Raw genomic sequence first — 115,343 nt, forward strand, 5'->3', positions numbered from 1 at the left:
CGGGTTCTAGCATAAATTTTATAATCTCAAAGGCAAAATAAATTCTAAATTATTATTGACTTTTAATAGCTGGTCTATGATACTATCGCTCCGTCTGCAATATCCTCAAGAGTTGAAAGAAGTGTCAGGTTGCCGTCAGCATCTTCTGCTGCCAGTACCATACCTCTTGACTCGATTCCTCTGAGCTTAACCGGCTTAAGGTTTGCAACTACTATTACCGTCTTGCCTACAAGGTCCTCAGTCGAGTACCACTGCTTTATTCCTGATACAACCTGTCTCTCCTCATCTCCCACCTTAAGTGTCAATACAAGAAGCTTGTCTGCCTTGGGATGTTCTTTGCAGGCAACTACCTTTGCAACTTTGAACTTCACCTTTGCAAAGTCATCTATTGTTATCATTTCTTCTTCTTTTTTCTCTTCAACCGCTTCAACTTTCTTTACTTCAACTTTTGGAACTTCCTTCGCTGCTGTTCTCTTCTCTATAAGTGCATTGTTTGCAGCATTAAGTTTTACGAGTTCTTCCTTTATATCAAGTCTTGGGAAAATGATATTTCCCTTCTGGACCTTGCTTCCTTCCTTAAGAAGCCCCCACTGTTTTGCATTGTCCCAGACTATTTCTTCCTCGATTCCAAGCTGTCTTCTTATTTCAGCTGAAGTCTTGTCCATAAAGGGCTTGATCAGTATTGAAACAATTCTCAAGCTTTCTGAAAGATTGTAAAGTACAGTGTCGAGTCTTTCAGAATTCCCTTCCTTGCCAAGAATCCAAGGCATTGTCTCGTCAACATACTTGTTAGTCCTTCTAATTAGCTTCCATACCTCCTCAAGGGCATTTGAGAAGTTTAGATTATCCATATATGCATCAACTTTGTCAGCTGCTCCTGTTGCCATCTGAACCAGCGTGTCGTCGATCTCTTCAGTCTTTTTAGGAGACGGAAGAATTCCGTCGTTATACTTTTCAACCATTGATACAGTTCTGCTTACAAGGTTTCCAAGATCATTTGCAAGGTCAGAATTGAGTCTTTGCAGGAACTTTTCTCTTGAGAAGGATCCATCCTGACCAAAGGAAAATTCCCTTAGCAAAAAGTATTTGAATGCATCTATTCCATAGAGGTCAATTATTGGTTCAGGATAGATTATATTGCCCTTTGACTTTGACATCTTGTCATCTTCAAAGAGTATCCATCCATGACCGAATACCTTCTTTGGAAGAGGCAGGTCAAGGGCCATAAGAATTGCTGGCCATATGATGGTATGGAATCTTACGATTTCCTTTCCTACAAGGTGTACATCAGCAGGCCAGAATTTTTCAAAGTTCTCCGTATTCTCAGTTCCATAACCAATTGATGTAAGGTAACATGAAAGTGCATCTATCCATACATATATAATGTGCTTCTCATCAAAAGGAACCTTTACTCCCCAGTCAAAGCTACTTCTTGATACACTTAAATCATCTAGTCCATCCTTGAGGAAATTATTGATCATCTCGTTCTTTCTACTTTCAGGCTGAATAAATCCAGGATTGTCCTCATAATACTTTAGAAGCTTGTCCCTGTATTTTGAAAGCTTGAAGAAGTATGCCTCTTCCTTTTCGATATGGGTCTCCCTTCCACAATCAGGGCATTTGTTACCCTCAAGCAACTGGGACTCTGACCAGAAGGATTCACATGGAGTACAGTATGCTCCCTCGTAATGACCCTTGTATATCTCTCCCTTTTCATATAGCTTTGTAAAGATATCAGCAATCGCCTTTTCGTGGAAATCATCCGTACTTCTTATAAATGAATCGTAGTCGATCTCAAGCATCTTCCAAAGTTCCTTGGTATCAGCTACAATCTTGTCTACATATGCTTTTGGAGACATATTGTTTTCCTGAGCCTTCTCCTGAATCTTTTGTCCGTGCTCATCAGAGCCTGTTGTAAAGAATACGTCGTATCCCTGCAGCTTCTTATATCTCTTTATGCTGTCAGCCGCAACTGTAGTGTAAGTATGTCCGATATGAAGATTGCCACTTGGATAATAAATTGGTGTTGTCAAATAGTAAGTCTTTTTCATTAACCTCTTCCTTTCATATAGGTATTTAAGAATATAAAAAGCCTCCATCTCAATAGAGACGAAGGCGACTTCGCGGTACCACTCTAATTATCAGTATCTCACGATACTGATCTCAGCAGGTTTTAAACCTTAACACTTTAACGACTGCCGCCGTTTCGACCTACCTATCGGCCGAAAAATTCAGGGACCATCTTCGAAAGCTTCCTTTCATCGGTTTCCACCAAACCCGACTCTCTTAAGAAATTCGACCTCTACTCTTCCCATCATTATCTTTAGTTCTCAATTACTAATAATTATAGCTTATTGAGGGAATTAGTCAAGTTTTTTAAGGAGATTATCCTTGTTTACGGCTATTTGTATCGTAGATTCCAACCTTTTCTTTTATAGCACTTTGAAGCAGGGAAGAAAAGTTAAGATTATTTTCTATTCCAACATCATTTAGCCATTTTGGTATCGTCAGAGTCTTTTTTACAGCTTTATTCTCCATCTTATCTCTAACTGGAATCATCCAAACATTAATCCATGCTATGGTTTCATTCTTGTCTAATGATATCTCGCCAATTCCAGAAGCTTTCGGGATTTCCTTGCCATCCTTTTCCATATCATATAAGCACAACTCCAAAACATCTCTTGCACTGTCCAATGAATCTTCTAATGTTTCTCCAAAAGTAAAACAGTTGTCTATATCAGGAAAACTGACATCATATGCATCTTCATCTACTCTAATTATCGCAGGATAAATATATCTATTCTTCATAATCGTTCCTCCGTTTCTAAAACTAATATAATAATTTCCCACAACTCAAAACTTAACGCCTGTAATTCTCTCAATACTCTTCAATGTACCAGTTGGAATATCCTTATTGGTACATTTAACTGGACAAGTTCTACCATCTGGATGCTTGTATATCTCATGTGAGCCGTTGGTTCTTTTAAGTTCCCAACCTTGCTCTTTCAATTTTTTTACGACATCTTTGTATGTATAACCCACTTAAGTCCTCGAAATTTGTTTTGAAATCATTTTTATTTTCTTGTAATTCTTGTTTATTTAATTATATACGTATTATAAATACGTGTCAAGCCATTCGGATAATTTAGAAAACAAAGTAGATTGGACCCTCTGACGTCCTTATATATCAACATTTACGCCTATTATTACAATGGTACCATTAACAGAATATTCCGGGTATTTAGGCAAAAATTTGACAAGTTTTAATTTATGGTTTAGAATACATGGAGCATGACAAATAGTTACAAATTGGTTACAATCTGTGACAAAAAAGGAGGAGAATTATGGACAATACCAAAGCAAACACGGCTAAAAAGGTAGTGGTCCTCTTACTTCTAGCTATAGTAATGACAATATCATTGGGAGTTAGTTCCTACCAGGGGGCAGAAATAACACTCACAGTGGACGGTGAGACAATCCAGATGGTCTCACACTCAGCAACAGTTGAGGAGCTTCTAGTGGATGAGGAGATCAAAGTAAGCAAGGACACCCTTGTTAAGCCTGATCTGGACACACTTTTAACCAAGGACTTAGAGATTACCGTAACAAACCCAAATACGTACACAATTGTTTTCAAGGATGATATTGAAAAAATCACATCCTACAGCACAAGGGTAGAGGACATTCTTGAAGAAGCAGGAATAAATAATGGGCCAAAGGACTTTTCAACCCCGGCCTTGGACACAGAAGTAAAGCCAAATACCACAATTGAGTTTTTCCAGGTTGAGGAAAAGCTACGAGTGGAGAATACCTCTATTCCATTTGAAACAGAGGTAGTAAACAATATAAGACTGGACAAGGGTATTTCAAATACTCTCCAGGAAGGAAAAGACGGATTAAAAAGATCACACATTAAAGATATATATATTAATGGTGTAATGTCTTCATCTGTCATAGTACTTGATACCGTAGTGTCGGAACCCGTTTCTCAGGTAATCGAAAGGGGAGCCAACAATATGGTAGCTACATCAAGAGGAGATGTACGCTTTAAGGAGGCAATGATAATGAATGCCAGCGCCTATGACCTTTCCTATGCAAGTACTGGAAAGAGACCTGGTGATCGAGGCTACGGAATTACTGCCTCAGGAACAACTGCACGACCTGGAACCGTTGCAGTGGATCCTCGCGTTATTCCCCTTGGGACAAAACTTTATGTTGAATCCCTAGATGGAACGAGTGATTATGGATTTGCTATAGCTGAAGATACAGGAGGAGCCATTAAAGGCCACAAAATTGATTTGTTTTTCCATTCGTCAACACAAGCATGGAATTTCGGTCGAAGAAATGTAAAGATTTATATTCTAGACTAAAAATTAACAGATATCGCAAAGAGCGATATCTGTTTTTTCTTTACTCTTTTATTTTAAGTTCAAAAATCCTTGTGCTCACAGGAAGGTTTTCAATCCCATGAGGATGCTTGAATTCAGCTTCTCCATTTGCATAGCCCTTTTCATCGAAAAGGCAACGTATGGTCAGATCAGTGACTTTTCTTTCATCCTGAGCCTGTATGTGTTTTTTTATTACCGCATGCGGCATCATACAGGATGTCTGGTTTGCATTGTGGATAACAAGCAGGTAGCCGCCGTTTCCTCTTATTGTATATGCTATAAGGGGACAATTTAAACTCTCTTCTATAAAATCAAGATTCCTCCTGATATCCGTGGCATAATCCATCCTGAATTCTTCCCGTTCCTTCCGAAAGTGGATGAGATCCTTGATGTAGTTGTAAACATCAATATTCTTCTCCTTCAGGGACCAATCGATTGCATTCACTGAAAGGGGTGAATTATAGGTGTTCTCTCTGCCACCCTTTGATCTTAAAAACTCATTTCCTTCATGAATAAAGGGAACCCCTTGTGATAGTATAAGAATTGCATGGATAAATTTATTGTAGTTTTTGATCTCCTCCTCGCTTTTGTGAGGGAAGACCTTAAGCAGTTTGTCCTGTAGTATTAGATTGTCGTGGGAGTTTGCATAATTAATTGTCTCCCTTGCCATTGAAGCAAATCCAATCCTGGACTCATCGAAAAATATTGAGCCTGCAATTCCAGTTTCAGTTGCCATTTTTTCATCGAGATTGCCTTGTGCAAATCCCATTCCATATCCATCATTGTCACCCTTAAGGGCATTTCTGAAGTTATCGTTAAACAACGAAAAATGAAGTCTTCCCTGTTTCCCTTTTGAGGTGGTCTTGTGTGATGGCAAGGTAGTTATCCCACCCATCCAGGGTTCTCCGTAAATCATGACATCCTTCTTGATCTGTCTAAGCTTTTTAACTGCCAATTCCACTGTATCAATATCAATAAGTGCCATAAGATCAAATCTGAATCCGTCTACCCTAAATTCCTTTAGCCAGTACTCAAGGCTGTCCAGGATAAATCTCCGAGTCATGGGCTTCTGTGTGTCCAACTCATTCCCGACTCCAGAACCGTTTGAAAAAGTTCCATCCTCGGTTATTCTATGGTAATAATCCGGTGCTAGGATGTTAAAGTTTGATTCCTTGCCTCTAAATGTATGATTATATACAACATCCAAAACAACCTTTATCCCGGCCTTGTGAAAGGCCATAACCAGAGCTTTCAATTCCATTATCCTGGTTTCTGGCGTATGCGGATCTGTAGAATACGATCCTTCGGGTACATTATACAGCTCCGGATCATATCCCCAGTTATAGTTGCGGTCATCAGAGGCATATTCCCTCTCTTCCCGGACCGTCAAAAAGTCATTTACCGGTAGAAGGTGTACGTGGGTTATGCCCAGTTCAACAAGGTGGTCAATTCCTGTAGCTAGATTCTTGTAGGTTGTTCCTCTCTCGCTCATCCCAAGGTATGTTCCTTTGATTTCTACTCCCGATGTTTCATGTCCTGTGAAATCCTTTATGTGCGTTTCATACAAAACAGCATCCACAGGAGATACCGCCTCTGGCTCCCTATGATTTTCCCAGCCTTCGGGATTTGTATCTTCAAGGTCAATTATTGCAGACCTTAGAGAGTTACACGAGGAAGCTATGCTATATGGGTCAGTGACTTCATATTTACCTTCAACCAAATACGTATAAAATTTACCCTTTAGATCGCCTTCTATTTCAACGAAAAAGGTGCCTTCATCTTCTCTTTTCATGGGGTATTCAATCCGCTTAAGACTACTGGAATCATCGTATAGCCTAAGCTTTATATCACTTCTTTCTGGTGAAAATACCCTGAAAAAAGTTTTTTCAGCATTATATGCCATACCCAGCCTCTTATCTGTAGTTATCTCCATGTGTACCGCCATATTTGATCCTCCTATTTGGACGTCTGCAATACTTTTACTGCATATCTTGCAACAACAACATCTGATGCAAACTCACCGATCAAGCCTATATTGTGAAGCGTTTTTCGGGTCCATTCTTCACTGCTAAGGTATTCTGCCTCCATGGTCTGTATCCTGTTTTTGTATTCTTCAAAATCCTTCAGGATAAAATCATTGTCGTTGTATTTTAGGAGCATATCATGTATTCCCTTGAATTCTCCCCAGGCTATAATTCGTTCTCTTCCTAAAAGTGCATCTACAACTCTTCTGATATTTCTATTCAGATAATAATATTCCTGTGAGTTGTACTCTTTACTATTATAGCACTTTTGGACTTCTTCAGGAGTGATTCCGAAAAGTTGCATGCAATCCTCTCTGGTGTAGTCACAAAGAAGCATATTGGTTTCTTCCTTGCTTCCTATGGCAATAGCTCCATTTACCATTGCTGTCAATCCAGCAAGATGAAGCCCTCCTTTTGTTGGTGTTGTCAAAGAGTGAGTAATATCAAGTGCGGGGTAAATAAACTCTTCTTTCTTTAGCGACAGATCATCCACAAACAATAGCTTCAACTTATCCTTGATGGTCGTATCATTATTAATCCTTTCAGCCAATCTGTTTGCGAGCTTGACTATTTCCTTGCCTCCATAATCATGTGAAGAAGCTTTCCCCCCAATAAAGATAGTTCTTGGTACCATATCAGTATTTGGATTCTCTATCAAGGTCAAGTATGTGTCGAAAATCCACAGAAGCATTAGGAGCTGTCTGTTTTGAGATGAAATATCCTTAAGATATCCGTGAAAAACAGTATATGGATTTATCACTATTCCTTCTTTTTTAAAAATTTCCTTGGCTAGTTTTCTCTTGTTTTCTTCTTTGACTTGCTCCAGGTCGCGAATCAAGTCTTTATTGTTTTCAATTCCCAAAAGTTTTTTTATCTCTACTGGATTTCCTATGAAATCCTCTCCAATGTGCTTGATTATCAAATCTCTCAAGGGAGGGTTCCCTGATAAAATCCATCTCCTGTGTGATATTGCCAGCGGATATCCAATTGGTGGGCCCTCATATACTCCTACCCTTGCAATATTATACAATCTTATCTGGTCATCCCATAGGATCCCTGAGGTTTTTATTCCTTCATCACCGACATCCTCAACATTCTTTAGTATATTAAGATATCTGTGGTGGATTTCCTCAAGAATCATCCAGAGTCTTGGAAGCCATTCCCTGAAGGTTTTTCCTTCCAAAGTCAAAAGTGTGTCTTCAAGAGGAAGCAGAGGAGTATAGAAGAACGCCTTTGATGTTACTTCCCATGCATCATCCCACTCCATCTTGTAATCGTCAACAAGTATCCTAACAAGCTCCGGAATTGCCAGGAGAAGATTTGTGTCCATCATAAGGAAAATAAAATGTTCATTAAGACTTTCTATCTTTCTTCCTTTTAAAAGGTGGGTTCTTATTACATCCTGAAGAGCGCCGGATACCAAAAGGTATTCCTGTCTGAACCTCTCCCTCCTATTATCTGGTGTTGATTCAAGTGGTTTTATTCTTCTGGTTATGCTTTCGTGATCAAATAGTCTAAGCCTGTTACACGCGCCATTCCTGTACCCCAGATATGGAAGATCATAATATCTTAGTATCAACTCCTGTGTATCTGCAGGAGTAAACACAAGACCATTATCTCCCATTGAGATATCCACTCTTCCTCCTGTTTTGATCTTGTATTGACGATCTCCCTTGTAAAGCCAGTTTTTACCTCTTACCCACCATTCATCAGGTCTTTCCATTTGTTGGAAATTTTCTATCACCTGACGGAAATAGCCTTCTCTATAGAGAAGGCCATAACCGATTGTATTGTAAGCACCACTAGCAAATGTATCCATAAGTCCATTTGATAGGTAGCCGATATCAGAATAACCGATTCCAAGCTCCCTGTCTTCACTTAAAAGCTCATGCAAATTCCACCCCTTGTTTCTTAAGGCTTCCTCAAGTGGTTCTTGCATGTCAAGATAATCTATGTTTTTTCTAAGAAGGCTTCCAGGCAGGTATTCCATGGACATATACACCATTGTCCTTGAGTCCTTGTTCCTCTTCTCCGTTTGAGACATTTGTTCTCCAATTGTCTCTCGTATATGGTAACTTACTGCTCTGTACATTTCATTGGAGGATGCCTCCTCCATTTTGACAGCTCCATGCTGAAAAAGTATTTTCTGAATCTCTTCTTCGTGTCTTTCTTTGTCAGTAGTCATATTACCACCTCTGGTGCAGCAGTGTATTGTAGAGTTTTGTATACTCCTTTGATGATTTGTCCCAGTCGTGCTTTGCCTTCATTGTTCTTTCAACAAGGCCATTCCATTGGTCTTCTTCTGAATAAATATCGATTGCTCTTTTTATGGTATACAGAAGCTCGTGAGCATTGTAATTTGCAAATGTAAATCCTGTGCCTTCTCCTGTAAACTCGTTAAATGGAATTACAGTGTCCTTAAGTCCTCCTGCTTCCCTAACTACTGGAACCGTACCATACCTTAGGGCTATCAGCTGAGATATTCCGCATGGCTCAGCCATTGACGGCATCAGGAAAATATCCGAACCTGCATAGACAAGATGCGCTTCTTCTTCATTGAAGTAGATATGGGCTGACATCTTATCAGGATACTTCCACTGGAAGTGTCTGAACATATCCTCATACTCCTTGTCTCCTGTCCCAAGAACCACCACCTGTATATCCCCCTGTAAAAGTTCATCCAGGATATATCTAACAAGATCCAGCCCTTTCATATCAACGAGTCTTGAAACCATTGATATTATTGGTACATCTTTATTTAAAGGTAGACCAAAAGTCTCCTGGAGTGCCGTTTTGTTTTTCATTTTATCCCCAGGGTTCTTAAGGGAATAATGATATGGAATTCTCTGATCCTTTTCGGGATTGTAGAGATCATAGTCAATACCATTTATGATTCCCATGAGTTTATATTCATGTCTTCTTATTATCCCTTGAAGACTCTCCCCATAAAACTCGTATTTGATTTCCTGGGCATAGGATGATGAAACCGTTGTAAGGGCATCACTGTATACTATTCCTGCCTTCATGAAATTCACAGACTCATAGTACTTAAGACCCTCTTCATGGAAGTACTCAAAGGATAGCCCCGCAAGGGTAAGTATGCTCTGAGGAAATATTCCCTGGTATTTCAGATTGTGTATGGTAAACACAGTCTTGATATCCTTGTAATACTGGTCTCCCTTTGCAAAATCCTTTACATACAAGGGAATAAGACCGGTATGCCAGTCGTTTGAATGCACTATGTCTGTTTCCAGATCCAATTGCTTGATCATATGGACTACTGCCTTGTTGAAAAAAACGAATCTCTCGCCGTCATCATACATTCCATACAAAGCGTGTCTGTGGAAGTAGAATTCATTATCCACAAAATATATATCAATTCCATCTTTCTGGTAGAGGAAGATCCCTGCATATTGACTTCTCCAATCCAGATCTACATAGAATTCGCCCACTTTTTTCATCTCTTGTCTGTAATTCTCACCTATTTTAGAATAAAGGGGAAGAACAACAGACACCTGATGCCCCTCTCTTTGAAGTGCAAATGGCAGTGATCCTGCAACATCTGCCAACCCTCCTGTCTTTGCGAAGGGAGCCATCTCAGAGGCTACAAATAATACTTTCATCCCCTATCAGTCCTTTCTTATTTCCTGCTTTTTCTCTACAATAAATGGCATAAGCATGCTTCCTGCAATTCGGACATCTTCTCCCACTATACCTGACTTGTCCATTATGGAGTTGATTACTGCTGCATTTTCATGAATTTCTGACTTTTGCATTACAATTGAGTTCTTGACAATTGCACCTTTTTTAATCTTGACTCCCCTGAATATTATTGAATTTTCAACCGTACCTTCGATCACACAACCATTTGCTACCAGTGAATTCTGTACTATTGAAGATTCTGTATAGAGTGTGGATGGTTCGTCCTTGGTCTTTGTTAATATAATTCCATTTCGATAGAAAAGCTCTCTTGCTATGTCTTTCTTTAAAAGATTCATATTTGCATCGTAGAAGCTCTTCAAATTTCTGATATTCTCTGTATGACCATCAAACTGGTAGGTGTTTATCTTATACTTGTCCTTGTTGATCAGGATCGTCTCAAGAAGATTGTCAGATTCCCCTCTTTCAATGGCTTCTTTCACCAATTTCATAAAGATCTCTTTTTTTAGAAAACCCATTTTAAGGTACATGTCAAATTCTCTTTCCGTACCAAGGTTTGTTCCAATATTTATAACCGATCCATCCTCTGCAATATTCATCTTATAGGTATTTACATATTCTCCGAATGGATCCTTCTGCCTTTTATATATAAGTGTGATATCCGCATCAGTATCCCTGAAATGCTTGAAGGCAATTCCTAAATCAACCTTTGCCAAAATGTTGGGATGATTGATAAATACATACTTCTCCTTTGCCTGTTCAAAGAAGTCCCTGGTTGTATAGTATTGGGGAATCTCCCCTGTCTTTTTTCCAGACAAATCGTGAGATACAGGAGGAAACAAGAACAGTCCGTTGAATCTTCTGTTCAGATCCCAGGCCTTTCCATCTCCCAAGTGGTCCATAGTAGACCTTACTTTTTCACCGGTATACACGGCTATTGTTTTTACTCCATGATTGACCATATTGGAGAGACTGAAATCAATCAGCCTGTATCTTCCGGCAAAAGGAAGCATATATACAGGTCTGTGGACACAAAGAGCTCCAAAGTTGTTTTCAATATTTGCACCGCTGATTACTCCTAGACATTTTTCCATCCTCTTCGCCTCCTTATTCCATTGAAATTCCTTCTTCAGAGACAAGACAAATATTCTCTGAATTCTCTTCGCCAATAACTTGTCCTGCTTCTATTGTTATTCCCTCTGATATAACAGCCCTGTACACTTTTGCACCTTTCTCGATCACACAATTGGAATGGACTACACTGTCTATTACCATTGCATCTTCCTCAATGATGACATCACTGAAAAGAATGCTGTTCTTCAAGGTTCCTCTGATGTAGCATCCTTCATTTACGAGTGAATTTTTTACTTCTGATCCCCTTGCAAGATATTGTGGTGGAAGATTTCTCGTTCTTGTATAAATTCTCCAGTCCTTGTCGTAAAGATCCAAGGTATTCATTGGATCAAGAAGGTCCATATTTGCTTCCCAGTAGCTTTTTACAGTTCCTACATCTTTCCAGTATCCATCAAATACCCATGCATACATTTTCTGCCCTTCCTTTAGCATCAATGGAAGAACGTTCTTGCCAAAGTCATTGTCTGAGTCCCTGTCTTTTACATCCTTTATCAGATATTCCCTTAAATGCTTCCAATCGAACATATATATTCCCATGGAAGCCATATTGTTTTTTGGATTCTCAGGCTTTTCCTCGAACTCGACAATCTTGTTTTCATCATCAACATTGACTATTCCAAAACGCGATGCATCCTCCCATGGCACCTCCATAACAGCTATTGTCACGTTTGCATCCTTTTCCTTGTGAGCCTTCAGAAGTTTCGAGTAATCCATCTTGTAGATATGATCTCCAGAAAGAATAAGTACGTACTCTGGATTCATCTCATCCAAGAAGTCGATATTCTCAAATACTGCATTTGCCGTCCCGGTATACCATCGTCCACCATCCTCTGAAGTGAAAGGTGGCAGTATTCTAAGCCCTCCCATATTTCTGTCATAGTCCCAGGAGGTACCTATTCCAATATGGGAATTCAGAAGATATGGCTTATATTGAGTAAGTATCCCAATATCATCGATACCTGAATTGGTGGCATTACTAAGGGCGAAGTCAATAATCCTGTACTTTCCACCAAAAGGCACTGCTGGTTTTGCCACTTTCTTTGTTAAGGTCTTTAATCTTGATCCCTGACCTCCAGCCAGAAGCATTGCTACTACTTTGCTTTCAATCATTTTATTTTCCTCCTGTCCTTTTTTCTTCCTTCAGCTTAAAATACATTGCCCCAAGAGGGGGTAATTCCACTCTAATACTATAAGGTCTGTCGTGAAACTTTTCGTCAGTTGCCTTGTAACTCTTTATTCTCTTTGTGTTTCCACCGTATCTCTGGTGATCACTTGTGAAGATAGTTCTGTAGGTTCCTTCCTCCATTACTCCAATTGGGTAGTTCGAACGGGGCACTGGTGTAAAGTTGAATATGCAGACAAGCCTATTTCCCTCTTTGTCAATTCTCTCAAATGAGATTATGCTTTCCTGCCAGTTCTGGTGTTCAATCCACTGGAATCCGTCGTAGGATGAATCCACTTCGAACAGGCATTTTTCTTCGGTATAGAGCTTGTTCAGATCCTGCACGTACTTGTGAAGTTTTTTGTGCATATCGTATTCAAGCAGATGCCAATCAAGATCTTCGTATTCTCTCCACTCGATAAACTGACCAAACTCTCCTCCCATAAACAGTAGCTTTTTCCCAGGATGAGCGTACATATATTGGTAAAGCAATCTTAGATTTGCAAATTTGTCTTCATAGTATCCCGGCATTTTATCCAGGAGTGATTTCTTTCCATGTACCACCTCGTCGTGGCTTAATGGAAGAATAAACCTTTCCGAAAATGAATACATCATACTGAATGTAAGAGCCTGATGATAGTCTTTTCTGTATATTGGGTCAAGCTCCATATACTTAAGAGTGTCATTCATCCAGCCCATATTCCATTTATAGTTGAATCCGAGCCCACCCTCAGAAAGAGGATGACTCACCTTTGGCCAAGCCGTGGATTCCTCGGCTATCATCATGGTTCCAGGATAATTCTCAAATATAATTGAGTTCAATCTCTTTATAAATTCTATTGCTTCAATATTTTCCCTTCCGCCATATTGGTTTCTGATGTCCTTTCCTCCGAAGTCAAGATAAAGCATATATGCAACTGCATCTATTCTCAAGCCGTCTATGTGGTAGTATTCGTGCCAATACATGGCATTTGAAATCAGGAAACTCAATACCTCCGGTTTTGTGTAGTCAAAATTCATGGTTCCCCACTGGTCGTTTTCTGCCTTGAATTTGTCCATAGATTCGAAGCAGTAGGTTCCGTCAAATCTTGCCAGCCCGTGATCATCCCTTGTAAAATGTGCTGGCACCCAGTCAAGAATTACGCCGATATCGTTTTGATGGCACTGGTCAATCAGGTACATAAAGTCCTTGGGAGTTCCATACCTGCTTGTTGGCGCAAAGTATCCGGTCACCTGATATCCCCATGATGCATCTAGGGGATGTTCCGCCACAGGCATCAGTTCTATATGGGTAAAACCCATTTTCTTGACATATCGAATCAATTCATCTGCCAATTCCCTGTATGAGTATGGATTTCCATCTTCATGCTGCTTCCAGGAAAGGAGACTTACTTCATATATAGATATGGGAGACTCGTAGAGATTGTCTTTTCTGGTCTTCATCCATTTCTTATCCTGCCAGTTGAATCCCTTGATATCATAAACCTTGGAATCGGTTTCTGGTCTCGTCCCTGAATGGAATGCAAAAGGATCTGCCTTGTATCTTACCTCTCCTGTTTCTGCGACTATTCTGTACTTGTATTTATCAAATTCTTCAATATCGATTACAACAATGGACCATAATCCGCTGCCTGGGATTCTCTCCATTGGAAGGCTCCACTCATTCCAGTCGTTAAAATCACCTGTAAGGTAGACCTCCCTTGCCCTTGGAGCCCATACTACAAAGCGATGGCCTTTCATTTTGCCCTTTTTATATGGATGCACCCCCATAAACTCATATGCCCTGTAGTATGTACCTTCGTGGAAAAGATACGCATCCAACTCTCCGTCATCTATGTAGAAGTATTGAGTATTGTTCTTTTCGGTCATCTCCAGCCCTCCATTCACTTATTTTCCATCGTCGTCTAATTTGGTTGAAAATTTGTTGAAAATAGGTTTAGTTACACCTTTTTAGTTACACCTTTGTATATCTATACCCCAAAAATGTGTCTTCTTTCTGGATATAATTCTTTTTTGCCAACAACTGGAGCTTTTCTTCCAGTCTGTTTAATGTAAGCACTACCCCTTCCTCTTTTTCAAGCTCCTGAATCACTCCCAGCAAATCCGCTTCCAGAATCGGCAGCTTGTCCATAATAAGCTTCAGATACTTCTCATCATCCTGTTTTGAGTGCTTCTTTAGCTCGTCAAACGGGTTCAATGTGTGAGGACTTGAACTATATGCCGCCCTGACGCGTGCAAACAAGGTTCTACCCATAAGAGCCGAGGAAATAAACACATCCCCTGTTCTCAAGTAAGGCAGTCTCTTTGCCTCCTCATGAGTTATATCAGTTTCTTCCCTGATCGTATCAATGTCTGATGCACGTACTGTCCTGAAGATAAACTTGGTGTTTAGCTGTGCTGTGATTGTCTCATCCAAAAGGGTTGGTCTTTGGGTTGCAAGAATCAGAAATACTCCGTACTTTCTTCCCTCCTGTGATATCTCCCTGAGTATTGATTTTGAAGGTGAATCATAGCCCTTGGGAGCAAAGTTGTGAGCTTCGTCTGTGACTATTATAAACGGCGGAAAATAGTCTGCTGCCTGTTTTTTATATGCTGAATCCTTGAATTCCCTTCTCTTGTGGTAAATATTGTTTAGGAGATAAGTGCTGTAAACCTGTAGAATTCTGGTGCTTCCTTGAATCACAACAAGTTTTCCATCCTGAAGGCTGTTTTCAATTTCTCTGCTATCCTTTGAAAAGATTCCCTCGTTGGAAAGTCTTCTCAGCCTCCAGAGCACTCCTTTTACTGAATTGTATGGACAGGTCTTGTCGTAGGAAAGGTAGAGTTCTTTTCTGTCTTCCCAAGCCAACCGTTCATCATGTGATGTTGCTGCTGCAATCTTCTTATCAATCCGGTCAACCGAGCCCTCTTCCTGGGCTTCAGTAAGACCTTCCAGTCTATTTGAAAAACTGGTGAATGAATCTCTTCTCTTAAACATAACATCCACTACGTTATTCATAGCATCTGACAGAGTGCTTGCTGCATCAAGGAGGTTCTTGAGATCACCTGCAGTCAGGTCCTCGAACCTTACTCCAACGTGAGTTCCAACCTGAAGACATGTAAACAAGGAAGTGAAATCATGCTCTCCATCCTCCAAGTATTCCGGCGTCTCTGAAAAGTCCATTTCAAAATGAGGATCAAGGACAATGGTAGGAATCTCCTTAAGCATAATCTCTTCAAGCAAAACTCTCAGTCCAAAGGATTTTCCCGAGCCGGAACCTCCGAATACCCCTATGTGAGGATAGTGGTGCATCGACTTGTAGTCCATTATAAAGGGCAGTTCCCTTTGAGCCTTAAGTCCGCTCTCTTCATAGGTGTATAATATGTCCCTTAGACTCTCATCCATGCCATGTGCAACATCATCTGTATTCCTAATCACTCCAAGGACAAGTCCGTTTTCTGGATCGGTTTTTAGCATAATATCCTTTATCTCGTGGAATTTTGGCAGCCTTACATCTGAGCCCGTCTGTACCGGGTACAGGGCTTCGTTTAACAGCCTCACCTTTGCGATGTAGATAGTGTCCTCATCAACATCGTAACCGAGTGCTCTCAAGCTCTCAAGGACGGCGTTGTCCACAAAGTCTCCTCCAATGTCCAGGGGGATATAGCGGTTGAAGGTTCTTGCTTCAACCACTTCGCCGATCAGGTCTTCCTGGAATGGATCCTGGATCAGGAGGAATTCGTTTATGCGAAAGTTTCGCTCCTTTGAGCCTACGTAGAATTCCTGTTGAGTTGTTATTCCAATAACTTTCATCTTTTCACCTTCTTTAGTTAAATTTGATAGTCCGAGTTCAACTTCAGGAGTTTTGCTACGCTGTCATCCTGAATGCAATGAAGGATCTTTGATCTAGATAGTCTTTAGTTTCGAAAAGTCTGATGAAACACTCTCGGATTCAAGATCAGAGATTTATCACACTCGCTTCGAAAATTGACTTGCTATCGATTAAACTTGTAGCTGATTAATGGCATATTCCTCGTTCTTTAACGACTATCCAAGTAGTTGCTTGTTTGGAAATCACGCAAGTCACTATGATTTTCTTACTTCGCGTGAAAAATCTTGCTGATCTTTCCATATGTTCGTTAATCATCATGACTTTTCTCTTTCTTGCTTGAGCCATGACTTAGTTTCATATATACAATCCTGATTGGTGCTTTGTCAAGCAGTTCATATGAAAGAACGACTATAAAATCCAGCGAGGAGTTCGCAGTGCTTTGATTCCTCCAAGCGAAGCGGCATAGGAATCAACGGAGAAAACGAGCGCGTGATTTTACTCGGACTTGAATCCAGAACTGCGTGCAAACACCTGAGGGATTGTCATACCATAATTGCTACGTTATGAATTGACTAGCTTCTCTTATCCCTCTCCGACACAAAGAACCTTTCATAAACCCCGCGGTCCAGGTATCTTTCAAGCAAGGCAGTCATCATCTGATCGGAAATCTTCACTTCCTTGTCGACAATATCTATCCAGAGAGGTACCCCTCTGCTGTTTTGTGGCGTGAGCGAGAGCACGAGTCTTGCCATCTCAATCAGGTGTTCCCTCTGACTCTCGATTATATCCAGTCCAATTGCCATGGGCGAAAGCGAGCTTCTTAAAAATGCCGAACTGTATCCCATTGGTTCTTTTTTACTAACAGACTCATTTATTGATAAAAGCTCCCGGTATTCCAAAAGACCAAATAACAGCTCCCTGTCGTAAAGGTTTCCCTTTAGTTCCGGGTATTCTTTTTTTAGCTGTTCACCTATTACTCTTGTCTTGATATCCTTTATTACACCAATTAGAATTGTGCCGGTATCCTCGCACATTTCAACCAGCTCTTCCCATTTTTCACCTGCATATATATTATACCTTATAAGCCCTCCATCCATGAGAATTGCATATGGCTTGTGGACCTTGATTGCCTTTATTGCAGCTTCCACTTCCAGTAATGCAAGTTTTCGATTCTTCTGCTCTTCTCTTTTATCTCCACCGTCACTTAGCTCATCCTCATCTTCATTGATTATTACCGGAGTGTATATTTCCGACAGATAAAGTGGTTCTTCCCTTTTTACCGTGGTTTTTGCAAGGGCCTGGTAGACTTCAATGTAGTGTGGATAGTTTCCGCCTGCCCTGTTGCTTGAGCCGTCCACTCCACATATCCCTCCACTCTTTTCTATATCCTCAAGCTCCTTGGGAGATAGAAAATCTATCTTGTGCATGTCTCCAATGCGAGTGCCAAGAAACTCTCTAAGCTTGTTCTTATCACCTTCTAGGACCATCCCATACTTTTTCTGTATGGCATTGTTTATGTTTTCGAGCTTCTCCTTTAGTTCGTGATTTAATGAATACATTTTTCCTCCTCACTTTAACGGAATACCACTTGAAAGCTATTGACTTTTTTTGGAAAGTATGGTAATATTTGCCTAGGTTATTATGTTAACCTAATTGGGAGGTGGTTTAGATGAAATCCACAGGAATTGTCCGTAAAGTGGATGAGCTAGGTAGAGTGGTTATCCCTATCGAGCTTAGAAGAAATCTTGACATCCAAGTCAAGGACCCTCTTGAGATATTTGTTGATGAGGATAAGGTAATTCTTCGGAAGTTTTCCCCATCCTGTATCTTTTGTGGAGAATCAAAGGGTGTATCAGATTTCAAAGGCAAGAATATATGCCCAGGCTGCCTAGAGGAGCTTTCGGCAAAATAGAAGCACATCATAATAAGAAAAGCTTCTAACTACACATCAAAGTAGCTTTTCTTGATACTCGCGTACGGAAATTTTGTGTTTCGAAAAAGTAAAATTTCCTACTCGTAATAAAGCATTCGGGTCTTCCCGAGTGTTTTATTATGTCCTAATCCAGTTTCAAGCTTTCCTCATATACCTGATTTCTAGGTAGCCCATGGACTCTTACTATCTCCTTGACCGCTTCTTTCTTGGTCATTCCCTTATCCAACAGCTTCATCAGCTCTTCTTTTACATCTATCTCCGGTGCTTCCTGAGCTTCAGCCCCATCTATGACCAAAACCATCTCACCTTTTAGGTTTCTTTCATTTGATACCAAAAGGATCTCACTTAATTTACCTCTTATTGTTTCTTCATAATGCTTTGTCAGTTCCCTTGAAAGAGATGCTTTTCTATCTCCAAGTACCTTTATCATATCTTCAATACTTCCACTTATCCTGTGAGGACTTTCATAAAATATCAAAGTCCTTTGTTCAATTTTAAGAGTATCCAATGCTTTTTTTCTATCTGTGCTTTTTGATGGTAGAAATCCTTCAAAGGCAAATCTTCTGGTCGGTAGTCCTGAAACCACAAGTGCTAACAATGCTGCAGATGGTCCTGGCAGACCTACTACTTCAAGACCTTCTTCTATGGCCAGTCTGATCAGGTCTTCTCCGGGATCTGATATTCCAGGCATTCCTGCATCTGATACAAGGGCTATGCTTTTTCCTTCAGTCAGTTGTAGGATAAGATGCGGACCCTTCTCCCTGATATTGTGTTCGTGATAGCTTGTCATTGGCTTTTTTATCTCAAAATGGTTTAAAAGCCTCAGAGTATGCCTTGTATCCTCAGCTGCTATAAGGTCAACTTCTTTTAGGATATTTAATACCCTAAGGGTTATATCCTCAAGGTTTCCAATTGGAGTCGGGCAAATAAATAGTGTTCCTGTTTCCATCCTGATCACCTGCTCATTCCATAAATTTCATAAATATCTTCAGTATATTCTCCGTTTTCATCGTAGACAAGAATCGGCTCTCTGTACTTGAAGTCGCTTTTCCCTCCCTTTACTGCCTCCAGAAGGAATAGATTAGGTTGTTTTCCAGGCTTGGGGTATACCCATTGTATGTATTTTGGTTCCAATCCATGACTTCTAAGGGTATATAGCACATCCACAAGTCGGTTTGGTCTGTGAACCATATATAGTTTCCCCAGGGGTTTCAGAATATGTTCGCATACAACTGCTATATCTTCCAGTGTTGCAGCTATCTCATGTCTGGATATAGCAAAGTTATCATGCTTGTTTACAATTGCTCCTCCAGGCTTCATATAAGGTGGATTTGTAATCACAGTATCAACTGATGCTTTCCCGAAAATTTCAGGCAATTTTTTCATATCAATATGGAGTATCTTTACCTTATCCTGAAGTGAGTTCATGGCGACTGTTTCCTGAGCCATCCTGGCAACTTCTTCCTGGATTTCAACCCCATAGACTATGGATACGCCTTTTTTATCTGCAACCCTCAGGGGAATCACTCCCGTTCCTGTCCCCAGGTCTACCACTACTCCCTTTGGCCTGCTGAAATAAGAAAGGAGTATCGCATCCACTCCATATGAAAATAGACCTTTATCCTGTATTATTTTGTACTCTGTTCCGGGAACATCGTCTATCCGTCTCATGTTAAAACCCCCTTTGGTCAATTAACAATGAAGAATGTACAGTGAACAATTTTCTTAGGATGCCAGCCAGGGTCATAAGACTCTTTGTTAACCTCAGAGTGACAATTACGTTGGAATCAAAGCTCTTCAGTATTAGATATTACCTCTTAGATTTTAACTCTTAGATCTTAGATATTAACTCTTACTTATTATCTCACACTTCTTAACTTACGGTCGGGGTGACAATCAATTCTATTGTTCATTGTAAGTGCCCGGCAACTAACATATCCAAAATATATGATTTTGATATATGTTGTTGATAGGGTATCATTATTCGTTGTTAATTGTTCACTATACTCTCTATGTGTACTAAAAAAGACCCAGTAACGGGTCTCTTTAAGATTCTAAGTACTACTCTGGCTTTGCTGCGTCCACTGGACATACAGCTGCACAAGCGCCACAGTCAATGCATTTATCTGGATCGATAACATAAATATCGCCAGGAGATATTGCTTCTGTTGGGCATTCTGGTTCACATGCTCCACATGCGATGCAATCATCAGTAATTATATAAGCCATTCTTTTCACCTCCTGTAAAATGAAATTGCTTTGGTTATATTTTAACAGAAATTGCTGACTTTTGAAAGATATTAGATGAAAATATAAATAAAACTTGCTAGTCGTCAAGACCTTTTTCATCTTCGTCTTTAGAATTTCTGTTGTGTCCATGGAATTTCTGATATTTTGAATCGAATTTTCCAGTTGGCTTAATTTCTTCTACCTGAAACTGCATGATATCTTCAGTACCATCTTCGAGCTTTACCTTTACCTTTACTTTTTCAAGGAGAGTATAGGTATCTATAATAATTCCTCTACCTTGAGGAGTGGTTACTATGTCTCCAGCGGAGGGCATTTTTTTTAACAATTCTTCATAGGTATCCTGCTCGTACTTTAGACAGCACATCAGTCTTCCACAAAGGCCTGATATCTTTGTAGGGTTAAGTGACAGGCTCTGCTCCTTTGCCATCTTGATTGATACGGGTGCAAACTCCCCAAGAAATCTTGTACAGCAGGTTATCTGTCCGCAGGGGCCAACTCCTCCAATCATCTTGGCTTCATCCCTTACTCCTATTTGTCTAAGTTCTATTCTGGTTCTGAATATTGATGCAAGATCCTTTACCAGATCTCTAAAATCAACTCTTCCATCAGCTGTAAAATAGAAAATCACCTTATTGTTATCAAATGTATATTCAACATCCACAAGCTTCATTTCAAGGTCGTGGTCAGCTACCTTCTTCTCACATATTTCAAGAGCTTCCTTTGCCTTTTTCTTGTTTTCCCTATGGGTATCAAAGTCCTCATCAAGTGCAATTCTCAAAACCTTCTTAAGGGGTGATACGATTTCTTCCTCAGTAACCTCTTTTGGTCCAACCACTACATGACCAAATTCAATACCCCTGGCTGTTTCTACGATTACAAAATCATTTGTTTGCACTTCTATATCATCCGGGTCAAAGTAATAAATCTTCCCGGCTTTCTTAAATCTCACTCCTACAACTTTTATCATCAAAACTCCTCCTGTATATTAAACAACATCGTCTCTATGGACAGCTGGTAGTTTACATTCAACTGAATATTAATGGACGTATCTTGTATCTTCTTTATTATATCATTAATTCTATCGAAATCCAGGAAAGTTTGTTCTGATAACAATTTCTCTTTATCTCTGTTTATTACTAGCTCCATGTCTTCTGTTGCCTTGTAAACCAAAAGGTCTCTGAACCAAAGCATCATGATCTCCAAAAGCTCCTGAGCCCTGTCCTTTTCCTGAGTAAATCTCTCAACTGCTGAAAAAATCTTCCAGCTCTCACCTCTAATTATTGAGTCTACAAGCTCAAGGATCCAGTCTCGCAGTTCGAAAAAATCCTCTGAGTGGCACAACTCTATTGTTCTTCCAAGGGACCCCTTTGAGAACTCTCCAAGGAATTTTGCCTCTTTTTGGTCAATTCCTTCCTTTTTTACAAGATAATCCATTACAAGATGTAACGGTATCTGGTGAAATCTTATCTTCTGACCTCTTGATATTATTGTTGGAAGAAGATTTTTAGAACTCGATGTAACTAAAATCATATGTATGTATGAAGGGGGTTCTTCCAGAGATTTAAGCATCGCATTCTGGGCTTCCTTGTTCATAAGATGAGCCTGGTCTATGAGAAAGACCTTCCTATCCCCCTGGAATGGAGACATGGACATCCTTCTTATTATTTCCTCAACTTGTCCCTTCCTTATGATTCCCTTCTCCGGATCCACTTCCAGATAGTCTGGATGGTTCGCATGATCGAATTTTCTGCAGGAGCTGCAGTGGTTGCAAGGCTCTTCATTTTTCTCTTCACACAAAAGAGTCTTGGCAAAAGTCCTCCCTAATGTTCTTTTGCCAAGACCTTCTTCTCCTTCAAACAGATAGAAGTGATTTATATTCTTGTTTTTTACTGCTCTTTTAAGACTTTGGACCACAATATCATGGCCAACAATATCCTTGTAATCCATACTTTTCCTCCAGACTACACTCTCTGATAGCTGTCGATGGGAACTACAAACAGGTTAGCCCCAACAGTGACTTCTTCGTCTCCGTTTTTAACCTTTTGTTTTTTGCATACTCCTGCCACCAGTTCGCTTATTCTGTCTATCTGGTCTTCATCGACTCCCATAAGCAGAGTCGTGTTTCCCCTTGATAGAAATCCCCCAGTTGAAGCCAACTTAGTTGCTCTGATTTTCTCAGACATAAGCTTTCTTACTACCTTGCTTGAGTATTGTTCATCAATGATAGCGATTATAAGCTTCATAAGCGACCTCCTAAATCTTTATATGTTGCTCTACATCCAGAACAAACACTGTTGCTCCTCCTACCTTGACCTCAAGGGGATATGGTATATAAGTGTCGCCTGGCATTGTTACAGTTAAAAGGGATGTTGTGATTTCCCTGGTCTTGCAGTTCTTTTCGATTATCCCTATAACCTCATCCACCTGATCATTGTCAACACCACTTAAAAGTGTTGTATTTCCTGCCTTCAGAAATCCACCGGTGGAGGCAAGTTTAGTAACCCTGTACTCTTTTTCAGTTAGGTCTGTTATGACGTTCTGCGCATCCTGATCCTGAACTATAGCTACTACTAGTTTCATATTTTCTCCTCCTCGAATTTCAAAAGATTGTTTATTGCCTCTACTGTCTGCTTGTATACCTCATCTATTGGCTTTGATGCATCTATTACCGTAATATTCTCAGGATACTTCTTAAGGAGGTTCATATAACCTTCATATACTCCCTTGTGGAACATCCCGCCTTCAGCCTCAAGCCTGTCTCCGCCTTCCTTGGTTTTCCTTAGGAGTGTAACCTCCGGATCAACATGGAAAAACAGAATCAAGTCAGGATAGGTTCCCCTTAGACCAAAGTCATTTATAGCTTTTACCTCTTCTATCCCAAGTCCTCTTCCCACTCCCTGGTAGGCAAGGCTGGATAGGAGAAATCTGTCGCAAACTACTATTTTACCATCCTCCAGAGCGGGGAGGATCTTCTCATGAACATGTTGGGCTCTTGATGCTGCAAATAGAAGAGCTTCTGTCTCCGGTCCCATATTATCGTTGTCCCTATCTACTATAAGATGTCTGATTTTCTCTCCAATTGCTGTTCCTCCAGGTTCACGGGTCACAATATGGTCTATCTTATGTTCCACAAGGTACTGGTTGATAAGATTCATCATAGTTGATTTTCCAGATCCATCCGGTCCTTCCAGCGCAATAAATTTGCCCTTCATACTCACCATCTCCTTACTCTGTTACTACTATATAATCCTTATTATACCCCATTAAGCCAACGATATCCATACCGTTGTCCATTAGGAATAGAAGATGTTCATAGATTTCCTGAGTAATTTCCTCTCCTGGTACCAATAGTGGAATTCCAGGTGGATATGGGATAATAGGTGATGCAGATATTCTTCCGACGGAATCTGACAGCTTTATCTGCTCCTTCTTGCTGTAGTATGCTTCAGATGGTCTCATAATAATCTTGGGAACAGGCATATTAACATTGACCCAGTTTATCTCCTCATAAGGTGCTTTCTCTGCAATATCCTCCAAGGCCTTAACGATTGTTTCATACTCTTCCTCTGTGTTCATTACACTTGTAAGGATCAATGCATAGTAGAAATCTGACATTTCGATTCTGATGTTGTAATCCTTCAATAGCATTTTCTTTAAGACCGTGCCTCTTATTCCATCAATATTTATGAGGATTTTTGTATTGTCCTTGTCAAAAATGGTTTCATCTTCAGGATCTCCAGTGAAAACATCAATCCTCGGTATCTTGTTCAGCCTCTCTATTACTTCGTCAATCTTCTTTAAGCTCCAGTCAAGCTTTTCTCTGCCTTCCCCATCCATATACGCTGTAGCAATCTCATTTGAAAGTGTGAACAGATATGACGGACTTGTTGTTGTATACAGCTGGTATCTGTCTCTTAGCTTGTTCAGATCTATTCTGTCTGTTCCAACGTGAATCATTGATGTCTGGGTAAGACTCGGCAATGTTTTGTGTGAGGAATGTATTACAATATCAGCTCCCGCTTGGAGGGCTGACATTGGCAATTTATCTGAAAAAGTCATATGAGGACCATGTGCCTCATCGACCATAAGAATCTTGTTGTGTTTATGGACTATCTCAGCAATTGTTTTTATATCAGAACAAACTCCGTAGTAGTTCGGATATGTCATGACAACAGCCTTTATATCGGGATTCTCCCTAAGAGCCTCGTCGATATCCTCAGGATAGAGTCCTGTCAATACGTTATGATTTTCATTGTATTTAGGATAGACATACACAGGTTGAATCCTGTTCAGAATCAAGGCATTGTAAACAGCCTTATGACAGTTTCTTTGAATCAAAACCTTGTCACCTGGCTTGGTTATTGTAGCCAATGCAATGTATATGCTTCCTGTAGATCCGTTGACCCCGTAATATGTTGCTTTTGCTCCAAAAACCTTAGCAGCATTTTCCTGAGACTCCTTGATAATACCTCTTGGCTCAAGAAGATAGTCCATGCCTTCAGTCTCAGTTGTGTCGAAATAGGGTATGTAATCTCCCCATTTTATCAAAGAATTTTTCCCCTTGTGTCCTGGCATATGGAAGTGGGTACTGTTTTCCTCGACTAAATTCTTAAGTGCTTCAAATACAGGTGTTTTCATTGTATATTGATCAACCTCCCAAAATCTAAAGTATGAATAACGTAATTATTATAGCCTAAGTCACAATATAAGTAAACTATTATTTTACTATTTGTAAACTTCAATGCATCCTTTTTTAGAGGTTTATTTTTAAACAACTATTGAAATCCGCTCTCCACAATTGTTGCAATGATTCCCTTCAATTCCGATAACCTTGGTTTCCGGAAATCTTCCAATTAACTTATTTCTGCAGTTTGGACACAAAGTATCGTTGTTCACTCCCCACACATTTCCAATATATACATAGTTTAGGTGAGTCAATGCAATGTTTCTCAGTTTCTCCAAAGTCTCAACCTTTGTGGGCGGGTTATCCATCTTGTTGTGTGGGAAATATCTGCTTAAGTGAAGAGGAATATTATTGTCTATATCGCCAATAAAGGAAGTCATCCTTTCCATTTCTTCTTCTGAACTGTTTAAACCGTCTATCACAAGGTTTGTAATTTCCACATGGGTTTTTTTAGCTGCCAGCTCAATGGTCTTAAGCACCGGATCGAGACTTCCTTTGCAAAGGGTCTTGTAATAGTTTCTGCTCATGGACTTAAGATCGATGTTCATGGCATCAATGTAGGGTAGCAGTTCTTCCAAGGGTTCTCTGTTTAAAAACCCATTTGTAACCAAGATGTTCTTCTTGCCTGATTCTTTTACACTTTTCGCCAAATCCAACACCATCTCGTAGTAAATTGAGGGCTCATTGTAGGTATAGGCAATTCCAATTGAATCATTAAGGGATGAAAGCTCAAGAATCTCATTGTTTTCCATCTCTATATACATGTTGGAATCTTCTACAATCTGCCAATTCTGACAGAAGTCGCATCTGAAATTACATCCAAAAGTGCCAAATGAAAAAACCGTACTACCTGGATAAAAGTGAAACAGCGGTTTTTTTTCAATCGGATCAAATCCATAGGAAGTAATCTTCCCGTAGTTAAGGGAATAAAGTTTTCCATCAATGTTCTTTCTGCCCATGCACTTTCCAGTCTCTCCTTCTGATAGCCTACAATAGTGAGGGCAAAGAACACAATACACATAACCATTTTCATTTGTGTAGTACAAAGCTTCCTTCATTTATATCAGCTCCTAATGGTGGCGTACCACCCTAAACCTTTCAATGGAGTAGTCCTCGTCCGAGTCTATTCCAGCCTTGTTAAGTGCAATCCTGAGTTGTTCCTCTACAGTATCCACACCTTCAAGATTAGGTAGAAGCAACCCTCTTTTGTACTCTTTTTTAACTATTACCCCAAAGGTTGATGGGTCTAACCCGGATGCATCATCTACAGATTCGGGTTTCATAAGGACATCAACTGAATATACCAGAGACTGGAGCTCGTCTTCTTGCACGCTGTCAAATCTTGGGTCTCTTGTCCCTGCCTGAACACTGTAATATATTATCTCCTGCGCGATATTATCTTTAATCGCTTCTGTGGCTCCGATGCAACCTCTCAAGGAACCATTCTTTTTTATTGATACAAATACAGGGAACCTTTCATTGAGCAGTTCATGGGAAAGACCATCCGGTACCTCCATGTACTCTACTGTCTTTACATAATGCTCCAGGCTTCTTCGTGCAAGATTTACAAATTCATCCTCAGTGGCTCTTCTTTTCTCAACAGTTTCCATTTCAATCCTTGAAATATCTGACGATATGTCCTTGTCTGATTCACCTTCAATGTTAAAAATGGCAGTCCCGTACCCAACTCCAAATGGTCCCTCATATGAGAGTACCGTTGAAGAAATATTGTAGCCTGATAGAATCCCTGCAAGTATCATTAAAGACCTTAATCCGCACTCACCAGCCTTTTCTGCAAGATCCATAGGAAACCCTGCTATATCTATCAGGTTTGCATCTCTTATGGCATCCATTATCTTCTTATCAAATTCCGGACCTTCCTTTACATAGCTGTATGGTCCAGAGTCCTTCAACTTATGGGAAAGGTCTCCGCTTGCTATAACACATACATCACTCTTAGCCGATTTTATGGATTCATCTATAACCTTTCCAAACTGGTGTAATTCTCCAGGAGGCAAGAGCCCATAGGTTATGGGGATAACCTTGAAATCTCCATAGTACTTATCCACAAAGTGTAAAGGTACCAACACCCCGTGGTCCAGTTTTCCATCTACTCCATATCTTTTATTCATCTCCCTTGTCATCTGGGCAAGCGTAATCCCTTCTTCCAAGGCCTTCTTTACGATTCCATAAGTCAGGTCGAGATTATTCTGGTAGGAATAGCTAAGCTCATTATGTCCGAATGCACCAAAATCGCCTTTCAGATTCTCCTCCATTGAAATGGAGTGGGCATCAGAAAACAATGGTCCATGTGGCGTTATCACAATTATTGTACCAGGTTTCTTACTGGCGATGTCTCTTCCGATTTCCTCCATTGAAACCAAGGTATCACCTGCAAGCTCTTCCTGCCCTTGTCCAATCTCACCAACAAGAACCGGAGGATGTGGCATTAGATATGCTGATAATAGTTTCCCCATAATATCCCTCCTTAGGATTATTCATCGAAAAAAAAGACAGACACTATGGTCTGCCCCGGTATTGATATTATTCTTCCTCTTCTTCTTCGCCAACAACTGGAACTGAAGTAGCATCGATATCTTCTTCCTCGTCCTCTTCTTCCTCTTCCATAGTTGGTTCGTTAAGTGTACAGATTATTGATTCCATATCAGTAAGAACTTCTACATTTTCCTCATCTACTATGTCAAGGTCCTTGACATATAGTGGAGTATCAAAGTCCATACCTGATACGTCTATTCCTACAGACTCAGGGATATCTCCCGGCAGACACTCGATCTCAATTGTATCAAGCATTTGCATAAGTACTGACGGTTGGATTTTTATACTGTCTCTGTGTTGTAGATATACTGGAACAGTAATCTTTATCTTCTGCTTCATATCAAGTTTCTGGAAGTCTATGTGAATAACGTCTCCCTTAACTGGATCTCTTTGTACTGACTTAACTATAACAGGTAGAATTTCTCCATCCACTTCAAGCTCCATCAGTGATGAAGTTCCCACGATTCTAAATACCTTTACAAAGTCAATCTTGTCAACTCTTACGTGTTTTGTTTCTTGACCCTTGCTGTATACGATACCTGGTACCAGTTTTTCTCTTCTAATTTTCCTTGAACTACTTGACCCTATCTCCAGTCTTGGAGCGGCCAATAATCTTTTATCACTCATTCTCGAATACCTCCTGATTTTTCTGATTTAGTATAAATATAGTCTACCCTAAAAGAGCCGCATATAATCATATTTCTAAGCTAGTAGCGGACTCCCTTTGCAGTAAGACTTTTTGCAATAATATAGTTGCTTAAGGTTACTTCCACTTTTCCATCAGGTATTCTCATACCCTTCATAAGATACACAGTTACATCATTGTCATGAAAAACATCATACCGGGTAGTATCACCGGGGTTTCCTATCCTCACAGATAGTTGATTGGTCTGACATCAGCCGGATTTCACGGAAACTACTGCAACTGTAACTTCTGCTTCGCCACTGGACTTGTTCCTGATGTAATTACTTGCCTTATCAGTAACTGTTACGTTCATCTAAATCACCTCATTTTCCGTATTGGTTTTATTTTTGACTTTAGAATTATCCTTTGCATAGTAACTGGCAATCATTGCAGTTATGGGAATTGTTAGTATCAGACCGATGCTTCCCGAGAGAGACCTTACGATTTCCGTTGCAATAACGTCCAGATTGAACACTTTGCTCATCTCTGTTTCATAGGCCATAAAAAGAAGTAGCATTGGTATTGATGTTCCTGTATATGCAAGAATCAAAGTATTGACCATTGTCCCCATTACGTCTTTACCTACATTCATCCCGGAACGGAACAATCTTCGCTGTGACAGTTTGGGGTTAGCCTTGTGTATTTCATCAATTGCAGATGCTATTGAGATTCCAACATCCATTGCAGCTCCAAGAGCTCCAAGGATAATTCCGGCAAAAAGAAGATGTCTGAAGTTAAATTGTATCCCTTGAGGGATATACATCAGCATTGTTGCTTCTTCAGCGGAAAGTCCTGTTAGACTGGCCTGGTTACCTACAACAAATGATATCACTCCAGCTACTATCACTCCAATTGAAGTGCCTGCAATGGCAGCAACTGACTTATGGCTTATACCTGCTACAAGGAAAATGGTGACAACTGTAACAAGCACAGCAGTTATAACGCTTACCCATATTGGGTTGAATCCCCTTAATATCAGAGGCAGCATTACAAACAACACTGCAGATATTGTAATTCCAAGTGATATCAAGGATTTGATTCCCTTTGATCTTCCAATCAACACCACGAGGAAAATAAATGCTCCCAACAAATAGACTATACTGTTGATCCTGTAGTAGTCAGAAATATATACATTGTACTCTCCATCTGGGTATTCCTCAATCACAAGGGAAACCTTCTGACCTTCCTCTACTATTATATCATAGTAGGCGTGGTCTGACAGTACGTTTTCAATTTCTATTATTTCTCCCTTATACTTGCCAGAATCAATCCTTAAAGCTACATTTTGAGAACTGAAAAAATCCTCAGGTCTTTCTTCTATCTCAGATGCCTCCAGAACTGTTCCTTTCTCAGTAAAATTTACGAATTCCGTTTCAGTTTCCATCTCAGATTCCATTTGGGCTGCCACAGATATCGATCCCGAAGTCAATGCCACTACAAGAAGTAGCAGCAAAATTAATCTTTTCATAGTTACTCCTTTCAAACCAAATTAAGGACCCCTGCCCTTCCATTTAGTAAGCGCGTTTTATTAAAACCTGCTTAACTCATTTGCCTTTCTAACTTCCTTAAAGCCAATAAACAGTATTACCAGAAGAAGCAATGCCCTGATTACAGATTTAATTGCAAGCTCCAAGTATGATGATGTCTGTATAAATTCAGGTTCAATTACGAAACCAAGAGGAACGAGAATAAACGCCAACAGCATCATACCTCTTAAGCCTTTGTTCCACGAGCATAATATCACAACCAAGGCCACAATAACAAGATAAACAATAAGAGGCACAGTTCTTAGCATTAAAAAAGTCCTGTCAGGTTCCAATTCAAAATGACCATTCTGAGGGAATATTCCTATTACCACCCTGAAAATAAGAAGTCCATACAGCAGCTTATCCAAGGGAACCCTTTTTCTCAGCCTAAAGCATTCCTTGCTCAGATCAATAAGCATTGAAAAGAACAGAGTTAACACTATCATATGCCCAATTCTTCCCCAACCAAGCAATCTCAGATTGTCTTCAAGACCAATTGTAACAAGTGCATATGTACGTGGTATGAGATATAGCATCTCCCCAATGGCTAGTGTCAATGCCATTGATCCGAATGCCATATGGACTCTGTTTCCATTGTGGTTTCTGTATATGTATACTCCCATGTAAATAATTATGACTATGTATATCAGGAATCCCAACGGCTCTACTATTTTCTGCAAGAAAATTCCCCCCTTGGCTCTTGTTCCTAAGTTTAGTTTAATATTAATCATGAGTAATGTAAATACTTTCACAGTTTTTTCACTCTTGACAGCAGTTTATTTTTATTGAATTCAACTGAGAATTGTGCTAATATATGTTTACATGGGCGGTTAGTTCAGCTGGTAGAACGCTACGTTGACATCGTAGAGGTCGTTGGTTCGAGTCCAATATCGCCCACCATGTTATTATCTAAGAAGTAAGAGCTAAGAGTTGAGTGATACCCGGCAACTAACAATGGACAATTAATAGCTTGTCACCCTGACCCTAGTGGAAGGGTCTATTTTTTTGCTAAGATTTAATAGTTAAAAAATAAAAGTTAAGAGATGAAAATAGTTTAAAAACGAAGAGCTGAAAGGTTCTTTTTTTGTGTCCGGAAAATAAGCAAAAAAGACATGTGAAACGTCCCCGCGTCTCCTTGAATCAGAGAGCGGTATTATGCAGACTTTTCGATGTACATATTAATAATTTCTACTAAAAATCAAACACATCAGAAAAGATCCCATCACAAGTGGGATCTTTCCGAATTAGGGGGGGTTGTTACAATTCTATTTTTTTACTAGAATTTCTCTCGAATCATCAAAGAACTGCTTTACTCCATTATCCGTTACATAGAATGAAGCATCCACTTCAAAGCCCACATCATCCAGCCAGATTCCAGGAATAAGGTGGAGAGCCATATTCTTCTGAATTACAGTCTTGTCTCCTGGTCTTACGCTAATTGTCTGCTCGCCCCAATCAGGTGGATAATTAACTCCAATTGAGTAACCGATTCTGGATTCCTTCACAAGTCCAGTCTTCTCGATTGTCTTTCTCCAGGTTGCTTCAATATCCTCTACAAGAACTCCTGGCTTAATCATATCAAGTGCTGCATCAAGTCCTTCAAGAACCGTTTTTCCCGTTTCCACCATAATCTTTGGCGGCTCCTCGCCAAGATAAAGGGTCCTTGCTATTGGAACATGGTAGTGTCTGTATACTCCACAAAGCTCAAGAAGCACTGCTTCATCATTTTCATACTTCTTCTCGCTCCAGGTAAGATGTGGCGTCTTTGTCGCTTCTCCTGCCATCATCAAAGGTACAATTGCAGGATAATCACCGCTGTATTCCCCAACACCCTTGTACTGAGCCTTGGCAACTTCAGCAGCAACATCACATTCCCTGACTCCAGGTGCAATATGCTTTTGAGCTGTCTTCATTACATTTGATGCAATTTGTCCCGCTATTTTCATAAACTCAATTTCATTGTCGGATTTAATAACACGAACCCAGTTAACCAATGTATTGGCATCCTTAAAGGTTGCGTTTGGAAGAGATTTTTCAAGCTCTACGTATCCTCTGTGTGTGAAATAGAACTGATCCATTTCTACTCCGATAACCTTGTTCTCCCATCCATGCTTCTTGATTATATCGGCCATATAATGCATTGGATGCTTTATCAATGAATGAACATAGTCATCTGCATACTGGTAGATGTTTTCGTCTGAAAGCATGCTTGTTATCCTTGCACCGTTTGCATCCATGCCACGGCCTATCCAAACCGGCTCTTCTTTGTCAAGGGAAACCAATAGACATTGATGAACGTAGAAACTCCATCCATCATATCCTGTCAGGTAATTCATGTTGGCAGGTTGAGAAACAAATAAAAGCTCTATTCCCCATTCTTCCATAGTTTTATTGGTTTTTGCAATGCGTTCCTGATACTCTTCCTTCCTGAATACATGCATATGATTAATTCCCTCCTCTTGTTTGTAAGTTGTAACCTACATGAAACCTCCACTTGATTCCCTGACAACCGCCGAAAAAACGTAGCGAATCATCGTAACAAAATCAAATACAGGTAATCCACTTGCTCGTTGAACAGCCTCGGAATATACTGGCAAAACGCTACACTCCAGAAGAATCACTCCAATATCTGGATTTTCCCTCTGCAATTTGAGTACCTTGTTGACCACTTCTTTTTCCACCTTCTCAGTATCCAACATTCCTTCTTCAATCAGAAATGCACTGGAGAAGTTCGGCTCATCTTCCAGACCTGCGATAACAAGATTGCTGGTATCCTCTACACCACATAGCTTGATTACACTTTCGTCCAAAGACTTGCTGTTTGCTGTTACTATTCCAATCTTCTTCCCATATGGAATTATCTGAGTGATAAATGGAATCTGAAGAAGACTTGATGAAAACACTGGAATGTGGAGTCTTTCCCTTAACTCTGTCTGGTAAAGAGCCATAAAACCGCAGTCGCTGGTTATGGCTCTTACACCTTCTCTTTGCAAGAGTTCCGCTGCTTCAATTATCTTATCCAAACTTGACTTGTCATGGTCCATCATCTTCTGGACAGTTAGCCCCTCCACCTTCTGAAATCTTACGGGAAAATCGTAAGTGGTAGCATTTGCAACATCCCCGGGGATAAAGGGCGCTTCGCTATCAAGAAGAATAATTCCTATTGCCTCCCCATAACTTACTTGTCCTTTTCTGCGGTAATACTTCATCCGATACACCTCCTGGATTGCTTTTTACGCTTCAGCTTTTTTAGATCATCGCTGCGTTAGGCAGGAACAATGCTATCTGTGGAAATGCAACCAGCAGAGCTGTTACTAGTAAGAGTATGAAAATAAATGGCGGTGTATGGCTTATGATTTCCATATACGGCCTTCTGAATATCAGCTGTGCTGTAAATATGTCGCATCCAAAAGGTGGTGTTGCTGATCCAATTGCAGCCTGTAATACAACCAGTACACCCAAAAGTACGGGGTCTACTCCAGTTAGTAGTACATATGGTGCAAATATCGGGCTAAGTACATATATTGCAACGATTGGGTCGACGAACATACATGCTATGAAGTATGCTGCGACAACTATAAATATTACATACAACTGAGACGGATTGTCACCAAACAAGGGTGGCAAGTAGGTCTGTGGTATACGTAGAAAACTCAATAGGAATGAAAACGCATTACCTGCTCCAACCAGAATAAATACTACTCCTGTGATTACACCCGTCTGTAGAAAATGATCAATCATATCATTAAATCTGATGGTCTTATATACCAGTCCTTCTAAAATAAGTGCATAAGCAACTGATGCTGCCGCTGCTTCTGTAGGACTGAATAATCCTCCGTAAATACCTCCAATGATAATCACTGGGAATCCCATTACAAGAATTCCGCCTTTTACAGAATCAATTCTCTCTTTTTTATCAGCTTTTGGTGGACTTATTATGTTATTTCTCTTTGAGTAAATATATGCATAAATCGAAAACAATACAAAGATTAAAAGACCGGGTCCTACTCCTGCCAGGAAAAGTTTTCCCACTGAAGTTCCTGTAACAACTCCATATACTATAAATCCTATACTTGGTGGTATCAGAAAAGCTATATCACTGGAGTTGATAATAAGAGCCAAAGTGAAAGGACTTGAATATCCCGCTTCAAGAAGCATTGGTCTCATTGTTCCACCTATTGCAGCTACCGTAGCCTGTGTTGAACCTGAAACTGCTCCAAACATTGTACAGGCAGCGTTTGTGGTAATTGCAAGCCCTCCTGGGATATGTCCCAGAAATGCCTTGGTCATTCTAATAAGCCTCTTAGCGGCCTGACCTGCTGTGATTATATTTGCAGCCAAAATAAACATTGGAACTGCAACCAGTGAAGGTGGAACTATTCCTGTGACCACCTGCTGAATAATAACGTTCATATTAAAATTCGGCATATAAACCGTAATGTACAATATCAGCGATCCCAAAAGAGTTATCATGAAGGGAAAGCCAAAGAGCAATTTGAAAATCATTGTGGATACTAATAATAACATATGGCTACCTCCCTATCTAAGTCTCATAATGATCTTTTGAGTCAACTGAGTTATCCTTATCCTGTTCTTCTGACTCAATAGAATGTCCTGTCATCTCGTGACCTATACCCTCATACTTCTCAGCAATGTTCTGAAGCTCTTCTGCTTCGTATTCACCCTGTTGTTCAGGTGACAGCCATACATCATACTCTGCTATGTTCTTTACTATGGTACGAACGTACTGAACTCCTGCAAAGAAGAATCCGATTGGAATTATCACAAGGAATAACCAATAGGGCATTCTTAGGGCCGGGGTTACATGATTCATTACCCTGGCAGAATCCATATATGAATAAGAATAGCTTGCCAATAAAAACATTACCACAGCGCTTACTCCAGAGATTATGAAAATCATAACCTTCTGAACTTTAAAAGGCACTGCATCGAAAAAAGCTCCCATACGTATATGTCTTGCCTTTCGAACTCCATAGCTTACTCCAACAAATGTTATAAGAATGGTGAAAAGCTCCGTCAGTTCTTCCGCAAAATAAATGCTTCGGTAGAAAGTCCTTGCAATAACATTTACTATTACCAGGCTGGCCATTGCAAATACAGATATTGAAAGCATAAAGACTTCAAAGTGCTCGACAAGATCTTCAAACTTTTCATAAATATATAAGAGTCCGGATGATCCTTTATCTTTCATATCAATACTCCTTTCTAAAATCGCTGCAACCACCTAAGTGGTTGCAGAAATTTTAAATCTTCCTGTGATTATTCGATTCCTAATTCAGCTTTTGCATTTTCGATATCATTAAGAAGTGTATCCAATATCTCTTGACCTTGAGGTCCGCCTATATCAGCGAAATCCTCATGTACAGTTCTTCCGGCTTTCTTAAACTCTTCAAGCTCTGCTCCAGTCACTTCATGATATTCAATCTCTGGTCTTTCATCGAGCATTTCCTGAAGCTCTCTTTCATGTCTTTCGTTAATCCACTCAGCTGAAGGTATTATTGCATCAGCCCAGTAATCTCTCATTTCCTGCTGTACCTCAGCTGGAAGTGAATCAAAGTACTGCATGTTTACAGTTGGAATTCCAAGGAAAGGCTCAGCATAAATTTGTGTGAAATAATCCTGAACTTCGTAGAAATTCATACTCTTTATTGCAAATATCGGGTTGATCTGTCCATCTATAAGATTTGTCTGCAATCCTCCATATATCTCACCATAAGCCATTGGTGTAGGATCCGCTCCATATGACAGATAGTTCTGAGTCAATAGTGCTGAACCCATTATTCTAACCTTGAATCCATTCATATCATCAACAGTTTCAATTGGCTTGTTTGAAGTAATTGTCTGCCATCCTTCAAAAAGAACTCCAAGTGGCACAAGTCCGTTTCTTCTGAAAGCTTCCTCAAGAACTCCCATAAACTCTCCGTTTTTCATTACCCACTCAAGTGTTTCAGGTGCTCTCTCTTCTGGCCAAATATAGTGCAGTGCCAATACCTGAGCTTCAGGAACAAATGAACTTATCCATGCATAGTCAGAGAAAACATACTCCACTACTCCCAGCTGCGCCAGTTCATTGATATCTCTTGTGTCTCCAAGAGTACCATATGGATAAACATCAAGGTCGTACTTGCCATCTGTAACTTCTCTCATGTGGTCTCCATAGTTATTTGCCCAAACTGTCATAAAGTCGCCTTCGATTTCCTCAGATGCAAGTCTTGGCATTAGTGGCTGATCAAGAAGATCGCCTAATGTGGCTTCAGTTTCTTCACCGTTTTCTGCTGGCTCCTCGGCTGGTGCCGGTTCCTCTGCTGGCGCTGGTTCCTCAGCTCCACCACAACCTGTAAGTAATAGCATCCCCATCAACATCAGACCTAACAATACTAGTAGTAACTTCTTGTTACTCTTTTTCATTATGTTTCCTCCTTTGAATTTTGGATTACAACATACTTTGTCTATTTCTATGTTTTGGGTATATTGCGACTATTGATAATGTTATGTTAATTTTTGGTACAATTTCCCAAATACTGGATGCTTCCCCTGACATATAACTCCACTCCCAAATGCAACACCGACTCATCGATATTGAACCTTGGATTATGATGTGGAAAATTTGTTCCAATCTCTTCATTTCCCGTACCCAGGAATAGAAAAACACCTGGTATTCTGGCCGTAAACTCCGAAAAGTCCTCACTTGCCATGGTTGAATATGGAACTACCCTATCTGCTCCAACAACTTCAATCGCTGTTTTTTTCATGTGTTCAGTCATACTCTCATCGTTTATAAGAGGAATGTTTTCTCTGATCCATGACACTTCACACTCACATCCGTGAGTTTTTGATACATCCCTTGCCAATCTTTCCAAACGATAAATGGGCTGATCGCCTGAGTCATCGTACAATGTTCTGATTGAACCATTCAAGATAACCTCATCGGGTATTATATTTGCCTTTGTTCCTCCATTAATCTGCCCAAAGATCATTGTCATAGGTTTCATGCTGCTGATCTCTCGAGTCTGGATTCTCTGTGCGGATAATACAATATCAGATGCTGCTATAACAGGGTCTATTGCAGTTTCAGGATAACCGGAGTGTCCTCCGTAGCCCTTTACCTTAATCTCGAAAATATATAATCCAGACATGACTCCTCCGGATGATATCCCCACGACCCCCGATGGCAATGGTGTCCAGATGTGTACTCCCACTGCTCCATCAACCTTGGGTTTATCCAGGACACCTTCCTCTATCATAGGCAAGGCTCCAGCATTCTCTTCATTTGGTTGAAAAACCAACTTGATTTTACCCTTAATCAATTCTTTGTTATTTGATAGTATTTTTGCCGCTCCCATAAGCATAGACATATGGGCATCATGTCCGCATGCATGCATAACTCCGGGATTCTTCGAAACATAGTCTACAGTGTTTTCTTCCTGTATGGGCAGTGCATCCATATCAGCCCTAAGCATCAACACCGGTCCGTCTTCTGCTCCTTCGATCATTGCAACCACTCCGGTTTTTGCAACTCGCTCTGTTTGAAGCCCCAGGCTTTGAAGGTATTCTTCAACCTTTTTACTGGTTTGATGCTCTTCAAACCCCAGTTCCGGATGAGCATGGAAATTTCTTCTAAGTTCTATAAGCTCATTCTGCAATTCCTCGCTTTGTTCCTTGATCCAATCCATTCCTAAAGTCAGCTCCCTTAATGTGACCTTATTTTGTCTCTGAAACATCTGGTATTGTGCCTTCCCAACCCAGGAAATATGATAGTTTGTCGGTCGCTTCCTTCAATCCTACCTTGATATCATCAATTTTACTGTAGGTTTGTCGTATGCTTGCACCGCTTACGCTGATTGCCGCCACAATTTCATTGTCGAAATTTCTTACAGGCATTGCGATACAGGTAAGTCCTGGTGCAACCTCTTCGTCATCCACGCTGAATCCCTGTTTTCTGATTTTTCTCAGCTCATCCATCAATTCGTCAATACCAGTAATGGTAAAGCTTGTGAAACTATTGTATGGACCTTCTCCTAATATTCCAATTACTTCTTCCCTTGTCATATCCGATATTAAAGCCTTCCCCATTGCTGTTGCATGAAGTGGTTCTCTTGAACCGATCTGCAAATTGGCTATAAGACTTGCCTTTGCTGTTACTTTTGAAATGGTTACAACGCTGTCATCAACTCTAACTCCCAAATTTACTGTTTCCTGATATTGGTTACATAGATTTTGCAGGATTCCTATGTCAAAATTATAAAGATTTCGCTGTTGAGGAATCACATTGCCAATTTCAAACAACCGCCATCCCAACCGATATTTTTTGGTTTCATGATCCTGTTCCAGATAGTTCCTGGCTGCCAATGTATCCAATATGCGGTGTACTGTGCTTTTTCCAATATCCAATTTTGAGCTGAGCTCGCTGACTCCCATTCCTTCCTGATAGCCTTCCTCGGCCAATATCTCCATTACTTCCAAAGCTTTGTCTATTGTCAGCACGGGATATTTCGGCGTGTGCTGGGACTTGTTTGATTCCATTTTATTCACCCTTTCTAGAATTCTTCGTATACATCACTATATAGGTTTATTGTACCAAAGAACCAGGGCTGGAAAAAGGCTCTCTTATTCAGAAAGCCCATGCCATTTTATTTTATACCCAGCCTCGAGCTTTCATTGATCTTTCGAGTTTTCTAAGTGCGTTGATCCAGGCTGCATTACGCATTGATGAGTTTTCATTTTTCGCAGTTTCAACTGTATTTTTATATGCTTTAGTGATTTGCTCCTTAAGTTTGTCGTTTACCTTGTCAAGCTCCCAGTAATCGTCAGTCAAGCCCTGTGTTCTTTCAAATGAACATACTATTGCACTCCCGCAGTTTGTCAGAACGTCAGGAACTATCAGGACACCTTTTTTCTCCAACATTTTTTCTGCTTCTGGAGTTACAGGTCCGTTTGCACATTCCATGATTACTTTAGCCTTTATATTTTCTGCATTCTTCTCGTGTATTACACTTTGAACTGCCGCTGGCATAAGTATGTCAACTTCAAGTTCAAGGACGTTGTTTACATTCACTGACTTTTCAGTAGGGAAGCCTTCAATTTTCTTGTTCTCGGCAACGTGTTCCTCAAGCTTTGGAATATCAATTCCATCTGAATTGTATACACCACCTGTAAGATCCGCTACACCTACCACCTTATATCCTTGGTCATGCAAAAGTCTTGCAGCAATTCTTCCGACATTACCGAATCCTTGCATTGCAATTGTTGCACCTTTTGGAATATTATTATCCTTCATTACTTCCATTGCTACATAGAATGCGCCAGTACCTGTCGCTTCCATGCTTCCAAGGGTTCCGTTAGTTTCTGCAGGCTTGTCATTTATTGCTGCTGGACTGTGGAATCCATTGATTTCTTCATATTCATCAAGCATCCAAGCCATTGTCTTTGCACTAGTACCGATATCAGCACCAGGCACATCGACCCAGGCACCTTTTACCGGAAGCTTTCTTATAAATGCCCTGGAGATTCTTTCCAGTTCCCCTTCGGAAAGTTTACGCGGATCAACTTTAACTCCGCCCTTTCCACCGCCTGCAGGAATTCCTGCCACTGCGTGCTTGATTGTCATCCAGAATCCAAGAGCTTTGACAATATCAAGATCCAGGTCAGGAACAAATCTCATCCCATTTTTCACCTGTCCCAAAGCGTCATTGTAATGAACTCTGTATGCATCAAATATTTCGTAATCTCCATTATCCATCCTCATTGGGATTGTGAATTGGAAGATTCTTTTTGGCTTTGACAAATACTTTACTACATTTGGGTCAAGATTTGCCAATTCACTGGCTTCCTTCAATGTAGCCAAAGCAGTTTCAAAAGGATTATTACTCATTTTAACACCTACCTTTATGGTCTTGGAATTGATAAGTCTTCTTTGTAATCATTGAATACAAGTTCATGTTCGCTTTCATCGCACCATTCCTTAGCGATCTTTGCCATACGTACCTTAACTGGTATCAGTCTATCCAATGGCTCATCATCATGCCAAGCATTGTAGATATCCATCTCATTCTTTCCAGGCTCAAACTTGAAGTAGACTGGAGCACATATTCTTGCTATCTCATCTGAATCAACATGTCTTTGAATATTACCCATTGAATCAACAAGACTCATATATACATCCATTGGAATAGTTGTTGCACTCCTTATTGCAGAAAACATTGGAAGCGTAAGATCAGCCAATGGGTTAAAACTATCTGCTCCCATATCTTCAAGCATCTTCCCGGCTACTGCATTGCCATGTCCCGCGAATACAGAAACCTTGAACTTGGTCTCAGCAGGAATCAGGCCCGCTGCTCTCATTTTAACAACCGTATATAGTACACTTTCATCAGTGATCAGGAATCCTCTGATTCCGGCGTTCAGGCAACGATCAAACTCCTTTAGCCACAGACGCATGTTGTCCTGGCCTCTTAATCTCATACCTGAAACATATCCTTCTGGAGTCTTATATTGACTTCCTCCGTCCCATGCTCTTGAAGCCATTGGGTTTACCAGAGCCTCGATTTTTGCATCAGCTGATATCTGAGCATACTCTTTCAATTCAGCCTTGTCTATCAGGGCAGAACCACCCACCAAACCGATTACTCTGTGCACTACAGCCTTTTGTTTGTCAATCTCCTTAACAAGGTTGGCAAAGTTGTTGGCACTTTCGATCCCTGTTATTTCCATTCTGTAATGAGCTCCACCTTCAAAGGTCTTGTCTGAAGTAGGCAGGTCATATTTATCCCTTATAGGAAATTTCATTTCGTTTTGCATATAATCCATCATTTCTTTAAAAGCCATCTTTTTACCTCCGATTAGTTAGTAATTTTCTTGTAATGTTCTTGCTATTGTCTATCTTGGTTGCTTGTTATTCAAATTCCTTAAACAGTTTCTCAAATTCCTCAATTGGGTCTGTAATGTGGTAAACATAATCATCTGATGGGAAAACACCCTCTTTTACATCCTTGACATATACCTTGTAAGCATTTGTTTCAATTTCTGCAATATTTGCATAGACCTTAACAAATTTTGGAGTAAATGCCTGGAATTTTCCAACCATGTCACTGCTTATCAGAAGCTGGCCATCACAGTCTCCTGCTCCGATTGAATATACTGGGATTTCCAGTTTTTCTGCGATGAATTTTGTTAACTCTGGTGGTACTGCTTCCACTAGAAGTGCCATCGCTCCTGCTTCCTGAACTGCAAACGCATCTTCAATTACTCCTCTGGCATTCTTTACATCTCTACCTTGTGCTTTAAATCCACCCAACTGCCCTGAGCTTTGAGGAGTAAGTCCGATATGACCAAATACAGCTATACCTGCATCAGTGATTGCACGGATTCTGGTTTGTACCCTGACTCCACCTTCCAGTTTGATAGCATCCACATCGGCTTCCTTTAGGAATCTTACTGCATTATTGACAGCCTGCTCATCTGAACCCTGGTATGAACCAAAAGGCATATCTCCAATAATAAACGTCTTTGGTGCTCCTCGTCTTACAGCCTGGCAATGCGAAATGCAATCTTCCATTGTAACCGGTACTGTTCCACTGTATCCAAGGGTTACCATTCCCAATGAGTCTCCGACTAAAAGCATGTCCATTTCTGCTGCTTCTGCAAACATGGCTGTTGGATAATCATACGCTGTGATCCAAGCCACCTTTTCACCAGCTTTTTTCATTTTGTACAAATCCAAAATACTTTTCTTCTTTGGCATCCTCAATCTCCTCCTCTTTCTAATTACGATCCATATCTTCCAACGCTCTTTATATTATCCCTTTTTTTGGAACGATGGTCTATAATGCTGATTTCTTTATGTCATGTGCTTTCAGTCTGCATTACAGCTTTCATCATCTTTTTTATTAGTCCTTTTAACTTTGTTGTTTTAGGAACAATTTCAATATATTAGAACGTTGTTCTATTTTTGATACTATAGTAATTTTTTTTTGGTGTCAAGAAATTTTTCAGAAATTTATGAATTGAATTAGTCCATTGATCAATCAATTTCTTATCATGTGTGCATATAGCCTGTATCCGTGGAACACACATGATTATATGAAATTTTCTTCATATACTGCTCCTCTGGGTTGGGACTAAAAAAGGCTGAGGAATGTTTTCCCCAGCCATTTATAGATTCATTCAATTTTATACTATTGGTCATTCAGATAAGTCAAAGCTGTTTTTACATGGATTTCTACTCCAAGTTGCAAAACATCCTCATCGATATCGAACTTTGGATGATGGTGAGGATAATCTGTCTTCTTTTTCTTATCAGCTGATCCAAGGAAAATAAATGTACTAGGAACTCTTTTTGAGAACTCGGCAAAATCTTCTCCAAGCATTACACTTATATCTGATTTCACCACATTTTCCTTGCCTACCACTTCTTCTGTCACACCCTCTACAAATTCTGTCATTTCTTGATCATTATAGAGGAGTTCATTTCCACACTTAAACTCAAGTGAAAATGTGGTTCTGTGAACTTTTGATATTCCTTCAATTATTTCCCCCATCCTTTCCTGTACAGCCTCTGTATCTGGATGCAGACATCTGATCGATCCTTCAATTTCCATTTTTTCCGGTATTATTATTGGGTATGTTCCCGCATTCACCTTGCCAAAACTTATAATGGTAGGCTTAAGTGCATCCACTTCATTAAGAACCATCTCCTGCAGGCCTTTTATCATATCGATTCCTGCAAGAATCGGGCTGATGGTAGTATGTGGTGCTCCGCCATGACCGCCCTTTCCATTGACAAGCAACTTGAAATAGTAGCTTGATGCCATAAGAGGCCCTGCAGCTACTCCAGCCTTTCCTGACTCAAGCAATGACCAAAGATGTATTCCAATAGCGGCATCAACCTTGGGATTTTCAAGGATTCCTTCATTAATCATTATTTCAGCTCCGGCATCTTCCTCATTGGGCTGAAATATAAATTTTACATTTCCCTTGATCTCTTCTTTTCTGCTGGATAATACCTTGGCAGCTATTAGCATCATTGCTAGATGACCGTCATGGCCGCATGCATGCATATTTCCCTCATTATCAGATTCAAAGCTCAAGCCTGTTTCTTCTGTAAGAGGAAGTGCATCCATATCAGTTCTCAATGCAATGGTCTTTCCCGGATGCTTTCCCTTTAGCAAACCTACTACACCGGTTTTGGCAATATTCCTTTCCACTTCCAGACCTAGGTCCTCCAGATAATCAGCAACTATCTTACCTGTTCTGAACTCCTGGAATCCCAGTTCAGGGTGCTGATGAAAGTCTCTTCTCAGGCTGATCAATTCTTCCTTTAGATTCTCAATTTCATTTTTTATGTCCACTAATGAATCACTCCTTGACACATATTGGTAAATCCCTATTTATTACAAATACCCTTAAATATTATGTTTATACAGTAAAGTAAGAATAGCAAAGTTGATAGATGGAAGAAGACAAGGGCAAAAAAGACAGATGAAACGTCCCCTTGTCTGGTCCTCTCCTGATTCTTTCCCCACTAAAAAAGCAGAGGCCTTTGCCTCTGCTCTTAAGCATCCTTATTAATCATATCCTTTACCTTCATAATTCTGGTAATGGTACTTCTTTCATTCTCATCCAGCTTCATACGGATAAATCTTATTGTTTCCTGAAGCTCAGGAATTGTCCTGTACTCCAGTGCATTAACTCTACGTCTTGTCTTCTCAATTTCATCAGCCATCAGCTGACAAGCCTTCTCAACCTCCGCCAGCTCCAAAAGCTCCGGCATTATGGTGTATAGCTTGGAAATTGCATCATCAAGCTCTCCTGATGTCTGTGCGAAGCCGTAGGGGTATATGCTACCCTCATCCCCCTCAAGCTTTCTGATAAAATTCATCACGGGGACATGAACGCTCATGACGTTCCTTTTCTTGATGTCTACGCTGATGCTTTCCTTGGGAAATGCTACGGCCTCCTGAAGAATTTCCGGAGACATGACAGCACTGGCAAGAAGAAATTCAGCAAAGGCATCCTTCAGGTCCTGTTCAACCTGGGTACGAAGCTTCTTGTTCTTTCTAATCAGCTCGATAAACCTTCTCATAAGCTCATCCTGCTTGTCCTTTAAAAGCTTGTGACCTCTTGTGGCAGTTTTAAGACGTGCCTTGAGGCGGGTGAGCTCCATACGAGTAGGATTAACATTCAAAATAGCCATCTACTCATCCCCTTCGTCTTCCAGTGGAAGGTATTTGTCAATAAACTCTTGACGAATTCTCTTAAGCTCCCCTCTTGGAATAATCTTCATAAGTTCCCATCCCAGATTAAGTGTTTCTTCAATGCTTCTATTGTTATCATACCCTTGATTTACATATTGGTTGTCAAATGCTTCTGCAAACTTTGCAAATGCCTTGTCTGCATCAGAAAGTGCCGACTCACCCAGAATTGTGGCAAGTTCCCTTGCTTCTATTCCTGATGTATATGCGGCATATATCTGGTTCATTGTATCCGCATGGTCCTCTCTGGTCTTGTCATCACCGATACCCTTGTCTTTAAGACGTGACAATGAAGGTACAACATTTATTGGTGGTTCGATACCTCTCTTGTAAAGTGCACGGGATAGTATAATCTGACCCTCTGTGATATATCCTGTAAGGTCAGGTATCGGGTGTGTAATATCATCCTCAGGCATTGTAAGAATCGGAATCTGGGTTATTGAACCCTTTCTTCCCCTAATCCTTCCAGCTCTCTCATATATGGTTGAAAGGTCTGTATAGAGATATCCTGGATAACCTCTACGACCAGGTACTTCTTTTCTGGCTGCCGAAGTCTCACGAAGCGCTTCAGCGTAGTTAGTCATATCAGTAAGGATTACAAGTACATGCATGTCCTTTTCATATGCGAGGTACTCAGCGCAGGTAAGCGCCATCCTTGGAGTTGCGATTCTTTCAATTGCAGGGTCATCTGCAAGGTTTACAAATAATACGGCCCTGTCAATTGCCCCTGTTTTTGTAAAGTCCTCAATAAAGAACTGAGCTTCCTCAAATGTTATACCCATAGCAGCAAATACAACGGCGAATTTCTCACCGGACCCAACTACCTGAGCCTGTCTTGCTATCTGCGCGGCAACCTCTCCATGTGGTAGTCCTGAACCGGAGAATATTGGCAATTTTTGTCCCCTTACCAGGGTATTAAGTCCGTCTATGCATGAAATTCCCGTCTGAATAAACTCCTCTGGATAGTCCCTTGCTACCGGGTTTATTGGAACTCCGTTTACATCTACTTTTTTCTCAGGAATAATCTTTGGTCCATCATCCTTGGGTCTTCCAAGACCATCGAATATACGTCCAATCATATCCTCGCTAACTCCGAGTTCAAGAGGTTTTCCTAGAAACTTTACCCTTGTTTTACCAAGGTTGATTCCGGAGGATCCCTCAAACAGCTGAATCATAGCCTTGTCGCCATTAACTTCAAGTACTCTACCACGTCTTTTTTCACCTGTTCCAAGCTCAATATCAACAAGCTCCTCGTACTTGACACCTTCTACTCCATCAACTACCATCAAGGGCCCAACTACTTCTCTTACGGTATTGTATTCTTTACGCATCCAGGATACCTCCTTCCTCTATAAGTTTATTTATTTCCTCATTTAGTTCAACACTTATCTCGTCTATCTTTTGCAGTTCTTCTTCATCAATATACTTGCTTCTTGCAATTTTTTCCCTTACCGGCATATGCTCTATGTCTTTAAGGTATACTCCTTTTTCAAGTGCTTTCATTCCAAGGTCATAGAATTCAAGAATAAGTTTAAGCATCTTGTTCTGCTTCTCCAATGAACAGAATGTGTCGATATCATGGAAAGCATTTTGCTGAAGGTAATCCTCTCTCATGGACTTTGTAGCTTCTAGCTTCAACTGGTCCTCATCTGAAAGTGAATCCCTTCCTACAAGCCTTACAATCTCCTGTAATGATGATTCCTCCTGAAGGAGGTTCATGGATTTTGCCCTGTTTTTTGCAAACTCAGGGTCAATATTTGCTGCCATCCACTGGTCCATCTTTGTCTGATATAGTGTATAGGAGTTTAGCCAGTTGATTGCCGGGAAGTGTCTCTTGTATGAAAGTGCATGATCCAGTCCCCAGAATACCTTTACAATTCTCAGTGTAGCCTGTGATACCGGCTCTGAGATATCTCCTCCTGGAGGTGATACTGCTCCGATTACTGTAATTGCTCCCTCTCTCTCATCTGATCCGTCACAGATAACCTTTCCTGATCTCTCGTAGAATGCTGCAGCTCTTGATGCAAGATAAGCTGGGTAACCTTCGTCACCAGGCATCTCTTCAAGACGACCGGACATCTCTCTTAAGGCTTCTGCCCATCTTGATGTGGAGTCTGCCATTATGGCAACTGAATAGCCCATATCCCTGAAATACTCTGCAATTGTTATTCCAGTATAAATTGAAGCCTCTCTGGCGGCAACAGGCATATTTGATGTGTTGGCGATAAGAACCGTCCTCTTCATCAGTGATTCTCCGGTTTTCGGGTCGATTATCTCCGGGAATTCCATCAGTACGTCCGTCATCTCGTTACCACGCTCTCCACAACCTACATAGACAACTATCTCCGTGTCAGCCCACTTGGCAAGCTGATGCTGTACAACTGTCTTTCCTGAACCGAATGGTCCCGGAATTGCTGCGGTTCCTCCCTTTGCAACAGGGAAAAACGTATCGATTACCCTTTGCCCTGTCAACAAGGGAACATCAGGATTCAACTTCTTTGTAAAGGGTCTTCCTTTTCTTACGGCCCATTTCTGCATCATCTGAAGCTTCTTTTCTCCATCAAGTACACATATGTCCTCCACAACATTGAAGGATCCTTCTTTTATCTCTGTTACCTCGCCGGAAATTCCAGGTGGCACCATTACCTTGTGAAGAATCAGAGTTGTCTCCTGTACAGTACCAATGACATCTCCAGAAACGACCTTATCTCCAACTTTGACAGTGGGTGTAAAGTCCCACTTCTTTTCCCTGTCCAGATTGTCGACCTTTGTACCTCTGGTCATAAAGTCACCTGACACTTCCCTGAACTTGTTAAGTGGTCTCTGTATTCCGTCAAACATGGCTTCTATCATTCCAGGTCCAAGTTCAACCGATAGAGGTTCACCAGTGGTATACACAGGGTCTCCAGGACCAATTCCCGTAGTCTCCTCATATACCTGTATTGATGCTCTATCATCTCTCATTTCTATTATCTCACCGACAAGCTTGAAGTCGGAAACTTGTACTACGTCATATACATTCGCTTCATCCATCCCCTCAGCAACTACCAAGGGTCCAGATACTTTCACTATTTTCCCTACTTTCAAGATAAGCCCTCTCTTTCTATAAAATATTTGATCCTACGGCCTTTTCAACATTCTCGTTTATCCTGTCCATCCCTATATTAAGTGTTCCCTGATTGCTAGGGATAAGAATAACCGCAGGGATTATCTCTTTGTCATATCTATCAACAGTATCTGGTATCAAACTGGCAATCTGCTCTGTGATAAAGATAACTCCATAATTGTTTCTTGCCATGGTATCCACTGTTTTTCTAGCTTCATCTGCCTCTTTTACTGTAAATACCTCTACTCCCAAGGCTTTAAATGCCAGTACGGAATCCTTGTCTCCAATTACTCCCACTTTAAACATATAGATCACGCAACCTTTCTCTTATGGCCTCTGGTGAAAGATTGTTCATTTTAGAAACCATTATTATTCTCAGTATCTTCATTTCCATTTCCTTTGCAACCAGATATGAGAACAGGGGTTCAGGCCCAAATGTTACAGATTTTGAATCCTTGTTAAGACTTATCATGTAGTTGTCCATGTACTTCTCAAATATGGACAATCTTCCTGTTTCCTGATATGCCTCAAGACCCTTTAAGAGTTGCTTGCTTATTCTTGCATTTCTAAACTTGTTCATCATGACATCAATTGAGTCATTCATGGTAAGGAGAATGTCATCTCTTTCAATGTTTCCGTTGAAGAGGATCACTTCTCTGAAGAATCTAAGATCCTTCCCTTGTTTCTTAAGTCTAATTGCTGCTGATACGTTTAGAAAATCAATCAGATCCTTCACATAAGCCTTAAACAGATCTATTTCTGTCCCTTTGGCTATCTTGTATAAATGCTTGAAATAATGTCTGTCCGCGAGGATATCTATTCTTTGAGGGTCTTTTTGCTCTTCATAATCCTTTATGATTTCTGCAATTGCTTCCTTAAACTCCAGTTGAATGTCCCTCATCTGTTCTGCTTTAAACATTGCCTTCAGTTTATTGAAATCAATCGTTCCAATTGGAATATACAAATCCGACAGGTCCTTCTCCATAACATGTTCTTTAAGCATTACCTTAAGATTGTGATAATCGTACTTTAATGCCATCAAATCCACAACTTCATCCTGAGGTGATATTTCTCTCATCAAGTCGTATGACTTTTTGAGTTCGTTGGCTAATATCTGCTCATAATCTTCACCTTTTTCCACAGCTGATACTGCGCTTGCATATTCTGTATCTCCAAGGGCTCTCAGTACCTCTTCCAAATCCTTTGCATCTACCATCTTGTCGATGGTTGGCTGATCAAGGAGCTTTTTTTCAAGGACTCTGGTACGTGTTACCCCCTGGGTAAATTCCATTCTATCCATGAACTCACTCCTATTCTTCAAAGAGTTTCTGTACTATCTCCCCTTCGAGATCCTCCCTGATTTCGTCAACCAGGGCATCAAATGTGTAATTATATATTATATCTCCATCTTTAAGTATAAATCCTGAATCAACGGACTCATCCTCGACAAGTGCCACCTCGTCCGAAAGCTCTTTTAACTGCTGGACTTTTTCCTTTTTCACAAGTACTGAAGGCTTGCCTTCTATATCTATATCCTTTATGGAAGACTCCACAAATCTCAGATATTCCTTCTGGTCCAGATCTGAAAGTTTATCCTTTGCCATCTTGAATACTGTATCCATAACTTCCTGCTTGGCGGATAGCTTTTCATCGCGGACCTTAAGTTCGGCACTTGATATTACTCTATCCTTGAGCATTTCAGCTTCTGCTGCTGCCTTCTCGAGAATTTTTTCCTTTCTCTCATTCGCTTCCTTTACCCTTTGATTAATGAGACTATCGTTTCTTTTCTCAGCGCCTTTAACTATCTCACTGGCCTTGTTCTTTGCATCCTCAAGAATCTTTTGGGTAAGGTTATCTAAATTTGACATAGCTTCACATCCTTACTTTTTCTAGAAACTTACGGCGTTTACAAGAATTAGTGAGATTACAAATGCCAGCAGGGCATATGTCTCAACCATAACCGAGTAGATAATACCCTTGGTTGAATGCTCTTCGTTCTTTGCAAGGATTGATATACCTGAAGCTGCAACTTTTCCCTGAGCAATGGCTGACTGCCATCCAACAAATCCGATTGGCATACAAGCCGCCATAAGGTACATACCATGAGCAAGGCTCATTCCTGCATCAAGCTGTCCAAGGACCAAAAGTCCTATTACAAATCCGTACAGTCCCTGTGTACCTGGAAGCAACTGTAATACCAGTGAACGACCAAACTTGTCAGGTTCCTCAATTATTAGACCACTTGCTGCCTGTCCTACAATTCCGATTCCAATCGCAGATCCTATACCTGAAAGGAATACTGCCAGTGCTATACCTAATCCTCCGAAAAATACCCCACCATTTGAAACAATAAATTCAGTAAACATCATTTACATTTCCTCCTAATCTATTTTAGATTTATATATTTTGGTTTGCTTCTAAATCCGTTAAATCTCTTTCCTCCACCTTCGTAGAACTTCCCAAAGAATTCAACGAATATCAGTCTAATGGCATGAACATATGCTCCAAGCAGTGTAAGTCCAAGATTAAATGTCTGCCCGAAGATGAAGATAATAATGGCTCCGATAAATCCAAGCACTCCACTTCCAGCAACCATACCTGCCATCATATTGACCGCACCGGCTATAAATCCTCCGGCCAGTCCCAAGGCCATCAGCCTTGAATATGATACAAAGTCACCTACATAACCTGACATTCCATACAAGGAGTAGATTCCTCCTCCTATCTTCCCAACCATACCTTCTGCATCTCTTCCTCCTGTAAGTACAATTCCAACCATTCCCACTATCATAACTACCAGACTGATGGTCTTCACCAGTTCAGGAAGGGTCACTACAATATTCAGAAGGTAAACAATTGCTCCTGTCAGTGCCAGATACCAAAGTCCTACATCAAACAGGGCATCCTTGACTTTTCCATTGTGTATCAGAACGTATGCTTTTATGGCTAATGCAAAGTATATGTGGATCAGTCCAAATATTATGGATAGTATAAGAAGAGTATTGTAATCTTCAGCAGGCTCAAATAAGCCGGGAAGAGGTATTATTCCTCCGAATAGGGAACCGTATAGGAATCCCCACACTATTACTGAAAAGCTCAAGTAATAAAAAAACTTAACGAAAAGTTTTGTGTTTTCTTTCAAGTTAAACTTTTTAAGAACAAATAATGTTCCAATGAGCATTATCAGACCATAACCTACATCCGCTGCCATCATTCCAAAGAAAGCAAGATAAAACGGTGCCAATAATGGAGTAGGGTCAACTTCACTGTACTTGGGCATTGAATACATCCCTGTTAAGGATTCAAATGCCTTTGCAAAATTTGAATTCTTAAGCAGAATTGGGGTATCATCGCTTTCCCTTTCCGCTTCCTTCATTTCAATATAATAGATATTTTGGAGTCTGTCCCTGATATTGTTTTCAAACTCTTCCGCCTTGTCTGAAGGTATGTAGCCTTTTATGACATCGACGTTTTCTGTAGAAAGAAAGTTCTCAGCGGCAGCTGTTCTGAGCTTCTTATTGCTCAGATAGTCGTATACCAGCTCCAGTCTGGGTATTTCGGGAGTCATCTCCTTGATACTCTTTTCAACATCTCCCATCTGGGAATTCAATTCCTCAATTCTCTTATTGGTCTTTTCCATTTCCTGGGCAGGTTTGTCTTCTCCCTGGATTATTACCTTGGAAAAGCTTGTGTTTCTGAGACTATCTAATGCCTTCTCAACTTCTTCACCATAGGACATGGCTACAACATAAAGATTGTCCTTGTCCTCCTCCACGACTTCGTAGTAAGTCCTTTCGAAGCCTGTCATTTCCTCAGAAAGTCTTTCTTTGAGTTTTTTGGGTACAGTCCCTGTAAAAATCTCAGCCTTACTGATTCCATTGATTTCAGAAACGGATACATCAAGAGATTTCCATGGTTTGAGCTCTGATAATCTTGCCCTCGCCTTTTCCTTCTCCTGCTTGAGTGATTCCATTCTCTTCCAAAGGCTCTCAACCTCGTCCAGTGTCTCCTTGTACTCAATGGACAGTGCCTGTTCCTCAAGATCCTCGAAAGTGAATGTTTTCACACCTTCCTGCATGGCCTTGATACCTTTCGGTTTTACGTGGAACTTTGATAAAATGCTTATTGCATATGAAACATTGTTTATGTCATCATCAATTTCCATTAGACTTTCCGGTACCCTGACATTTTTTAATCCCAATTCTGAAAGTGTTCCATCTACGCCCAGATTTGTAAAATGGACGTATTCAAACTTCTGAAGCTCATGGAGAAGATCTTCCTTGGATGAATCGAAGGCAAATAAGCTGAACTCATTCATCTTAACTATTGCCATTATTGTTCACGATCCTCTCAATAATTATATTGCTTACTCTTTCCAGTTTCTCAGCTTCCATTTCCTTTAACGCTTCCGCCTCTGCCCTACCCTTCTCAAGGATAGGTTTTGCTATGGCTTCCCCTTCACTTACTGCAGTCTTCTTAATACTGTCAGCTTCTGATTTGGCCTCATCAAGTATCATCTTGAACTGCTCATCTGCCTTCTGGGATGATTCTTTAGTGGATTTTTTTACTCTGTTGCCAGCTTCCTCTAAAATTTCCCTGGCTTGCTCTTCTGCTTTTTTTACGGCCAGTATAGCATCTGTTGCCATCGCTTCACCCCCTAAAATGTATATATTGAAAAATTATCTAATACCACGACTATACTAACTAATTCTATAATAATTATTCTGATAAATCAATAATTTGCTAATAAATTATCAATCAATTATCATTTTTCCTGCACCTAAAAATCGTCATCCTTGCCTTTAAACGCCTCAATTTCATCGTTTAGCTCGATAATTCCTCCAGAAATTATTTTTGCATAACTGACGGATTTCACTAGAGTGCAAGGCTTATTTTTGATAATGTTCTGGCACTCAGGGAAGCACTTTTTCCTAGTGCTGCTTATTTGAATTAAAACATCCCCGATTTTATACATATCTCCTTTAGACAAGTCGGAATTACCAACATAGGAAATATTCTCAGTAAATCTGGGAATGCACAATCCATTGATTTTCCCTTCCTCAATTTCTTCTCTGATATGAAGAGGAAGGAGAGAAAGCTGTTTTTCGCCACCTTTTGCATTCTTGTCCCCTTCTATTCCCATGCCTTTGATGCAAACTGCCTTTTGTAAGCTTTTAGTTTCCTTGTCAACAGTTCTTATGTTGAGTCTCTTTACCTTCATTATCACACCTCTTTATTCATTCTGACAAAAGCAAGAGACCAACATAGTTGATCTCTCAATTATCTTTTCCCCGGCATTTTTCTCTTTATAAATCTTTTTTTCTCCGGACTGTCCTTATCTGTAATCTTTTGATGAACTTCCTTAAGGTCTTCCACCTTTTCCTTTATTCTTTTCCCATCCTTTGAAATCTCTTCAACTGTCTTTTTGCTTTTTTCCAAGTCAAACTTTCTCTTTGTAATCGAAAAGTCCCCAGATTTGAAATCACTTATTATCTCTCCAGGTTTTTTTATCTTCTTTTTTGTAAAATTATCCATTATAATCACCTCTATTTATATCTACCCTGAGAGGGTAAATGTGAATCTGAATAATTCCTTCGTATATATATTGAAGGACAGCTTTTTAGGTATCCTCTCAAAAGCTGTCCAAATCTTATCTGTAACTATGAATGCTTGGCAATATGTTATTTACTCCCACAAATGTGAAGATTACACTGATAAACCCAATTACAGCAAACCAGGCAGCGGGTTTTCCTTTCCAGCCTCTATTGAATCTAAGATGAATATATACTGAATATATGAGCCAGGTTATCAGAGACCATGTTTCCTTCGGGTCCCAGCCCCAATACCTTGACCATGCATACTTGGCCCAAATCGCCCCTGTAACTATGACAAGAGTCAGCATCAGATATCCAAATGCAATAACCCTGTAGCTTAAGTAGTCACATACCTCCGACTTTAGAAGTACTGTGTCACCATCTCCTGAAGCCTTTTGCCTCTCTCCTATCAGATACATTGCAGCAAGCCCCGCAGCTACTGCGAATGAACCATAGCTTATTACAGCAGTTCCTACATGCAAGTACAGCCACCCACTTTGAAGTGCGGGCATAAGTGGTTTTACAGTCTTTGGAAGCATAGATGCATACCCCATTACAAGGAATGCTATTGGCATTACAAATGCTCCTATTCCAGTGAACTTATATGCATAGTGAAGCACAATATAGCACAGGACAATACCCCACGCAAAACTAGTTGCAAACTCAAATTGATTTGTAAATGGCAATCTCCCTGAATGGATAACTCTGAGAATCATGGCAAGAGTATGTACTCCAAAGCCTCCGATTGCAAGTCCAATGGCAATTCTTCCAATTTTTTCTTTCTTCAAGGCTACAAAGACAAAAAACAGAACAGCTGATAGGGTGTATGCAATAAATGCAAGAGTAAACAGTATTTCTTCGAAATATACCAAATTCATTGTTATTCCTCCTTCTCAGCTGATTTTTCAATCATCTGTCTTACCTGAAAATTGAATCCCCAGGTGTTTTGTCTAGTTATGGTTTTAATGCTTCCTTCCTCAACCAGAATATGCTTGGGATAATAGTAGAAGGATAATATTAGTCCCAGAGTCATCAATAGGCTTCCAATCATAACAAAATTATACCCAAAATCCTTCCGGTATGTAATTCCAGTATATAGTTCTGATTCCATAAATGCCAACTTATATTCCTTGTACTGAAACTCTTGTCCAGGTCCAAGCACTTCAGATGCTACATGATTTCCAAATTCATATAGAATAACGGCATAGTGTGGGTTCAATTCCTGCTCTGTCATTGTAATTGGCTCTCCCTGGGATGTTATGGTCATATTGGGAAAATATCCATACAGGTATACTGTGAGGTGTCCTGGTTGATAAAAGAATGATTCCCCATTTCTAAGCAAGCCAGCTTGCATGTTTTCTCCTGTAATATCTGATATTTCAAGATTGCTAGCCCAACCGTAGCTGGTCTGATAAAAATTAACCTTGTCCACTTTCAAAGGATTGTTTACCCAAATCGTATCGCTTGTGTTATCTACTCCAGGCTTAAGAATTGTTAAGTCACTGTAATACTGATCAACTGAACCATTTTCGCGATATTCCAGTCTGAAATCATCCAGTTTTAGCGAAAAACCGTATTCAGGGAAGCTCTTGATATCTCCTGGGAGCATATTGAAAAAGCCTTCCTGGGCATAGATGTTCCCAATAAAGCTTCCCAATATAATGATTATTATACCTAAATGTGTTACAGACGAACCAAGGTTTCCGATTCTATGTCTTGTTGCCTTGAAGCCATTTTCATCCTGAATGATACTATATCTTTTCTTTTTCAGAATTCCCCTGAATTTCTCAAGATCAACATTATCCATATGTAAATTCTCAGCATCTGATTTTGGCTCGGGAAAGTAACCCCCCTTAATTTTTTTCAACTGTCCCGGTAGTATTTTTAGTGTACATCCTGACAGATTGACTATAAATAAAAAAAGCAATATCCTAAATATCCAGGAGCTATAAACCTGGTCAAATTGAAGTGTTGTTATGGCACTTCCAATTGAAGGATAGTTTTCTATGTAGAATTCCCTTTGCAACCCTTGAGGTAGAACGGTTCCAATTATTGAGTAAGCTGCTATCAAGACAAATAATGCAATTGCCAGTCCTAGACTGGTCAATCGTCGGATGAATTTATCTATTGTCATCTACCTCCCCTGATATTGATTTTTTTAAAAGGGGAGCAAGCTCCCCTTTTTGATTGTTTATATTATTGATCCAATGATGGTGGCAATTCCGGTATAAGCCTGAAGTTTGCTTCGCTATCTGTCTCTCTGAAGTCATCTTCACTCAACCAGATTCTTGTGTTTTCATGACATGATTCACAACTTTCATTCTGGAATGTACTCGCCTGTACATTGTGAGTAGGTGAATATTTCCAGTTGGTAATTTCATTGAAGTTAGGCATCATGTTTTCACCAACCGCATCAAGCATTGATTCTTGTCCAGGAACATGCCTTAATGCCACATATTTGTATGGCCTTTCCTCTGTTGGATTCGGATTCAGACCAACCCTGAACATTATCTTGCTCTCTGATGAACTTTGAAGTCCGCTTCCATCCTCTTTTGGATCCAAATGGCACTCAAAGCAGTTGTTGTTTGCCTGAGCATGGCATACCTGACAGGAAAGCGAATCTCCGTGAACCTTGTGGTTTACGTCTGTAGCTACCTCGGGATCCTTGTCCTCATGACAATCTGTACATGCAGGTAGATTTTCCTCCCACATATTACTGGTTGCCTCACCTGTTCCATGGAAGTTGTCAACCGGATGACAATCCATACATGTCATACCAGCCTCAAAGTGGACATCTCCTCCAAAACCTACCATCCCCATATATTCACCTGCATTTCTTGCATTGTGGCAAGCGTAGCAGTTTTCCTCCATTGAAGGGGTTCCCAGGAATGTGTGCTGGTCAACTAGACCATTCGAAAAATTCTTTGCCCTGCTTACATGGCAATCTCCACAGGTTGCGTGACACTTAAAGCAATCCTGGTCAAATACCTCCTCGTGGTGAGGTGATTCAGACAGGGACATTACATCGGCAAATGCCGCCAAACCATTTTCCATTCCATGTAGGTTGTAGTGAATGGACGTTGCATAAATATCTGTTACATCTCCATGACAAGCTCCGCAGTTTGAATCAAAATCCCTGGATGGATAAGGCTCCATCCCTTCGTGGGCAACTGCCTTGTCAGCTTCATTTTCTCCACCGTGGCACGTTATACAGCCAAGGCTTCCGTGCGTTGATTCAACAAATTCCTGTGACACAAGAAACATTTCCACAGCTTCCAGCTGTGGACCAGGGGCGCCTCAGCCTCCTGTATCTTCTGCAACAGGTTGGTTTTCCACCCATGTGGATGCGGCAATTACAGCCTCACTTGTATGGCATGCCACACAGCTTGCACTATCTATGGATGGATATTCATATGGCTTATCCTCACCTTCACCGACAGGAGTAGGCTCAACCTCTGGTAGTCCGGGTAATATACCAAGTTGATAAATTCCAATTGCAGCAATTGCCAACACAGCAACAACTAGAAGACTTGAAAGCCAGCTATTGAATATTTTGGGTTTTGACATAAATCTCACCCCCTGTTAAATGGACCTTTATTGTCCAATTGATACTTATCCTATTCTGTTACCTTGGGAAGCTCTGCTCCATCCCATCCTGTCATGCCTCTGCTTAGACTGATTGCATTGTATCCCATCATTCTCATTGCTCCAATTGTTATTCCAGCTGTCTGACCTGTGTAGCATGTTACATATGCAGGTCTGTTCATAGGAATCTGGTCAATATTAGCTCCAACTTCCTTGAATGGAATGTGAATAGCTCCTTGAATATGTCCTTCTTCATAAGCATCAGCCTGTCTTATATCAACAACAGTTATTGCATCTGGATTCTCTTCAACGATTGCTAGAAGGTCAGCTGGTGCAATTACATAGTTGTCTGATGAGAAATAATCCACAGCTGCATCCCAAATGATCTGCCCTCTCTCGTCAAGCTCTGGTGCTGTTGCTTCAGGCAATTCATTGGCTTCCATCTCAAGAGTGTCCTCACCTAACTCAAGAGGTGCCCACCCAAAGTTCATTCCGCCTCTGAATGAAACGGCATTGAATCCAAGCATTTGTGCAAGTGCTGTTACCTGAGCTGAAGTCTGTCCTGAATAGCATTGGAAAATGATCTGTCTGTTTGTTGGAAGAACATCCCAGTGATCTCCTTGCTCGCCATAAGGAATATTTACAGCTCCTGCTATGTGTCCTGCTGCGTAGTCATCAGGCGATCTCATATCCACCCAAAATACAGCTCCCGGATTTTCTTCAAATAATGCCAATGCTTCATCTGCTGGCATGATGAAGTTATTGTCAGGAATATTGTTAAGTAACTCAAGCGATGCCTCTTTCAATACCTCTTCCGGATCCAATGCTGGTTCTTCAGCTGGCTCCTCGGCAGGCTCTTCAGCTGGTTCTTCAGCTGGCTCTTCAGCTGGCTCTTCAACTGGTGCTGGTTCTTCTGCCGGTTCTGCAGGTGCACAAGCCGTAAGTACTGAAAGTGACATCAACAGTACCAACAGCATGCTTAAAAATTTTGTCTTATTTCTCATACAAACTCCCCCTTATTTTTTTTGTTAATAAATTAACTATTTTGGGTAAAATTATTAACATATTCCCATTACTTAAATTATAGCATGTTAGGGTGATATGTCAATAATCATCTGTAATTGTTACATTTTTACAATACTTTCAACCCATCTGTCATCAGATCATTATAATCCTTCAGTCCAGTGACTCGTTTTGCCTCAAATGTCAGAGGAACAACATCCTCACGTGTTATGCTTTCAAGGTCAAACTTTCTATTCAGTGCCATCAGTTGCTGCACTCCAGCTTTGACTCTTTCAAGATAGGAATAAAGTCCTATAGCCCCTGTAGAGAAAGTATCTGCATCTTCATAATATTGTCTTAAATCTTTAAGTCCTTCAAACAGCTCTTCCTTTGTTTCTCCAAATCTTTGAAAATCCTTTGGAACCTTGCCTTCATCCAGAAGATCTCCCACCGTCTTTCCTACCATAGCTGCTGCCATTGCAGCCCTTCCAATGCCTATTATGTTTATATATGGAGCTCCCAGAGCAAGTGCCTTAAACACCTGATCTTCCATTGCGATTCCACCGGTGATGGCTACTTGTGGCAGCCTGTAGCCTTTGCTTTCCATTTCCTTAAGGGTAGAATACAGAATGCTCTCAAGGACGATGGTTGGAATTCCCCATTCATTCATCATTTTTACAGGGCTGTTTCCAGAGCCTCCTCCAGCTCCGTCAAAGGTAACAAGGTCAACACCTGCTTTTGATGCTATAACAAGTATTTTAGCAAGATCAGCCGGATTAAATGGTCCTGTTTTAAAGAAGACTCTTTTTGCTCCAATACCTTTCAGTTCCTTAACCCTGTTTACAAGATGCTCCTCATCCCAAATTGGAAGCTTGCCCACCTTTTCAAATTTTGGTCCAATTCCAACCTTGTATTTTTCTGAAACCTCTTCATCCTCAGGATCTGGATGAACAATGTAACCTCTTCTTTTAAGCTTCAATGCTTCCTCAAGTGTATTGATTATTCCCAGTCCCTGGATCCCTTTGGCTGCCTGTGCAAACTTCAGTTCTACAGAAGTGGCGCCTTGTTCTTTTATTGCATAATCCAGAACTCCTAGATGTTCATCATCGAAGTTTCCCTGAAGGACTATATCACCATAACCCCTGTTATATCTTCTGAATGAATCCAACATCTCTCCTATAAGCGGAGCATTTTTTACCTTTCCATCCTGCAGAACCAGCTCCGGATCCTTCATTACCACATCTTCACCTATGACGACAAGAACTCCTGCCATAGCTGCACCCGCATAATAATCTCTCCAGTTCAGCTTTGCCATTGCAGGAAGGATTATGGGCATCTTAAGTTTCACTGGATTATCAGTTCCCACCGATGCTTCCATGTTGGCATTGGGATATGTAGCCTTATAAGGATCCTCTTCGCATCCCCAGGCACCAAAGACCCTTCCGTTGATGTTAAGATGTGAGTAATCAACCGGATAGTCCTTTTCTGATGCAAACTGATTTCTATCGGTTTGATAAGGATATGTCGCTTCTCTTCCTCTTAGTGCAGAAAGGCCGATTTCACACATCCCTGTACAATTTGCAGTACAAACTGAACACATTCCCGAAAATGGCGATAAATTATCAGGTGTTCTCATTCTGGTATTGGTTATTGAACTTCCTAAGCTTGGGCTATAAGTCATTCTTCTTCCCTCCTCTAATTTGCTAAACAACGTCTATACCTTAATATTACGCCCATTTATAACATATGTCAATTTTAAAATGGTAGAGGACTGTGATATAATATATCTCATCCAAGGAGGTATGCATATGAGAAAAATAACAGTTTTTGGAAGTCCCCTTTGACCAGAATGCGATCCACTGAGAGAGTTTCTCTTAGACGAGGGAGTAGAGTTTCAGTATATTGATATAACTGATAGCATGAGAAGTCTTAAGATTTTCCTTGCCTTCAGAGACAAGTCTTCCTACTTTGATTCCATCAAGAAGAAAGGCAGTGTAGGAATCCCAACAATTATGATTGGCAACGGCGAAAAATTTCTTGAAGGTTTCCCTGGAATGGATATTTCCGAATTAAAATAGGTCTGACAACATGTCAGACCCTTAATTTTTATATATTAGATTTTCTTGTAAAAAATCATGTCGGAGTAGATCACTCCCTTGTGTTCCTCATATCTGAATCCCGCCATGATATAGTTCTGCTTCTGCCTAAATGCAAGGGATGCAAAGTTTGGAATCGGATTTACCACGGTTTCAGAAAAAATATAGTGTATGTCGTTTTCCCTCATATCTTCAATTAGCTTTCCATATATCTTGCTACCGATTCCTTCTCCAGTATATTCAGCCTCTATGGCTGTCTTGTCAATAAGTACAAAATCATCAAGCAATGACATGTCGAAGGATGGATGCCAGCTAATATTATCAATCCAATCGGGGTTATACTTGAGCCACATCTCCTTTTTGTAAGCCAATGAAAAGCCGATTATCTTTCCGTTTAGTTCAGCTACGTAAAAGTACTTAAGATTCTTGATTCTGTCTGCAAACAAGTCAATATAGTAGCCCGGATCTACAGGATAGTCATCTATCAAAAATCCTTGGTAGGAGTCTCTTTCTCTCTCACTTACACTGCAGGCTATCTTGTATACGCCTTCCTCGTCACCTTCCTGTGCCCTTCTTACGCTTATCCTATTAAGATCAATCTCATGATCCTTGACAAACTTAACGTTTGAACTCATTCAGCCACCTCCTCATTTCATTATGCTCTGTATTTGATTCTGAACTAATGCTACACTTTTGCTCTGCTTTTATTTTACACTAAAACACTCAATAATTGAAGCTAAAGGGAGCTTATTTGAGAAATTATCATCTTATATCCTGTTTTTTGGCTAATTTCGACTTTTTGTTTAGTTCCCATTGTTTTTGTTGGGATTACTAGAAATCTGGGTAATATATTATACAACCTTATGAAATCAAGAAGGAGTGATTTTGATGAAAAAGAAGTATTTAAGCATATTGATGGTAGTGCTAGTAGCAGCTATGGTTCTTGCAGGGTGCTCTTCCGGAAATGGATCAGATGAGCCAGTTGAAGAGGCAGATAGAGTATTTACTTTAGAGGAACTGGCAGAGTACGATGGTACAGATGGCAGCGAGGCTTATGTTGCAGTTGATGGTGTAGTATATGACGTAACTGACTCCGATATGTGGAATGCAGGCAGCCACAATGGATATCAGGCAGGTCAGGATTTATCTGAAGAAATCAAGGATATTTCTCCACATGGTGTGTCAGTTCTCGATAGAATGCCTATTGTAGGAACACTTGAAGAATAATCAGCCTGGGGGTGTTGTATGTATTCAGTATTAGGATGGCTAAATGTAGTAATTTTGGGAGTGATTCTCTCCCCCTATATTTTGAACTTTCTCAACAGAAAATTCTTTAAAACCCAAAACAAAGCTTTTAGAGACACTGTAAAAATTCTCAGAAGATTACACAAGCCTCTTGGTGTTGCAATTGCTGTGTTTGCTCTTGTTCACGGCTATTTGGCTCTGGGTGGATTTAGACTCCATACTGGAAGCCTTCTATACCTTTCCATTTTCCTGACAGCATTGCTTGGAGGAAGCTTCTATAAACTCAAAAAGAAAACTTTGTTTGTATGGCATAAGAGAATGGCTTTATTGTCATTCCTGCTGCTGATACTGCACCTCTTTTACCCTAGCGCTTTATATTATCTGCTAAACTGAAAAAATCCCGGGAAACTGGGATTTTTTATCTGCAATCATTCAATATATACTATTCTTGTCTCTCTTGATTCTCCTCTGTCGGAGTTTACTGCAGCAAAAGTGACAAGGTAAAATTTTTCATTCAGATTTTCTTCTGGTATATATTCCATTTTACTATTTTCAATATCAACAGGGTATCTTATTCCGTTTACTATGATACAGGTCTCCAAATCTTTGAGATTCCCTCTGATTGTTGCTGAAAATACAGGTTTTTTATCCTCAAAGCCTTCCCCCATTTTAAAATCCGGTGTTATAGTTATATCTTCATTTTTCCTGGTCTCCTGTGCCAAACGATCATTCTCCTTGATAACCCTTAAAATATTAAGTCCAAGAATCTTTTTAATCTCCCTATCCCCATAACCTCTTTTTACAAGTTCTTCTGTAATTCTATAGGTTTTAGATGCGTCCTCCAGATCAACCGGCAAATAAGCTCCATCAAAATCAGAACCAAGCCCCACATGGTCAACACCAATCAAATTAATAATATAATCCATATGATCTACTATATCCTTAACATAGGCATTATGAAGCTTCCCGATAAACTCCTTATGATATACGACACCTATTACACCACCATTTTCACCTATTGCCCGAATCTGAAGATCCGTAAGATTTCTCGGGTGAGGTGTCACACCATATGCACCTGAGTGAGATGCTATTATTGGATTTCTGGTATTATCCATCACATCCCAGAAGCTACTTTCTGAAAGATGACTTACATCCATAAGGATTCCAAGGTAATTCATTTGGGAAAGCAACTCTACACCTAATTCTGTCAGTCCTCTTTGACTCTGAGTTCCCCTGTAATCACCATATGAACCATAAAGACCTTCTCCCAGATCATTTGAATAGTTCCATGTAAATCCTATTGCCTTTACTCCAAGATCCCTATACTGCAACAACAACGCTTCTCCATTTTCACTTGTAATGGAATAAGCTCCCTCAATTGAAGGTACTGCTGCTATCCTTCTTTCCAATACAGTTTCCTGTATCTCCTCGTAAGTTGAAGAGATTGACAGGATGTCAGGATTGTTCTTTTCGGTCCAGTATAGCGCATTGAAAATCGCAAGAGTCCTGCTTAAGCTTTTTTCAGGTTGCCCGTAAAAAGGTGAGGAGTAAGCTGCAAAAAACGGCACGCTGATATTCCCCGCCCTTAATTTTACAAGATCAGCATGAAGTTCAGTCCTCTTTCTGATATCCCTTTCAGGAAGCCAGCTGTTCTCGTTTATAATCCTTAACATGGTGTCATTATGACTATCCACTATTACCGAATCAATATGCAGCTTCAATGAATTTCTGATTCCAGTATTAGTCTCCTGAGCAGTTGCAAAACTAATTATCAGTACACCTGTCAATATTATAATCCAAATCTTTTTCACAGGATATTCTCCTTCCAATCACTCCTTTGTTAATTCCTTTCTGATTGTCAAAGTTATCAGGAATGAAATCACAAGAAGAGCAAAACTAACAAGAAATGCCGGGCCATAGGAACCCGTTGCATCGTAGATGGCTGCACCTGTCATTGGTCCGATAATCCCTCCAAGTCCCCAACCAGAAAAAAGGAGGCCGTAGTTGAATCCAAAATATTTTGTGCCGTAATAATCTCCCATTGTTGCAGGAAATACTGAAAAACCTGCACCATAACACAATCCTGCTATTGCTGCAGCTACTATCATAACTGGTATGGCATTTGCATTCCTGAACAAGATCATATTTGCAGCCTGTAGACTAAAAAGAATTCTCATGGTATTGATTCTTCCGATTCTATCTGAGATAATCCCTCCAATGATTCTACCTGCAGTGTTAAATACTGAAATAATCATTACCAGCACAAAACCTGCCTGCCATCCGCTTTGTATGCTTGATATGCTTGATATATGTGAGACTACCATAAGCCCCGCTGAGGATGACAATCCCAGCATTATCCAAAGCTTGTAGAACTCACTGGTTCTGAGCATTTCTCGCCATTGTATATCTCTTGAAAAAACATAGCCAATCTTAGCCTTGTACCCATCAAAGTCATATCCTTCAGGTGGATTTTCAAGCCTCAAAGATAGAAATAGTGTAGTAGACAATACCATTACCCCAATGTATAGAAGGGTTCTTGCTACTCCCACACTTCCTACTAGGAAGGTCCCCAGTGGTGAATACAACAATGCTGACATCCCTACACCTGCAACTACAATTCCCGTGATTTTACCCTTCATGCTTGGATGAAACCATTTCATTGCCGGTGGAGCTGTTGATATGGTAATAATTCCAACCCCTGCTCCTGCCATTACTCCAATTGTTAGAAGCATCATAATTGGATCCAGTAGTATTCCTGCAAGTATAAAACCAGATCCCACAAGAACACTACCTAATAAGCCTGATATTCTTGGACCTCTTGTATCCTGAAATTTCCCAAATAAAATCATCGCCAAGGGAAATGCAATTGTAAATACTGTATATGGAAGGGATGCCTCCTTGCTGCTCCAACCATGGTTCTCCACAAGTGCCTTGCTGATTATACTCCAGGCATACATCATACCTGTCATGAAATTTATAAGGGCTGCCGCTATTACAACCTGTTTGCCCTTGTTTATCTTTTTTGTTCCTTCCATTGTAGTCATCTTAATCACCTTTTCTATTATGCTATGTCTAATTATATGTATATTTCTCTTTCATGTCGAGTAAATCGACAATTTTTATGCTATCATGAAATTGTGATTAATCATTAATGTAATCTGTTGGTCTTTCTTAACCCTATTGTAACCGGATTGTATCACTTTGACGTATTATCTGATGTATAATTATTCAAAAGGAGATGAGATAAATGAGAAAAGGCACACGTTACTTAGCTTTAATTCTTGGAATTCTTATGGTCCTGTCCCTCTTTGCAGGCTGCAGCTCAATGGTTTCCAAAGAAGAGACTTCCACTGATGGAGCTGCTCCTCAGACTGCTGAATCACCGGCTGAAGCTCCTGCTTCCGAGCAGTATGGAGAAGCAGTACGAGATAGTGGCCTTGGAACACCAGGATTGGATAATTCCATTGAACCTGACAAAATCATCACAACCATAAGCATGACCTTTGAGACAACTACATTCGACCAATCATTGGAGAAGTTGTACTCACTTATCGAAGAGAGTGGAGGCTATCTTTCAAGCTCCAATGTCTACTATTCGAGTTACTACGACTCCCAAATGTATCAGCGTGGAGATTTTGCCATACGAATTCCTCGTGATAAGGTAAATCAGTTTAAGGGATTGGTACCGCAGATTGGAAATCTTACAAATGAAAGTACATCAAAGGAGGATGTCACAAGATATTATACAGATACAGAATCCAGACTTAAGGTTCTTGAAATCAAGGAAGAAAGACTTCTTTCACTTCTGGAAAGAGCAGAGGCCATTGAAGATATAATTAAACTTGAGGACCAGTTAAGTGAAGTCATATACGAAAAGGAAAACCTGAAAGCTACTCTTGTAAACCTGGATGATAGGATAGACTATTCAACATTCCATGTATCCCTTATTGAGGTTGCCAAGGTCAGTACAACTGAAACAAAGGAAACTACCTTCCTTACAAGGATACAGAATGCTTTCGAAAACTCGCTGTATCAATTCAGAAGATCAGCTGAAAATTTAGCAATCTTCCTTGTATACAATCTTCCAGGACTGTTGGTTATATTGATTGTTGCCATAATCCTGTACAAGATAGTCAAAAGAATTTTAAGAGGTCCTGAAAGAGGCCCTAAGGAAAAGAAAAACAAAAATAAACCTCGAGATGACAGGTATGTTGAAAAAGAAGATGCCAAGGACGAAAAAAAAGATGATTCCCAGGCCTAAGCCTGGAATCATCTTTTTAATTATTGTCCCTTTTTAATCCACTCTGCAATCTGGATTGTTCTCCTTGCCTGGTGCTTAACTGCGGCTTCAATATCATCCATTATTTCGCCTTCCTGTGATACTGAAGTAGAAGTTCCGTAGGGATTTCCGCCTGCTGGGAATAGACAGTTGTCGGTATACCCCGGAGCAGCAATAATTGCACCCCAATGCATAAATGTTGTGTACATAGCCTGTATTGTCTCTTCCTGCCCACCATGTGGGTTTTGTGCTGAAGACATTGCAGAAACCACCTTGTTAGCAAGTTTTCCTTCTGCCCAAAGGCCTCCCTGCATATCAAAGAAGTTCTTCATCTGTGATGTGACATTTCCAAATCTTGTCCCAGTGCTGAATACTATTGCATCAGACCACTCAAGATCATCTGATGTTGCGATTGGAACATCCTTTGTCAACTCAGCAATTTCTTTCATCTTTGGATTATTGTCAATAACCTCCTGAGGGATTAATTCTGGCACCTTGGCCAGTCTAACCTCTGCGCCTGTTTCTTTTGCGGCTTCCTCTGCCCATTTGGCCATTTTGTAATTGGCTCCATTTGCACTGTAGTAAATAATCGAAAATTTTACTTTCTCCATTAAATAACCTCCTATGTTTAACTTCATTATAAACGCTCGTAGATGATTTATACCCTGGGATTTTTAAAACAAAACAAAAGATACCCCAGAAGGGTATCTTTTTATAATCATTTCACTTTTAGTTATTGCATTTTGGGCACAAGCCAGTAATAAGAACCTGCTCGTCATTGATCAGATATCCTTCTACATCTTCCATAAAGGCAATCTCCGATACGGCAATATCATAAATTGAGTCACATGACTGACATTTGAAGTGTCCGTGGAAACCACGTTCAGCTTCGTATCTCAGCTCATTTCCCTCAATGTTGATAGCTTTGGCCAATCCCTTTTCCGCAAGAAGCTTCAGGGAATTGTACACTGTCGTCTTGGAAAGTGTTAGAATTTCTTTGCTTAATTTTTCATAAATTTCATCAACTGTAGGATGAATTCTTTCCTCAAGAAGATAATTTAAAATTCTTACCCTTATATAGGATGGTCTTATTTCTTTTGATTTTAAAATTTTTAGTTCCGTATCGAATTTTTTCATAAATCAACAACCCCATTTAAAATTTATACCGTTTAACAATACCATAGTATCGCATTCCAATGTATAAATCAACACATTTAATTAATCTTCAAAGGCCTCGCTTACCTTCCACTCTTTCCATACATTACCTACCAAGTCTGGTCCCGGCTTAAGAGTTTTCTTGCCAGGCTTCCATCCTGAAGGGGCAACCTCAGCACCTTTTGTTTCTCTTACCAGTTGAAATGCCTGAATCTGTCTAAATGTTTCCATTACATTTCTTCCCACTGGAGGTGTAAGTACCTCAAATCCTTGGATTATTCCATCTGGATCAATCAGGAATCTTCCCCTTGTCTCGACTCCGCTATCCTCATCATAGATTCCATATAACTTTCCAACATATCCGTCAGAATCAGAAAGCATTGGGAATGGAATATCCTTTCCAATCATTTTTGAAAGCTCATTGTCATTCCATACCTTGTGAACGAATTGGCTGTCCACACTCATTGAAAGAACTTCTACGCCAAGTTCCTGGAAGTCGTCAAATTTTTCAGCAACTGCTGAAACTTCAGTAGCTCAGACAAAAGTAAAGTCTCCTGGATAGAAGCAAAGCACTACCCATTTTCCTTTGTAATCCTCTAGTTTAATATTGGTGAATTCACCCTTGTAGAATGCTGGCGCTTCAAATAGTGGTGCTGGTTTCCCTACCTTTACCATAGATCGTTCCTCCTTTTTAAGTTCCATAGTTTCTCCTGTCCCTTCCTCAATAAGCTTGTTTCTTTTAATCTCCGGTCTTGCACAAGCGGAATTGTTCTTTTCTACCAAATGGGCACCTCCTTAATTGTAATTATATTATTATTGTACTCATTACAATTGTATTATGATGATAACATATTACCGTCAGTACTGTAAATACCCATTTAGTAGTCCCAAGTAACTTTTTTATGGAATTATCTCATAAATAATTGGGCACAATAAAAGCTCTCCAATTTTTTTTATAGTTTGCTATAGGCTATTTTAAAATAATCAAACATTTCTTCTTTGTAAATATTAGCCCAGCAGAATTTATGTTATACTTTTAGTATCTTTAAAAATGGAGGGATACTATAATGGATAAAGAGAGATTGAGCAAACACAGATACTTTCTAAAGACCACTATCAGGGAACAAATTGATATCACTGACAATGATAAGAACAATGGTATATCTGAACCTGAAGTACAAAAGCCTATAGAGGAAAATCAATTGACATTTGACCTCGTCCCAGTAGAAGAACTAGATGAAATATCCGATATGGCGCTTGTCGATGCCATTAAAGACCGTGTCACCAGAAGAAAATATGATCCTAACCATAGCATGTCATTGAAAGAGTTGTCATGGCTGCTGTGGTCAACACAAGGTGTAAGAAAAATTGCTGGCACTACAGTTTTCAGAACGGTTCCATCAGCAGGTAACAGACATCCTTTTGAAACATATATTGCCATATTCAATGTTGAAGGATTGGAACAGGGAATCTACAGATATCTACCTATAGACCACAAATTGGTTCTTGTTAAAAAACACGTTGACCTTCGTGAAATGGTAAACGAAGCAACAAAAGGTCAGATGTTTGTTGGAGGAGGATCTGTTGCATTTATATGGGCTGCCATTCCCTACAGGACAGAGTGGAGATACACTTTAGCAGCACACAAATCCATCCTTCTTGATGCAGGCCACATCTGCCAGAATCTATACCTGGCTTCTGAAGCAATAGGTTACGGGACCTGTGCCATCGGCAACTATCATCAGGAGCTTGCCGACAACCTTGTTGATATTGACGGAATAGACGAATTTGTAGTCTATATTGCTCCTGTTGGCAAGTAGACGAGAAAGGATTTGAATATGAGAATTTTTGTAGATGCAGATGGCTGCCCGGTTGTACAGGTTGCCGTCAATTTAGCCAAGGAATTCAATATACCGATAACTCTTGTGAAGAACTATGCCCATATACTGAATAATGATTATGCAGAGATTGTCACTGTTGATACAACTGCTGACAGCGCTGATTACTATATTGTAAACCATCTATCCCAGGGAGATATTGTTGTGACCCAGGATAATGGTCTTGCAGCCATGTGTCTTTCACGAAATGCCACTCCCATCAATCAGAATGGATTGATCATCAATGATTCAAACATTATCACCATGCTCTCAAGCAGGCATCTTCACAAGGAGCTTAGAAGCCAGGGGATCTATACATCCAAGGTAAAAAAAAGAAATAAGGGAAGTGACAAGGAGTTTGAAATTTCTTTTCGAAGACTTCTTCAGGAGGTGACAGTGAATGGAAATGAACAAGAGACTACTTAAGATTGTGCTTGCAGCAGTTGGAGCCCTTTCTGTTGCGTGCCTGGTTGCCATTTTATACCTTGCGCTGGATGAACCGGTATTTCTAAAGCACTATTATGACATAAGAACATATGAAGAAAATGAACATATGCAAGAAATTTCCTTTAATCTTGTGTATATCACAAATGTTGGAGAAAACCGGACTGTCACCCAGATTTCTTTCCTGGAAAGTCCTGAAATGATTATCCACGCTTCAGAGTATTCCCATATTAATTCATTCCCCTGGGGTTCTGATCAGGCTAATATCCCTGGAGAAGTACATGGGCGGTATAGTGTAAGGACAATCTATTGTCAGGTTGATCTGTTTGCTGAAAATGTAGAAATAGATGGAAAAGTCCTTAGTCAGGCAAATGTATATTTCAGCGATGGAAGCAAAATGAATGTTGATTTGGGTGAGTTGCAATTATATGTGCACAGAACAATGGATCAGTCCTTTGAAGGTATGTCATCTTCCGGTTCATCGGATGGTTCAAGCTCAACCAGATACAGAGCCACAGAGGAAGCTACTCTGGTTTCAGTTGAAAGTCCAATGCTGCACAGATTTGCTGACAGGCTGGATTTAAAGATAAACGACCATGTAATTGACGGGATCAAGGGATTAAAGATTGAAGAAGGCAAATATATGGAAGTAAAATCCAAGCTCTACACCGGAGGAGATCCCTTGAATGTGTATTCGATGATTGACCTTCACCCTGAAATCATCTACATGAATGCAGCTGGGGATAGAAGAAGCTTAAGATTCTACAACGTTGACAGCTTGTATCACAGCTTCAATTTTATGGATATTTACAGATATCTGGCTGCCAGGGAGGTGCTTTAGATGAGAGATGGATTCAAAAAAATATTCTGGGGGATTCTTATTGCAACATTCAGTATTAATTTGGGCATGCTTCAAATTCTTCCCGCTTTTGTGGGTTGGATGGTTGTAGCATCCGGGATATCAGTTCTTCAGGAAAAATCTGTTTCCGGAGATTATGATCGGCCAAAAATAATCTCCTATATTATTATTGGTGCAACAGCTGTTGGCAGTCTTATTACACTATTCCAGGGAGCTCAGATAAATCAGCCTATAATGCTTCTGTTTTACCCTGTGGTTGTTATGACAATTGAATTGCTGTTGTTTCATAGATTGCTGGAGGCAGCTGTACAGGATTTTAAAGCCATTGATGATAATCAAACTGCAAAAATTTATACGGGCAAGGACAGAATCTTTATTATACTTATGGGTATAACCCTTGTTATGGTTACCCTTTCTCTTTTTCTGAATCTTCAAAGTGTGGGTTTCTTTGCAGCCATAATTGCAGTTATTACAAGGATTTATCTCCTTGCAATCATTAGTTCATTACGCAAGGAAGTTTGGAATAATCAGGATGAAAGGGAGGTAATAGACAATGATAGTGAACATTCTCTTGTTTGATGACTTTGAGACTCTCGATGTTTTCGGACCGGTGGAGGTATTCGGGAACCTTCCATATGATTATTCACTTAAGTATCTGTCCAGGGATGGTGGCTTGATCAAAAGCAGACACTGTGTTGAAGTTAAAACTGAAACAATTGATGGATTCTCAGAAGATGGCATTTTATTCATCCCTGGAGGCTATGGAACGAGACCGCTTGTTGAAGATGAATCCTATGTAAATATGGTTAAGGATCTCTGTGAGAGGAGCAAGTATTGCCTTACAGTATGTACAGGCTCTGCACTTCTTGCAAAAACAGGTCTTCTTAAGGGTCTTAATGCTACATCAAACAAGCTTTCATTTGACTGGGTTGTTTCTGTTGACCCTGAAGTCCAGTGGCTGGCAAAGGCCAGGTGGGCAGTGGACGGAAAATACTGGACTTCCTCAGGTGTTTCAGCTGGAATCGATATGGCACTGGCATTTGTGGAACAAATAAATGGAAGAGATGATGCTGAAAAGATCTCCAAGTTTATGGAATATATTTGGAACGAAAACAAGGACAACGATCCGTTTTCTACTAAATAGGATAAGGACCGGCCAAGCCGGTCCTTATCCTATTCTATTGATTCATTATATACAGTTAACCCATATTCCTTGGTATATCTAATATCACCTATGAAAAGCTTTAACTCATCTCCCGTTCCTTCAAATTCAAGAGTTCTGGTATTAAGAATAACTTCATCCTGCTTTTTTTCATAGCTGCTTTCAGATGTTTCCAGCAGTTCGTAATCTCTTCCATCCGCAATGAGATTCACTCCTGGAATTCTTGTTCCCTCTTCTGTTGTAATGGTGATCAATGTTTTTCCATCCCTTTTTTCAATCTGGTCTATTTGAATTGTATTCTGAAGTACTTCAATCTCCTGTCCCTCAGCAATCGAAAACTCCTTGCCAATATTCTGGCTTACGGTTATTTCATCCAGTACCAGTTCAATTTCCTTGGTTTCCTTTGGAATTGTATCAAACCTAACATCAAATCTGGTGCCTTTCATATCGGTGCTCATTCCAGATCCTTTTCTGACTACCTCCTTGCCATCGGCAAAAAGTATCATCTCAAGATTCTGTGGCATCAGATGCTCATTTCTTGCTCTGTCCAAACCAAGGGAAACAATATCCTGGATTTCACCCTTTACCACTGTTGATATAGGCGACATGCTGATGTCTTCAATTGTCATATTCCTTCCAGCCAGCTCAACCTTCTTGTCGATTGACACTCTGATTGTATCTCCCACAGCCTTGTTTCTATCCAACTTGAATTTTATCTCTCCGTATTCCCAGATGCCATCGTCTTTTTCATTGACTAGCTCCAAAGTTACAGTTCTAACATAGAATGGTGGTGCTTCATCTGTTGTAAAGACCCATTTTTGCATATGTTCCTCTTCAAGAATCTCACCGGCTCCACTTGAACTTACATTCATAAAAAGTATATCTGGCAAAACTCGTACATAAACATCGTCAATATTCCCTGATTTTGCCTTATCCTCAATGGTATAGAACAGGACCATCCCGTTCCCATCAAGCATAACTCCATCCACCTGAACCTCGATGCCATCACTGAAAAGATGACTCTTGTCTATGCTCTGTCCTTCACCCAATCTGTTGAGTTCAAGGAGAGTTCCATCCATAACGGTCTCGTATCCAATCAGCTGCTTCCCATAGTATGCAAGTGTTGAGCTATTGTAGGTTAGAATTGCACCAATTACAAATATTGCTGCAATCTTGCTTAATGGGAATTTATTTTTTTTATTCTTTCCTTCCAAGGCTTTCCTTAAATTCGATTCCAATGAGTCCGGCGCTTTCAATTTTTCGTATTCTTTTCTTTTTTCATCAAGCATCCTATCAAGACTGCTCATTGTAATTCTCCTCTCCAATTGCACTCCTTAATTTATCCGTGGCGGCATTGAGTCTGGACTTTACTGTTCCCAATGGGATCTGGAGGAGTTCAGATATGGCCTTGTAGTCCATATCCAGGTAGTAGCGCAACCTAATTACCTCCTGATGGTTTTCTCCAAGGCTCCCCAGATAATAGTCGAGATCCATCCTGTCTTCCCTTCCTGAAAATTCCACTGCTTCATTCTCTATGGATTCCATGGGAACAACTCTATTTCTATTGCCAAGATTCTTCTTGCACAGATTTACAAGAATTGTCTTGCTCCAGGAATAAAATTTATCCTCCTTGCGAAGACTTTTTATACTGTTATATAGAGTAATGATCATATCCTGTACCACATCCTCTGAATCCACTTGATTCTTCATATATACATATGCCAGTCTATAGTAATTGTCCTTTTCCTGAAGAATCAGCTGCAAAAGAGCTTCCTTGTCTCCTTTTTTCGCCTTCTTCACAAGATACTTCAATTCCACCATGTCACCTCATTTCATAACTAAGAGTGTTTGGATCGTCAAAAGGTTCATTAATTCGCAAAAAAATTTAAGCACCTGAAAACAGGTGCATAAGATTAGCCTAATATATCTCCCTCTTGTACATTTTTGTCAGGAGTTATGAGTACCACTCCTCCTTCAGAGTATGTGCCCATCACAAGAATCTCTGAAATAAAACCTGCAATATTTCTAGGAGGGAAATTCACAACGGCCAAAACCTGCTTACCCACCAACTCCTCAGGAGTATAATGCTCAGTTATCTGAGCACTTGAATTCTTGCTCCCAATATCTGGACCCATATCAACTACCAATTTGTAGGATGGATTCCTTGCCTTCTCAAATGGTCTTGCCTCGACAATTCTTCCTACCCTTATATCAAGCTTCAAAAAATCATCAAAGGTCACTTCACTCTTGACTTTCATATTACCACCTGACCCTTTCGTAATTAACATACCTGTAGTAAAGGTCATCCTGTCTGTGAACCTCTGACTCCTCAACAACTTCCCAGTCATCATCCAGATCAAGGTTTGGGATAAATGTATCGGCATTCCTGAAGTCTTTAAACACTTTTGTAATATATGCCTTGTCACAGAAAAGCAGTAGTTGTCTTGCGATTGTGCCTCCACCTGTCACGTATACCTTCAGCTTTTTATCGGGATTTATCTCTTTTAGCATGGGAAACAAATCCTCCAGTGAATTCACAACCAAGAATCCTTCCGGATTGTAGTCCTTGTTTCGTGTTACAAGTATATTGATTCTATTCTCCAATGGTTTTTGATTGGGTAGAGCTTGAAGGGTTTTTCTCCCCATTATTACAATATGTCCCTCAGTGATTCTTCTAAACCTGTGCAGATCCTCCTCTATTTCCACTAACATCTGGCCACCTAGTCCAATTTTCCAGTTTCCGTCAACGGCAAAAATTAAATTCATTCTGTTCCTCCTCGCTAAGCTTTGTAATTATATATGGGTATTATTCTTTCAATAATTTCTACTGTTTCTCCAATTCCTTCAATTATTTCCTCCATAGGTTTATATGCAAATGGACTTTCATCAAGGGTTCCTTCGTGAACTGATGTAGAGTAGATACCTTTCATCGTCTCCCTGAATTCTTTCAGGGAGCCTTCTTTTTTTGCATCCCTCCTGCTGAGGAGTCTTCCGGCTCCATGGGGCGCTGAAAAATTCCAGTCGGAATTTCCCTTGCCTCGTCCAAGAATCGATCCATCACGCATATTGATTGGAATTAAAAGCTTTTCATCCTTGTATGCTGAAATCGCTCCTTTTCTTGTGATATTATCCCTGAAGTCAATATAGTTGTGTATTGTATGAAAATGTTCAAAGTCTGAAAGACTCTCTCCATAGAACTCCCTTAAGATAATTCCTGCAATTCCTTCCCTGTTTATTTTAGCATAATTCTGAGCGATTTTCATATCATGAAGATAATCTTCCTTTTCCTTTCCCTTCAGGTAACAAAGGTCTTTGGGGTATCCATCCCTGCAGGTTTTAACAGCCAGCTTCTGGTAATAATCTGCTATCTGCTTCCCAAGGTTTCTACTTCCTGAATGAATAACCAGATAAAGTCGATCCTTTGAATCCTTCCCAATCTCAATGAAGTGGTTCCCTCCTCCAAGTGTCCCAAGACTTCTTTGAAATCTTTCCCTTCCCTTTAGATGCTTGAGACATTTTAGCCTTTCTATTTCAGGGTCTGTAAACCTGTTGTCCCTATGGATTTTTGTTCCGGACGGTATCATGCTTCTTATGAACCTGTCAAGCTCTTCCAAGGAAATCGCTCTTCTTCCCAGCTTTACAAGTAGAATTCCGCAGCCAATGTCCACCCCTACGATATTCGGTATTACAATATCTCCCATTTCAGCAGTAAGGCCGATCACACAGCCCATACCCTGGTGAACATCGGGCATAATTTTAACTTTTTTACCTTCCATATAATCCTGGTCAAGAAACCTTTTAATCTGTTCCTGTGCACCTTCTTCGAGGTTTTCAGCAAATATTTGTGCCTTGCCGTATCTTCCTTGTATCAGCATTGTTTTCACCACCTGTTCTGTATATCTATACCCAGTGATTCTGAGCCGTTGTCACCAAATTGTAAATTGAAACATTTTCCTTGTAGTGCTAGAATGAATCTAAGGAAGTATATCAATTTACATCACGAAAGGAGATAGTTATGAAAAAATTTATTATATTAATATTTGCCTTGGTGCTTGCAGTTGGACTTGCAGCCTGTGGAGGCTCACAAGAGCCTGAGGAGCCTCAGGAACCACCTGTGGTGGAAGAACCTTCCCAAGAGCCTGAAGAGCCTGAGGAGCCTGAAGAGAAGACTGCAGAAGTAGTCCTCTATTTTGCAAACAATGAATATGTTGAAACAGGAGATGAACAATACGAATGGATGCTTACAGAAACCCAGACCATTATCTATGATGATGAAATTTGTCTGGAGGAAGCTATCGTAAGGGCATTGATCGCAGGTCCGGAAGATGAAGAAAACCTAAGCACTGGTTTCCCAGAAACTGTTGAGCTTATAGGTGTTGAAGTAATGGACGGCACAGCTTATGTAAATTTTGAAGGAGAAGGTTTAAACGGCGGCTCCATGCAGGAAAGCTACATCATAAGCCAGACCGTTGAGTCATTGGGAGAACTTGGATCAGTACAAAGAATTCAGTTTCTTGTGGACAGCCAGGAAGCCGAAAGTCTGATGGGACATATCAGCATTGAGGATCCAATAGAAGTGACAATGGATTAATTTCTGATCAAAAAACTTACAATCCAGGCATATCAGATGCCTGGATTGTTTTATGCTATTTCTATTTTTATCCTGTTTCCCGAAGGGTCCTGTGTATGGAGCACTCCCTCCTCAATTGTTACATGGTATTTTTTTTCTGCAAGACTTCTGAATATTTTTCCCAGACTGTCTTCATCGGAAACAGCAAGGGTGTAATATCTAAGCCCCGTTGCATTCTCAGGTGCTGGATCTGCACCTTTTCCATTCCATACATTCAATCCGATGTGATGATGGTATCCACCAGTGGATATAAAGTTTGCAGTTCCTCCCATTTCAGCCACCCTCTGAAATCCCAGGGTGTTGTAGAAAAGAAATGCCTCTTCAAGTTCGCTTACATGAAGATGCATATGCCCAAGCTTTGTGCCTTCAGGCATTCCCTTCCATTCAATATCCTTCCCCAGCTCCATCAGTCCTCTGAAATCAAGTGGCTCGGTTCCCATATTAACCTGGTCTCCCTTCCATGTCCACTGACTGTCCGGAATATCTGTGTAGACTTCAATTCCATTGTCTTCAGGATCCTGCAGATACAGTGCTTCACTTACTTCGTGGTCTGCACCTCCTGTAACAGGTGCGTTATTATCCCTTAGATGATTTATGAAGCTTCCAAGGTATTTTCTATCAGGAAGCAGAATTGCAAAGTGATAGAGTCCTGTTCTTCTTGGAGGCTTCTGGATTACATCATCAGGTCTTACAAAGGAGAGAATCTTATTTCCGGGAACTCCCATTATGACTCTTTTGTCTTCCTTTTTCAGTACATCAAATCCCATCACATCACTGTAAAATTCGACCATCATATCCATATCTTTTACATTAAGACACAAATCCACTGGATATATCAAGGGTCCTGTGTGAAACTTATTCATATTTATCACCTTCTATATATTAGTGATTCTTATTTACCCCGACCTCCATGGATTAAACCTTTTGATTATCCAATCACTTGACTCATATGGAACACAGTTATTCTCCTTATTCTTTTTCATTCTCTATTCTAAGCACCTTCTTAAGATAACTCAAAAACTCTACTCTTATATCATCTCTAACCAGTGCAAACTCCACTGTAGCCTCAAGAAAGCCTTGTTTATCTCCTACATCATATCTTCTTCCTTCAAATATATAAGCATACATAGCTTCTCTCTTAGATAGTATATTGAGGGCATCTGTGAGTTGGATCTCACCCTTCTTATCAGGCTCTGTTTCCTCTATAGCTTTGAAAATTGCTGGATTGATTATATATCTTCCCAGTATGGCTATATTTGAAGGTGCATCTTGAATACTCGGTTTTTCAATAAGGCTCTTAACTTTATATATCCTGTCTTCAATGTACATTCCATCAATAATGCCATACTTGTTTACATCATTGTGAGGTACCTCCTGCACCCCAAGTATGGTAGTCTTGTACTCATCATAAACCTCAATCATCTGCTTAAGACAAGGTTTCTTGCTTTGAACGATATCATCACCGAGTAGTACCGCAAATGGCTCTTCATCAATAAAATTCTTTGCACAGTAGATTGCATGACCTAGTCCTTTTGGCTCTTTTTGTCTGATATACTGAATATTTGCCATATCAGTTATTTTTCTTACTTCTTCCAGCATATCATCCTTGCCTGTTCTCTCAAGTTCCATCTCAAGTTCAACAGATTTATCAAAATGATTTTCTATGGATGATTTGTTTCTTCCTGTTATAATAAGAATCTCTTCAATCCCAGAGTCTACAGCCTCTTCAATTATAAACTGAAGTGTTGGCTTATCAACGATTGGAAGCATCTCCTTGGGCTGTGCCTTTGTAGCAGGGAGAAACCTAGTACCTAGTCCAGCTGCCGGTATAACGGCTTTGCGTACTTTCATTTTAGTAATTCCCTCCTTTAGATTTACTTTTTATGGTGAATTTATTCTATTACAATTATTTGGACTCAATGATTTCCGCCCTTATTCTATGCTCATTCTTATCATTGACTAACTCTATATACTCTTCTTGAACCTCTTTGTCATCAAATGTGTATTTCACATTTCCGTTTGATAATTCCTTATGATTGACAACCTCAATAATATAAAGTGTTTCCTTATATCTGTATTTTATATTATAGTTTCTCCAATTGTTTGGGATTGAAGGATTAATCATCAGCTTCGTTCCTCTTTTCTTTAATCCTAAGATTCCTTCTATACAAACTCGATACATCCATCCTGCTGCTCCTGTATACCATGTCCATCCTCCTCTTCCAACATGAGGATTAACATAGTAAATATCTGCAGAAATAACATATGGTTCAACCTTGTACAAATTAGCCGAAAAGAATGAACGGGAGTGGTTTATTGGATTTAGCATTTCATAAAGCTCATATGCCTTTTTACCCTCTCCTAAAAGTGCATATGCATATATAACCCAAGCTGCTGCGTGGGTATACTGACCTCCATTTTCCCTTAGTCCTTTTGCGTAGCTTTTAATATATCCTGGGTCTTTTTGGTCTCTTTCAAATGGCGGTGCAAATAGAAGTATCATCCCTTTATCATCTAGTATAAGGTGATTATTGACAGACTCCATGGCGTCTTTGCTCCTTTTTTCATTGCCTAGTGTAGAAATGACCGACCAGCTTTGAGGTAGTGAAGCTATTTTACATTCAGAGTTTATTTTGGAGCCAAGTGGAGTTCCATCATCATAGTAGGCTCTTCTATACCATGAACCATCCCATCCTTCCTCCTCTATAGCTTGGATTATGTCCTTTTGATGGTTCAGGTATTCAGTGCTTTTCACTCTGTCATCCTTCTCCATACATATCTTGGAAAATCTCTTAAGTATCTGTGCTAAAAACCATCCAAGCCACACGCTTTCTCCCTTTCCTTCTATGCCTACCTTGTTCATCCCATCATTCCAGTCTCCTCCCTTCATAAGAGGCAAACCACGGGAACCAAATTCAAGGGCGTGGTCAATGGCTTTTATGCAATGTTCATACAATGTTTCTTTATATTCTGATATGCCGACTGACATGTATATTTCGTTTTCATCCTCATCCAGTGTTTCTCCAGTGACATAATGAAGCTTTTTATCCAGAATTTTATAGTCTTCTGTATTGAGCAGGTATTCAGCTACAGCATAAGGAAGCCATAGCAGGTCATCCGCAAATCTTGTTCTTACACCTTTTTCTTCATCTCCTGGATGCCACCAATGAAGCACATCCCCTTCCTTGAATTGATGAGATGCATTCAAAAGAATTTGTTTTCTTGTTATGTCCGGATCAATCATCATCATATTCAATGAATCCTGTATCTGATCTCTGAATCCATATGCTCCACCGGTCTGATAAAATGCTGACCTAGCCTTTATTCTGCAGGCCAATGTCTGATATGGAAGATAGCTGTTCACAAGCGTATCCAGTTTGTTGTCAGGCGTTTCTATATTTATGGCCGACAAGGTATTTTCCCAATACCCTCTGACTTTGGCCAGTTCCTTGTTACAGTTATCCACCTTTTGATAATACTGAGCCTTTTCCTTTATCTTTTCAATATCTGTTTCCTGTCCAAGAATGAATAAAAATTGCTTTTCTTCATTTGGTTCGATATTCAACTGAATCTGAATACCGCCGCAAGGATCCAACCCTCCACCAACTTCGTTACTGAAAACATGCATGTTCTTAAGATTTTTCAGATTAAATTCGTCCTTGTTTCCTGTATATGATTTGAAAACCTCTGAACTGCTTATATACATTGTCCTGTTAGGATATTGGTGATTAAATGGATTATTTAAGGTAATTATATTACCCTTTTCTTTATTGCTTGTAATATACTTTCTGTTTGTCTCACTATCCCCTCCAAGTAAGGGATTAACAAACAGAAAACTTGAAATCTTTCGAACTTCATCAGTATGATTCTTAAGTTTTACAGAATAAATCTTAACTGAATCCTCCAGAGAAGCAAAAATATTTAAAGAATTTTCCAAACCATATGATTTACTTGAAAATTTTGTATACCCCTTTCCGTGACATACATCATAGTCTAGATAATGACCCAATGGTTCAGGAGTCAATGACCAAAGCTCACCATATTCCTCATCTTTCAAATACACCACTTCCTGTGGAATGTCAAAAATAGTGTCATTTAACCATGGGGTAAGTTTGTTTTCGTTGCTGTTTTCAGACCACGTGAATCCTCCACCACTTTCAGATATTATAAACCCAAAGTTATCATTTGAAATTACATTTATCCAAGGCATTGGCGTAGAAAGATTTTCACGATATTGAATAACATATTCAGAATCCTTTTCGTTGAATCCGCCATAGCCGTTGAAATACTTAAGCTCATATCTTTCTTCATATATATATTCCATCTGTTGATATTTTTTGAATTTGCGTTTTATGTTTTTATCATCTTTTGTTTCTTCAAGTTCAATCTGTTCCAGTAGGCTGGAGGATTTGTCTCCAAGTACTATATTAGAAGAAGCGTAAAGAAGTTTTCTATCATCTTCATTGAGCTGTTTACCGTTTATCAGATAAACCCCTACATTTTGAGGATCTGTATTGTATCCAAATTTCATGCTGATCATGTCCCTGATTTCTTCTTCAATATTTTTATAGTAGCTTACTTCTTGATTGTTAAGTATCAACAAGTCAGCCTGAAGACCTTTTAGTGAACAATACTCCTTACCCTTTATCAAGGTCCACAGATTCTCTTTTTCGTCCATGGAGGATATGTTATAGAGTATGATTGGATTATCGCCAGATATTCCATATTTCCAAAGTTCCTTTTGTCCCAAGTTGTTTTCAGATATCTGCTTTGAGTATTTCCTTCTATTGGGACTTAAATATATTAGCTGGGAAATCATGGCCTGATATAACTCAAGCTCCTTGATGTTCAAATCCAAATAAGACATTTCAACTTGTGCTTGTATTTCTGATAATTCCAATTGCTCCTTAACTATTGACGGATTCCTGTACTTGTTTATTAGCTTATTGACTTCATCCTTATTTTTAGCTACTCCCATGGAATATGTGATTTGAACCTTTTGATGTCCCTCAATCTTTACAGCATTTCTTAAACTTAGTATTGGTTCAAGAACTACACCTTCTGTGTTCTCCAAAAATTTATCCAAAGCAACAGGTTTTGACAGACTTCTACCTCTTCCAATAAATGTATTTCTATTGGTTTCAAATTGTGTGCTTTTAAACTCGCTACTCGTAGTTGAGAAAGTCTTAAACACATAAAGCTCTTGGTCTCTGGATTCCCTAGGTTTTTTAACAGCAATCAGGCTTCCTGTTTCTTCATCGTATTCAGTTGATATGAAGAGGTTGTTAAATGCCGGGTGGGATAGATCTGCATTCTGCTCCATCATAGCAAGTTCAGCATAACTTGTTATTTCAATGTTTACAGGTGTGGATTTTTTGTTCATAAGAGTTATACTTCTCATTTCAACATTATCTTCAGATGATATCCACATTTCCAGATGAGTATCTATATCACTGTCCTCCCTAATTATTTCAGCCTTGTTCAGAGAGTATATTACTTCATATTTTTTAGGTGTAGTTGTTATAGGTTCGCTACCTACTGACCATACCCTTTTATCATCCACATCTTTAAAGAAAAAGGTGTATCCAAAGTATCTTTGGTCTACATGGCTTCTAAATCTTGTAATCATTTTGTCTTGATATTTACTATAGGTAAACCCATTGTTTGCAACCATAACATGATAATTCTTATTTGATATCAGATGGCAGTTAGGCACCGTATTGAAGCTATTATCATAAACTCCGATTGTTCCATACTCTTTGGGTTTAATGGCAATCTTTTTCTTTTCGTTTTCATTTAACTCATTCACCATTAAAATTTTGTAAGGCAGTTTTTCTTCCAGGAACAGTTCTCCAGTTTTAACTATTGGATTTTCATGAAATCTTTCCTGCATGATATTATCATTAATAAAATTATTTATGGAAAGCAAACTCATCCCCAGATGATGAGCCATATAGCTTTTTACAATTCTCTTTTCTTCATCATCATTTAATCTTTCTTCAGTATAATCAATAGCTTCGTACAATCCATAAGGACCCTCAGCTCCTTCAGTTCTGAGTGCATTTAAATTGTTCAAGCAAGCTTCTTTGTTGAAGTTAAGTGCAAGATAGGTTGAATAGGGAGAAACTACGTAATCATTTATCAGACCTCTTTTAAACCCAATATTTGGAATGCCACAGGCTTTGTATTGATAATTCAGATTCAGATCGAAATAATAGTAGCCTGATTCAGAAACTCCCCAAGGCTTATTGTTGGAATTTCCATAGTCAATTTGTGCCTGTAGAGCTGAGTGATAGGTTTCATCAAAAATACTATATTCATAATTTTTCATCATCAAATTCGGCATGAAATATTCAAACATTGTTCCAGACCAAGATGCCAAAATCCGATTTTTGTTATACACAGTAAAGGTTCGACCTAGTTTATACCAATGGTCAACGGGTATCTGCTTGGTTACTATACCAATAAAGCTAGTTGCTCTTGCCTCGGATGCCAAAAGATCATAATAGCTGTCTGTCAGCTGATTATTTTCGCAATCATATCCTATTGAGAACAGATCTTTATTATAATCGTACAACTCATAGATGGCGGTACTGTGGGCCAGCCTATCTATAATTCTAGTCATCTCATCCAATTCTCTAAGCAATTCATCGAGATTGTTGATTATGGATTTTAGCTTGTTTTCAATTATTACAGTATTATGATGTGTCTCCTTGCTTTTTATTTTATGCTGCCTTATTTCCACCAGGAGGTCCATATAATATCTTTTTACCTCTGGCAGGGATAGTTCCATTGGAATTTTCCCAATTTCTTGGAGTATATATCTATATAGTGAGTCTTCCTGTAAACTTTTTTCTTCTTCATAATGTCTCAGGGAGAAATATTTTGAATACTCGATTGTCAGTTCATCAATCATAGCGCTGGTCTTGGTTGATGATCTATTGACCTTCGATTTTAATTCCTTCAAGAAGTTGATCCACTCACTGGATGTTTTTCCCTTAATTACTCCAAAGGAGTCAATGATATCATGGATTTCTTTGGACAGATTTTGCTCCAGTTCACAGGTTTCTTTTATCCCTTGAACTATATCATCATCAATAATTGGCATATCTTTGTATTGAATCAGACTTTGTTTTAATACCATAAGATATCCCAGGTAATTACCGCTATCTACTGAAGATACATATTTGGGTCTCAATACCTCCAATGTTTTTGTATTGTACCAGTTATAAAGATTTCCATTCCATTTTTCCAGCTTATCTATTGTAGTAAGCATTTGTCTAATATTCGTAATAACTCTTGTAATAGACACAAAACCCAAATCTCTGGCAGAAATTATAGCCAACAGGCTTAAACCAATATTTGTAGGGGAAGTTCTTTCGGCTACTTCTTTAGGTGGATATTCCTGATAGTTGTCAGGTGGTAGATAGTTTGTATTTTTTCTGGAGAAATCCTCAAAATAAGACCAAATTTTACGAGCATCTTTTCTCAGAACACTTATTTCCTCTTTTGTTGGTTCTATTTTTCTTATTTCCTTTTTATCTAGCAGCTTAACCAGAAATGGAGCTAGCGCCCAAATAAAGGCAACAATAAATGCTACCATAAAAAGCTCTGGTCTCATGATGTATGAAAGTACCAGGAATCCAATTATTTCAATATATACAACTTTCATTACTCTCATTAGCTTTTTTAGGCTGTTTTTAGTTTTAGTTTCGGCAACAGCAGCTGTTGTCCATTCCAAGAGATTTTTCTTGGATACCAATATCCTATATAATGAAATAACAATGGCTGATAGAGTAATGTTAGCTTCAATAGGTAAAAACACCAATTGTATTAGAATGTATTGAAAAGATCCCTTAAGATTGAATTTGATCTTTTTTGATTTTTTATACTTGGTATGGGGTTTATATGTTTTCTTTATGATAATGCTCTCTATGGCCTCTAGCACTAAAGGTAGGAAAACAACTGCCAATCCAAAAACAATCCAAACATATAAAGGTTTTGGTAGGAAAGTAAATAATCCTATTACAAATGCAAAAAGGGCAACAGAAATCAAGCTCCTTCTTAAGTTGTCAAATATTTTCCATTTACTTAATGGGGAAATGGGATTCCTGATAATCATGTTATTTGAATCCTTAACTTTTGGAAATAGCCATGACACAAGCTGCCAATCTCCTCTTATCCATCGATGAAGCCTTAATAAATAGGAAATGTATTTTGTAGGGTAGGTATCAACAATATTAATATCAGAGGCATATGCAACATGAGTATGGCTACCTTCAAGTAGGTCATGACTTAGCACCTTGTTCTGAGGTATGGCCTTATTCAGTATTTTCGAGAATATCCTTAAATTATAGATTCCCTTTCCATAGAAAATCCCTGAATTGAAAACATCTTGATACAGATCTGAAAATCCTTCTACATATATGCTTGAACCAGCTGTACGGGCATATATTTTAGTGAATTTTGAAGCACATGAAGACTCCAGCCCTATGCTTACGTTTGGCTGGATAACTCCAAAACCTTCAATTACTTTGCCTTCTTCATCATCATAAACAGCTTCATTTAAGGGATGTGATATGGTTCCTATAAGCTTCCTGGCAGTGTCTATTGGCAGTTTAGTATCTTCATCAAGAGTTATGATATATTTTACTTCTCCTATGAGATGTGAAATATCAGATGATATAACCTTGTGAGATGTGCTTTTATGACCCAGTATCAAGTTGTTAAATTCTGTAAGAGAACCTCTCTTTCTTTCCCAGCACATCCATTTACATTGTTTTTCATTATAATGACGCTTTCGTTGAAGATAATAGAAAATAGAATCAGATGTACTATATTTCTTATTTAATTCTTTGGTTATATCTTTTGCAGTTTTTATGAAGATATCATCTCTATCTTCAGATTCCTTGTCTGAGTCCATAAACTCCCCGAGCAAAGCAAAATATAAATTTTCCGATTTGTTTGCAAGATAATATTCCTCTATCTTTTCAAAGATTTCTTCCACATGTTCTTCTGATGTTATGAGTGTGGGAATGACAACAAATGTTTTGGATTCTGAAGGAATACCATCTTTGAGTTCCAATTTCGGCAAAAAACTGATGGGGTAGAGTTTTTGTAAAAAATAGTTTACGGATTTTACAAAAAAATCACTTGCCAATATGGCAACCATTAAGCTAAGTAATACTCCAGCAGCCATATTATAATTCTCCCTGCCAAAATATTGAAAGGCGATGGCAAATGAAAGAACACCCAGTATGGATATGATTATTATGTAAAGATATGTTAGCTGTTCTTTTCTTAGCCTGAATTTCATTTTAAGATCTAGACTTTCCAGTAAATCCTTGTCTCCTTTTCCTGCAATATAATATCCGATGTGCCGTTCCTTTAAAGTCCCATCATTTTCTTTGGATAGTCTCACTGCTTCCGATGCAACCTTAACTTCTTCAATATCATATTTTTTGCAGATCTTTTCGAGTTTCGTTCTATAGTGGTTTCTTGAGTTGAAATCCATTTGTCCATATATTCCAGAGGGATCTTTCCTTAAGATATTTTCTACAATGGAAACCTCTTCAAAGATGACTTTCCAATTAAACTTGGAAACCTTATTTAAAGAGGAGATAAGATTTCCGATATAAATATTTGTACTGGACTGACTCACATGAGAAAGAGATATTGTGTTTTCCAAGTTTGTATTTCTTTCCTTGAGCTTTGATTCCAGATAATCATATGTTTTTGAGTACATTTTTTGATTGTTAATCAATTTTTATATAAGGCTTCAATATATATGGGAGACAAAGTTGGATTGTATTCAAATTCCTTTTTCAGGTTGTTCAATACTGTTTCCGGATCCTCTGAATGCATGGATGTCACTTTAAGCTTGTTTTCCTGTGCTTTTAATATTTCTGTTGATACTTCGTTTATCTTATCCATAATGGCAAAGATAAGCATGGTACTGAAAATCCATATTTCTGCTATTGATAAGACCTTAATGTTCTGGTAGGTTTTCAATGTATCTATAATTGTGTTTTCGTCAAAGTTACCTTTGGTATTTTCTATTAAATCTGTAGCTATATGATAGATTTGAGGGTAGCCTTTGAAAATAGTATTTGTCAATATCCCGAGAATCAACTTATCTTTTTTAGTTGAGGATACCTTTAACTTACTATACTCTTCCTCTATCTTATAATAATTGTCTAGAATCCATGATATACCTAATATCAAATCATCTTCCCTGGAAGCAATATCTGATAAATCATTGTAGGTCTTAGTGATTTCACGAAAGTTTTTGTCCATATTGGAAATAAGCCTTCTAATATTAAGGTTTTTATATTTTACATTGCTCTCCGTTGCAAGCCTTACAATACTTGATTTTAATTCAGGTGTCATCATAAGAAAAACCCCTTAATAAACATGCATTAACATTTGTAGTATCTATTTACCCGACATATCGTAGACATAAACCCACAACTCTTTAGCTCCACCATGTCTTGTAAATCACAAATGGTATTATGGCAAATGCAAATACAAATTCCCTTGGGGCATAAAGATAGTTTCCCGTCAGCCAGAATAGTACCGGAATTCTGTCGGGAAGAACTCGATATATCAGTGCCAGAATAGCAATGGATATTATCAATACCAGTATCCCCTTCTTGTTTGTCACTGTTCTCACTCCTCTTGTCTTTTTTCTGTTTGCGAGCTTAAATACCTTTTCATATACCTTATACCCACCGCTCCCAGTGGAGCTGTCAAGATTATTGAAAGAACAGCCATTGAAAGTATCAGGTCGCCACCCCGAACTCCATATGCAAGAGGTACAGCTCCAATTGCAGCCTGTACTGTTGCCTTTGGAGTATATGCCACAGCGCAGAAGAGTTTTTCCTTTTTATTGAGTCTAGTGCCAAGAAGTGCAATGTAAACTCCAGCTGATCTTAAAACAAGTCCTGCAGCTATTATCAAAAGTCCCCATCCCCCTGCATGGAGTGTCAGATTTATATCCACCTGTGCTCCAACAAGAACAAATAATAGAATTTCTGCAAGTATCCAAATCTTATTAAACTTTACCGAGAGCCGTTTGGCTACAATTCCCCTCTTCAGGAGTATTACAAATCCTATTGTCATAACTCCAAGGAATCCGGAAAATGGAATCCTCCGAGAAATGAGATCTTCAAATCCCATTAGAAGGATTGCAGCACCAAGAATCATCAGAACCTTTTTTGTATCCCTTATGTGGTGGGTCTCAAATATACTAACGAATACAAGACCTACAGCAAATCCGACTCCAACTCCTGTGACTATTGACAGAGGAATCTGAAGAAGCTGACCTGCTAGACTGATATTTTCACCGCCGTACAATCCCAGGAAGCTGGTGAAAATTGTTATTGCAATAATATCATCAAGTGATGCTCCTGCAAGTATCAAGGTAGGTATATTCTTGTCTTCACCTCTTTTTTCTTCCTTCAGTTGAAGCATTGCAGGAACCACTACAGCCGGAGATACTGCGGCTATTATAAACCCTAAAATCCCCCCTTGTATAAGTGTAAAATCAAATATCAAAGTTGAAATCAACATTATAGTTACACCTTCAAGAACTCCAGGGATAAAGCTCAATCCAAGGGCAGATCTTCCTACTTTTTTTAGCACATCCCAGTCCAGACCCAGACCCGCCCTTAAAAGTATGATAATCAGGGCTATTTCTCTAAAATCAGCTGAAACCCTCATCAACTCCGGGCTAATAAAATCCAGTCCATTTGGTCCCATTGCAATTCCAACAAGGAGCATCCCCAGGAGACCGGGTATCTTAAGCTTCTCCAATATCCAATTTGCCGCCAGACCTAATATTGTTATGATTCCAAGACTAGTTGCCATTTAAATCCCCCCTAAAATAATACATCAAAAAACTCCTGCCAGGGACTTGTTAAAGTCCCAGACAGGAGTCATTAGCCGTAGCAGTCAATGGTGAACCCCATCACCTATAATGATTTAATTTCTTTATTAATTATAACCTTTCTATTGCCCAAAGGTCAATTACAATATTCTTTTCGCACCTTCATTTTCAAGCTTGTGTCTGTATACATCCCAGCTTGGAAACTCCTCACTTATGAACTGGGAGACATTGTTGAAGACCTGATCGTCCCCTTCCTTGGCTATACACATGATTGTTGATCCAGCTCCGCTTAGGTATGAACCCAGAACTCCCAATGCACCAGCCGCAGCCATTACCTTGTCAAAGCCCGGAATCAGGTCACCCCTGTAGGGCTGGTGCATTTTATCCTGAAAGCCTATCTTGATCATCTCATCCTGTCCTGTCATAAGGGCAGATACAAGAAGGGTTGCACGGCTTACATTGTAAATGGCATCCTTGCGTGGAATTCGTTCTGGCAAAGCCGCCCTTGCCTTCTCAGTGGGTAGGTGATAATCAGGTACAATGGTTATAAAATCATAGTTGTTTTTTAAAGGTATTCTGATACTGTAGACCTCTCCCTCCTCCATGGCTGAAATCACAACCCCTCCCAGCAGAGCAGGTGTAACATTGTCCGGATGTCCTTCCATGTATGTTGCAATCCTTAGAATATCATTTCTTTCAAGAGGGCGGCCCAGCACTTCATTGGCACCCATCATTCCCCCGATTATACAGGATGATGATGATCCAAGGCCTCTTGCGATTGGGATCTCCGCATCTATTTTTATCTCAACAGGTTCCGGATCTCTTCCAAGATGCTCGAAAACCATGTTGTATCCCTCATGAACCATTGAATCTATCTTTGTGGATCCTGAATTTGCCTTAAATGAAAATTCATTGTATCTGTCTATGGCAAGACCCATGACATCAAAGCCTGGGCCCAGATTTGCACTTGTGGCCGGTACTCTTATCCTAATCATTTGACTTCCCTCCCTGAAGAAGCTCAAGAACGGCATTCTTCATCTCTTCCTTTTTGCATGTCTGTCTGTGTAAAACCGGCAGGTTTTCAAGCTCTGAAACCTGGGAAGGTATCTCTACCTCCATTGCATCAGCAATTATTTCTATTCCCTCAAACAGATTCTTGGGAACGGTCTTGCCCATTGATGAAATAACTTTTCCCGGGAATTTAAAGGGACTTGCAGTGGATGCTATGATAACTGGCTTATCATCACCAGTTTCCTTTAAAAACTTCTTATAGACACTGTATGCAACTGCCGTATGGGGATCCATAACATAGCCTTCCCCCCTGAACATTTTATCAATGCTTGTAGAAACTTCAACTTCATCTGCAAATTCACCATAAATCTCTTCTTTGCTGAAATCTGACCATCTGAAGGAGCCTTCCTTTGATAGCTTATCCATCATATCCTGAATTGCAGACTGATTTTTCCCTGAAATATGGAAAAGGAACCTCTCCAGATTACTTGAAACCAAAATATCCATTGATGGAGAAGATGTAAGTAATAGCTTTCTTTCCTTGTCGTATAAACCTGTCTCAAAGAAATCGGTCAAGACCTTGTTGTCATTTGATGCACATATCAGTCTGTCAACTGGAAGACCCATTTCCTTGGCATAGTAAGCTGCAAGTATATTACCAAAGTTTCCAGTTGGCACAACTATGTTTATTTCCTGGCCGGCTTTGATTTTCTCTTCTTTCAGCAGATTCAGATAACCGTACACATAATATACAACCTGAGGAATCAATCTTCCGATGTTAATGGAGTTTGCAGATGACAATACGTAGCCACTCTCCTTTAGTTCCTTATTGTATTCAACATCTCCAAAAATATCCTTTACGCCCTTTTGTGCGTCATCAAAATTGCCTTCTATTGCAACTACATGAGTATTGTCGCCCCTTTGTGTAACCATTTGAAGTCTCTGCAATTCACTTACTCCGTCTTTAGGATAGAAGACAACAACATTTACACCCGGAACATCTCTGAAGCCTTCCAAGGCAGCCTTGCCTGTGTCTCCTGATGTTGCTGTCAGAACCACCACCTCTTCCTCAATCCCCTTGTTTAGAAGTGCTGACCTCATAAGATATGGCAGGACTGTAAGAGCCATGTCCTTAAATGCTAGGGTCGGTCCATGGAAAAGCTCCAGAAAATGCACTCCAGCTTTTTCCACAAGTTTTACCGGCTCTTTGTTACCAAATTTCTCTCCATATGCACCGTTTATGGCTGCATTAATATCCTCTTCCGGATAATCATCAAAATACATCCCAACAATCAATTTTGCCAGCTCTTTATATGAAAAGTCCTTTAGACTTTCAAACTCAGACAGTGTTGGGATGCTCTCTGGCACAAACAGTCCCCCGTCCTCTGCAATTCCCCTTATGATGGCCTCCATTGAAGAAACCTTATTGTCCTTGTTTCTAGTGCTGTAATATTTCATCTTCTCCTCCTACTCTACCAGTGCAATCAGTGAAAAAGGTTTGTCTTCGTGCTCAGCAAGCTTATACAGAAGGTCATGAAGCTTGACCTTTTCAGTTATAAATGCAAATTCTCCACCTTTGTCATGGATAATCTCTTTAATATATTTTTCGGGTATTTCCATGGTCTCATCATAATCAGATATTCTTAGATAATAGTTTCCACTGATATCCTCATTCTTATTTTCAAGTCTTTTCCCTCTTAATGGATTTACTTTTTTTTGAGTCTCAAGAATGCAGTCAATGACATCTGTCAAAATTGCATTTGCAGTTGGATACATTCCTGCCCCAGGCCCCTGAAAACCAAGAACTCCTGAGTATTTGCCCACAATGGAAACGCTATTTTCCGCTCCATTTACGCCTGAAAAATAGCTTCCAAATGGTACAGCCTTCGGCTGAACTATTGCCTGATATCCTCCTTCAACTATTCGGACTTCAGCAATCAGCTTTGCTTTTCTTCCCATTTCCTTCAGAAGACCTATATCAAGACCTGAAATTGAATCAATTCCATCACAGATTATATCGTCCTCGGTTACAGAGGCTCCAAGTGCCATGGTTGAAAGTATTCTCAACTTCCGCATGGTATCAATTCCTTCAACATCAGACGAAGGATCAGCCTCTGCATATCCCAAATTCTGGGCTTCCTTGAGAATATCATCATATGCAAGCCCTTCATCTGTCATCCTAGTAAGGATATAGTTGCAGGTTCCGTTGAGTATGCCTTGAACCTTTGAAATACTGTTGGCTCTAATCTGATCTTTTAGTGGTTTTAAAATGGGAATCCCACCTGCAACGCTCGCTTCATAAAGGAAGTAAACATCATTCTCCTCAGCCAAGTGTGACAGCTCCTCAAAATATGCTGATACAACGGCCTTATTTGCAGTTACTACATGCTTTCCTCTGTCAAATGCCTTGCTGATATATCTGTAGCTAAGATCCACATCGCCAGTTACCTCGACGACTATATCTATATCATCATCTCCTACAATGTCCTCTGGATTAAGAGTTAACTTACTTAAGGGAACTTCAGTTTTCCGTTCCTTGTAGAGATCTCTTACCAATATGCTTTTTATCTCGATTTCTGTCCCAAGCAAGGCTACCAATTCCTCACCCTTGTCCTGGAGAATCCTGTATACTCCTTGTCCTACTGTTCCAAATCCAAGTAATCCTATGTTAATCATTCTTTTTCCTCCCAATTGTTTACAAGAAGCTCTCCAATCTGTACAGCATTTGTTGCAGCGCCTTTTCTGATGTTGTCTGCAACGATCCAAAGATTTAAGCCATTTTCCTGACTGAAGTCCCTTCTGATCCTACCTACATAAACCTCATCCTTGCCCTCTGCATCCTGTGGTATTGGATATTCAGCCTTCTCCGGGTCATCCTTTACAATGATTCCGGGATAGCCCTGAAGGATTTTTCTTACTACATTTATGTCAAATTTTCTTTTCAGCTGAATATTTGCTGATACACTATGGGCAAATCTCACAGGAACCCTTACGGTTGTGGCAGTAATCTTCATTTCATCATCATGTAGGATTTTTCTTGTTTCTTGAATCATTTTCATCTCTTCCTTGGTATAGCCATTATCAAGAAATACATCTATATGAGGAAGCACATTACCATTTATTGGATATGGATAGAATTCAGCCAAGCCTTTATCAAGATCCCTGAGCCCCTTGGTCCCTGACCCTGAAACGCTCTGGTAGGTTGAGTATACAACCCTCTCAATTCCATATGCATCCTGCAGTGCCTTTAAGGGTAGCATGCATTGAATGGTCGAGCAGTTTGGATTGGCGATTATTCCCTTTGAGTTTTTGATGTCCTCTGGGTTAACCTCCGGCACCACCAAAGGAACTCCCGGATTCATTCTGAAAACTGAGCTGTTATCAACTACCTGAATTCCTTTTTCAGCAGCAATTGGTGCATACTTTTCACTTACTGCTCCTCCTGCAGCAAAAAATGCAATATCTATTTCCTTGTCAAAAGCTTCCTCTGAGATCTTTATTACTTTGTATTCTTTATCCTTGAACTGAACGATTTCACCTTCAGATCTTTCAGAAGCAATTAGGTATAGGTTCTGAACCGGAAAATCCTTCTCCTGAAGTACCTGAAGTATTGTTCTTCCAACAAGACCGGTAGCTCCTACAACTGCAACATTAAACTTTTTCATCTAATTTGCCTCCTTTTCATTAAATGCATTATAAATTGCTCTTACGGACTTATCAAAGTCATCATTCTCAATTCCAATCAATATATTCAATTCGCTTGAACCCTGAGATATCATCCTTATATTTATATCGTCCTTGTAAAGGGCAGTAAACACCTTTGATGAAACACCCTTTGTGTTGATCATTCCTCTTCCCACAACTGCAAGGAGAGCCATTTTTGAATAGGCTGCAATGTTATCCGGATTACAGTATATCCTTATCTCCTCCATGAGCTTTGATAGCTTTCCATTCAGTTCCTTATCAGAAACAATAACGGATATTGAATCTATGCTCGATGGCATATGTTCAATGGTTACATCATTTGCCTCAAAAACAGATACAAGTTTCCTTAAGAATCCCTTCTCTGCAGTCATTTGAGTCTTTTCAACCGAGATTACCGTAAAGTCTTTTTTCCCTGCCAGACCAGTAATAATACCAGGACTGCTTTCAGACCAATTGTCGTTTACAATAAGTGTCCCCGGGTCTTCAGGTTTGTTTGTATTTCTAATCTGAATCGGTATTCCCTTGGTCCTCACTGGAAATATTGCCTCTTCGTGTAATACTGGTGCCCCCATGTAGGATAACTCCCTCAGTTCCTTGTAGGTGATTTCCCTTATTGGCAAAGGATCATGGACAACTTTTGGGTCCGCCTTTAGGAATCCCGATACATCTGTCCAGTTTTCATATAGCTTGGCTCCGATTCCATTGGCAATTATTGAACCGGTTACATCCGATCCGCCTCTTGAAAAGGTAATTATGCTACCGTCCTCGTCAGCCCCGTAAAATCCTGGAACCACTGCTCTTTCAGCATTCAGGAGTCTGTCTTCCACCAGTTTTTCAGTCTCTATTTCATTGAGCACTCCTCTTGCATTAAATCTTATCACTTCCGTAGCATCAATAAATTCTGCCCCCAGATAATCTGCCAATATAAGTCCGTTTATGTATTCTCCTCTGCTGGCACAATAATCTCTTGATGCTCCCTTGGAGATATTATCCCTTACCTGGTCCAGAATACTTTCAATGTCAATTTCAAGATTCAAATCCTTGCAGATTCCCTCGTACCTGCCTCTTATCAGTTGGAACACCTCGTCAAAATGGAGGTTATGGGAGGAAAGCTGGTGACACATATACAAGAGATCCGTGACTTTGTGATCCTTTCCATGTCTCTTCCCTGGAGCTGAAGGCACCACAATCCTTCTGTCCGGGTTCTCCGTGACTATGTTTTTCACCTTTATAAATTGCTGGCTGTCAGCTAATGAGCTTCCGCCAAATTTTGCCACTATTATTCCTTCCACTTGCTTCGCCTCCTTGTTCTATTTATTGTTGAAATTTCCGCAGTCTAATTGCACAATTTCATTTTCCCTTCGGTCCATGAAATTGGCATTCATAAAAAAATAAACACCCGTCCCAAAAAGGACGAGTGTTATGTTCTCGCTTCCACCTAAATTAATAATCTGATAACAGGCCGTAACGTATGCCGACGCAATTCCCTACTGGTTTTCAGGATTGTACTCCGAGGTGGTTTTCTGACCTGGGTATCGTAAGAAGTCTTTCAGCCGGTGAACTTCTCTCTCTTTTGACCCTTCAGGACATACTCTTCCTCATCAACGCTTTTAATCATTCTAATACCAAGAAGAGGATATGTCAAGAGAGGATTTTAAATTTTCTGTAAAAACTTTTCCCTGGTGCAGTCCTACTTAATGGCATTGACAAATGTCTTCACAAATACTGGAAGGTCATTTGGGTTTCTCGATGTTATTAGATTGCCATCGACAACAACTTCCTTGTCAACCCAATTTGCACCAGCATTTATCAAATCATCCTTTATTGAAAAGAACGATGTCATTTCCTTCCCCTTAAGGTCACAGCAGGATGCCATCATCCAAGGTCCGTGACATATTGCTGCAATTGGTTTATTCTGCTTGCAGAATTCCTTTACCAATTCCTTTGTCGCTTCTGTTCTTCTCATATTGTCTGGAGAGAAACCACCCGGAATCAATATCCCATCGTAGTCCTCTGCCCTGACCTCAGAAGATGCATGAGTGCTTTTCATACCTACTCCTGATTTACTTGTATATACTGTTTCCTTTTGTGATCCTACAAGATGAACCTCAAAATCCTCTTTAAGTCTGAAATAAGGATAAATCAGCTCCTTTTCGTCAAATACATTCTCTATCAATATTGCTACTTTCTTCATATAAAATCCCTCCTATAGAATTCTTCATTCTATTAGATACCCGAAGGATAGGATTTTATTCTGTTAAAGAAAGTCAAACATTATCAATCCGACAGTGTTGATCGCCAGATTTGCCATCATATGAACAACCCATGAGTTAATGATATTTCTGTTTTTTTCGTTAAGAAAATTAAAAATTACTCCTCCCACGAACAATCCTGTCATGGCAAGTACAAAAATCAATGGACTAAACCAGCTTCCAATAATGGCAACATGATAAATTGCAAAAAACAAGGCGCTTATGGTATATGCCTTCAATCTTGCAGTTATTTTTAGAAGTCCTAAAAACAAGTACCCTCTAAAGAAAAATTCCTCAAGCAATGAGTTGATAAATGATATATATAATGCAACAAGGATAAAATTCTCCCTTGTCACGCCAAGGTCCTCCTTAAGGGCAAGCTTAATTCCCTGAAGATCGATATAAGGTGAAAGGAACATATAGACTCCAATAATCACAAGATAGACTGTACCTCCCAAGCCAAAGGATATTGCCAACTCCTTTTTTCCAGCTGGCTTAAGCAGAGCTTCCATGTTTTGTGTTGCTCCAAACTTGGCTGAGATCAAGGGAACCATTAAAAATAGTACTATCTTTATCATTGACTTTATTCCGTATTCGGGGTTGATAAATCCATCCACCACTGACATAAGTGCAACAGACAGCAGTGATACTAATATGATTTTTTTCATTACAGTGGATACCTTCCAGTTTCAGTTATCAAAGGCTTGCCATCCTTGTCCAGAAGTACAGTCAGTCCTCCTGCATATCCCTCGCCAACAAACAAATAGTTTACTCCCGTTTCTGTATCCACAAGAATCTTTGTAGTCGATAGTTTGCCTTCCTTGTGAAGTACCTGAAATCTTTTTTCGGCCATTCCGATCACCTCCTTCTCCCTAATTGTACCACAACCTGACAGCAGTGATATGCTTATATATCACAAAATTTATTTGAAATATCTACAATCCAGGTGTATAATGAATATTACCATATGCGGCTGTGGCGGAACTGGCAGACGCGCTAGATTCAGGTTCTAGTCCTAATTGCTAGGGTGGGGGTTCGAGTCCCTTCAGCCGCACCAGAATTGACAAGGTTTCTACCTTGTCTTTTTTTCGTTTACTAGTGATATTCCATCTATTCTTTGCTATACTAAAGGGGAAGAGAGGGGGTAGAATAATGATACTACATTATGTAAAAGTTAATCCGGCACAAAATATGACGGTCTTTGTTCTGGATCAGGTCCCCAGAAAAGACCATGCAGAGATTTCACGCAAGCTTATGAGCTATGACAGCATCCACGCTGAACAGATTGGTTTCATTGAAAAGACAATCCTTCCTGATTCCACCGAGACTCTGAGACTCCAGATGATGGGCGGTGAGTTCTGTGGCAATGCCAGCAGATCATTTGCAGCATACATGGTCTATACAGAATATCCTTCCATACAAAAGAAAGACAAAGATTTTGTAGTGCCCTTACAAGTATCCGGTTGGGAGAGGAATGTGGAATGTATTGTTACACCTCTTAAACAAAAGAACCGATTTCGATCACGTATACAAATGCCTTTACCCAAGAATGTCGGAGCTCAGGAATTTATAGTTCAGGGTGAAACAATATCAACTATCCGAGTCGACTTTTTTGGAATTACTCATTTTATTGTGGACAAAGACCTTGTAAGAAGCAGCTTGGAATTCTACAACATTGTAAAAACCAAAATGGACGAAGAGGAATACGAAGCCTTTGGAGTAATGTTTTACGATTTCGAGGAAAAGAACTTGGTACCGCTGGTTTATGTTAAAGGAACTGATACCATGTGCTGGGAAAAAAGTTGTGCATCGGGAGCAGCTGCATTGGGAGTTTGCCTATCATACCTGGACGATGTTAACACAACTGAAGCTATTGTTCAGACAGGTGGCATCCTGAATATAGACGTAAAATGGCTTGATGGAGAAGCTAGCGAGATTTATCTCGACGGTGAAGTGGAAATTGTATCAGAGGGAACAGTATTACTTAATTTATAGGAGTATGGCAGATGGAAGATAGACGACTTAAAAAAACTATTTCAATAGCAGTTGAAACTGGGATGATTATGCTACAGAACGGGGCTGAGACCTATCGAGTTGAGGAAACCATCACAAGGATGATTTCCTCGAAAACAACATCCAATGTTGAAGTCTTTGTTATGTCAACAGGGATAATTGTTGGAACCGAAATCAATGATGAACCCTACACAACAGTTTCGAGAGTTCCCTCAATTGGACTTGATCTTGAAACAATTGCGCGGGCGAATTCCTTTTCAAGGATATTTACCCAGGGAGAAATGTCCAATGAAGAAACCGATATTATTCTAAATCAGCTTAAGTCTCCACCACAATTTTCAAAACCGATAAGGTACGCCTTCAGCGGTATGGCAGGAGGCTTCTTTGTGCTGATGTTTGGAGGTACCTTTGTCGAATTTATCCTAGCATATATTGCATCCAGCTTTACGGTGTTTTCAATGGATAAATTAACTGGACTAAAATTGAATTTCTTTGTTAAGAATATTCTTGGCGGACTCCTTTCAGCCCTTTCAAGTATATTTCTGGTGTTCCTGGTGGGTCTTCTTTCCACAATTGCTGATTTCAATATTGTCATAATCGGTCCCCTTATGACCCTTGTCCCTGGAGTTTCACTTACAAATGGCATCCGTGATCTAATCTCCGGTGAGCTTATTGCGGGAACAACAAAAATGATGGAGGCACTTTTTATTGCAATAGCATTGGCATTTGGTGTGGGTATTGTGCTACAGGTAATTATTGCATTTATTTAGGAGGATTTTTTATGTATCTTTTGACTCAGGGACTTTATTCTCTGCTTTGTGTAATAGGCTTTTCAATAATATTCAATTTGCCAAGAAGACTTATCCCACTGGCATCCACAAGTGGGATGCTTGGATGGATTGTCTACATACTTCTGCAGCAAACAGCCGCGAGTTTTATTATACCCGCCTTTGTAGGGTCAATATTTGTGGGAACCATTGGTGAACTGGCTGCAATCTATAAAAAACAGCCAGCTACAATTTTTATTATTCCTGCAATAATACCATTTGTACCAGGATATGGAATCTACTATACAATGTTTCATATTATCGACAACAACTTTTCTCAGGCGTTGGTCACTGGAGGAGAGTCAATATTTATAGCAATTTCAATAGCATGTGGTGTCGTGATTGCAACCTCGGTTGTTAGATATATCCGCCCGTATATTGAGAGTCGCTTCGCAAAATAGTGCCCACGGGGACGTTCCCCCTGGGCACTTCTGCTTTCATTTTGCTTTTCTGATAACCGCCCTGCTTATTCCTGTGAGTCTGGATATCTGCCTGTCAGAAATCCCACTATTACTAAGCTCCACTAGATGATGATCCCTCTTTCTCTTATCGAAGCCTTGTAGATCTCTGGTTGATTCAACATTACACATATTAATAATAATGCTTTTTGCATCATCATCACTTAGTCTTTTCTTATCATCTTCCATATCCAAAAATGTATGGTTGTAATACTCCTTGTGGAACTTTACATAGGCATCCCTAGCCTTATTTTTGTCTGTGCTTAAATGTTCAAGAATAAAATCAGCATCAATCAAGTTGTTAGTGTTTAGATAGCTTGAGTAGCTGCTCCAGGGATACTGTACAGGATCTTTTACCATGCCTGCAGTTACTGGATTCTGGTGAATATATCTTAATGCTGAAAGAAGATACTCTTCGTTTTCTACCACTTCACTTTTAAACCGATCTTGGAAAAGATGACCCGTTCTTTCATATTTCATATTATACCAATAAACATACTTGGCTCCGATTCTTCTCATCGACTGGCCAAAATCCTCCTGACCTTCCTTTACCAGAAGATGAATATGGTTAGTCATGAGACAATATGCATAAATTTCAAAACCACTTGTATTTTTTACATCTTCAAGAGTATACAGAAACTTTTGTGCATCCTCATTATCCTCAAATATTGTCTGTCTGTTTATTCCCCTTAGCATTAGATGGTAGATTCCAGTTCTACTTCTCACTCTGGCAGTTCTTGGCATAGTCATCCTCCATTCAAAAAATAAAATTTATGCTCAGATTATACCACAAAAAGTGCCCATGGGGAACGTCCCCCTGGGCACTTTTGCTAGTAGGATAGTCGACCCTGGACTTCTTTTAAGACCAGTTCAACTATGACAGCCATTATTGTTACCGGGATTGCTCCCTGTAGAATTTGTACCATGTCAAATGTTCTCACTCCATTTACAACAAGGACGCCCAGACCTCCTGCACCTACAGCTGCAGCAAGGGTTGCCGCACTAATATTTATAACGAGAGCCGTTCTGATTCCCCCAAGTATTACATTTAGTGCCAGGGGGATTTTTATTTTTTTGTAAAGCTGCACTGGGGTCATACCCATACCGATTGCAGCATCTACAACATCCTCCGAAACCTCCTGGATTCCAACCACAACATTATATACTATGGGCATCAGAGCATAAACAACAAGAGCAATCAGGGCTCCTTCGTAGCCATATCCAAGTATTGGTACAACCAAGGCCAATAGAGCCGGTGACGGGAATGCCTGCCCAAGATTTACTGCCTTCATCAAGGGTTCCTTAAACTCAGCTCCAAAGTCTGTTGTAGCAAAAATTCCTAGGCTTACACCCATTCCAACCGCTATGATACTTGAAATTAGGACCATCCAGATATGCTGCATAAAATACACAAGCAAAGGTGTCCTGGATCCGGTTGTGCTTTTGGAACTGAAATATCTATAGAGAATAGATTCAAACTCTTTCGAATACAAGATGATAAGTCCCAAAACAGCCGTCAGTATAAGGGCGACGATAAGATTTTTACTAAATCTTTTCATTTATATCCCTCCCTACCACCTGAAGGATCCTATTAAAGGAAATGCTTCCTCCTTCAATGGAAACCCTGTCCTCTCCTGTCAGGAGCATATGTGAAAGAGCTTCTTTCAAAGTAGCCCCCTTGGAAAGTTCAATTCCATCACTTGGAATATTTTCCTTGTAATCCTTCGCATCCTTTCTGGATAGTATTGTGAGGATACCTTCACCTTTAAAGAAGCTATCCACAAATTCATCTGTAGAATTCAGCACTACATTTTCAGGGGTATCAACACTGACAACCTTCCCATGATTCATGATGCAAATTCTATCTCCCAGAAGAATCGCTTCATCAATATCATGAGTAACAAACACAACTGTCTTTTGAAGACGCCTTTGAATCTGCCTGAATTCTTTTTGAAGCCTTAGTCTGTTTATTGGATCCACGGCTCCAAAGGGTTCATCCATAAGAATTATATCAGGATCTGATGCAAGAGCCCTTGCTACTCCAACCCTTTGAGCTTCTCCACCAGATAGCTGTGATGGCTTTTTCTTCTGATATTTATCAGGATCCAAACCGACCAGAAGCAGCAATTCATCAACCCTCTTGTCAATCTGCTCCTTGTCCCATCCCAACAACTGGGGCACAGTTGCAATATTTTTCCAAACATTCATATGTGGGAAAAGCCCTATGCTCTGTATAACATAGCCTATCCCTTTTCTCAAGTCTTCTTCCTTGAAAGAATCTATATCCTTGTCCTTGATTTTTATACTTCCTGAGGTCCTTTCAGTCATTTTATTCATAAGCCTCAGCGTTGTTGATTTCCCACAGCCAGATGGTCCCAAAATTACAAGGAGCTCGCCTTTGTCTACGTGGAGGGACAGATTGTCGACTGCCTTGAAGTTTTCATATTTCTTGGTAACATCTTTAATCTCAATCATAGATAGCCCTCCTTACTGATTTCTCAACGGCCTTAAGGAAATAATCCAAAGCCACCGTTAAGAATACTATTGGCAATACTCCAAGTAGAATAAGATCAGGTGATGCCTCTGCAAGGCCAAGGAAAACAAAACTCCCCATTCCACCCCCACCTACCAGACCTGCCAGCACCGCTCCTCCAATGGTCTGGATAAATGCTATTCGTATTCCTGTAAATATTACCGGAAATGCCAGAGGTATCTCAATTTTTCGGAGTACTTTTCGTTTGTTCATCCCCATTCCCTTTGCTGCCTGGATCACATCAGGATTTATTGAATGAAATCCAGTAAGGGTATTTCGTCCGATTGGAAGAAGTGTGTAGAGTGTAAGTGCTACAAATGCTGGAGCCCATCCTATTCCACTTACTCCAATGGCTTTAAAGATTTGAAGCTGACCCAGGCCCGAAAGCGGTACAAGTAATATCCCAAATAGTGATAGGCTTGGTATGGTCTCGATGATGCTTAAGGGAACCATGATTTTCCCCTCTAGCCTTCTTTTTGAATATGCAATGTATCCCAATGGAATTGCAATCAATCCCCCCGCAAAAACGGATCCGAAAGACAGTACCCCATGGATATAAAGATTGTTGTAGAATTGGGTCTTGCGAGCATTGTATTCCTTGATTATTGATAAATCTTCAAAATATCCAAGATATACAGCAAATCCAAGAATTAATATAAAGCCAATTCCTGTTAAAAGCTTTAACCAGGTCTTACATCTTGCTTTGGGAACATAGGTAGAAAGGATTATATACAGACAAAAGGCTTGAATGTAGAATCCCGATGAAAGGCTTACTCTCCAAGCTCCCCCTGTATTTAAGTCTCCCCTTGCTCCAAGAGGCAACAGGAATATCAACCCCATAGTCAAAACAAATCCTGTAATGGAAACAAACCCATTTTTTCTTTTTGTTGCATACAAAGAAAGGGTCATTAAAATGACCCATCCCATAATCAAAACAATTCCCCATCCTCCAAGATATTCAAAGGCGGACAGCTTCTCACCGGTCACTATCCTGTTGGGCTTGGCTTCAACAAGGGGAAACAACAAAAACGCTCCTATTCCCAATGTGGATATCAGGATTAAAACCTTGTCCTTTTTATCAGTCATATTATCACCCTATTGACTTATTCTGCCAATATACCATTCTCCTCTAGATGCATCCGTGCAACCTCGCTCGGTACAGCTCCATCAACTATAACCTGCTTATTCATTTCCTGAAGATTTTCAAGAGTTAATGTTGCAAAAACATCTTCAATTATTACTTCAATCTCAGGATACTTTTCTAGAACTTCACCTCTTACTATTGCAGAAGGCTCGTATACAGGGGGTATTGATAGCGGATCATCTATTACCACTAGATCCAGATCTGCTATTGAACCATCTGTTCCATAGGCAAGCGCAACATTGACTCCATCTGTTTCATTCGCCAAGGCACTTAGTGTCTCAGCTGTATTACCATGTGGAAGCATAATAAGCTGATCAGGCGAAAGTGAAAAACCATAGGCTTCTTCCATTCCTAGAAGTCCAGTCTGTTTTTCTGCAAAAAGTTGACTTGTAATGAACTTCACATACCCTCCATTGTTTACATATTCAGCAAAATCATACATATCTGTAATATCGTTGGCTTCTGCAAACTCTCTTTTTACTGCAAGTGCTTCTGTATTGTTAGCCTTTGCTGGAGACAACCACACAAGGTTGTTGTTTTCCATGTCATACTCTCTGATTGCCTGGTAGCCTGCGTCAGCATCTCTCCACAGATCTTCCTCATAACCCTCAGAGTAGAACTGACCATTACCGGTGTAATCCACTCCAATATGCAGCTCTCCTTCAAGCAATGCATTTCTGTGAACATCTGGTGTCCCAAACTGAACTTTATCCACAATTTCATATCCATTATCCTCAAGGGCCAAAAGTATCATGTTCCCAAGAATACCACCTTCGGTGTCTACAAATGATCCAAGCACTATTTCATCATCCTGGTTTACTACAGCCTGATCTGTATCGGCTCCACATGATGACAAGATCAAAATCAAAGACATTAATCCAACTATTATTATGAGTTTTTTGCTCATCTTTCTCTCCTCCATTTCATACTTTAACAATGTATTCCATGGAAAATATTTACCCTTACACACCTTATCTAATCAGGTACCTTTGCCTTGCTGCCATACATCAATTTGATATATTTAGATGATGCACCAATGGATCCTCCTAGGATCCTCAGCACATTAAAGAGTCCATATTTTTTTATCATCTCTGTATTTCTGTTAAGAGCAATATTTATGTAAATATAGGTCTTTAACAATTCCTTGTAATAAGCTTTCAATGTCATCTTGGAGGGCTTGATCATTACCTGTCCAAAGCTCCACTTGTCATAATCATCCGCAACATAAAGAAGTCTTTCCCTGTACTTTTCATACATTGGCAGACCAGGAAAAGGAGTCAAGGGATTTATTGAAGAAATTTCTGGCGCCAGTTCTTTTATATATCTTCTGAAGCTTTTGAAGTCTTGCCTGTCCCAGTCAGGATGAGCCATAAATGATGCCCATACATCAATCTCCAGTATTTTCAAGAATGCTGCCGCTTCACGGTTTTCATCTGTTGTGGATTTTTTACGATAATTGATAAGCTCTTTATCGCTAAATGTCTCATAACCCACCAACAGAGCCTTGAGTCCAAGGGATGCCATCTCTTCTACCTGTTCTTTGTGCCGAAGGATTCCCGCTACCGATCCGTAGGCGATGTAGTTCTTTTTTATCCCATTCTCCCTAATTACTTCTATAAGCTCTTTGACCTTTTCATCATCTGTGAAAAGATCATTGTCGATAAACATAATTGTAGGTTCTTTAATCGATAGCAGATCATTCATCCAGATATCTCTATCAATAATCTCCTCTTTGGCTCCTTCAATTCTCCACCTGAGGCAGAAATCGCAGGTCTTTGAGCAGCCTGTTCCAAGCTCCATTATTGCAGCTGGTCTGTAGCCGAAATATGAGTAGAGATTTCTATATTTTTCAGTGGATTCACGATCTGGAGAAAGGTACTGGCTTCTCCCCTTCTGTCCTGTGTCGTGATATGACAAACTTCTTGAAAGTATCCCATCAATAATATCTACTTTATTATCCTTAAGGCTTTGCATGAGCTGAAGAAGATTCTCTTTTGTCGTGTATTTGAAAATATGGTCGATTTCTTCATGGAAGAAACTCTCAGGGAATAAAAAGCTCTGGGTTCCTCCCACAAGAGTCTTGATATTCTCATCAAATTCCTTGATTTTTTTTGCTATGTAAATCACTTTCTCAACATCTATGCAGAGACTTGTAATCCCAACAATCTCAGGTGAAAAATCCTGAAGCTCCTTAAGGAGATCCTCCTCTATCATCATGTCGACGATTCTTACCTGATGATCTTTTTTTAGAACTCCATATATCATCTCCAAGCCGAGCGGCTCTGAAAACATGAAGCTGCCAAGGGTTATTGCCTGCTTGATTCTAGGGGGTCTTACCAATAGTATCCTCATTTTGTCCTCCCTTAAAATATATTGGGGGTTATCCTTTTTTTTATCTGGTGTCTGTAGTATAGATTCACTCCCCCATAGAACAAATATGTAAGGGGTTGCCTTAAAAACTCCTTCTTTATGATGTTCCTCCTAAAAATCGATCCCAGAGTAAAAAGGGATTCATAAAGATTCCAGTAGGCTTCAGTCAATTCACTGGATGTCATATTGGCTGGAGTGTAGACAGCACTGGTTCCGTCATAGGAATAGATATCCCTGTTCTCAAGCCTACCCGCTTCCTGTATCTCTTCAAAGAATTTTGTCCCTGGAAATGGAGTGAGAATATAGAATCTAGGCACTGATATCTTGTTTTCTTCAATAAAATCCCTTGTCTCCTTTATTGACTTAAGGGTATCCCCTTCTCCCCCAACAACCATCTCCGTTGATACATCGATTCCATGGCTTCTTATGTTGTCGATAAGTTTAGTGTACTCTTCAGGATTTGCCCATCCCTTATTCATGGCAACAAGGCTCTCCCTGGATATGCTTTCAAGACCAAAGCTTAATGTTGTGCAGCCACTTTTTGCAAGGGCTTCAAGAAGGCTATCCTCCCGTCCTATTCTTATGTCACACTGGCTCATCCACTTAAGGTCAAGCTTTTTAAGCACCTGCAGTAGTTCTCCAAGATACTCCCTGTCAGAAAATATATTATCATCAAGAAGTAGCGCCTTGTTGAATCCCAGTGATTTTATCTGCTCCAAATCCCTTTTTACCTCATGTAGCGGCTTTTTTACATAGCTTCCCTTGTACAGGCAAGCAACTGAACAAAAACTGCAGGTATTGGGGCAACCCCTTCCTGCCTGTACAGGAAGAAAATCCCCAATCTTCTTGTTTGTCACCAAGTCAAATCTGGGCTTTGGGGTCGAAAACCAGCCTTTTTCAAGTGTTTTTTTGTAGTGTGGCTTTAATTGTCCAGCTTCAAAATCCTGGATCAGATCCTCCCACACCAGTTCTGCATCCCCTTCTACCAAGGAGTCACAGTGTTTCATGGCTTCCTGTGGCATAATGCTTGCCATATAACCGCCCATAATCACTGTCTTTCCCCTTTTCCTGAACTCATTGGCAATATCGATTGACCGAATGACACCGTGTCCCATTGTACTGATTCCAATCAGGTCTGCATCAGTATCGTAAGGAATATCCTCTATTATTTCAAATATGAGTTCAACCTCCCAGTCAGGTGGTGTCATGGCAGCAAGTAGTGGCAGCGAAAGTCCAACAAAATATAGTCTTTTCTTTTTTATTGGCATCTTATTACTGTCATAAGGACTTGGCTGTATTAAAAGCAGCTTCTTCATCAGTATCCCCTCGCTATCTTCTTCCAATACTGAAGGCTTACCATCTGGCTTCCCTTGAGCATCCTTATATTTGCAGCTACTCCATATTCCTTAATAAGCCTAATGATATTTACAGGTCTTGTAACAACACTGTAATAGCTTAGGAGCAATCTTAAGTAGAACATCCTGACACTCATCTTTTCAGGTTTTAAGACAACATGGGCCATATCAAACACATGGTGTTCTGTCCTGTCATAAAGGAGCTTGTCCCTGTACTTATCGAAAATTTCAGTTCCCGGAAGTGGTGTCAGAGGCTGCAGATTTACAAATGTCACTTTTTGTTTTCTAAGCCATCTTGTCAGTTGCCTGAAGTCATCCCTTGAAAAATCCAGTGGAACTATCATGGTTGCATAGAGCTCGATACCAAGTTTATTAAGTGTTTCTATACATCTTTCATTGATTTCTCTTGATGTCTTCTTATTATAGTCCACAAAATCGGATTCCCTGATTGATTCTATCCCTACTATTACAGCTCTTAGACCCACATCCTTGAGGAGTTCCATAATATCCCTATTCTCCACAATAAAATCTGCTCTTCCATATACGAGAAACTTCTTGTCTATTCCCTCTTTTTTAAGCAGTTCCGCAAATTTCAACAATTTTTCCCTTCCAAATAGAAAGTCATCATCAACTATATATATTTCTTCCTCGGGTATTTGCTTTATTTCTTCTATTACGGATTCCATTGACCTTGAATGGTAATTTCCATTTGTTATCTCCTTGCAAAAGCAGAAGCTGCAGTTGTATGGACAACCGTAGGATGTCTTAATAAGGGCACAGGGATTATGAAACATGTAGTAATAATCTTTTCTATACCTGGATACACTGCTTCTATCTGGTGTATTCAGAGTAAAATCAAGTTCCTTCCTTGAAATCTCAAAATTATCTCTTTTAATCTTCTCCAGGGTTTCTCCCGATAGCAAACCTCTTAAAGTACTTTGAAATGCTTCTACTCCATTTCGTCCAAATACCAGGTCAATATTTGGGTCCAAGAAGTCCTCCGGAACCACCTCACCGTGCACTCCTCCAACACCAGTTATGGCATCTGGCAGATGAGATTTCGTAAGACCAGCCATCTCCCTGATGGTTCCTACATGGGTAATATATCCTGTATAAAGCACCATATCCGGTTCCTTTTCCTGGAGTATTTCTCTGAAAGTTTTCTTTTCAAGAATCATATCAACTATTTCACCCTGGCATATTCCCTTCAATTCCTCCGGAATATTTGAAACAAGGTATTCAAGTTCAAGGGGTTCGCATATCATTACATGCTTTAATCCAATTGTTTCCTTGTGTGGCTTAGGTCTTACAAGCAGTATCTTCATCATATCCTCCCAAGAACATAGACAGAAATAGTAGGCATGTAGAAGCTTTCTCTGATGATATGCCTCGATTCAACCGCGAAATTCCCCTTGATCATATCTCTGAATTCTTCATCTGAAGGGTACTGTGCAGGTCCTGTTGTAAGTTTTACAAGTGACATGACCATTTTATCGTATAGATTGTTTGCACTTGCAAATGCAATTATGAATTTCCCTTCAGATTTTACGAGCCTGTTTATTTCATTGAGTACCTTTATTTTGTCTCTGTAGTATGGAAATGAATGAGTACAAGCCACGACATCATACTTTTCTTTTATTTCCGAAAGATTCTCTGCATCAAGAAGCAGATGCCTGGCTTCTTTATTCTTCTTTTTTGAAGCTTCAAGCATTCCTCTTGAAAAGTCAACTCCAGTAATCCTGGCATTCTCTATTCTTTCCTTAACCAGATTTATCAGCTCTCCAGGCCCACATCCAATATCAAGAAAACTCATTGAACCAAAATTGAATTCCTGCTGTATTATATCCACTACATATTCTCTTGTCGGTTTAAGGGATTCTTTCTGTACCCAGAGTCTGTGATACCTCTTTGCCCAGAAATCCCAGATAGCTTTTTTCATTTTATTACCTCGCAAATATATATTTCCAGATTCTCCTGGATAGGAGTAGTCTAGCATGACTTAAATAGAATAGTATATAGAATATTGGTTTCGGTAGTTTTGACGGCAGTACAAGATGTAGAAAATCAAATTTTCCAGGATCCTTTGTAATCAACTTATTATTGTACTCCTCAAACCCATCGCTTCCCTGCAGGGGCGTAAATATTGAAATCGTATAAAGATCCAATCCGTTCTTACCAATAAATCTCCAGAGTCTTAAGAACTCCTTCAGGTCGTAGTCAGGATGAACCATAAAAAGAGCCGTAAGAGAAATATTATTCTCCCTGAGCAGACTTATGGCATCTGAGTAGATGCCGTTTGCCATTCTCTTGTTGTAGTCTAGAAGCTCCTTCTCATCAGGAGTCTCAAATCCAATGATAACCTCGTGAAGTCCTGCCTTATATAATTCAGGCAAAAGGTACTTTTCACCAGCTATGAAATCCGCTCGCAGATAGGCAATGATACTCCCTGTAAAACCAGTTTCATTTGACGCCTTTATGAACTGGAGTGCATCCCTTGTATCAGTCAATAACACATCATCGACAATCCAGAAATTATCAGCGTCGATTTCTTTCATTTCACCAAACATTTCCCGGAAATCAGGCTTGACGTATACATTATCATTAAGGCTTCTGCAATAGCAATAGGAGCAGCCATATGGACAGCCTCTCCCCCCCTTTATTAACGCCAGGTCCCTCTTGTCTACATATCTTAGTTTTTGCCTGTGTTTTTCGAAGAATTTTCTTGAAGGATTTACTTTCTCCGGATACTCTACAGGAATCGTATTTCCCAGACTCCATTTCCCTTCTCCTATATTAATATCAACCCCATCGATTGATTCAGGCATTTCCGCCTTATTGATTATTGATACTATATCCCTGAATGCTGTAAGGTCCTGGGAATGAAATACCAAGTCAATATTCTCCTGTCTAAACTCAGTTCTATTAAGCTGAATATGAACACCCGCTACCATTACAAGAGTCTCTTTGTTTCTCTTTTTCCACCATGCAGCCCGTAATTTGATCTCATCCTGAGCTGTATTGTAGCCTGTAAGGATGACCAGATCAGGAATTTCATTCTCAGGTTCTTTAAGCTTAAAAAGAGGATCGACCATTCTGTTTTTAATTCCCATCTTATCAAGCACTGATTTTAGGTACAGAAGTTCAAGAGGTTCAGTAATTATGGGTTCAAAAATAGAAAACACAGTCCGCTTCCTTACTTTTTCAAGAAATATCAGCATAAGGATCCTCCTTGAAAACCCTGTGATTTATAGGGTATGATTTGTAAGAGAACATAGGCAACAACTTCCTAAGAACCAATCTTATAATCCAGTTGTGGTGATGGATAAAAAGGTATCTCTCCCTCTCCTCACAGCCGATCTTAAGCTTGCTTTCCTCAGATGTCTGCCCAAAGTCTATTTCATCCACACCATTTTCTATTCCCATCTGGATTATCCAAAGGAGCATATTGAAGTATAAATCATACTTCTCAACATTTTCCCTCCTGAATCCACAGAATAGGAATACAAGTTGCCTATCCTGAATACTGGTCTGAACAAATGCCAGCAGGTCGCCTTCTTTTGACCTGAAATCGTATATGTCCCCATCGTATTCCTTGAAAAACTCAATTGGGAGAATTTCCAGAGGATGCTCTGACCTGTCCAAAACATCCCTGTATAACAGATAATGCTCTGTCGTGAAAATACTTTTTTGGATTGAAATCAATTGTCTCACCTTCAATGCCTTGCTTATCCTTCGTCTGTATGGACTTCTTAATGCTGACAGATAATCATTGAAGGCTTTAAAGTTGTTTTTGAAAACAAATGTAGATAGGGTTTTTGCAGTTGTGGAAAAGCTGTTATTTCCATTTAGCACTATCCATAGCCCTTTCTGTCTGGACAGAAAACTCTCAACATCAGCTTCATCACCCAAATATCCTGGTCTTGAGACGGATATGGGAAGCCCCACAACATTTGTATTTACCTTAAGGGAAAGCTTTCCCCAAAGATTTAAAATATCCATTTTTAGCTTGTAGGATACTATAAGTGTTGAATTCTCATAATGATATTTCTGTCCACAGGGATTGACTTTTTGAAGCAGCATCAAGAAGTCTTTGAAATTCCCATCTATATTAAGATCATTAATCTGTGAACTCTCTGAATCCCTCACTAGACCAGCTCCTTTACATATGCGGCAAAGGTCTTTGACACTCCGTCCGACCATTTGTCTCCAAAGGATCTGGATCTGAGATTTTCCTTTAAAACCCATCCCGATTCAAAATATCTGTACCTTCCCTTTGTAATTCCCTGACAATAATCAAAAAGGGCAAGTATTGCTCCTTTTCCCTGTTCCTCCTTGACAACTCCCATCTCCACAATCTTAAAGGTGTCAATTTTGTAAGGATTAAGCTTATAGCTTAATACAGTTCCTGCACCTATGCTTCTCTTCTCACTCATTACCTGGTGAAAATCCGGATACCAAAGCATAAAACCTACATCCCTGCCATCTCGCTGAACAAATAAAAGGTTCTCAGGCTTCAGCAAAAATCGAAAATCCTTAAAGAGCTCCAAATCTTCTTCCTGCACCCTTCTATAATAAAAAAGATGATCCTTGAATGAATCGTTATTTATTCTTGTATATGTAGCTGACTCTTCCTTTAGTTTCGAAAAATCAACCGGACGAACAGAATATTTGCTTCTGACCCTTTTCTTCAATGTCGAAGGCAGCAGGGTCTCCAGACTATCCATATCCTTCTTGAATGTTACCATCTCAATTCTCATGAAATCATACTCTTCAAAGTAAGTGTGGATATGAGGCTTGTTGTGAGCCATTCCAAAGCTCTGTGGCTTTTCGTAGCCCTCATATAGATATCCCAGGCCATAGTTTACATGGATATTAAGAGAGGCGCTTATTTTACTTGAGCCATATTTTCGCGCAAGTATCAGGGATTCCTCCATAAGAAAACTGAAAGCTTCCATATCATACTCTGGTGATTCAAAGAAAGCTATTTGTAAGTAATCAGCCATCCTATCCACATGGGCAAGAACCGCCACAAGGACAATCTTATCATCATCCATAACCATTACCGGATGAGCTTTTACGGCCTTTGAAAGCTCAGAGCTTTCAAAGAGAATCCCTTTAAGGAGCCCTGACATTGAGTCCCTTTTTAGTGGATGATTTCTATACTGATCTATGTAGAAGTCAAGAAATTCTTTCTTAAGTTTTTTTGTGTCAGCCTGGATCAAACTTTTCATAACATACCTCATTTCCTTCACATTGATTATACCATGAACACTCTGATATTTCGCGTTACAATGATGTAACCTAGAGGCAATTGCTGTATAATTAAGAATAAGAAACTAAAATGGAGGTATAAATATAAATGGATATTAATGTCCTTCTGGAAGACAATGAAATAATTGTAGTTGATAAGCCACCGGGAGTACCTTGTCAAAGTGACAAGACAGGTGATATGGATATGATGACAGCTCTAGACAGGGAATATCTCGGAGTAGTTCACCGACTGGACAGACCTGTAGGTGGTGTGATGGTTTATGCAAAAACCCAGAATGCAAACTCATGGTTGTCCAAAGCCATATCAGACAGGGCATTTCACAAGGAATACCTCGCGGTGGTCTGTGGCAAACCTGATCTTGATAACGAAGAGCTTGTAGATTATCTAAAGAAGCTTAGGACAGTTAATATGAGCAAGGTTGTTTCAGAAGATGACAATGGTTCAAAAAAAGCAATCCTTGAATACAGACTTTTGGAATCTGTTGACACCGATGAGTTCGGAAGCTTGAGTCTTCTTCATATAATCCTACAAACAGGTAGGCACCATCAGATTCGGGTGCAACTTGCAAATGCCGGTTTGCCCCTGTGGGGAGACACCAAATATAACAAGGCCTTTACAAAACGGAAGGAATGGAGCCAGATTTCGCTCTGGTCACACAGACTCAAATTCAGACACCCAGGAGGAAGAAAGGTTTCCTTCTACTCTGTTCCCGGTCATATCTTTCCCTGGAATCTATTTCAAATGCCAGATATATAATAATATGGAGGGGATCAAGAGTGAAAGAAGTATATTATACCGAAAGATTGATTTTAAGAATCCTTGAACCAAAAGATGCAAAGCTTGTTCTTGACTACCTTATAAGAAACAAGGACTTCCTTCGGGAGTGGGAAACAGATCGGTCAGATTATTACTACACTCTCTCCAATCAAAAGAAATTGTTGGGAAAAGATTATGAAAGATATATTGAAGGTCTAATGCTTAGGCTTTGGGTTTTTAAAAAGGATGAACCAAAAAAGGTTATTGGCACTATTGCTTTGGATAATATAATAAGAGGCCCTTTTCTGTCATCCTTTATTGGCTACAGGCTGGACAAGGACTATCTGAACCGGGGATATACAACAGAAGCCCTGCAGAAGCTTATCCATATAGCCTTCGATGATATGGGGCTGCACAGGCTTGAAGCAAATATTATGCCCAGAAATTCAAGGTCTCTTAGGGTTGTTGAAAAACTTGGATTTGAGAACGAGGGGATATCACGAGATTACCTGAAAATCAACGAAAAATGGGAGGACCACATTCATATGGTCCTCCTGAATAAGAATATTTAATTCTATAGTCTACAGCTCAAGGATTAGGTCCTCAAGCTTCCTTTTTGGTACATGGTGTACTCCCTTTTCATCTCTCCAGTATTTGATATCGCCATCTGGACCGAGTTCCTCAAGGACTACCTCCTCCTTGGGCTTTCCTAGTGCCATTACAAGTATTATTTCGTATCTGTCGGGAATATTTAGCTTGTTCTTTAGGTTTTCTTTGTGAAAAGCTCCAAACATGCAGCCTCCAAGTCCCTTTTCTGTAGCCCCAAGAAGTATGCTTTGGCAGGCTATCCCATGATTCCAGTAGATATTGCTGCCGATTTCCTTGTCGGCAACCATAACAAGGTATGCAGATGGCCTTTCCTCTTCAACTGGTCCATCCCAGTCCTTGAGATATGCAGCCCACTTCAATTCTTCAAATATCATCTGGTTTTTTTCAGGTGTATTGGATATTATGTATTTCAGCTGCTGCAAGTTGGCTCCTGAAGATGAAAGCCTAGCAAGGTCGATTAGCTCCTTCAAGGTATCTTTGCTGATTTCTTCATCTCCATAAAATCTTCGATAGGTTCTGTTTTTCAATACCAGGTCTTTTAACATTTCAACTCTCCTCTCTTTATTACGGTCTCTTACTCTAGATTATTGATCTTTAGTCTGTATCTTATAACATAAGGTATAACCCCAATTACTACAAATAGATATCCAAAATACATCAGAGACGCCCATAATATAGTTGGTGTAACAGAGTTCACAAACCTTGTGAAAAATACAGGCAAAATTATTAGGACTGAGACACTTATCCTGAAAATCGTCCTGAATTCATGTATTGCTCCACAGTTAAAGCATATAATATCCTTGTATCCAGACCATATTGATTTTTGAATGGATTTGTATCTAAACTGCGTTCCACAGTTAATGCACTTTTGAACTTTCATATGAACCTCCCTCATATTAGCTTGTAGTATTCATTGAATATAATTTCATTTACTCTCATACTACCCTATTTATAGCTATTTACAACATCAGAAACCTGCTCCTGTAGCTAAATATTGCTCCATATCAAATTATTAAAATGTGAGTTGAGAAATTCATCTGTTATTTCAAGCTCATTAAAGGTAAAATAAAAACAAGGAGCAATCAATTAAAAAGGAGGCTCGGTAATATGATCCAAATTGATGAATCTGCCCGACTGATTGGCAGAGCAAGACTTGGCAGGGATTCCTACATTGCACAGGGTTCAGTGGTAAGATCAAATGACAACTCTGTTGAAATTGGAAACAAGACATGGGTTCTTGAAAATTCGGTGCTTTTAGGCACAAGAAAGAATCCTCTTAAGGTAGGTAGCAAGACTGTATTTGGTCACAAATGCATTGCCATAGGTACAGAAATCGGAGATTTATGTGAAATTGGAAATGGAAGCACTTTCCTTCCAGGTTCAAAGGTGGGTAATATGTGCATTTTTGGTGAGGGAACCTTAATACCAGAAGATGCAGTTATACCAGATGAATCAGTTGTAGTTGGAAGGCCTGGACGTGTTATTAGAAAGCTTACTGAAGATGATAGAAATATGATAAAAAGGATGAGAGGAAATGATACCTCTATTTCTCCATTTGAGGAGAATATAATCGATATTGATGGCAAGGAGAGTGATATTATGGGAAAACTATATACTTTAGACGGCAAGTATCCTAACGTTTCGGACTCGGCATACATATACAACTCAGCTGAAATAAACGGAGATGTTGAAATTGGGGAAAACTCAATTATCGCTTCTGGAGTAAGAATTATTGGGAATACCCATGGTCCAGTAATAATCGGTGCTAATGTACAAATCCTCGAAAATACAGTACTCCACCTTCTTCCTGACAATCAACTCATAATCGAGGATGATGTTACAATCGGACCGGGATGCATAATTCATGGCACAACGATCGGCAAGGGAAGTGTAGTTGAATCAGGAGCTATTGTCTGTGACTACAGCAGGCTTGGAAGCAATACCCTTGTTACATCCGGGTCCCTTGTCAAGCAGAGGAGTGTCTTTGAAGATAATGAGATTCTTGAGGGTTTTCCTGCTAAATCTGTGGGGACAAATGAGACTACTCTAAAAAGACCTGACTGGGCAATAAGATTATAGCTTTCGATAGAACCAAAAAGGTCTGTATGGAAATATTTCATTCCATACAGACTTTTTTCTAAACTAAATTCAATATCTTTCTGGCTTCATCAGTTGTGGCGATTGGTCTACCAACAGCCTTGGCAATATCTACCACCCTTTGGACCAGCATCTTGTTAGTAGCTGCAATTCCCTTCTCAAATTCAATCGTGTCCTCAAGTCCTGTCCTTACATGACCACCCAAGGCAATGGCCATGGTAATCATCTGAACCTGTGACCTTCCAATTCCTGAAACCGTCCAGGTTGATCCCTTTGGAAGACTTTCAACCAGGAACATCAGGTTCCTTGGAGTGCCTGGCAATGATCCCTTGACATCCATTACCAGATTGAAATGAAGTGGCCCCTTGAGAATTCCCTTCTTCTCAAGGAAAAGTGCATTTGATAGCATTGCCGTATCAAATATCTCTATTTCCGGCTTTATGTTATTATCCAGCATCTTTTGTGCAAGTTCTTTTATCAAGTCAGGCGAATTGGCGTTTACACTTGATGGGAAGTTTGATGAACCAGTAGCAAGACTTGCCATTTCCACGTTAAGGTCAAGCATCTGCCCTCTCCAGTCGACTGTATTTTCTCCACCTCTAGCACCAGTTGAAAGCTGTTTGATTATGTCAATTTTTTCTTCATTCATTCCATTTACAACCTTCTCGAACAGATCACGTCTACTGGTAGGCATTCCATTTTCATCTCTTACATGTATATGTGCTACCGATGCACCAAGCTCGGCACAAGCCTTGGCATCTGAGACTATTTCATCTGTTGTTACGGGAGTGCTTTCATTAAGTTCTTTGGTTGGCACATTACCAGTCAGTGCAATTGTTACAATAAGTTTTTCCATGACAATCCCCTTTCAAAACCTTATACTAAAGGCTATCGCAGACTTTGTTGATTCCATTTTCCATCTTTTCAAACAATGTGTCCACTTCTTCTCTGCTTATATTTATCGGAGGTGCTATTAGAACATGGTCTCCCTTTCCATTTGCAGATCCCCCACCTGGATATAGGACCAGTCCTTCTTCCATACAGGCATTGTTTATCTTTGCATTCATCTTCATTGAAGGATCAAATGGCTCCTTAGTTTCCTTGTCCTTTACAAACTCCATTCCAATCATAAGTCCTTTTCCTCTTATGTCTCCAACTATTGGATACTTGTAAAGGTCTTGCATCTTCTCGATCAGGTAATCTCCCTGAGCAGCTCCGTTTTCAATAAACTTTTCTCTTTCAATTATTTCCATTACCTTAAGTGCAATCCCACAAGATAATGGATTCGATGCATATGTGTGTCCATGAATAAAGTTTCCTGTTCCTTCAACCATAATCGCATTAAATACCTTTTCATTGCAGACCGCAGCTCCCAGTGGTGTGTACCCGCTGCTTAGTCCCTTTGCAACTGCTATGATATCAGGCTTCACATCGAAATGCTCTGAGGCCATTGTCTTTCCCGTTCTACCTGAACCAGCCATAACCTCATCCATAATAAGCAGGATATCGTACTTGTCACAGATTTCTCTTACCATATCAAAGTATATTTTCTCAGGATATGCTCCAGGTGCAGCAGATCCAATTACTGGCTCTGTTATAAATGCTGCGATATTCTGTGCTCCGTGTCTAAGTATTTCTGTTTCCAGTTCCTTTGCTGCCAGAACACTTGTCTCATAAAGCGTCTCTGCTCCCCACGGATTTCTGTAGTGGTAAAACTGAGCTATTTTAGGGAAGTTTGTAAGCATAGGGTCGTAAATCTTTCTTCTGCCGATTGTTCCAGTCATTGAAAGCGCACCCAATGTTGCCCCATGGTAGGAATTCCACTTGGATATAACCTTCCACTTGCTTGACTGTACTCCATCTCTTTCAACAAAATATTGTCTTGCCATCTTCATTGCAGTTTCTGTTGCCTCTGAGCCACCTGATACAAAGTATA

The 115,343-nt window shown here is 39.8% G+C and carries 113 protein-coding genes, 2 tRNA genes, 1 riboswitch and 1 other annotated feature (1 of these 117 running past the window's edge); of the genes, 20 read left to right on the forward strand and 95 right to left on the reverse strand.

The features are described from left to right. Positions 1-74 precede the first annotated feature (74 nt). From metG to ACOEN1_RS02445, 3 genes are all read right to left on the reverse strand, one after another. Entirely contained in the window at positions 75-2,051 is a 1,977-nt protein-coding gene (gene metG / locus ACOEN1_RS02435) for a methionine--tRNA ligase (RefSeq protein ID WP_422484826.1), read from the reverse strand. Between the two features lie 51 nt (positions 2,052-2,102). Next, positions 2,103-2,327, reverse strand: a binding site (T-box leader). Positions 2,328-2,385: 58 nt separating this feature from the next. Next, on the reverse strand, positions 2,386-2,808 hold the full coding sequence (locus ACOEN1_RS02440) for a type II toxin-antitoxin system HicB family antitoxin (protein ID WP_422484827.1): 423 nt from the start codon (positions 2,806-2,808) through the stop codon (positions 2,386-2,388). A 45-nt stretch (positions 2,809-2,853) separates the two neighbouring features. Next, positions 2,854-3,042, reverse strand: a complete 189-nt coding sequence (locus tag ACOEN1_RS02445) for a type II toxin-antitoxin system HicA family toxin (protein WP_422484828.1) — start codon at positions 3,040-3,042, stop codon at positions 2,854-2,856. A 302-nt stretch (positions 3,043-3,344) separates the two neighbouring features. Here ACOEN1_RS02445 and ACOEN1_RS02450 point away from each other — a divergent pair, with 302 nt between their 5' ends. After that, positions 3,345-4,370, forward strand: coding sequence for a 3D domain-containing protein (locus ACOEN1_RS02450; RefSeq protein ID WP_422484829.1), 1,026 nt, complete (start codon positions 3,345-3,347; stop codon positions 4,368-4,370). Between the two features lie 40 nt (positions 4,371-4,410). Here ACOEN1_RS02450 and pulA read toward each other — a convergent pair whose 3' ends face one another. From pulA to ACOEN1_RS02490, 8 genes are all read right to left on the reverse strand, one after another. Continuing rightward, on the reverse strand, positions 4,411-6,333 hold the full coding sequence (pulA, locus tag ACOEN1_RS02455) for a type I pullulanase (protein ID WP_422484830.1): 1,923 nt from the start codon (positions 6,331-6,333) through the stop codon (positions 4,411-4,413). A gap of 11 nt (positions 6,334-6,344) precedes the next feature. Beyond that, positions 6,345-8,597, reverse strand: a complete 2,253-nt coding sequence (locus ACOEN1_RS02460; protein WP_422484831.1) for a glycogen/starch/alpha-glucan phosphorylase — start codon at positions 8,595-8,597, stop codon at positions 6,345-6,347. Position 8,598: 1 nt separating this feature from the next. Continuing rightward, on the reverse strand, positions 8,599-10,035 hold the full coding sequence (glgA, locus tag ACOEN1_RS02465; protein ID WP_422484832.1) for a glycogen synthase GlgA: 1,437 nt from the start codon (positions 10,033-10,035) through the stop codon (positions 8,599-8,601). A gap of 6 nt (positions 10,036-10,041) precedes the next feature. After that, a complete protein-coding gene (gene glgD, locus ACOEN1_RS02470) occupies positions 10,042-11,166 on the reverse strand; it encodes a glucose-1-phosphate adenylyltransferase subunit GlgD (protein ID WP_422484833.1) in 1,125 nt (374 codons plus the stop codon). A gap of 13 nt (positions 11,167-11,179) precedes the next feature. Beyond that, positions 11,180-12,316 carry a glucose-1-phosphate adenylyltransferase gene (locus ACOEN1_RS02475; protein ID WP_422484834.1) on the reverse strand — a complete coding sequence of 379 codons (1,137 nt, stop codon included), beginning with the start codon at positions 12,314-12,316 and terminating at the stop codon, positions 11,180-11,182. A 1-nt stretch (position 12,317) separates the two neighbouring features. After that, positions 12,318-14,237, reverse strand: coding sequence for a 1,4-alpha-glucan branching protein GlgB (gene glgB / locus ACOEN1_RS02480; protein ID WP_422484835.1), 1,920 nt, complete (start codon positions 14,235-14,237; stop codon positions 12,318-12,320). An 85-nt stretch (positions 14,238-14,322) separates the two neighbouring features. Beyond that, a complete protein-coding gene (locus ACOEN1_RS02485) occupies positions 14,323-16,161 on the reverse strand; it encodes an ATP-binding protein (protein WP_422484836.1) in 1,839 nt (612 codons plus the stop codon). A 591-nt stretch (positions 16,162-16,752) separates the two neighbouring features. Then, positions 16,753-17,739: a DNA double-strand break repair nuclease NurA gene (locus tag ACOEN1_RS02490; protein ID WP_422484837.1), complete on the reverse strand. Its 987-nt coding sequence runs from the start codon at positions 17,737-17,739 to the stop codon at positions 16,753-16,755. 110 nt (positions 17,740-17,849) lie between these two features. Here ACOEN1_RS02490 and ACOEN1_RS02495 point away from each other — a divergent pair, with 110 nt between their 5' ends. Beyond that, on the forward strand, positions 17,850-18,092 hold the full coding sequence (locus ACOEN1_RS02495; RefSeq protein ID WP_422484838.1) for an AbrB/MazE/SpoVT family DNA-binding domain-containing protein: 243 nt from the start codon (positions 17,850-17,852) through the stop codon (positions 18,090-18,092). A gap of 145 nt (positions 18,093-18,237) precedes the next feature. Here ACOEN1_RS02495 and rsmI read toward each other — a convergent pair whose 3' ends face one another. The 15 genes from rsmI to ACOEN1_RS02570 all read right to left on the reverse strand — a co-directional run bounded on the left by rsmI (position 18,238) and on the right by ACOEN1_RS02570 (position 30,494). Then, positions 18,238-19,062, reverse strand: a complete 825-nt coding sequence (gene rsmI, locus ACOEN1_RS02500; RefSeq protein ID WP_422484839.1) for a 16S rRNA (cytidine(1402)-2'-O)-methyltransferase — start codon at positions 19,060-19,062, stop codon at positions 18,238-18,240. Between the two features lie 5 nt (positions 19,063-19,067). Then, on the reverse strand, positions 19,068-19,784 hold the full coding sequence (locus ACOEN1_RS02505) for a tRNA1(Val) (adenine(37)-N6)-methyltransferase (protein WP_422484840.1): 717 nt from the start codon (positions 19,782-19,784) through the stop codon (positions 19,068-19,070). 390 nt (positions 19,785-20,174) lie between these two features. Further along, positions 20,175-20,342 (reverse strand): 4Fe-4S binding protein, encoded by a 168-nt coding sequence (locus tag ACOEN1_RS02510; RefSeq protein WP_422484841.1) that lies wholly within the window; start codon positions 20,340-20,342, stop codon positions 20,175-20,177. 97 nt (positions 20,343-20,439) lie between these two features. Next, positions 20,440-21,330, reverse strand: coding sequence for a PSP1 domain-containing protein (locus tag ACOEN1_RS02515; RefSeq protein ID WP_422484842.1), 891 nt, complete (start codon positions 21,328-21,330; stop codon positions 20,440-20,442). Next, entirely contained in the window at positions 21,330-22,310 is a 981-nt protein-coding gene (gene holB, locus ACOEN1_RS02520; protein WP_422484843.1) for a DNA polymerase III subunit delta', read from the reverse strand. The genes ACOEN1_RS02515 and holB overlap by 1 nt, the downstream gene beginning before the upstream one ends. 14 nt (positions 22,311-22,324) lie before the next feature. Then, complete coding sequence (locus ACOEN1_RS02525) at positions 22,325-22,606, reverse strand: cyclic-di-AMP receptor (protein ID WP_422484844.1); 282 nt, start codon at positions 22,604-22,606, stop codon at positions 22,325-22,327. 10 nt (positions 22,607-22,616) lie between these two features. Continuing rightward, the gene (locus ACOEN1_RS02530) at positions 22,617-22,943 is read right to left on the reverse strand and encodes a cyclic-di-AMP receptor (RefSeq protein ID WP_422484845.1); all 327 of its coding nucleotides are present in this window, start codon (positions 22,941-22,943) and stop codon (positions 22,617-22,619) included. Next, on the reverse strand, positions 22,940-23,575 hold the full coding sequence (gene tmk, locus ACOEN1_RS02535; protein WP_422484846.1) for a dTMP kinase: 636 nt from the start codon (positions 23,573-23,575) through the stop codon (positions 22,940-22,942). The genes ACOEN1_RS02530 and tmk overlap by 4 nt, the downstream gene beginning before the upstream one ends. A 13-nt stretch (positions 23,576-23,588) precedes the next feature. Continuing rightward, entirely contained in the window at positions 23,589-25,001 is a 1,413-nt protein-coding gene (locus ACOEN1_RS02540) for an aminotransferase class I/II-fold pyridoxal phosphate-dependent enzyme (protein WP_422484847.1), read from the reverse strand. Positions 25,002-25,130: 129 nt separating this feature from the next. Further along, positions 25,131-26,105 carry an AmmeMemoRadiSam system radical SAM enzyme gene (gene amrS, locus ACOEN1_RS02545; protein ID WP_422484848.1) on the reverse strand — a complete coding sequence of 325 codons (975 nt, stop codon included), beginning with the start codon at positions 26,103-26,105 and terminating at the stop codon, positions 25,131-25,133. Between the two features lie 12 nt (positions 26,106-26,117). Then, the gene (gene amrA / locus ACOEN1_RS02550; protein WP_422484849.1) at positions 26,118-27,524 is read right to left on the reverse strand and encodes an AmmeMemoRadiSam system protein A; all 1,407 of its coding nucleotides are present in this window, start codon (positions 27,522-27,524) and stop codon (positions 26,118-26,120) included. A 67-nt stretch (positions 27,525-27,591) separates the two neighbouring features. Continuing rightward, positions 27,592-28,230, reverse strand: coding sequence for a 50S ribosomal protein L25 (locus ACOEN1_RS02555; protein WP_422484850.1), 639 nt, complete (start codon positions 28,228-28,230; stop codon positions 27,592-27,594). 80 nt (positions 28,231-28,310) lie between these two features. Then, complete coding sequence (locus tag ACOEN1_RS02560) at positions 28,311-28,478, reverse strand: hypothetical protein (protein WP_422484851.1); 168 nt, start codon at positions 28,476-28,478, stop codon at positions 28,311-28,313. A 123-nt stretch (positions 28,479-28,601) separates the two neighbouring features. After that, complete coding sequence (locus ACOEN1_RS02565; protein ID WP_422484852.1) at positions 28,602-29,756, reverse strand: YibE/F family protein; 1,155 nt, start codon at positions 29,754-29,756, stop codon at positions 28,602-28,604. Between the two features lie 60 nt (positions 29,757-29,816). Continuing rightward, entirely contained in the window at positions 29,817-30,494 is a 678-nt protein-coding gene (locus ACOEN1_RS02570; RefSeq protein WP_422484853.1) for a hypothetical protein, read from the reverse strand. 144 nt (positions 30,495-30,638) lie between these two features. Here ACOEN1_RS02570 and ACOEN1_RS02575 point away from each other — a divergent pair. After that, positions 30,639-30,714: transfer RNA gene (locus ACOEN1_RS02575), tRNA-Val, on the forward strand. Between the two features lie 365 nt (positions 30,715-31,079). Here the strand turns inward: ACOEN1_RS02575 and ACOEN1_RS02580 are convergent. The 28 genes from ACOEN1_RS02580 to ACOEN1_RS02715 form a co-directional block, all read right to left on the reverse strand. Further along, positions 31,080-32,255, reverse strand: a complete 1,176-nt coding sequence (locus ACOEN1_RS02580) for a M24 family metallopeptidase (protein WP_422484854.1) — start codon at positions 32,253-32,255, stop codon at positions 31,080-31,082. 36 nt (positions 32,256-32,291) lie between these two features. After that, entirely contained in the window at positions 32,292-33,023 is a 732-nt protein-coding gene (locus tag ACOEN1_RS02585) for an aspartate/glutamate racemase family protein (protein WP_422484855.1), read from the reverse strand. 40 nt (positions 33,024-33,063) lie between these two features. Next, on the reverse strand, positions 33,064-34,341 hold the full coding sequence (locus tag ACOEN1_RS02590; protein ID WP_422484856.1) for a TRAP transporter large permease: 1,278 nt from the start codon (positions 34,339-34,341) through the stop codon (positions 33,064-33,066). 16 nt (positions 34,342-34,357) lie between these two features. Then, positions 34,358-35,026, reverse strand: a complete 669-nt coding sequence (locus ACOEN1_RS02595; protein WP_422484857.1) for a TRAP transporter small permease — start codon at positions 35,024-35,026, stop codon at positions 34,358-34,360. A gap of 68 nt (positions 35,027-35,094) precedes the next feature. Then, the gene (dctP, locus tag ACOEN1_RS02600; RefSeq protein WP_422484858.1) at positions 35,095-36,243 is read right to left on the reverse strand and encodes a TRAP transporter substrate-binding protein DctP; all 1,149 of its coding nucleotides are present in this window, start codon (positions 36,241-36,243) and stop codon (positions 35,095-35,097) included. Between the two features lie 86 nt (positions 36,244-36,329). Further along, the gene (locus tag ACOEN1_RS02605) at positions 36,330-37,556 is read right to left on the reverse strand and encodes a M20 metallopeptidase family protein (RefSeq protein WP_422484859.1); all 1,227 of its coding nucleotides are present in this window, start codon (positions 37,554-37,556) and stop codon (positions 36,330-36,332) included. Continuing rightward, a complete protein-coding gene (locus ACOEN1_RS02610; protein ID WP_422484860.1) occupies positions 37,537-38,358 on the reverse strand; it encodes an IclR family transcriptional regulator in 822 nt (273 codons plus the stop codon). The genes ACOEN1_RS02605 and ACOEN1_RS02610 overlap by 20 nt, the downstream gene beginning before the upstream one ends. Before the next feature lie 112 nt (positions 38,359-38,470). Beyond that, positions 38,471-39,706: a Glu/Leu/Phe/Val family dehydrogenase gene (locus ACOEN1_RS02615; protein ID WP_422484861.1), complete on the reverse strand. Its 1,236-nt coding sequence runs from the start codon at positions 39,704-39,706 to the stop codon at positions 38,471-38,473. A gap of 14 nt (positions 39,707-39,720) precedes the next feature. Beyond that, positions 39,721-40,659, reverse strand: a complete 939-nt coding sequence (locus ACOEN1_RS02620; RefSeq protein WP_422484862.1) for a hypothetical protein — start codon at positions 40,657-40,659, stop codon at positions 39,721-39,723. Positions 40,660-40,726: 67 nt separating this feature from the next. Then, on the reverse strand, positions 40,727-41,575 hold the full coding sequence (panB, locus tag ACOEN1_RS02625) for a 3-methyl-2-oxobutanoate hydroxymethyltransferase (RefSeq protein ID WP_422484863.1): 849 nt from the start codon (positions 41,573-41,575) through the stop codon (positions 40,727-40,729). 433 nt (positions 41,576-42,008) lie between these two features. Beyond that, the gene (locus ACOEN1_RS02630; protein WP_422484864.1) at positions 42,009-43,181 is read right to left on the reverse strand and encodes a M20 metallopeptidase family protein; all 1,173 of its coding nucleotides are present in this window, start codon (positions 43,179-43,181) and stop codon (positions 42,009-42,011) included. Between the two features lie 203 nt (positions 43,182-43,384). After that, positions 43,385-44,026 carry a V-type ATP synthase subunit D gene (locus tag ACOEN1_RS02635; RefSeq protein WP_422484865.1) on the reverse strand — a complete coding sequence of 214 codons (642 nt, stop codon included), beginning with the start codon at positions 44,024-44,026 and terminating at the stop codon, positions 43,385-43,387. After that, complete coding sequence (locus ACOEN1_RS02640; RefSeq protein ID WP_422484866.1) at positions 44,027-45,415, reverse strand: V-type ATP synthase subunit B; 1,389 nt, start codon at positions 45,413-45,415, stop codon at positions 44,027-44,029. After that, positions 45,408-47,171, reverse strand: a complete 1,764-nt coding sequence (locus ACOEN1_RS02645; RefSeq protein WP_422484867.1) for a V-type ATP synthase subunit A — start codon at positions 47,169-47,171, stop codon at positions 45,408-45,410. The genes ACOEN1_RS02640 and ACOEN1_RS02645 overlap by 8 nt, the downstream gene beginning before the upstream one ends. 16 nt (positions 47,172-47,187) lie before the next feature. Next, complete coding sequence (locus tag ACOEN1_RS02650) at positions 47,188-47,496, reverse strand: V-type ATP synthase subunit F (protein ID WP_422484868.1); 309 nt, start codon at positions 47,494-47,496, stop codon at positions 47,188-47,190. Continuing rightward, positions 47,489-48,490: a V-type ATP synthase subunit C gene (locus ACOEN1_RS02655; RefSeq protein ID WP_422484869.1), complete on the reverse strand. Its 1,002-nt coding sequence runs from the start codon at positions 48,488-48,490 to the stop codon at positions 47,489-47,491. The genes ACOEN1_RS02650 and ACOEN1_RS02655 overlap by 8 nt, the downstream gene beginning before the upstream one ends. Positions 48,491-48,500: 10 nt before the next feature. Beyond that, on the reverse strand, positions 48,501-49,058 hold the full coding sequence (locus ACOEN1_RS02660; RefSeq protein ID WP_422484870.1) for a V-type ATP synthase subunit E: 558 nt from the start codon (positions 49,056-49,058) through the stop codon (positions 48,501-48,503). A gap of 21 nt (positions 49,059-49,079) precedes the next feature. After that, complete coding sequence (locus ACOEN1_RS02665; RefSeq protein WP_422484947.1) at positions 49,080-49,556, reverse strand: V-type ATP synthase subunit K; 477 nt, start codon at positions 49,554-49,556, stop codon at positions 49,080-49,082. Positions 49,557-49,576: 20 nt separating this feature from the next. After that, positions 49,577-51,523, reverse strand: a complete 1,947-nt coding sequence (locus ACOEN1_RS02670; protein ID WP_422484871.1) for a V-type ATP synthase subunit I — start codon at positions 51,521-51,523, stop codon at positions 49,577-49,579. After that, on the reverse strand, positions 51,510-51,836 hold the full coding sequence (locus ACOEN1_RS02675; RefSeq protein ID WP_422484872.1) for a hypothetical protein: 327 nt from the start codon (positions 51,834-51,836) through the stop codon (positions 51,510-51,512). Before ACOEN1_RS02675 ends, ACOEN1_RS02670 begins: the two co-directional genes overlap by 14 nt. Before the next feature lie 134 nt (positions 51,837-51,970). Then, positions 51,971-52,411, reverse strand: a complete 441-nt coding sequence (locus ACOEN1_RS02680; protein WP_422484873.1) for an MOSC domain-containing protein — start codon at positions 52,409-52,411, stop codon at positions 51,971-51,973. Between the two features lie 59 nt (positions 52,412-52,470). Then, positions 52,471-52,725 (reverse strand): hypothetical protein, encoded by a 255-nt coding sequence (locus ACOEN1_RS02685; protein ID WP_422484874.1) that lies wholly within the window; start codon positions 52,723-52,725, stop codon positions 52,471-52,473. Positions 52,726-52,840: 115 nt separating this feature from the next. Further along, positions 52,841-53,662, reverse strand: coding sequence for a c-type cytochrome biogenesis protein CcsB (ccsB, locus tag ACOEN1_RS02690; RefSeq protein ID WP_422484875.1), 822 nt, complete (start codon positions 53,660-53,662; stop codon positions 52,841-52,843). Between the two features lie 2 nt (positions 53,663-53,664). Then, positions 53,665-54,918: a cytochrome c biogenesis protein ResB gene (locus ACOEN1_RS02695; protein ID WP_422484876.1), complete on the reverse strand. Its 1,254-nt coding sequence runs from the start codon at positions 54,916-54,918 to the stop codon at positions 53,665-53,667. 62 nt (positions 54,919-54,980) lie between these two features. Beyond that, on the reverse strand, positions 54,981-56,054 hold the full coding sequence (locus ACOEN1_RS02700) for a multiheme c-type cytochrome (protein ID WP_422484877.1): 1,074 nt from the start codon (positions 56,052-56,054) through the stop codon (positions 54,981-54,983). A gap of 27 nt (positions 56,055-56,081) precedes the next feature. Next, complete coding sequence (locus ACOEN1_RS02705; protein WP_422484878.1) at positions 56,082-56,351, reverse strand: hypothetical protein; 270 nt, start codon at positions 56,349-56,351, stop codon at positions 56,082-56,084. Positions 56,352-56,401: 50 nt separating this feature from the next. Further along, positions 56,402-57,373, reverse strand: coding sequence for a rhodanese-like domain-containing protein (locus ACOEN1_RS02710; RefSeq protein WP_422484879.1), 972 nt, complete (start codon positions 57,371-57,373; stop codon positions 56,402-56,404). Positions 57,374-57,501: 128 nt separating this feature from the next. After that, on the reverse strand, positions 57,502-59,052 hold the full coding sequence (locus ACOEN1_RS02715; protein WP_422484880.1) for a glutamate synthase-related protein: 1,551 nt from the start codon (positions 59,050-59,052) through the stop codon (positions 57,502-57,504). A 238-nt stretch (positions 59,053-59,290) separates the two neighbouring features. Here ACOEN1_RS02715 and ACOEN1_RS02720 point away from each other — a divergent pair, with 238 nt between their 5' ends. After that, positions 59,291-59,449, forward strand: a complete 159-nt coding sequence (locus ACOEN1_RS02720) for a hypothetical protein (protein ID WP_422484881.1) — start codon at positions 59,291-59,293, stop codon at positions 59,447-59,449. 35 nt (positions 59,450-59,484) lie between these two features. On the opposite strand, the gene ACOEN1_RS02725 is transcribed toward ACOEN1_RS02720, so the two are convergent. Then, positions 59,485-60,102 (reverse strand): GNAT family N-acetyltransferase, encoded by a 618-nt coding sequence (locus ACOEN1_RS02725; protein ID WP_422484882.1) that lies wholly within the window; start codon positions 60,100-60,102, stop codon positions 59,485-59,487. Positions 60,103-60,355: 253 nt separating this feature from the next. Between ACOEN1_RS02725 and ACOEN1_RS02730 the strand changes: the two genes are divergently transcribed. Both ACOEN1_RS02730 and ACOEN1_RS02735 read left to right on the forward strand, forming a co-directional pair. Next, positions 60,356-60,694 carry a cytochrome b5 domain-containing protein gene (locus tag ACOEN1_RS02730; RefSeq protein WP_422484883.1) on the forward strand — a complete coding sequence of 113 codons (339 nt, stop codon included), beginning with the start codon at positions 60,356-60,358 and terminating at the stop codon, positions 60,692-60,694. 18 nt (positions 60,695-60,712) lie between these two features. Next, positions 60,713-61,105, forward strand: coding sequence for a hypothetical protein (locus tag ACOEN1_RS02735; protein WP_422484884.1), 393 nt, complete (start codon positions 60,713-60,715; stop codon positions 61,103-61,105). 35 nt (positions 61,106-61,140) lie between these two features. Here ACOEN1_RS02735 and ACOEN1_RS02740 read toward each other — a convergent pair whose 3' ends face one another. Further along, positions 61,141-62,523, reverse strand: coding sequence for a dipeptidase (locus ACOEN1_RS02740; protein ID WP_422484885.1), 1,383 nt, complete (start codon positions 62,521-62,523; stop codon positions 61,141-61,143). An 18-nt stretch (positions 62,524-62,541) separates the two neighbouring features. After that, on the reverse strand, positions 62,542-63,747 hold the full coding sequence (locus ACOEN1_RS02745; RefSeq protein WP_422484886.1) for an L-lactate MFS transporter: 1,206 nt from the start codon (positions 63,745-63,747) through the stop codon (positions 62,542-62,544). 212 nt (positions 63,748-63,959) lie between these two features. Between ACOEN1_RS02745 and ACOEN1_RS02750 the strand changes: the two genes are divergently transcribed. Beyond that, complete coding sequence (locus ACOEN1_RS02750) at positions 63,960-64,973, forward strand: DUF4349 domain-containing protein (RefSeq protein ID WP_422484887.1); 1,014 nt, start codon at positions 63,960-63,962, stop codon at positions 64,971-64,973. A gap of 20 nt (positions 64,974-64,993) precedes the next feature. Here the strand turns inward: ACOEN1_RS02750 and wrbA are convergent, their stop codons facing one another. From wrbA to prxU, 3 genes are all read right to left on the reverse strand, one after another. After that, positions 64,994-65,602: an NAD(P)H:quinone oxidoreductase gene (wrbA, locus tag ACOEN1_RS02755; RefSeq protein WP_422484888.1), complete on the reverse strand. Its 609-nt coding sequence runs from the start codon at positions 65,600-65,602 to the stop codon at positions 64,994-64,996. Between the two features lie 118 nt (positions 65,603-65,720). Continuing rightward, on the reverse strand, positions 65,721-66,128 hold the full coding sequence (locus tag ACOEN1_RS02760; RefSeq protein WP_422484889.1) for a Fur family transcriptional regulator: 408 nt from the start codon (positions 66,126-66,128) through the stop codon (positions 65,721-65,723). An 81-nt stretch (positions 66,129-66,209) separates the two neighbouring features. Further along, positions 66,210-66,929, reverse strand: a complete 720-nt coding sequence (gene prxU / locus ACOEN1_RS02765) for a thioredoxin-dependent peroxiredoxin (protein WP_422484890.1) — start codon at positions 66,927-66,929, stop codon at positions 66,210-66,212. 284 nt (positions 66,930-67,213) lie between these two features. On the opposite strand from prxU, the gene ACOEN1_RS02770 reads away from it, so the two are divergent. From ACOEN1_RS02770 to ACOEN1_RS02790, 5 genes are read left to right on the forward strand one after another with little or no spacing between them, the layout of a single operon-like run. Then, positions 67,214-67,966 carry a SagB/ThcOx family dehydrogenase gene (locus ACOEN1_RS02770; RefSeq protein ID WP_422484891.1) on the forward strand — a complete coding sequence of 251 codons (753 nt, stop codon included), beginning with the start codon at positions 67,214-67,216 and terminating at the stop codon, positions 67,964-67,966. 18 nt (positions 67,967-67,984) lie between these two features. Then, positions 67,985-68,449, forward strand: coding sequence for a YaiI/YqxD family protein (locus ACOEN1_RS02775; protein WP_422484892.1), 465 nt, complete (start codon positions 67,985-67,987; stop codon positions 68,447-68,449). Then, positions 68,424-69,308, forward strand: a complete 885-nt coding sequence (locus ACOEN1_RS02780) for a hypothetical protein (RefSeq protein ID WP_422484893.1) — start codon at positions 68,424-68,426, stop codon at positions 69,306-69,308. Before ACOEN1_RS02775 ends, ACOEN1_RS02780 begins: the two co-directional genes overlap by 26 nt. Further along, entirely contained in the window at positions 69,309-69,905 is a 597-nt protein-coding gene (locus ACOEN1_RS02785) for a hypothetical protein (protein ID WP_422484894.1), read from the forward strand. It begins immediately after the preceding gene. Continuing rightward, positions 69,880-70,470 carry a DJ-1/PfpI family protein gene (locus ACOEN1_RS02790; protein WP_422484895.1) on the forward strand — a complete coding sequence of 197 codons (591 nt, stop codon included), beginning with the start codon at positions 69,880-69,882 and terminating at the stop codon, positions 70,468-70,470. Before ACOEN1_RS02785 ends, ACOEN1_RS02790 begins: the two co-directional genes overlap by 26 nt. A gap of 29 nt (positions 70,471-70,499) precedes the next feature. Here the strand turns inward: ACOEN1_RS02790 and ACOEN1_RS02795 are convergent, their stop codons facing one another. From ACOEN1_RS02795 to ACOEN1_RS02815, 5 genes are all read right to left on the reverse strand, one after another. After that, a complete protein-coding gene (locus ACOEN1_RS02795; protein ID WP_422484896.1) occupies positions 70,500-71,795 on the reverse strand; it encodes a DUF4179 domain-containing protein in 1,296 nt (431 codons plus the stop codon). Further along, positions 71,782-72,309, reverse strand: a complete 528-nt coding sequence (locus tag ACOEN1_RS02800) for an RNA polymerase sigma factor (RefSeq protein WP_422484897.1) — start codon at positions 72,307-72,309, stop codon at positions 71,782-71,784. Before ACOEN1_RS02800 ends, ACOEN1_RS02795 begins: the two co-directional genes overlap by 14 nt. A gap of 92 nt (positions 72,310-72,401) precedes the next feature. After that, positions 72,402-72,746, reverse strand: coding sequence for a tRNA-binding protein (locus ACOEN1_RS02805; protein WP_422484898.1), 345 nt, complete (start codon positions 72,744-72,746; stop codon positions 72,402-72,404). Between the two features lies 1 nt (position 72,747). Then, the gene (locus ACOEN1_RS02810; protein ID WP_422484899.1) at positions 72,748-73,254 is read right to left on the reverse strand and encodes a dihydrofolate reductase; all 507 of its coding nucleotides are present in this window, start codon (positions 73,252-73,254) and stop codon (positions 72,748-72,750) included. Positions 73,255-73,268: 14 nt separating this feature from the next. Then, positions 73,269-74,363 carry an RtcB family protein gene (locus ACOEN1_RS02815; RefSeq protein ID WP_422484900.1) on the reverse strand — a complete coding sequence of 365 codons (1,095 nt, stop codon included), beginning with the start codon at positions 74,361-74,363 and terminating at the stop codon, positions 73,269-73,271. Positions 74,364-74,503: 140 nt separating this feature from the next. Here ACOEN1_RS02815 and ACOEN1_RS02820 point away from each other — a divergent pair, with 140 nt between their 5' ends. Further along, positions 74,504-75,079: a GerMN domain-containing protein gene (locus tag ACOEN1_RS02820; RefSeq protein ID WP_422484901.1), complete on the forward strand. Its 576-nt coding sequence runs from the start codon at positions 74,504-74,506 to the stop codon at positions 75,077-75,079. A gap of 50 nt (positions 75,080-75,129) precedes the next feature. Here ACOEN1_RS02820 and ACOEN1_RS02825 read toward each other — a convergent pair whose 3' ends face one another. From ACOEN1_RS02825 to ACOEN1_RS02890, 14 genes are all read right to left on the reverse strand, one after another. Continuing rightward, entirely contained in the window at positions 75,130-75,981 is an 852-nt protein-coding gene (locus ACOEN1_RS02825; protein WP_422484902.1) for a VOC family protein, read from the reverse strand. A 106-nt stretch (positions 75,982-76,087) separates the two neighbouring features. Further along, positions 76,088-76,969 carry a UTP--glucose-1-phosphate uridylyltransferase GalU gene (galU, locus tag ACOEN1_RS02830; protein WP_422484903.1) on the reverse strand — a complete coding sequence of 294 codons (882 nt, stop codon included), beginning with the start codon at positions 76,967-76,969 and terminating at the stop codon, positions 76,088-76,090. Positions 76,970-77,024: 55 nt separating this feature from the next. After that, positions 77,025-84,863 (reverse strand): GH36-type glycosyl hydrolase domain-containing protein, encoded by a 7,839-nt coding sequence (locus tag ACOEN1_RS02835; RefSeq protein ID WP_422484904.1) that lies wholly within the window; start codon positions 84,861-84,863, stop codon positions 77,025-77,027. Between the two features lie 14 nt (positions 84,864-84,877). Beyond that, positions 84,878-85,510, reverse strand: a complete 633-nt coding sequence (locus ACOEN1_RS02840) for a hypothetical protein (protein WP_422484905.1) — start codon at positions 85,508-85,510, stop codon at positions 84,878-84,880. Between the two features lie 82 nt (positions 85,511-85,592). Further along, entirely contained in the window at positions 85,593-85,781 is a 189-nt protein-coding gene (locus ACOEN1_RS02845) for a hypothetical protein (protein WP_422484906.1), read from the reverse strand. Positions 85,782-85,786: 5 nt separating this feature from the next. After that, positions 85,787-86,986 (reverse strand): cation:proton antiporter, encoded by a 1,200-nt coding sequence (locus ACOEN1_RS02850; RefSeq protein ID WP_422484907.1) that lies wholly within the window; start codon positions 86,984-86,986, stop codon positions 85,787-85,789. A gap of 55 nt (positions 86,987-87,041) precedes the next feature. Further along, positions 87,042-87,100, reverse strand: a riboswitch (Fluoride riboswitch). A gap of 45 nt (positions 87,101-87,145) precedes the next feature. Next, positions 87,146-88,000, reverse strand: a complete 855-nt coding sequence (thrB, locus tag ACOEN1_RS02855) for a homoserine kinase (RefSeq protein ID WP_422484908.1) — start codon at positions 87,998-88,000, stop codon at positions 87,146-87,148. Beyond that, a complete protein-coding gene (gene thrC / locus ACOEN1_RS02860; RefSeq protein WP_422484909.1) occupies positions 87,993-89,474 on the reverse strand; it encodes a threonine synthase in 1,482 nt (493 codons plus the stop codon). Before thrC ends, thrB begins: the two co-directional genes overlap by 8 nt. Before the next feature lie 9 nt (positions 89,475-89,483). Further along, on the reverse strand, positions 89,484-90,692 hold the full coding sequence (locus ACOEN1_RS02865) for a homoserine dehydrogenase (protein WP_422484910.1): 1,209 nt from the start codon (positions 90,690-90,692) through the stop codon (positions 89,484-89,486). Next, positions 90,689-91,681 (reverse strand): aspartate-semialdehyde dehydrogenase, encoded by a 993-nt coding sequence (locus tag ACOEN1_RS02870; protein ID WP_422484911.1) that lies wholly within the window; start codon positions 91,679-91,681, stop codon positions 90,689-90,691. Before ACOEN1_RS02870 ends, ACOEN1_RS02865 begins: the two co-directional genes overlap by 4 nt. After that, positions 91,682-93,004 (reverse strand): aspartate kinase, encoded by a 1,323-nt coding sequence (locus tag ACOEN1_RS02875; RefSeq protein WP_422484948.1) that lies wholly within the window; start codon positions 93,002-93,004, stop codon positions 91,682-91,684. It lies immediately after the preceding gene. 407 nt (positions 93,005-93,411) lie between these two features. Then, on the reverse strand, positions 93,412-93,915 hold the full coding sequence (locus tag ACOEN1_RS02880) for a type 1 glutamine amidotransferase domain-containing protein (protein ID WP_422484912.1): 504 nt from the start codon (positions 93,913-93,915) through the stop codon (positions 93,412-93,414). Positions 93,916-93,978: 63 nt separating this feature from the next. Next, positions 93,979-94,641 carry a CPBP family intramembrane glutamic endopeptidase gene (locus ACOEN1_RS02885; protein WP_422484913.1) on the reverse strand — a complete coding sequence of 221 codons (663 nt, stop codon included), beginning with the start codon at positions 94,639-94,641 and terminating at the stop codon, positions 93,979-93,981. After that, the gene (locus ACOEN1_RS02890) at positions 94,641-94,826 is read right to left on the reverse strand and encodes a DUF6440 family protein (RefSeq protein WP_422484914.1); all 186 of its coding nucleotides are present in this window, start codon (positions 94,824-94,826) and stop codon (positions 94,641-94,643) included. Before ACOEN1_RS02890 ends, ACOEN1_RS02885 begins: the two co-directional genes overlap by 1 nt. A 116-nt stretch (positions 94,827-94,942) precedes the next feature. Between ACOEN1_RS02890 and ACOEN1_RS02895 the strand changes: the two genes are divergently transcribed. From ACOEN1_RS02895 to ACOEN1_RS02910, 4 genes are all read left to right on the forward strand, one after another. Continuing rightward, a tRNA-Leu gene (locus ACOEN1_RS02895) sits at positions 94,943-95,030 on the forward strand. Between the two features lie 95 nt (positions 95,031-95,125). After that, positions 95,126-95,968 (forward strand): diaminopimelate epimerase, encoded by an 843-nt coding sequence (locus ACOEN1_RS02900; RefSeq protein WP_422484915.1) that lies wholly within the window; start codon positions 95,126-95,128, stop codon positions 95,966-95,968. An 11-nt stretch (positions 95,969-95,979) separates the two neighbouring features. After that, the gene (locus ACOEN1_RS02905) at positions 95,980-96,756 is read left to right on the forward strand and encodes a threonine/serine ThrE exporter family protein (protein ID WP_422484916.1); all 777 of its coding nucleotides are present in this window, start codon (positions 95,980-95,982) and stop codon (positions 96,754-96,756) included. 11 nt (positions 96,757-96,767) lie between these two features. After that, positions 96,768-97,214 (forward strand): threonine/serine exporter family protein, encoded by a 447-nt coding sequence (locus tag ACOEN1_RS02910; RefSeq protein WP_422484917.1) that lies wholly within the window; start codon positions 96,768-96,770, stop codon positions 97,212-97,214. 36 nt (positions 97,215-97,250) lie between these two features. Here the strand turns inward: ACOEN1_RS02910 and ACOEN1_RS02915 are convergent, their stop codons facing one another. From ACOEN1_RS02915 to ACOEN1_RS02970, 12 genes are all read right to left on the reverse strand, one after another. Next, entirely contained in the window at positions 97,251-98,015 is a 765-nt protein-coding gene (locus tag ACOEN1_RS02915) for an REP-associated tyrosine transposase (protein ID WP_422484918.1), read from the reverse strand. A gap of 86 nt (positions 98,016-98,101) precedes the next feature. Continuing rightward, the gene (locus ACOEN1_RS02920) at positions 98,102-98,830 is read right to left on the reverse strand and encodes an ABC transporter permease (protein ID WP_422484919.1); all 729 of its coding nucleotides are present in this window, start codon (positions 98,828-98,830) and stop codon (positions 98,102-98,104) included. Beyond that, positions 98,817-99,746 (reverse strand): ABC transporter ATP-binding protein, encoded by a 930-nt coding sequence (locus tag ACOEN1_RS02925; RefSeq protein ID WP_422484920.1) that lies wholly within the window; start codon positions 99,744-99,746, stop codon positions 98,817-98,819. The genes ACOEN1_RS02920 and ACOEN1_RS02925 overlap by 14 nt, the downstream gene beginning before the upstream one ends. Next, positions 99,739-100,890 carry an ABC transporter permease gene (locus ACOEN1_RS02930; protein WP_422484921.1) on the reverse strand — a complete coding sequence of 384 codons (1,152 nt, stop codon included), beginning with the start codon at positions 100,888-100,890 and terminating at the stop codon, positions 99,739-99,741. The genes ACOEN1_RS02925 and ACOEN1_RS02930 overlap by 8 nt, the downstream gene beginning before the upstream one ends. Positions 100,891-100,907: 17 nt before the next feature. Then, positions 100,908-101,855, reverse strand: a complete 948-nt coding sequence (locus ACOEN1_RS02935) for a glycine betaine ABC transporter substrate-binding protein (RefSeq protein WP_422484922.1) — start codon at positions 101,853-101,855, stop codon at positions 100,908-100,910. A gap of 68 nt (positions 101,856-101,923) precedes the next feature. Then, positions 101,924-103,300 (reverse strand): B12-binding domain-containing radical SAM protein, encoded by a 1,377-nt coding sequence (locus tag ACOEN1_RS02940; protein WP_422484923.1) that lies wholly within the window; start codon positions 103,298-103,300, stop codon positions 101,924-101,926. Between the two features lie 11 nt (positions 103,301-103,311). Next, a complete protein-coding gene (locus tag ACOEN1_RS02945) occupies positions 103,312-104,634 on the reverse strand; it encodes a B12-binding domain-containing radical SAM protein (RefSeq protein WP_422484924.1) in 1,323 nt (440 codons plus the stop codon). Continuing rightward, a complete protein-coding gene (locus tag ACOEN1_RS02950; protein WP_422484925.1) occupies positions 104,634-105,998 on the reverse strand; it encodes a B12-binding domain-containing radical SAM protein in 1,365 nt (454 codons plus the stop codon). Before ACOEN1_RS02950 ends, ACOEN1_RS02945 begins: the two co-directional genes overlap by 1 nt. After that, positions 105,998-106,612, reverse strand: a complete 615-nt coding sequence (locus tag ACOEN1_RS02955; RefSeq protein ID WP_422484926.1) for a class I SAM-dependent DNA methyltransferase — start codon at positions 106,610-106,612, stop codon at positions 105,998-106,000. The genes ACOEN1_RS02950 and ACOEN1_RS02955 overlap by 1 nt, the downstream gene beginning before the upstream one ends. Positions 106,613-106,616: 4 nt before the next feature. Continuing rightward, positions 106,617-107,891 (reverse strand): B12-binding domain-containing radical SAM protein, encoded by a 1,275-nt coding sequence (locus ACOEN1_RS02960; protein WP_422484927.1) that lies wholly within the window; start codon positions 107,889-107,891, stop codon positions 106,617-106,619. Next, positions 107,875-108,819, reverse strand: coding sequence for a hypothetical protein (locus ACOEN1_RS02965; protein ID WP_422484928.1), 945 nt, complete (start codon positions 108,817-108,819; stop codon positions 107,875-107,877). Before ACOEN1_RS02965 ends, ACOEN1_RS02960 begins: the two co-directional genes overlap by 17 nt. Beyond that, entirely contained in the window at positions 108,819-109,904 is a 1,086-nt protein-coding gene (locus ACOEN1_RS02970; RefSeq protein ID WP_422484929.1) for a hypothetical protein, read from the reverse strand. The genes ACOEN1_RS02965 and ACOEN1_RS02970 overlap by 1 nt, the downstream gene beginning before the upstream one ends. A gap of 128 nt (positions 109,905-110,032) precedes the next feature. On the opposite strand from ACOEN1_RS02970, the gene ACOEN1_RS02975 reads away from it, so the two are divergent. Beyond that, complete coding sequence (locus ACOEN1_RS02975) at positions 110,033-110,701, forward strand: RluA family pseudouridine synthase (protein WP_422484930.1); 669 nt, start codon at positions 110,033-110,035, stop codon at positions 110,699-110,701. Between the two features lie 20 nt (positions 110,702-110,721). Then, positions 110,722-111,273 (forward strand): GNAT family N-acetyltransferase, encoded by a 552-nt coding sequence (locus tag ACOEN1_RS02980; protein ID WP_422484931.1) that lies wholly within the window; start codon positions 110,722-110,724, stop codon positions 111,271-111,273. 9 nt (positions 111,274-111,282) lie between these two features. Here ACOEN1_RS02980 and ACOEN1_RS02985 read toward each other — a convergent pair whose 3' ends face one another. Then, positions 111,283-111,855 (reverse strand): nitroreductase family protein, encoded by a 573-nt coding sequence (locus ACOEN1_RS02985; protein ID WP_422484932.1) that lies wholly within the window; start codon positions 111,853-111,855, stop codon positions 111,283-111,285. Positions 111,856-111,884: 29 nt separating this feature from the next. After that, a complete protein-coding gene (locus ACOEN1_RS02990) occupies positions 111,885-112,190 on the reverse strand; it encodes a TIGR04104 family putative zinc finger protein (RefSeq protein WP_422484933.1) in 306 nt (101 codons plus the stop codon). Positions 112,191-112,417: 227 nt separating this feature from the next. Between ACOEN1_RS02990 and ACOEN1_RS02995 the strand changes: the two genes are divergently transcribed. Beyond that, entirely contained in the window at positions 112,418-113,389 is a 972-nt protein-coding gene (locus tag ACOEN1_RS02995) for a DapH/DapD/GlmU-related protein (RefSeq protein WP_422484934.1), read from the forward strand. Positions 113,390-113,447: 58 nt separating this feature from the next. On the opposite strand, the gene ACOEN1_RS03000 is transcribed toward ACOEN1_RS02995, so the two are convergent. Together ACOEN1_RS03000 and ACOEN1_RS03005 are read right to left on the reverse strand one after the other, a co-directional pair. Next, positions 113,448-114,263, reverse strand: a complete 816-nt coding sequence (locus tag ACOEN1_RS03000) for a 3-keto-5-aminohexanoate cleavage protein (protein ID WP_422484935.1) — start codon at positions 114,261-114,263, stop codon at positions 113,448-113,450. Positions 114,264-114,288: 25 nt separating this feature from the next. Then, positions 114,289-115,343: the 3' portion of an aspartate aminotransferase family protein gene (locus ACOEN1_RS03005; protein WP_422484936.1), read on the reverse strand. 298 nt of this gene lie beyond the right edge of the window; the window shows 1,055 of its 1,353 coding nt (coding positions 299-1,353); its start codon lies off the right edge, out of view — the gene reads right to left on this strand; it ends in the stop codon at positions 114,289-114,291.

Origin of the sequence: Gudongella sp. DL1XJH-153 (genome assembly GCF_049310905.1) — a bacterium.
Lineage (GTDB): Bacteria > Bacillota > Clostridia > Tissierellales > Tissierellaceae > Gudongella.

Coding starts and splice junctions, on each gene's coding strand:
- metG (WP_422484826.1), bottom strand. CDS start 2,051: ATGAAAAAGACTTACTATTTGACAACACCAATTTATTATCCAAGTGGC.
- ACOEN1_RS02440 (WP_422484827.1), bottom strand. CDS start 2,808: ATGAAGAATAGATATATTTATCCTGCGATAATTAGAGTAGATGAAGAT.
- ACOEN1_RS02450 (WP_422484829.1), top strand. CDS start 3,345: ATGGACAATACCAAAGCAAACACGGCTAAAAAGGTAGTGGTCCTCTTA.
- pulA (WP_422484830.1), bottom strand. CDS start 6,333: ATGGCGGTACACATGGAGATAACTACAGATAAGAGGCTGGGTATGGCA.
- ACOEN1_RS02460 (WP_422484831.1), bottom strand. CDS start 8,597: ATGACTACTGACAAAGAAAGACACGAAGAAGAGATTCAGAAAATACTT.
- glgA (WP_422484832.1), bottom strand. CDS start 10,035: ATGAAAGTATTATTTGTAGCCTCTGAGATGGCTCCCTTCGCAAAGACA.
- glgD (WP_422484833.1), bottom strand. CDS start 11,166: ATGGAAAAATGTCTAGGAGTAATCAGCGGTGCAAATATTGAAAACAAC.
- ACOEN1_RS02475 (WP_422484834.1), bottom strand. CDS start 12,316: ATGATTGAAAGCAAAGTAGTAGCAATGCTTCTGGCTGGAGGTCAGGGA.
- glgB (WP_422484835.1), bottom strand. CDS start 14,237: ATGACCGAAAAGAACAATACTCAATACTTCTACATAGATGACGGAGAG.
- ACOEN1_RS02485 (WP_422484836.1), bottom strand. CDS start 16,161: ATGAAAGTTATTGGAATAACAACTCAACAGGAATTCTACGTAGGCTCA.
- ACOEN1_RS02490 (WP_422484837.1), bottom strand. CDS start 17,739: ATGTATTCATTAAATCACGAACTAAAGGAGAAGCTCGAAAACATAAAC.
- ACOEN1_RS02495 (WP_422484838.1), top strand. CDS start 17,850: ATGAAATCCACAGGAATTGTCCGTAAAGTGGATGAGCTAGGTAGAGTG.
- rsmI (WP_422484839.1), bottom strand. CDS start 19,062: ATGGAAACAGGAACACTATTTATTTGCCCGACTCCAATTGGAAACCTT.
- ACOEN1_RS02505 (WP_422484840.1), bottom strand. CDS start 19,784: ATGAGACGGATAGACGATGTTCCCGGAACAGAGTACAAAATAATACAG.
- ACOEN1_RS02510 (WP_422484841.1), bottom strand. CDS start 20,342: ATGGCTTATATAATTACTGATGATTGCATCGCATGTGGAGCATGTGAA.
- ACOEN1_RS02515 (WP_422484842.1), bottom strand. CDS start 21,330: ATGATAAAAGTTGTAGGAGTGAGATTTAAGAAAGCCGGGAAGATTTAT.
- holB (WP_422484843.1), bottom strand. CDS start 22,310: ATGGATTACAAGGATATTGTTGGCCATGATATTGTGGTCCAAAGTCTT.
- ACOEN1_RS02525 (WP_422484844.1), bottom strand. CDS start 22,606: ATGAAGCTTATAATCGCTATCATTGATGAACAATACTCAAGCAAGGTA.
- ACOEN1_RS02530 (WP_422484845.1), bottom strand. CDS start 22,943: ATGAAACTAGTAGTAGCTATAGTTCAGGATCAGGATGCGCAGAACGTC.
- tmk (WP_422484846.1), bottom strand. CDS start 23,575: ATGAAGGGCAAATTTATTGCGCTGGAAGGACCGGATGGATCTGGAAAA.
- ACOEN1_RS02540 (WP_422484847.1), bottom strand. CDS start 25,001: ATGAAAACACCTGTATTTGAAGCACTTAAGAATTTAGTCGAGGAAAAC.
- amrS (WP_422484848.1), bottom strand. CDS start 26,105: ATGAAGGAAGCTTTGTACTACACAAATGAAAATGGTTATGTGTATTGT.
- amrA (WP_422484849.1), bottom strand. CDS start 27,524: ATGGGGAAACTATTATCAGCATATCTAATGCCACATCCTCCGGTTCTT.
- ACOEN1_RS02555 (WP_422484850.1), bottom strand. CDS start 28,230: ATGAGTGATAAAAGATTATTGGCCGCTCCAAGACTGGAGATAGGGTCA.
- ACOEN1_RS02565 (WP_422484852.1), bottom strand. CDS start 29,756: ATGAAAAGATTAATTTTGCTGCTACTTCTTGTAGTGGCATTGACTTCG.
- ACOEN1_RS02580 (WP_422484854.1), bottom strand. CDS start 32,255: ATGCATGTATTCAGGAAGGAAGAGTATCAGGAACGCATTGCAAAAACC.
- ACOEN1_RS02585 (WP_422484855.1), bottom strand. CDS start 33,023: ATGAAGTATTACCGCAGAAAAGGACAAGTAAGTTATGGGGAGGCAATA.
- ACOEN1_RS02590 (WP_422484856.1), bottom strand. CDS start 34,341: ATGTTATTATTAGTATCCACAATGATTTTCAAATTGCTCTTTGGCTTT.
- ACOEN1_RS02595 (WP_422484857.1), bottom strand. CDS start 35,026: ATGAAAGATAAAGGATCATCCGGACTCTTATATATTTATGAAAAGTTT.
- dctP (WP_422484858.1), bottom strand. CDS start 36,243: ATGAAAAAGAGTAACAAGAAGTTACTACTAGTATTGTTAGGTCTGATG.
- ACOEN1_RS02605 (WP_422484859.1), bottom strand. CDS start 37,556: ATGTTTCAGAGACAAAATAAGGTCACATTAAGGGAGCTGACTTTAGGA.
- ACOEN1_RS02610 (WP_422484860.1), bottom strand. CDS start 38,358: ATGGAATCAAACAAGTCCCAGCACACGCCGAAATATCCCGTGCTGACA.
- ACOEN1_RS02615 (WP_422484861.1), bottom strand. CDS start 39,706: ATGAGTAATAATCCTTTTGAAACTGCTTTGGCTACATTGAAGGAAGCC.
- ACOEN1_RS02620 (WP_422484862.1), bottom strand. CDS start 40,659: ATGGCTTTTAAAGAAATGATGGATTATATGCAAAACGAAATGAAATTT.
- panB (WP_422484863.1), bottom strand. CDS start 41,575: ATGCCAAAGAAGAAAAGTATTTTGGATTTGTACAAAATGAAAAAAGCT.
- ACOEN1_RS02635 (WP_422484865.1), bottom strand. CDS start 44,026: ATGGCTATTTTGAATGTTAATCCTACTCGTATGGAGCTCACCCGCCTC.
- ACOEN1_RS02640 (WP_422484866.1), bottom strand. CDS start 45,415: ATGCGTAAAGAATACAATACCGTAAGAGAAGTAGTTGGGCCCTTGATG.
- ACOEN1_RS02650 (WP_422484868.1), bottom strand. CDS start 47,496: ATGTTTAAAGTGGGAGTAATTGGAGACAAGGATTCCGTACTGGCATTT.
- ACOEN1_RS02655 (WP_422484869.1), bottom strand. CDS start 48,490: ATGGATAGAATGGAATTTACCCAGGGGGTAACACGTACCAGAGTCCTT.
- ACOEN1_RS02660 (WP_422484870.1), bottom strand. CDS start 49,058: ATGTCAAATTTAGATAACCTTACCCAAAAGATTCTTGAGGATGCAAAG.
- ACOEN1_RS02665 (WP_422484947.1), bottom strand. CDS start 49,556: ATGTTTACTGAATTTATTGTTTCAAATGGTGGGGTATTTTTCGGAGGA.
- ACOEN1_RS02670 (WP_422484871.1), bottom strand. CDS start 51,523: ATGGCAATAGTTAAGATGAATGAGTTCAGCTTATTTGCCTTCGATTCA.
- ACOEN1_RS02675 (WP_422484872.1), bottom strand. CDS start 51,836: ATGGCAACAGATGCTATACTGGCCGTAAAAAAAGCAGAAGAGCAAGCC.
- ACOEN1_RS02680 (WP_422484873.1), bottom strand. CDS start 52,411: ATGAAGGTAAAGAGACTCAACATAAGAACTGTTGACAAGGAAACTAAA.
- ACOEN1_RS02685 (WP_422484874.1), bottom strand. CDS start 52,725: ATGGATAATTTTACAAAAAAGAAGATAAAAAAACCTGGAGAGATAATA.
- ccsB (WP_422484875.1), bottom strand. CDS start 53,662: ATGAATTTGGTATATTTCGAAGAAATACTGTTTACTCTTGCATTTATT.
- ACOEN1_RS02695 (WP_422484876.1), bottom strand. CDS start 54,918: ATGACAATAGATAAATTCATCCGACGATTGACCAGTCTAGGACTGGCA.
- ACOEN1_RS02705 (WP_422484878.1), bottom strand. CDS start 56,351: ATGTCAAAACCCAAAATATTCAATAGCTGGCTTTCAAGTCTTCTAGTT.
- ACOEN1_RS02710 (WP_422484879.1), bottom strand. CDS start 57,373: ATGAGAAATAAGACAAAATTTTTAAGCATGCTGTTGGTACTGTTGATG.
- ACOEN1_RS02715 (WP_422484880.1), bottom strand. CDS start 59,052: ATGACTTATAGCCCAAGCTTAGGAAGTTCAATAACCAATACCAGAATG.
- ACOEN1_RS02720 (WP_422484881.1), top strand. CDS start 59,291: ATGAGAAGTCTTAAGATTTTCCTTGCCTTCAGAGACAAGTCTTCCTAC.
- ACOEN1_RS02725 (WP_422484882.1), bottom strand. CDS start 60,102: ATGAGTTCAAACGTTAAGTTTGTCAAGGATCATGAGATTGATCTTAAT.
- ACOEN1_RS02730 (WP_422484883.1), top strand. CDS start 60,356: ATGAAAAAGAAGTATTTAAGCATATTGATGGTAGTGCTAGTAGCAGCT.
- ACOEN1_RS02735 (WP_422484884.1), top strand. CDS start 60,713: ATGTATTCAGTATTAGGATGGCTAAATGTAGTAATTTTGGGAGTGATT.
- ACOEN1_RS02745 (WP_422484886.1), bottom strand. CDS start 63,747: ATGGAAGGAACAAAAAAGATAAACAAGGGCAAACAGGTTGTAATAGCG.
- ACOEN1_RS02750 (WP_422484887.1), top strand. CDS start 63,960: ATGAGAAAAGGCACACGTTACTTAGCTTTAATTCTTGGAATTCTTATG.
- wrbA (WP_422484888.1), bottom strand. CDS start 65,602: ATGGAGAAAGTAAAATTTTCGATTATTTACTACAGTGCAAATGGAGCC.
- ACOEN1_RS02760 (WP_422484889.1), bottom strand. CDS start 66,128: ATGAAAAAATTCGATACGGAACTAAAAATTTTAAAATCAAAAGAAATA.
- ACOEN1_RS02770 (WP_422484891.1), top strand. CDS start 67,214: ATGGATAAAGAGAGATTGAGCAAACACAGATACTTTCTAAAGACCACT.
- ACOEN1_RS02775 (WP_422484892.1), top strand. CDS start 67,985: ATGAGAATTTTTGTAGATGCAGATGGCTGCCCGGTTGTACAGGTTGCC.
- ACOEN1_RS02780 (WP_422484893.1), top strand. CDS start 68,424: ATGGAAATGAACAAGAGACTACTTAAGATTGTGCTTGCAGCAGTTGGA.
- ACOEN1_RS02785 (WP_422484894.1), top strand. CDS start 69,309: ATGAGAGATGGATTCAAAAAAATATTCTGGGGGATTCTTATTGCAACA.
- ACOEN1_RS02790 (WP_422484895.1), top strand. CDS start 69,880: ATGATAGTGAACATTCTCTTGTTTGATGACTTTGAGACTCTCGATGTT.
- ACOEN1_RS02795 (WP_422484896.1), bottom strand. CDS start 71,795: ATGAGCAGTCTTGATAGGATGCTTGATGAAAAAAGAAAAGAATACGAA.
- ACOEN1_RS02800 (WP_422484897.1), bottom strand. CDS start 72,309: ATGGTGGAATTGAAGTATCTTGTGAAGAAGGCGAAAAAAGGAGACAAG.
- ACOEN1_RS02805 (WP_422484898.1), bottom strand. CDS start 72,746: ATGAAAGTCAAGAGTGAAGTGACCTTTGATGATTTTTTGAAGCTTGAT.
- ACOEN1_RS02810 (WP_422484899.1), bottom strand. CDS start 73,254: ATGAATTTAATTTTTGCCGTTGACGGAAACTGGAAAATTGGACTAGGT.
- ACOEN1_RS02815 (WP_422484900.1), bottom strand. CDS start 74,363: ATGCTGATACAAGGAAGATACGGCAAGGCACAAATATTTGCTGAAAAC.
- ACOEN1_RS02820 (WP_422484901.1), top strand. CDS start 74,504: ATGAAAAAATTTATTATATTAATATTTGCCTTGGTGCTTGCAGTTGGA.
- ACOEN1_RS02825 (WP_422484902.1), bottom strand. CDS start 75,981: ATGAATAAGTTTCACACAGGACCCTTGATATATCCAGTGGATTTGTGT.
- galU (WP_422484903.1), bottom strand. CDS start 76,969: ATGAAAGTACGCAAAGCCGTTATACCGGCAGCTGGACTAGGTACTAGG.
- ACOEN1_RS02835 (WP_422484904.1), bottom strand. CDS start 84,863: ATGTACTCAAAAACATATGATTATCTGGAATCAAAGCTCAAGGAAAGA.
- ACOEN1_RS02840 (WP_422484905.1), bottom strand. CDS start 85,510: ATGATGACACCTGAATTAAAATCAAGTATTGTAAGGCTTGCAACGGAG.
- ACOEN1_RS02850 (WP_422484907.1), bottom strand. CDS start 86,986: ATGGCAACTAGTCTTGGAATCATAACAATATTAGGTCTGGCGGCAAAT.
- thrB (WP_422484908.1), bottom strand. CDS start 88,000: ATGATTAGGATAAGAGTACCGGCCACAAGTGCAAATCTGGGCCCAGGC.
- thrC (WP_422484909.1), bottom strand. CDS start 89,474: ATGAAATATTACAGCACTAGAAACAAGGACAATAAGGTTTCTTCAATG.
- ACOEN1_RS02865 (WP_422484910.1), bottom strand. CDS start 90,692: ATGATTAACATAGGATTACTTGGATTTGGAACAGTAGGACAAGGAGTA.
- ACOEN1_RS02870 (WP_422484911.1), bottom strand. CDS start 91,681: ATGAAAAAGTTTAATGTTGCAGTTGTAGGAGCTACCGGTCTTGTTGGA.
- ACOEN1_RS02880 (WP_422484912.1), bottom strand. CDS start 93,915: ATGAAGAAAGTAGCAATATTGATAGAGAATGTATTTGACGAAAAGGAG.
- ACOEN1_RS02885 (WP_422484913.1), bottom strand. CDS start 94,641: ATGAAAAAAATCATATTAGTATCACTGCTGTCTGTTGCACTTATGTCA.
- ACOEN1_RS02890 (WP_422484914.1), bottom strand. CDS start 94,826: ATGGCCGAAAAAAGATTTCAGGTACTTCACAAGGAAGGCAAACTATCG.
- ACOEN1_RS02900 (WP_422484915.1), top strand. CDS start 95,126: ATGATACTACATTATGTAAAAGTTAATCCGGCACAAAATATGACGGTC.
- ACOEN1_RS02905 (WP_422484916.1), top strand. CDS start 95,980: ATGGAAGATAGACGACTTAAAAAAACTATTTCAATAGCAGTTGAAACT.
- ACOEN1_RS02910 (WP_422484917.1), top strand. CDS start 96,768: ATGTATCTTTTGACTCAGGGACTTTATTCTCTGCTTTGTGTAATAGGC.
- ACOEN1_RS02915 (WP_422484918.1), bottom strand. CDS start 98,015: ATGCCAAGAACTGCCAGAGTGAGAAGTAGAACTGGAATCTACCATCTA.
- ACOEN1_RS02920 (WP_422484919.1), bottom strand. CDS start 98,830: ATGAAAAGATTTAGTAAAAATCTTATCGTCGCCCTTATACTGACGGCT.
- ACOEN1_RS02925 (WP_422484920.1), bottom strand. CDS start 99,746: ATGATTGAGATTAAAGATGTTACCAAGAAATATGAAAACTTCAAGGCA.
- ACOEN1_RS02930 (WP_422484921.1), bottom strand. CDS start 100,890: ATGACTGATAAAAAGGACAAGGTTTTAATCCTGATATCCACATTGGGA.
- ACOEN1_RS02935 (WP_422484922.1), bottom strand. CDS start 101,855: ATGAGCAAAAAACTCATAATAATAGTTGGATTAATGTCTTTGATTTTG.
- ACOEN1_RS02940 (WP_422484923.1), bottom strand. CDS start 103,300: ATGAGGATACTATTGGTAAGACCCCCTAGAATCAAGCAGGCAATAACC.
- ACOEN1_RS02945 (WP_422484924.1), bottom strand. CDS start 104,634: ATGAAGAAGCTGCTTTTAATACAGCCAAGTCCTTATGACAGTAATAAG.
- ACOEN1_RS02950 (WP_422484925.1), bottom strand. CDS start 105,998: ATGAAGATACTGCTTGTAAGACCTAAGCCACACAAGGAAACAATTGGA.
- ACOEN1_RS02955 (WP_422484926.1), bottom strand. CDS start 106,612: ATGAAAAAAGCTATCTGGGATTTCTGGGCAAAGAGGTATCACAGACTC.
- ACOEN1_RS02960 (WP_422484927.1), bottom strand. CDS start 107,891: ATGCTGATATTTCTTGAAAAAGTAAGGAAGCGGACTGTGTTTTCTATT.
- ACOEN1_RS02970 (WP_422484929.1), bottom strand. CDS start 109,904: ATGAAAAGTTTGATCCAGGCTGACACAAAAAAACTTAAGAAAGAATTT.
- ACOEN1_RS02975 (WP_422484930.1), top strand. CDS start 110,033: ATGGATATTAATGTCCTTCTGGAAGACAATGAAATAATTGTAGTTGAT.
- ACOEN1_RS02985 (WP_422484932.1), bottom strand. CDS start 111,855: ATGTTAAAAGACCTGGTATTGAAAAACAGAACCTATCGAAGATTTTAT.
- ACOEN1_RS02990 (WP_422484933.1), bottom strand. CDS start 112,190: ATGAAAGTTCAAAAGTGCATTAACTGTGGAACGCAGTTTAGATACAAA.
- ACOEN1_RS02995 (WP_422484934.1), top strand. CDS start 112,418: ATGATCCAAATTGATGAATCTGCCCGACTGATTGGCAGAGCAAGACTT.
- ACOEN1_RS03000 (WP_422484935.1), bottom strand. CDS start 114,263: ATGGAAAAACTTATTGTAACAATTGCACTGACTGGTAATGTGCCAACC.